The sequence below is a fragment of the Mesorhizobium sp. YC-39 genome, assembly GCF_025753795.1.
Classification (GTDB): domain Bacteria; phylum Pseudomonadota; class Alphaproteobacteria; order Rhizobiales; family Rhizobiaceae; genus Mesorhizobium.
The window spans coordinates 1,426,069-1,541,011 of sequence record NZ_JAOWPS010000001.1 but is presented as its reverse complement, the minus strand read 5'-3'; the positions used below and the strand labels follow the sequence as shown (position 1 = coordinate 1,541,011).

Below are 114,943 nucleotides of genomic sequence, written 5' to 3'. Positions count from 1 at the left end.
TCGCATCCGTCCTGACTTGCGGAGGCATTCTCGAACGGGTTGCGGAACCGATCCGTGTGTTGGTGGTGGGACGAGGTACGATCGGCCAACTGCTTCGTATTGCGCTCAAAACTGCCTGCGCGTCGGTTCGGGACGTAACAGTCATAGGGACGAAAGAGACGGCGGGTATTGAGTCCGGAGCATTCGACACTGTGATCCTATGTTCCTCGCGCCAGGATGTAGCCGCCGCCCTCAGTATCGGGCTCGACGCCTTGTGCGACGATGGCATCCTCCATCTCTTCGGAGGTCTCCCATCCGAGGGTCGGGACCCGCGTCTGCCCGGGGTCGATCTCAGCGAAGTCCGCGCGCGAAATACCGGCGGACGTGTCGGTTGGCCGCTGGCCGAGCAATGCCAAACAGCTATCGGCCACAAGCGGGTGTCGATCACGGGGCACCGCGGTTCTTCCAACGCGATGCTGACCCGTGCAATGCTCGACCTCTGTGCCCGCCCCGATAGCTATCGGCCGCTTCTGACGATCGTGGCTGATCCGGAGGAAGCTGTCCGTACCCTACGCGACGCTGTCGGCCATCCGCCGGTTAGATCTTGGACCAAGCTTGGGATCGACTTTCGGAGGTGGCGAACTTGAAGGGACGCCCGTTAACGAGTAACGCGCATTTGACTGTCTCACAGAGTATCTATCGACCACAAATCGGGGTCGCGCTGTGGAAGGTGGGCGATCGGGGTCTGGCCGGATTTGAAACCGCCTACGCCGCGGGTCTCGATCACGTTCACGTCGACTTGGGCGGCCCGAATCGCGGGCCTGATCTCACAAACGTCGGAGTATTGGCGGACTTCGACACAGCGTCATGCCGTTTCGCGCTTCCGATCACCGCCCTTGCAGTCAATCGACTCAACGATCTTGGACTGACTGCGCGGAAGGGTAGCGAGGAAGCGTTGCAAGTCCGGCGAAGTATTTTGCAAGCGATTGGAGTGGCGGACTGTCTGCGGGTGCCTAGGATCATCATTCCGGGCTTTCGCCAGAGCCTCGTTCGGACGCCCGAGGACGTGGCCAAAACAGCCGAAGTGCTGCGTTTCGCACTTGGTCCCGCCCGAGCCGCAGGGATTACTTTGGCATACGAAAGCGGGCTTGACTGGGAAGGAACACTCCAGATTCTTGAAGCAGTTGGCCAGCCGGGCATCTGCATGCAGTTTGACACGGGAAATCCCGCTATCTACGGGCATGCCGCAGCCTCTATTTGGGCGCGACTTGCTGACATCGCATCGCCGGACATCCACCTCAAGGATGCCTTGGGAATGTCGGTCGAGGGGGATGTGCCGCTGGGCGACGGTGTTGCCGAGCTAGAGCTTACGTTTGCTGCCTTCGCGCGCCAGCCGAGGCCTACATCCTTCACGCTCGAGGGCGACTATTGCGATGATGCTGGACCTCGCATCCGTCGGGACCTCGCCCGACTGAAGATGTTTATCAGGAGGTCGATGTTGTCGGGCCACCTGGATGGCCCCGATGGTGTTGGCTGCGAAAGTGGATGCGGTGTTCCCAGGATCGAAGGCAGGGTCCCTGTTTCGGAGAAACGATAGATGGACCGCTGTATAATGAAATCTACCATCGCGAACGCCTGCCGACTTATCGTCGCCGAGCCTGCCGTTGCGATGCAGACCGTCGTGTCGAGACATGGCGCCGCTCCAACAAGGCAACGACCACAGCTTAAGCGTCTCGATTCTTTGATTTCTTTCGGCGACTCAATGATTGCTCGCATGAGCATCCTGTGCGTCTTAGCCCTGCTCATTCTATTGATTTATGGCCAAGCCAAATTGTTGGCAGAGGAGAATGGCATAACCCTGCATTACACCTCTGGCGGTTCGGCTGCTGCAATCGCGGCCGCGGGCTTCAACCTCGCTGACGTACAATATGTCGAGCAACTCAATGCGCTCCCTCCCGGGATGAAGGGGCTGATCTGGCTTGATGAGAGTGGCGGCGTCACGCCGCGTTTCATCGCCAAGGTCAAGCCGTTCATCGGCAACCCGAAGCTGTTCGGCTTTCGCCTCTGTGATGAGCCGGACATCACCGGCAAGTACCACTCTCCGGCCGTTAGACCGGCAGACCTCAAAGCAGAGGCCGACTGGATCAGGGCCAATGTGCCCGGGGCGGTGACGTTCATAACGCTGATGGACATGGGATCCTTTGAAGCCCCCGCCTTCATGAACACCTTCAATCCCGCCAACACCGGGATCGATTTCTTCGGCCTCGATCCGTATCCGGTGCGCGGCACGGTTTTCGATCTGGACTTCATCGACAGGACGGTCGAGGCGGCCGTTGCCGCCGGCATCCCGCTCAATAAGATCGTGCCTGTGTTCCAAGCCTTTGGCGGTGGCGGCTGGACGACCTATTCCGGCGGGGTCAAAGACGTTTATAAACTGCCGACACCGGACCAGGCGAACCAGATATTCGCGCGCTGGGCCACCTACTCTCCCAATCCAGTATTTGACTTTGCCTACGCGTGGGGATCGCAGAACGGGGACACCAAGCTGGGCAGTTCCAGCCCGGAGGCACTAAGCCTTCGCGCGGCGTTCAAGGCACACAACACGGCGCAGCGCTCGCAGTAGCCCATATCCGAGAACCGCGTCCACCGTCACGCTTTGGTCTCCAGTTCGAGATAATACTGCATCACGTCGCCGAGACTCTGCGGAAGATCGACACGGGGCTTCCAGCCGAGCGCGCGCAGCCGACCGACATCGACCACCTGCCGCGCCATATCCACTCCCCGTCCCGGGAGTGGTGTCAGCGGGGGATCGGCAATCCCAGCCGCGGCGACGAGCAGATCGTAGACGGTGGCGATCTGCGTCTCGTGCCCCGAGGCGACGTTATAGAATATATCACCGGTCCCGGCGAAGCCGATCGCGACCAGCGCATCGGCCACGTCGCGCACGTCGATGAAGTCGCGCCACGCGGTCAGCGGACCGAGGGCGATGCCATTGCGGCGCCCCACCCTTAGCTCAGTGAGTTGGCTGGCGATGCGGCCGGCGACATGGCGCTCCTCCTGGCCCGGACCGACGACGTTGAAGATGCGCGCCACGCGGCCGTCGATCCTTCCCGCGCGCGTTGCGATTCGCACGATGTCCTCGCTGGCACGCTTGGTCGCGGCGTAGAGGTCGATAGGCTCGGTCGCGCCAGTTTCGACCAGCGGCAGGCCCCCGCCGCCGAGTTCGCCATAGATCGAGCCCGAGGATCCCAGCACCAGCACCGCGCCGTGCGCCGCCAGCGCTTCGCAGAGATGGCGCGTGGCGACGATGTTATTGGTCACCAGCCGATCGAACGGTTCGTCGCGCAGCGATCCGGCAAGATGGAAGACGATATCAGGCGCCGTTTCCGCGATCAGCTGCGTGGCTGCGGCCGCATCCGACAGGTCGGTGGCGACATAGGCATAATTCGGCGCGTCGGGCACCAGGGCATTTGGCAGCGGCGCGGCGCGCTCGACACCGCCGGGATGGATGGTGTGAGTGAAGCGTGTCGTATTGCCCGGCGAACGCCCGACGCCGACCACCCGGCAATCGCCGCGATTGCACAAGGCGCGCACCAGATAGCGGCCAATGAACCCTTGCGCGCCGGTGACCAAGATCGTCCGCGTCACACCATCTCACCCAGGCATTCGCGCACGCCATCGACCAGGGCGACCTCCGCCCGCCAACCAAGCGTCTCGCGCGCCAGCGACACGTCGGCGACGAGATGCGCGATGTCGAGCGCGCGCGATCGGTCGCCTTGCTCCTCGACGATCAGCGCGTCCGGCCCGCCGCCGATCCTCGCGAAGGCGGCGGCGAGCGCGGCGACGTCGGTCCCGGTGCCGGAGGCCATGTTGAGCGTCAGCAGGCCCGGTTCGTCGCGCGCGGCGGCCATCAGCAATCCCCGCGCCAGGTCGTCGACATGCACGTAATCGCGCACCGTATCGGCCGAGAAGACGCGCATCGGCTGTCGCAGGCGCGCCTGCGCTGCCAGCCGGCCGACCAACCCGTTTGCGCGCATCCCCGGGCCGTAGACCGAGAAGGGTCGCACAATGATTGCCGACTCCAGCGCCCCTCGCCGTACCGCACCCGAGACGAGTTGCTCTGCCGCCGCCTTTGCCGCGCCATAAGGCGAGAGTGGCAGAAGTGGCGCGCTCTCCGATACGCACGCGGTGTCCGGGCGACCATAAACCTCGGCCGACGACACATGGACGAAGCGCTGAACGCCGATCCGCTCGGCGGCGGCGAGCAATGTCGCCGTGCCCAACACATGTGCGCGGGCGAATGCCGCCGGCGCGTCGAACGAGGCCGCGACGGAACTGGGCCCGGCAAGATGAACGATGGTGTCGATCCCGGCGAACAACGCCTCCAGCGCCGGCTGATCACAAATGTCTATCGCCCCCGCTTCCCCGTCGATCGGGCCGGCATGCGCCACGCACGCATCCTCGCCGATCCGGCGCAGCACCGCCCGGCCGATAAAGCCGTTCGCACCGGTGATGCCGATCACTCCCCCTGCCCCCGTGCTGCGAGGCGCCGGCGCACCGGCTCCGGCAGCTCGTCGCCACTAAGCGCACCCGTCGCGCCGACATGAACGCGCAGCACGCCGGCTTCCGTCATCGCGTCGCAAACATAGCTTGCATTGCCGCCCGCGATCCGGATCTCGCGCGCGACCTCTCCCGGCCACCATGCTTCGAAGGCGGCATCGCTCAGGAGCAAGGCTTCTGCAGCGGCCAGCTTGGCGGCGTCATTGACGTCGACCCATGAAGCCTGGTGGCGATATAGCCGCACCGCCGCCCCACCGGCCGTCAACCGGTTGGCGGCATCGACCAGGCCGAGCGGCGTGCCCTGCGGCAGGCTGCTCAACGCGGCAGCGGTCACTACCGCAAGCCCGCTGCCGACCAGGATCGGATAGACTGGCTTCTCGCGATAGGCGGTGAGCAGGTCAGGATCGCGCGCGCTCACCTCGAGCGCGCCATAGGGTATGCGGAACGGCTCGTCATGTGCCGCCAACGTCATCGCCGCGCCGGACGCACGGTGCGCGGCGGCCAGCGCCGCCAGATCGAGCGTGGTGAGATTGTCGGCATACACCACCAGCACGTCGCCGGCCTCGCCCGACAGCATCGTCGCCGCGCCGAAATTGCCCAGCGGCACCTCCTCGATCAACGGCACGACCGCCACGCCAATGCCGGCGGCGCGTGCGGCGAAATCGGCAAATCTGTCCGCCTCACGCGTTGCGTCGGCACGGGTCAGCGCGACAAAGATGCGCCGGCATCCGCCACGCGCCATCATCCAGATGTTGCGCTCGAGCAGGCTGACCCCGCCGACCTCGACCAGTGGCTTGCGCCCGACTACGCCGGAGCGCGCCATGCGCTCGCCCTGCCCGCCGGCCATGATCAGACCGGTCCATGCGTCATCGCTCATAGCGGCGTCTCGATGCCGGTGCGGCGCATCGCTGCCAGCGTCGTCTCCACCATGTGCCGCCGCGTGAAGCCGGACAGGAACCGGGCATGAGCAGCGGTCCGCAGCCGCTCGGCGAGGCCGGGTTCGCGGATCATCCGCTCCAGCGCGTCGGCCAGCGGTGCCGGCGCATGCGGCGGCACGACCAGTCCTTCGATTTCGGGTCGCAGGAAATCGCGCACCCCGACATTGTCGCACGCGACGATCGGGCACCCCGAGGACGCGGATTCGAGCAAGGCGGTCTGCAATCCCTCGCGATACCACGATGGGATGCAGGCGATGTCCGCCCCGGCGTACAGCGCGGTGATGCTCGGCTGGTACCCGATGAACGCCACATCGGGATAGGAGCGCGCCCGCGCCAGTTCCGCTTCCGTCAGCGCGTCGGCGCGGCCGCTCATCGGGTTCGAGGTGAACACCATGCGATGCGCCACGCCCCGTTCGGACAGGATGCCCGATGCGGCGGCTGCGTCCAGCACGCCCTTGTCGCGCAACAGTCGCCCAGGAACGAGTATCGTCGGCCGCGCGCCGACCGTGCGAACTTCCTTGTAGGGGAAGTCCTCCGGCATGACGCCGCAACCGCCGGTGACGATCACGCGGTCCGCCGCGACACCGGTGCGCCTGATCAGTTCGGCCTTGTCCTCGTGATTGTGGACGATGACGATCGCGCGCCGGCTGGCGAAGACGAAGCGATAGACAATACAGATCAGCCGCGTCGTCAGGCTGTCGCGCTGCGCGACTGAGAAGCACGCGCCCAGTCCGGTGACCAGATAGATGGCATGCCGGTTGCTGAGCCGGACCCACGGCCCGGCCAGCATGATCGACAGCGCCGACCACAGGATGAACACACTGCCCGGGCTGAACAGCGCCGCGCGCGCCACCATCAAGCTGGCGCGCGCCATCCGCAAGAGGCTCGGCCGTCCGCGATTGCGCGAGAACGGCATTGTCCGCGTCGCGATACCTGGCGCCAGCGCATCGCGTGCGGCATCGATCGCCGGTCTGGAATCCCAGCCGGCGGTGGCGAGCCCGTTGTCGTCCGGCGACCACACTTCCACGGCGTGGCCAGCTTCGGCCAACGCGGTACTGACATGGTTGAAATCGGAAATCCAGCGCGGCAGCGCGGTGACGACGACGATGATGCGGCATCCCTTGCGCATCATGCGCTGTCGGTCTTGTGCCGTGCGGCGACGAACGCGGTCTGCGGGCCGCCCATCGGGAGCCACCGGCCTATCCCGTAGCGCAGGAACATGTGCAGTCGGTAGTATGGCGCGGCCGCCCAGCCCTGCGCGAGAGGGGCGTGGCTGTCGGGTGCCGCTGCGACGCGCCGGCTGCCCAGCACCGTACTGAGCCCGGTCGACAGCCCGACCTGATAGCGCCGCATCGCGATCATCTTGAGCCCGGCTGCGTCCAGCAACCGCTCGATCGCCGGCGCATCGAAGAACCACATATGCGTCGGCATGTTCGGCCGCCCGACAAGCCGCTGCCAGAAAGGCGACAGGTTGGAAAACAGTCCGACCTCGAAGCAGACCGTACCGCCCGGCGCCACCTTGGCCGCGATCGCCCTTAGCGCCGCCACCGGATCGGGGAAGTGGCTCAGCAGATCGACATGGAAGCTGGTGTCGTAGCGCCCCTCGGGCAGATGGCTGTCCTCGATCAGCGCGCGCTCCACCGTGATGCCCAGCGTGCGTTCGACGCGCGCGGCGCGTTCTTCTGACGGCTCGACCGCCTCGACCGTGAATCCGGCCCGGATCGCCGCCGCGGTGAACTCGCCATCACCGCAGCCGATCTCAAGCAGCCGTCCACGCTTCGTAAATGCCTTCACCCAACCGACCCGCGCGCGCGCCGGTGCGGAGTAATAGACGCGGTGGTGATGATCGATCGCCGGATCCACTGGATGAGCCGGAAGCGGATCGATATAAATGACCCCGCACGCGCACTGCCGGCCGCTATACTCCCCTTCGCGCAGCGCCACCGGACCGGCATTGGTCCGGCAGATTGGACAGGCGCCCGATCGTGGCACGTTTACTTCCCTCCATACCGCGCTCATCATACACGCAGCGGAGCGCTTCCCTGACATCCATCTGGATGATGCCGTCGTCTATAGAGGCGTTTTCACGAACGGCGCCGGTACGACCGTTTGACCCCGCGAACCCGGAGGTGTTGCGTCTATCTCTCGGCGGGCGCCGCTGATGTTGACGTTGCGGACTCAATTGAAGCGACCAAGCACGCGCAATGGCACGAAACCCAGTTGGCGGTGCGGAGTTTTGTGCATCACGTGGTTCGTCGAACCGCGCACGGTCAGCGCCGCCGGAACACGCGATTATTTTTGGGTCACACAGCCCGGGACAGTCAGGCCGAGAATGGGATGGCTACAGAGTCAGGCCCCAGTGCGATGCTTCGCCAGTTTCTTGAGGGTTGTCTGTTCGCGAAACCATTCTCGCAGAGGCCTGGCGGGCATTCCGCCCCAGCGTTCGCCTGCCGGCACGTCTCTCATGAACCGCGATGCTGCGGCAAGTTGAGCGCCACCGCCGATGTGCAGATGGCCAGCAATGGCGCTATGGCCGCCCACCGCAACATAGTCCTCCAGCACGGTCGAGCCCGCGATCCCGACCTGGGCAGTGATCACGCAATGGCGTCCAATCCGCACATTGTGCGCAATCTGAACGAGGTTATCGATCTTCGTCCCGTCTCCAATAACGGTGTTGCCCCCGCTGCCGCGATCGATAGTGCTGTTGGCTCCGATCTCGACGTCATTTCCAATTGTGACGCGACCGACTTGCGGCACCTTCACATGTCAGCCATGGTGAAAAACGATAGGCTGGGCGTCCTTGGGACCCAGTCCTTATAGAAAATCTATACGTCGTCGTCGGTCGTGACAAAGCCCATGGTGTGTTCACCTTCCGGAGTGGGTGGCAGCCCCGGGCACGCGCGGTGCCCAGCGGAAAGGCGAAGCTTGCAGCAAGCGCCGAGGCCGAGATCAGGGCGTCGCGTCGGCTGAGCGGCAGGCCAGGGGTGAATGCGGGAGGCATCGAGGAGTCTCCGCGCGTTGTCCAATGGGCGGCGGATGGGATCACACGCCATCGCCACGCATCGGCGGGTTTGTTTCGGCAGAAGGCTTCGCTGTGAGGTGAGGCGGCGAGGGCCGGCAAACAGATCGATTCCGACCCTCACCGAAATGCCGCCATGCCGGCCGAGATCAGCCAGCTACTGGCGTGTTGAGAAGCTGCTGCTCCCAAAGATACGCGATGCCGCTGCCGCCGAAGTGCTGGATGAGAATCTCGGTCAGCTCCTCGACATGCTCGGTGCGCGCCCAATCGCGTTGCCATTCGCCAGCGAGCGCCATCACGGTCATCATGTTCGCGCCGGCCGCGATCATTCGCTGGATGGCAACTTCGTGAGACTCCTTCGAAATCCCGCCCGACGCGTCGGTGATCACGGTCACGTCCCAGCCTTCGCCGGCGGCCTGGATCACAGGCATTGCGACGCAGACCTCGGTCCACAGGCCGGCGATGATCAGCTGCTTGCGGCCGGTCGCCTTGACGACGTTCACCACATTCTCGTCCTGCCAGGTGTTCACCCAGGTGCGATCGATGACTTCCTGATCCGGGAATACGTCGGTGATCTGCTTAAAGAGAAGTCCACCGCGCGCCGCGATCACGCTGGTGAGAATGGTCGGAACATTGAAGGCTTTTGCTAGCTTCGCCAGCGCGGTCGTGTTGTTGACCACCATGTGCGGATCGTGGCTGTTCAGGTTTGCGAGCTGATAAGGTTGGTGATCGATCAGAACGAGGACCGAGTCTTCAGGACGAAGAAGCGAATCGAGGCCGTTACGAGGGGTCATCAAGACTTCCTTTCTCTGCCGCTATGGACGGCGATGGGTTCACGGGAGACATGCGCCAGCGGGCGACGTTGCCTGAACGCAATTTGCTGTTCCTTTTGGTGATGCGGTAGTGCCATAGTCAGGCAAGCTGTGTCGCGAAACGAGGAACGCCGAATTGGACATCGAAGATCTACAGACATTCGTCGCAGTGGCCGATGCAGGGGGCGTATCGGCCGCCGCGCGCCGGCTCGGCGTCTCCAAGTCAATCGTCAGTCGGCGGCTCTTTCGGGTTGAAGCGGAGCTTGGCGTCCAGCTTCTTGCACGAACGACCCGCGGCGCCGCGCTAACGGAAGCGGGGATCACGTTCAGGGATCATGCGGCCCGAGCCAGCGCCGAGATCGATACGGCCAGGGAAACGATCCTCCCCACCGGTGAGCTGCGCGGCCGCCTGAGGGTTGCCATGCCGCTTTCTTTTGGACCGACCCACTTCGCCCCCGTGCTTGCGGAAATGGCGCAACACCACCCGCAGCTCCACATCCATACCTCCTACAGCGATCGCTTCGTTGATCTGATCGCCGAAGGTTTCGATTGCGCGATCCGGGTTGGTTACCTTCAGGACTCCAACCTGATCGCCAGACGTGTCGGGCCGATCTACGGGAAGCTGGTCGCAAGCCCGGATTACATCAAAGCGCACGGTTCACCTGAGACGGTAGAGCAGCTCGTCAACCACCAGGCCCTCATGCAAGGAACGGAAGCCTGGCAGTTCATGGATCGCGACAAGATCGTCACGGTTCAGCCGCAGGGCAGGTTCAAGGCCGACAACGCCATCGCGCTCGCCGCCGCCGCGGCGGCAGGACTCGGTATCGCCTGGCTTCCCGATTGCATCACACACGAATATGTGGCCTCCGGCACGCTCGTTCCGGTGATGACACGCTATCCCCCACCTTCAGCAGGCGCGTATGTCGTCCGACCGCCGGGACAGCACCCAGCACGGAAAGTCCGGGTCCTCACCGAGCGGCTGATCGAGTACTTCGCGCGAAATCCGGACATTTGGGGTCTCGACCGTTAAAACACGAGCGGGGCGAAGCCTTGCTAAGGAAATGCGTTCGACGGTCACTCTACTGCGAGCCCCTGGCGATGTTCTTTCGCTTCGCTCCCGCCAATACGGTCGGCGGCGAATAGGCTGGCTCTGGCGAAACTCGAAAGGCCAGCGCCAGGTTTGATTTTGCGCAAGGAAAACGCCTCTTCAGCTTCCTAGTTTCCTAGCATGGTTCTCAACCTCTTCGTCGGTACGATCGTCATAAGCCTGACGGTCCTGATTCACACCTTTGGTCTCATCGCGGTCACACACGCCATGGGACATTTTGTGGCGCGATTTCGCATGCACGGCCGGCGAAGCCGGGTTGTCGCAATGATCAGCGTGGTGATGGGCCTTTTTGCCGTTATGACAGCGGAAGTGTGGTTGTGGGCGGGGGTATATCGACAGCTCGGAGTCCTGGCCGACTTCGAGACTGCGCTCTACTTTTCCACCATCACCTTCTCGACGGTTGGCTACGGCGACGTCGTCCCGGCCCACGACTGGCGCATCCTGGCGGCGCTCGAGGGCGTGAACGGGTTTCTTCTGATCGGGTGGTCGACCGCGTACCTGATCGCAGCCGGAACGCGGATTGGTCCGTTCAAGGCCGGGGAGCATTTCTGACCGGGCCAGGCCTTCAAACAGCCACCGAATGCTTGGCTTTGGCGGTTTCGAAATATTTGTCGAACCTGGCCGCTATGCCGCGAACAAAAGGCCGATTTTCCACCGGCACCACGAAACAGTCGCCATTGAGCTCCAGCAATCGAGCAGGATCCCGCAGAGCGATGGAACTCGCCTGGAGCAGAAGCTTCTGGCCGATTTCACCGAAGCGTTCGACCAGATCGACGGCCGAGAAGGCGAAATCGCACATCAACCCGCTCGATAATCCAGCCACGCACGCGGTCATCATCAGACAACGCGATGCCGCGCACGGCAGCCAGCCCTCCATCTTCGACCATGCGTCCGTATTCGGCGGTCGCCGGCATGTTTTGCGCATAGCCCTGGCGGAACTGGCTGATGGACGACGGGCCGAGACCGATCAGCGTCTGGCAGCGATCCTCCGTGTAGCCTTGGAAATTGCGATGCAAAGTCCCTGTACGGGCTGCTACCGCCAGCGCATCACTGGGTCTGGCGAAATGGTCGAAGCCCACGGCTTGATACCCTGCCTTCAGCATAAGGTCGGCGGCAATTTGCGATTGAGCAAAGCGTTCGGCCGAATTCGGCAGCCACGCTTCGTCGATCATCGTTTGATGTTTCTTGAACCACGGCACATGCGCGTAGCCGAAAAGCGCCATCCTGTCCGGCTCCAGGATCAGCGCCTGCGCCACCGTCGAACAGACGCTCTCCCGGGTCTGATGCGGTAGGCCGTAAAGCAGGTCAAGGTTCACGGACTCTACGCCGCGCGAACGAACACCGTCCACAACGGCCTTGGTCTGCAAAAAGCTTTGCTCCCGGTTGATCGCCTTCTGCACTTTCGGATCGAAATCCTGCACGCCGAGGCTCGCCCGGGTCATGCCAATTTCGGCGAGTGCGTCGAGGCGCGCCTCGTCCATGTCATTGGGCTCGATTTCGACGCTGATCTTCGCGTCCGGCAAAAAATCGAAACTGTCCCGCAGCGCCGTTCCCAGCGCCACCATATCCTCCGGCCTCAGCATGGTCGGCGAACCACCGCCGAAATGGACGGCACGCACACGGCCCTTGCCTCCGACCAGACTGGCGACGGTAGCGATCTCAGCATGCAGTGAGCGGAGATAGGTCGTCACCGGTTCATAGTGTCGTGTCTGCTTGGTATGGCATGCACAGAACCAGCAAAGCTTGTCGCAGTAGGGGATGTGCAGATAGAGCGAGATCTCGTCTCCGCCCTCAAGTGCCTGCAGCCACTCACGACAGACTGCCGCATCGATCGCCGGGTGGAAATGCGGCGCCGTTGGGTAGCTCGTATAGCGAGGTACATTTTCGCCAAGCCTGGCAGCCAATTCTGGTCGCATGTCGCTTTCCATCGTCTTCGCTAGACCGGAATTCTGGCCGCAGCGGCGCGCCGATGCCTTGATTTCGGTCAAAGCCCTCAAAGGACAAACTGCCGCAAGGATTTCTCTGCCGACGATGCTACCTTGTCCGCACTTGGGATCCCTTGGACGATCATGAAGACAGCGCGCCAGGACATTCACAGTTCCGGCATTCCCGTACTCTGCCAATCCTGCGAGGCACGACATCGCGGCGTATGCGGTGCGCTCAATCCCGATCAGCTGGTCGGGCTGGCCAAGACCTCGTCAAAGCACAAGGTTGAGCCGGGAATGGAGCTGATTGGCGACGCCGAGACCGTCGAGAGCTATTCGAACGTGCTTTCCGGTGTGGTGAAGCTGACGAAGAGCCTTTCGGACGGACGCCAGCAGATCGTCGGCTTGCAGTTCGCGCCGGATTTTCTGGGGCGGCCGTTCAGGGCGGAAAGCACGATCAATGCGGAAGCGGCAACAGCCGTCTCCCTATGTTCGTTTCCAAAGGCGACCCTCGAACGGATGATAAAGGAATCGCCCGAGCTCGAGCATCGCCTGCTCAAGCAGACGCTGAACGAACTCGACGAGGCGCGCGACTGGATGGTGACGCTGGGCCGCAAGACGGCGTCCGAGAAAATGGCGAGCTTCCTGCTGATGATTGCCAGGAACATCGACCCCACGATCGACCCGACGGCCAAGTCAGCGGCTTTCGAGCTGCCGCTGACACGCTCGGATATCGCGGATTTCCTCGGCCTGACGATCGAGACGGTAAGCCGCCAGTTGACCAGATTGCGAACCGACGGTCTGATCCGGATCGAGAACAACCGGCATGTGACGGTGAACAGCCTTGCTCGGTTGGAGCAACGCTCTGGCGCCTAATGCATGTCGCACAAAAGTGCGCAGCGGTTTTGTGATAACGACATGCATGAAAACAAGAACTTAAAGCGCGTCGCATGAATCCGTTCAAACGCGACGCGCTTCAGGCTGTGTCAACGATCCCGATCATCGGCAAGACATGCTCGCGTTCGAATGCGATGTGCCGGCGCAAGTTCTCGAACAGGCCGCGCAGCATGAAACCGATGGCTTCGGGATTCTCGACAGTCTTGCCATGACCGATGGCCAGCAGAATTTCGGTCACCTCGCCGGCAAAGCATTCGTCTTCCACATGCTCGGCGCGCAATCGGCGGGTTGAGGCGAGGTTCGCGTTGCTGCCGGCCACGGCCTCCTCGTAAGCAGGGAAAATGATCGTCTCTTCATACTGATGAATGCTGCGCAAAAGCGGCACGATCGCGTTCGCGGTGCTGAGGCACGTCATACGGTCGACGCCCGGCAACGCGTCGGCGATTCTCTCCAGGGCGTCGCAAAGCCGCAGTTTCTCGTCATGCGCGCGCCTCATCACAGCGGCCGGGACTGCCTCTCTGGCGGATCGGTCAGCCAGTACCGAATTCTCACGGCGCGTTTCGAACCGCGACGATCCCCGCCCTTTCTCTACGTTCAACTGGTCCCTCCGTTCAACCAACAGGCAACCTCCTGACTGTTTGCAAGACCAACGCTGCCCAATCCGAAAGTAGTGAGCTTTGACCTGGATCAAGGCGACACCGAAGCAACTGCGAAATTGGTGTCGCTGCGGATTGGTATTCGCAGATCGGAATTCAAAGCCGGGGACATGCCATGAGATTTGGCACGGAAATCGTCTTAATGGGCTTCTTCACCTTCCTGGCGCTGGTAGCGGCAGGCTTTGGTGTCGACGAGCCGTTTCGGCAGCACATGTGGGTGCTGTTCTTTGTGCTGCTCGGTTTTGTCGTTGTCCTCCTGCGCAATACCAGCTTTGCGGCATCAGCCCCGATAGATCCCTCGGCCTATATGGACGGGCCGATCCGCTACGGCGCCATCGCCACCATGTTCTGGGGCGTGGTCGGCATGCTTGTCGGGGTGCTCATCGCGCTGCAGCTTGCCTACCCGGATCTCAATATCGAACCCTGGTTCAATTTCGGCCGCCTGCGGCCGTTGCACACATCCGGTGTTGTCTTTGCGTTCGGCGGCAATGCGCTCATCTGCACGTCGATGTACGTCGTGCAGCGCACCAGCCGCGCCCGGCTGTTCGGCGGCGATCTCGCCTGGTTCGTGTTCTGGGGCTACCAGCTCTTCATCGTCATGGCTGCGACCGGCTACCTGCTCGGCATCACCGAGAGCCGCGAATATGCCGAGCCCGAATGGTATGTCGACCTTTGGCTGACCATCGTCTGGGTCGCTTACCTCATCCTGTTCCTCGGCACCATCCTGAAGCGCAAGGAACCGCATATCTACGTCGCCAACTGGTTCTATCTATCCTTCATCGTGACCATCGCGATGCTGCATGTGGTGAACAACCTGTCGATGCCCGTTTCCTTGGTAGGCTCGAAGAGCTACTCCGCCTTCTCTGGCGTCCAGGACGCGCTGACGCAGTGGTGGTACGGCCACAACGCCGTCGGCTTCTTCCTGACCGCCGGCTTCCTCGGCATGATGTATTATTTCGTGCCCAAGCAGGCGAACCGGCCGGTCTATTCCTACCGGCTGTCGATTATCCACTTCTGGGCGATTATCTTTCTCTACATCTGGGCCGGGCCGCATCACCTGCACTACACCGCCCTGCCCGACTGGGCGCAGACGCTCGGCATGGTGTTTTCGATCATGCTGTGGATGCCTTCCTGGGGCGGCATGATCAACGGCCTGATGACGCTGTCCGGCGCCTGGGACAAGATCCGCACCGATCCGATCATCCGCATGATGGTGATGGCCATCGCCTTCTACGGCATGTCGACTTTCGAAGGTCCGATGATGTCGATCAAGGCGGTCAACTCGCTGTCGCACTATACCGACTGGACCATCGGACACGTGCACTCCGGTGCGCTCGGCTGGGTGGGCATGATCTCGTTCGGCGCGATCTACTACATGGTGCCGAAGCTCTGGAACCGTGATCGCCTCTATTCGCTGCGTCTCGTCACCTGGCACTTCTGGCTGGCGACGCTCGGTATCGTCGTCTACGCCGCCGTCATGTGGGTTTCCGGCGTCATGCAGGGCCTGATGTGGCGCGAATACGACGAGCAGGGTTTCCTGGTCTACTCCTTTGCCGAAACCGTTGCCGCCATGCATCCCTACTACGTCATGCGCGCCGCCGGCGGCGCCATGTACCTCGCCGGCGCGCTGATCATGGCATGGAACATCACCATGACCATCCTCGGCTACCAGCGTGAGGAGCAACTGATGCCAGGCTCCGTCCCCTCCCTCCAGCCTGCCGAATAAGGAGCCAGACAATGGGCTTGATGGACAGACACGCGATCATCGAGAAGAACGCCACACTTCTTCTTGTCGGCTCCCTTCTTGTGGTTACGGTCGGCGGCATCGTCGAGATCGCGCCGCTCTTTTATCTCGACAACACGATCGAGAAGGTCGAAGGCATGCGGCCCTATTCGCCGCTGGAGCTCGCCGGGCGCAACATCTATGTGCGCGAGGGCTGCTACCTCTGCCACAGCCAGATGATCAGGCCGTTCCGCGACGAGGTCGAGCGCTACGGACATTACAGCCTGGCTGCCGAGTCCATGTATGACCATCCGTTCCAGTGGGGGTCGAAACGTACCGGCCCTGACCTTGCCCGGGTCGGCGACCGCTACTCGAACGATTGGCACGTCCAGCATCTTGCCGACCCGCGCTCGGTGGTGCCGGAATCGATCATGCCGAGCTATGCCTTCCTGAAGGACATGCCGATCGAGGTGAAGGACTTCTCGACGCATCTGGTCGCGAACGCGCGCGTTGGTGTCCCTTATTCCCAAGACATGATCGCCAACGCCAACGCCGATCTGGTGGTGCAGGCGGATCCCAACGCCGACACGTCCGGTCTGGAAGCCCGGTACCCGAAGGCCAAGATCGGTGACTTCGATGGCAACCCGCAGCAAGTCACCGAGATGGATGCCCTCGTCGCCTATCTCCAGATGCTCGGCACGCTGGTCGATTTCAAGACCTATGACGAAGCCGCCGGCTACCGCTGAGGAGAGCAACTATGGATTACAATTTGATGCGGGAATTCGCCGATAGCTGGGGCCTGCTCGCCATGGCGTTGTTTTTTGTTGGGTGCGTTGCCTTCGCACTGCGACCGGGCGGTCGCAGCCAGGCTGATGAAGCCGCCCGCATTCCCCTCAAGGACGACTGACATGAGCACAGAGCATATCGACGACGTGTCGGGCATCTCGACGACCGGCCATGAGTGGGATGGCATCAAGGAACTCAACAATCCCCTTCCCCGCTGGTGGGTGATAACCTTCTACATCACCATCGCCTGGGCGATCGGCTACACCATCGCCTATCCGGCATGGCCGTTACTGACCTCCGCGACGAGGGGCGTGCTCGGTTATTCCAGCCGCAACGATGTCAAGAACGAGTTGGCCGCCGCAGAAGCGGCCAAAGGCAAATATGTCGCGGCCATCCAGGCGAAGACCGTCTCCGAGATTGCTGCCGACGATGCGCTGCGCGAATTCGCGGTCGCGGCCGGTGGCGCGGCGTTCAAAGTCAATTGCGTGCAGTGCCACGGCTCGGGCGCCCAAGGTTCGGCCGGCTTTCCCAACCTTAATGACGACGGGTGGCTGTGGGGTGGCAGCGCAGACCAGATCCAGCAGACGATCATGCACGGCATTCGCTTTGCCTCGGATGCCGATACGCGCCAGTCTGAGATGCCCGCCTTTGGCGACATCATCACGGCCGAGCAGATCAACCAGGTTAGCGCCTATGTCGCCAGCCTTTCCGGCCCAGTCCAGGACGCAAGCCTGATCGAGCCCGGCGCCAAGGTCTTCGCGGAAAACTGCGTCGCCTGTCACGGCGACAAGGCCAAAGGCAACAGAGAGTTCGGCGCGCCCGACCTGACCGATGCGATCTGGCTCTACGGATCCGGCGAGACTGCCATCGCCGCTCAGGTCCGCGCGCCGAAGCACGGCGTCATGCCGGCCTGGATCGGGCGCCTGGGCGAGACCAAGGTCAAGGAGCTCGCGGTTTACGTCCATTCGCTTGGCGGCGGAGAATAGGAAGCGGGGCCCTATTCTCGGCCCTCGGCCGCCCAAGCGACGAGGCCCGGCCAACGCCGGGCCTCGACCTCCTCCGGCACCCGAAGATTGACCTGCATCAACGCGGCATGGCCCGTCCTGCGGCAAGAATTCCTGCAGCGGGCTAGATCGTCGGCTACGCGCGAGTGGAGATAACCGTGCTGGATCAAACGCAGGTAGAGCGGCTGAACGCGGAGGCGGTCAACTCCGCCAAGATCCGACAGCCGCTTTACGCCCCGCGCAGGAAGATCTTCCCGAAGCGGGCCTCCGGCCGCTTTCGCCAGTTCAAATGGCTGGTGATGGCGATCACCTTGGGCATCTATTACCTGACGCCTTGGTTGCGCTGGGATCGCGGGCCGTTCGCCCCGGACCAGGCTGTACTGCTTGACCTCGCCAACCGCCGTTTCTACTTCTTCTTCATCGAGGTCTGGCCGCAGGAATTCTATTATGTCGCCGGCCTTCTGATGATGGCCGGCATCGGCCTTTTCCTGGTCACATCCACCGTCGGCCGGGCCTGGTGCGGCTATACCTGCCCGCAGACCGTCTGGGTCGATTTGTTCCTCGTCGTCGAACGGGCAATCGAAGGCGATCGCAACGCCCGCATGAAGCTCGACGCCGGCCCATGGACGGCACGCAAACTGGTGCTGCGTGTATCAAAACACGCCATATGGCTGGTCATTGCGGTAGCCACCGGCGGCGCCTGGATCTTCTATTTCGCCGATGCGCCGACGCTGATCGGCGAAGTCTTCCGCGGCACGGCCGCGCCGGTCGCTTTTGCGACCATCGCCGTGCTGACGGCGACCACCTACACGTTCGGCGGGCTGATGCGCGAGCAGGTCTGCACCTATATGTGCCCGTGGCCGCGCATTCAGGCGGCCATGCTGGACGAGAATTCGCTCACCGTGACCTACAATGATTGGCGCGGCGAACCTCGTTCGCGTCATGCCAAGAAAGTCCAGGCGGCTGGTCAGCCGGTCGGCGACTGCGTCGACTGCAATGCCTGTGTCGCGGTCTGTCCGATGGGAATCGACATCCGCGACGGCCAGCAGCTCGAGTGCATCACTTGCGCGCTGTGCATCGATGCCTGCGACGGCGTCATGGACAAGCTTGGCAGGGAACGCGGGCTGATCTCCTATGCGACATTGTCGGACTACAACGCCAACATGGCGGTGGCAACCGCAGGCGGTTCCTCCCCGGTGAACCCCTCCCTTGTAAGGACGGACGAGGGCAAGTTTTCCGACAAGTTGGCGCATTTCCATATTCGCAAGATCTTTCGGCTGCGCACCTTCGTCTACCTGGGCGCATGGTCGGCGGTCGGCCTTGCGCTGCTCTATTCGCTGCTGACGCGCGACCGGCTCGAGGTCAACGTTCTGCATGACCGCAACCCGCAATTCGTAACGCTGTCCGACGGTTCGATCCGCAACGGCTACACCGTCAAGCTGCTCAACATGATCCCCGAACCAAGGACGATCGTCGTCACGATGCAAGGCCTGCATGGAGCCGAAATGAGCGTCGTTGGCATCGACCTTCCGGCGGACCGGTCTTTCGCCGTTCCGGTCGAACCCGATCGGCTGAAGACGCTGAAGGTTTTCGTGCGTCAGCCGGCAAATCAGGTCGAAAGCGCTGCACAAACGTTCAAATTCCGCGTCGAGGACAAGGCGAGTTTCGAAACGGACGAATACACGGCCACCTTCAACGCCCCGGAGATCGCCAGATGAGCGCCCCTTCGCAGAAATCCCGCGAATTCACCGGGAGGCACATGCTGTTCATCATTCTCGGCTTCTTCGGCGTGGTTATTGGCGTCAACATGACCATGGCGACCCTCGCCAGCAGGAGCTGGACTGGCCTCGTTGTCGAAAACACCTATGTGGCGAGCCAGCAGTTCAACCGAAAGGCGGAGGAAGGGCGTGCGCAGGCGGCGCTCGGCTGGACCGGCAAACTGGCGATCGCATCAGGCAATGTGCGCTACAGTTTGACCGACGCCGCCGGCGATCCTGTTGCCCTGCATGGCGTGAAGGCCCTGTTCCGTCATCCCGCCTATGAAGCCGAGGACGAAGCTGTCGTTCTGGCCCCTGGCTCGGGTCAGGAATTCAGCGCGCGGCATACACCCAAGGACGGCGTTTGGATCGTTGAAATCGATGCCGATGCCGGCCTCGCCGAACCCTATCGCGACGTTCGCCGGATCATGATCTCCAAGGGGCTACTACAATGAGCTGCTGTGCGCCGGGCGCCGAAATGGCCCTGGATATTTCCAACGCCGCTTCCGTCCTGCCATCGGCCGCTGAGATCAAACTGGCGAGCCGCTCGCTGGGGGGAGGCCTTCACCAGACCGACCTGTCGGTCCCGTCTGTCCACTGCGCGGCCTGCATCCAGACAATCGAGGCAGCGCTTGCGAAACTGGAGCGTGTCGACGGCGCTCGCGTCAACCTGTCTACCAAACGCGTGTCGGTGCGCTGGCATGGCGACCAGGTTCCGCCATTTTTCGCAACGCTCGGGCGGCTGGGCTACCAGGCACATCTGTTCGACCCCGACATTGGCGAGAAGGACAAGACACTTTCGGAACTGATCCGTGCCGTCGCGGTCGCCGGTTTTGCGGCCGGCAACATCATGCTGCTGTCAGTCTCGGTCTGGTCGGGTGCCGAAGGCGCCACCCGCGATCTCTTTCACTGGGTCTCGGCGCTGATTGCCATTCCGGCCCTGGCCTTCGCCGGCGGCATCTATTTCCGCTCCGCCTGGAATGCGCTGAGGCACGGGCGAATGAACATGGACGTGCCGATAGCGGTTGGTGTCTCGCTCGCCTACGCAATGAGCCTCTACGAAACCATAAACCACGGCGACCACGCCTATTTCGATGCGTCCGTGTCGCTCCTGTTCTTCCTTCTGATCGGCCGCACGCTGGACCACGTCATGCGCGAACGTGCGCGCACCGCCGTGAATGGCCTCTCGCGGCTGGCAGCGCGCGGCGCCGTCGTGCTGCGTGGCGATGGCATTCGCGACTACCTGCCGGTCGGCGAGATCGAACCGGGCATGCAGCTGCTCATCGCAGCCGGCGAGCGGATTCCGGTCGACGGCAATATCCTCAGCGGAACCTCGGATCTCGATTGCTCGCTGGTCTCCGGGGAAAGCACGCCCCGGACCGTGGGCTCGGGAGCGCAGGTTCAGGCCGGCACGCTCAATCTCACCGGTTCGCTGACCATCCAGGCGACCGCCGCGGCGAAGGATTCTTTCTTGGCGGAGATGATCCAGCTCATGGAGGCCGCCGAAGGTGGCCGATCGCAGTATCGCAGGATCGCCGACCGGGTCTCGGCGCTCTACGCACCTGTAGTCCATCTCACGGCCCTGTTGACGTTCCTGGGCTGGATGGTCGTGTCGGGCGACTGGCATCTGGCCATGACGATCGCAATTGCCGTTCTCATCATCACCTGCCCATGCGCGCTCGGCCTCGCCGTGCCGATCGTGCAGGTGGTCGCGGCGCGGCGCCTGTTCGAGGCCGGCGTCATGGTCAAGGACGGTTCGGCCATCGAACGGCTCGCGGCGATCGATACGGCGCTGTTCGACAAGACCGGGACGCTCACGCTCGGACAGCCAAGGCTGGTCAATGGGCCGTCCATCGACCCGACCATGCTGGCGATCGCGGCTGACATGGCCGCGCATTCCCGCCATCCATTCTCGAAGGCCATAGCCGGTTTCGCGAGTTCTTCCAGCCAAGCCATGCTCGAGTCGGTCAGTGAGCACCCGGGCTTCGGCATTGAGGCCACCACTCAGGGCAACACCTGGCGTCTCGGCCGGCGCGGATGGGCAGGATGGAAGGCGCGGACCGGAGGCGAAGGCAAATATGGCGGCTTTGGCGGGACGGTGCTTTCGAAGGACGGCATGATCGTCGCCTCCTTTGCCTTCGAAGACGCTGCGCGCGCCGATGCCAAGCTGGCAGTCGGGCAACTGCGGGACGCCGGCATCGGCGTCGAGATGTTGTCCGGCGACACCGCCAAGGCCTGCGGCGAAGTCGCCAAAACCTTGGAGATCGACGATTTCGTTCCTGCGCTGCTGCCCTCCGGCAAGGTTGAGCGGATTGAGGTGCTGTCGAGGCAGGGCCACAAGGTCCTGATGGTGGGCGATGGGTTGAACGACACGCCGGCGCTCGGCGCGGCACATGTCTCGATGGCCCCGGCCACCGCGGCCGATGTCGGTCGCAATGCCGCCGATTTCGTCTTCCTGCGCGAAAGCCTTCTGGCGGTACCTCTCGCGCTGGATATCTCACGAAAGGCAGGCCGGCTGATCCGCCAGAACATCGCCATTGCGATTGTCTACAACGCGTTTGCCGTGCCGATCGCCATATCGGGGCATGTGACCCCACTCATCGCGGCGATCGCGATGTCCGCCTCGTCGCTGCTCGTGATCGGAAACGCCATGCGGCTGCAAGGTTTCGCGAAAGGTCCATCGCCTGAAAACGCTTCGCGCGACCGGCGCGGACGCTCCGGCATGCTGGTTCAACCCTCATGACGACGCTCGTCTACCTCATCCCGGTAGCGCTGTTCCTCGGTGCGCTTGGACTGACCGGCTTCCTGTGGGCCCTGAGAAGCGGCCAGTATGAGGATCTTGATGGAGCAGCGGAGCGCATTCTCATCGACCGGGATGAGCCGCCGAAGTGACTGCGCTGCCCTTGGAAAGGACGCAGATCAATGGCCGGATCGCTCAATTATCCGACAAAGAGCTGGCGTTCAACAAAGGGCTGGATGGAAATCAGGAGGCAGGAATGCAGGCCAAAGCCATAATGAGTACGCCGGTCGTCACCGTACGCCCGGGCGCTTCGATCGCCGATGCGGCCGAACTCATGCTCGCCAGAAAGATCGGCTGCCTGCCGGTCGTCCGCGATGATGGAACTGTGGCAGGCATCATCAGCGAGGGCGACTTCCTGCGGCGTGTGGAGCTCGGCACCCAGCGCCTTCGCGCGCGCTGGCTGGAGTTCCTGGTCGGTCCCGGCAACATCGCTGACGAATATGTTCGCGCGAACGGGCGACGGGTCGATCAAGTGATGACCCCCGACGTCTTCTCGGCGGCTCCGAGCGCTTCGCTCGCTGAGATTGTCGGGTTGATGATCGAGAACAACATCAAGAATGTGCCTATCATCCAGGCTGGAAAGCTCGTCGGCATCGTCACGCGGACGGATCTGCTGCGCGCGCTGTTGCGCGTCCTGCCGAAATCGGGCGCGACGACAGCTGATGACGAGTCTATTCGGAAGAGCGTCCTGGCAGAGCTTCAAGGCCAAGCTTGGAGCGGCGGAGACTTGATCGGGGTAAGTGTTGACCGGGGAACTGTCGAGCTGAGTGGCGCAATCTTTGACGAGCGTCAGCGGAAGGCGGCCGTGGTTGCAGCGGAGAACGTTGCAGGCGTCAATTCGGTCAAGGACAGCCTCTTCTGTGTGGGGCCATTGTCGGTACTGCTCATCTCCTAATCGGTGCGACAGAGGCAGTACGCGACGCTACCGCTTCCCGGGCAAGGTTACGTTGTTGCCTTACCGAGCGCTTCAACCATCCATCCTCAGGTCGCGACCAGGGGTATCAATGGTCGAAGCAGCAACAGGGCGAATGCGATAAGCGCCGTGCCTGCGACTCGATCTGCCATCCTTTTGCCTCCACTTAGCCGCCCACCGAGCAAAAACCACATAGACCCGGTGACAGCTGTGGTCACCAGAAGCACGATCCAGAAGAAGCCCAGTTCGTACGACCTCGCGTCACTCGGCACAATTGCCAGACAATAGATAAAAGCTTTCGGATTGAGGGCAGTGGTTGCCAGAACAGAAAGGCTATCCTCACCTTCGGCTGCGTCGATCCGGTCGCTAACTATCAGACGCAGCCCAAGAATGACGAGCCATACAGCCGCGACCAGTTTGAGTACTTGGACGGCCCCGTCCGGCAGCCAGGGACGCAGCGAAAGCCACCAGGCGGCTGCGATCCCGTATCCGCATGCCTGGGCGATCAAAAGCGTGACCGCCTTCTCTCGCTTGACCGCCCCTGACATCAAAAGGGCGTTGGTTGGCCCTGGCGCGAGAAAGAGCAGAAATGCTTTCAGAAAAAATAGATTGTCCAAACTGTCTGGTCCCGTGGATGTAAACCCATCGACTGCAAACGCTCCGTTCGCGTTCACTCTCATCGAAACACGGACGTCAAATGTGTTGCTCAGGCCACGATATCGTCAAGGCTGAGCTGCTCGATGGAACTACCGTCGGCCGGCTGCATGCTGAAGCCGTGCGATCAAGTCTCGGTTGCGGCAGTAATCCGGCGGATCATCGGCTTGCTGATGTTCGTCAAGCCAGGTCGAGCATTCGTCCTGATGGCCGCAGGAGCGGCAGCGGTCCACCGCCCGATTGGTGACGGCCGCATGGTCCGCCACGACCTTCAATTGTCTGTCGACGCCGAGCCGCTGCATCATGCGACCTATCAAGGCGGTCCTGGCGTCAACCGAAATCAGGTAGTCGAGAAACGTCATGTGATTCACTCCTGCTTCTCAGCCATCATCGTCATGCTGGCGACCGCCGCATTGATCTCGGTCAACATGTGCCTCGCGGGCGATTATCCCAGCTTGTGAACGCAAGTGCGGAACTTGACGCTCCGTGTACAACCGGCGGTCAATACGACATGAAGCGATTGATGCCATTGTCTTCGATCAGCGTGCGGGTGACGCCACCGAAGGCCCATTCCCGCAGGCGGCTATGGCCGTATGCACCGGAGACGATCAGGTCCGCACGGATCGAGCGCGCAAACGCCAGCAGTCGGTCGCCATCCGCCTCGCCAGTCAGCAGTTCGGTTTGTGGCATGATGCCATGGTTTTCGAGATAGGCTGCGACATCGGCTAGACTGTATCGGGCGCTTTCGCTGCGGTCGGTATCGATGGTGGCGACGATGACCTCGTAGGCCCCAGCCAGAAAAGGCAATGCATCCGCTATTGCCCTTCGCGCCTCTCTTGTGTCCTTCCAGGCGACCAGCACGGTCTTTGCCATGACATGCTCGATATTGCTCGCAGCGACGAGGACTGGTCGGCCTGTACCGAGCGCGAGGCTCCCGACATCCACGGCACGGTAGACATTTTCTCCGTCCTCACCGCCAGTAACGATCAGGTCAGCCGCTCGGGCGGAGACGCTGAGGAAGCGGGTGGGACTGCTGACCGCCTGCCCCCATTCGCTGCTCACCGATGCCGGAACTAGTCGCTCGAATTCGGCCCGCAACTCGGCAAGCCGCTTTTCGACCTCAGTTCGCTGGATCTGCATGACCTCGCCTTCGTAGACCATGCCGTTGCCGGTGGCGACCAGCGGTGGAACGTCTGCTGCAGCCAGGCCGAAAAGGTGGGCACCGAAGCGCTCGGCCAATTCTACGCCCAACTTCACGATGGGCGCGGGAGGCGCATCGACGGCAAGGTTCACGATAATCGACTTGTAGGGCATTGCGCAGCCTTTGGTTGAAGCGACGGAATGCCCTATGAATTGCATTCACCGACGGCCAACGCCTTGATGCGCGTCAAAGAACCCGCCAATTGCATCCGAAAACCGTTGACCTCGATCTGTTTTGCTTGTGCCGCGAGGAGTGATAATTAGCCTTTGTTGCAGACGTCCGGACCCAAGGACCTTCAGGTGAGCCAAAACGAAGCGCCTATTTTGTCGGCCGGCGGGACGATGCTGAAGTCAGTCTTGTCACAAATGTTCGAGCAGGCTCCTGGCTTCATGGCTCTCATGCGTGAGCCGGATCATGTCTTCGAACTAACAAATGCCGCCTACCAACGACTGATCGGCCACAGGACGGTGATTGGAACGTCGGTGCGCGAGGCCCTTCCTGAGCTCGAAGGTCAAGGCTTCTTCGAACAGCTGGACGGTGTGTACAGGACCGGTGAGCCATACAGGGGTCAAGGCGTGAAGGTAGCGCTTCGTAACAGGGACGGCGAGCCGGCAGAAGAGCGTATCCTGGATTTCGTCTATCAGCCGATCAAGGCCGAGGACGGTCGGATTACTGCCATCTTCGTCGAAGGCACGGATGTCAGCGAGCTCTCCTTTGCGAATGCCGCGCTTCGGTTGCGTGAGGATCATTTGCGTTCGATTCTGGCGACAGTGCCCGACGCCATGGTTGTGATCGACGAACAGGGCCTGATCCAATCCTTCAGCACCGCTGCCGAAACCCTGTTTGGCTATCAGTCAGCCGAGGTCATTGGTCACAATGTCAACATGCTGATGCCGGCACCGTATCGTGGCGAGCATGATGCCTATCTGCTTCGCTATCTGACGACGGGAGAGCGGCGGATCATTGGACTGGGCCGGACGGTGACCGGCATGCGCAAGGATGGCTCCACTTTTCCGATGGAGCTTTCCGTAGGCGAAATGAATCCTGGAACGGGCCGCTTCTTTACCGGCTTTTGCCGCGACCTGACCGAGCGCCACCGAGCGGAAGCGAGAATACAAGAACAGCAGCAGGAACTCCTGCACATGGCGCGGTTCACCGCACTTGGCGAGATGGCATCGACATTGGCACATGAGATCAACCAGCCATTGACCGCCATTACGAACTACTTGAAAGGCAGCCGCCGACTTCTCGAGAAGAGCAACGAGGAGAATGCACCTATGCTGCGCGATGCCGTGGAAAAGGCCGCCGAGCAGGCCCTGCGGGCAGGCGACGTCATTCGTCATCTGAGGGATTTTGTTGCAAGGGGTGAAAGCGAGCGCCAGGTCGAACGACTGCCCGCGCTGATCGAGGAAGCCTCGTCGCTCGCCCTGGTCGGTGCAAGGGAGATGAATCTCCTCGTCAGCTACAAGCTTGACCCCGCCGCTGAACTCGTCTTAACCGACCGCATACAGATTCAGCAGGTTCTGCTCAACCTGATGCGCAACGCGGTGGAGGCCATGCAGGGCGCGCCACGCCGCGAATTGAAAGTCACAACCGTTGGCCGGGTCGATGGGATGGCCGAGGTAAGCGTGATCGATACCGGCCCAGGCCTCGCACCGGAGGTCTCGGCACAACTTTTCCAGCCATTTGTAACCACCAAAAAGCAGGGTATGGGTGTAGGCCTTTCCATTTGCCGCACCATCGTTGAATCGCACGGCGGCCACATATGGGCCGACGCAGTGCCGACTGGGGGGACCGCCTTTCGGTTCACCTTGCGCGTCGTGGGGAAAGAAGAGGTCTCTAATGGCCGATAGTGCTCTGGTGCACGTGGTCGACGACGACGTGGACGTTCGCAAGTCGCTGGGTTTTCTTCTGGCGACAGCGGACTTCGCTGTACGCTTGCACGAATCGGCCACAGCCTTTCTAGCAACGGCAACAGGCAATCTCGACGGCTGCATTGTCACCGACGTGCGTATGCCGGGCATAGACGGCATCGAGTTCCTGCGCCAGCTCAGAGCAGGCGGACATACGATTCCGGTTATTGTGATGACGGGCCATGCCGATGTGGCGCTCGCCGTTCAGGCAATGAAGGAAGGCGCTTCCGACTTCATCGAAAAGCCGTTCGACGACGAAATGCTAATCGAAGCGATCCGCTCGACGCTGGCCAACCGCAACCATGCGAATGCAGCGCATCCGCAGTCCGCGGAAATCCGCAGGCGTCTGTCGACCTTGTCAGAGCGCGAGCGGCAGGTGCTGGACGGGCTCGTGTCGGGTCTGCCGAACAAAACGATCGCCTATGATCTGGGCATCAGCCCGCGCACGGTCGAGATCCATCGCGCGAACGTCATGAGCAAGATGGCAGCAAGCAGCCTGTCACACCTCGTTCGCATGGCTCTAATCGTGGAGTCCAGATCCTAGAGGCTTTTCGGCGTGGACTGAATTCCACCTTCTTCCGTGAGTGTTTTATCCGGTGCCCAGTGGCGCCAGTGGGTCGGGCGGATGTCGACCCTCGCGCCGGTGATCATGTTCTTCCAGCCCTCTCGCATCCGTTGGCAGGGAAATACAAGCGCGTGCTCGCCGTCCTCATCAAAGACGGCGAGTTCGAGATCGCGACCAAACGGAGCGTTTTGGATTGGCTTCCACATCGCATCATGATCTTTGCAAACGCTGCGTTGCGCTTTGATCTGCATCATCTTCTGGAACCGCCGGATCGCCGTCGGCAAGCCGCCGCCTGGACGTTAGGCAGGATGTAGTCATTTGGTCGTGTATCCGCCGTCCACGAGGTGGTAGCTGCCGGTGATGAAGCTGGCATTGTCGGACAGCAGGAAGCATGTCAGCGCCGAAACTTCCTCCGGGGTTCCCAAGCGGCCAATTGGATGCAAGGCGGCCAACTGTTCGATCGTTTCGGTATCCAGGTTCTTCGTCAGCAATGGTGTATCGATGAACGCGGGGCCAACGGCGTTGATGCGAATGTTGTGGCCGGCATATTCCATGGCGGCTGTCCTCGTCAGCCCGACGAGCGCGTGCTTGGTCGAAACGTAGGCACAGGCATTCTCCCAACCAACTGTGCCCAGAATGGACGACATGTTGACAATCGCGCCTCCGCCCGATTCCTGCATGGCAGCGATTTCATACTTCAGACCGTAGAAAACGCCGTTTAGGTTGACATCGATGATTTTCTGCCAGTCATCGAGGGGATAGTTGGCCGTCGTCTCGCTTGGCCCGCCGATGCCGGCATTGTTGACTGCGAGGTGTAGCCCGCCAAAAGTCTCGACCACGAACGCCACCATCTGCTCGACCGAGGGGGCATCGGCGACATCGACCTGACAGGCACGCGCATTGCCGAGCGTGGCGCTGATCTTCGTCACAGTTCCTACGGCAGACGCGAGGTCGATGTCGGCGGCGACGACATGCGCGCCTCGGGCCGCCAATTCGATTGCGATCGCAGCGCCGATACCTGACCCGGCACCCGTCACGATCGCTACCCTATCCTTGAAATTCTTCATTGATCTCGCTCCGTCAACTCCTTGCCATTCTAGGCCGGCTTCGGAATGAAACCTTGATCGCCGTCAAACGCTGCACGCTTGCAGCAACTTGCGTCGGCAAGTCGATTGATCGTGATCAAGGACCATCGTAGCGAGGGGACTATCGTCCAACTGCATAAGGAGAGTTGCGATGCAGTATATCAAGGTCGATGAGGCGCTGTGGGCCTCCAGCATGTTGCCCGAGGGTATTCTGGAGCGATGGTTCATCGCCAGCGGTGACACAATCAAGGCCGGTGAGCGGATAGCCGAGGTTCGCGTTGAAGACGCGCTGCACGAGATTGTCGCGCCGGCAGACGGCCGCGCGACGATTGTCGCCACAGCAAATGCCATCATCGAACCCGGCTCGATCCTGGCAACGCTGGAATGCCAGTCCGCGTGAAGCAGTCGAGGCCTCACCGGATCGATTGCGCTCATTCCTTCATTCCTCAACAATATCTTCAAGGACGTATCAATATGCAGACCCAACACGCCGTCGCCTGGCTGGACCATCGCGAAGCCAAGGTGTTTTTCTTCAATCGTGAAACAGCTGAGAGCCTGAGGCTTGCCACCATGCTTGCGCATCATCAGACCCACAACAAGGCAGGTACTGTCGACGGCCAGCGCGCGCCCGAAAACCAGTCCTTCTATCACGATGTCGTCAACGCCCTACAGCCTGCGAGGGAATGGCTGATCGTGGGGCCAGGATCGGCAAAGGACGAACTGGCCAAGCATATACGCGACCACCATCCCCACTTGAAGGATCGCATTGTCGGCGTAGAACCGGCGGATCATCCTACGGAGGCCCAGATCGTGGCGCACGCACGGTCATTCTTCCGTGCGGCTGACCGGATGTTGCGATAGCTCGGTTCGGGCTGCTTTGCAGGCGCCGCGATAATCCGTCAGGCTCCGTCGACCGCAGCGGCCTCGATCACGGTTGCTGCAAGCTGCTGATGTAGGCGACGATCGCCTCGATCCGATTGGGGCTCGCAACCCATTCAGGCATGTCCGGGTGGCCGGTCGAAGCCTTCGGCGAGCGCTTCCTCGAGATCCGAGATCGGATAGCACTTTGACAGGGTGCGAAAGGCGGGAGCGTCCGGGTGGCTGCTCTTGTCGGTCTTTTCAATGGCGTGGCAGCGGGCGCAATTGAACTCCACAAGGGCTTTGCCATGTTCCGTCAGGCTGTCCGCGAGCGCCAGCAGCACGGAACCAAGCAATACCGCTGCAAGCATGCAAACCCGTAGAAGGCAGCCGTGACTACCGCTGCTCATACTGGCGTCGATGATTGCAGGCCTCCGCATTCCCGATCTACGCGACTGTCTTCGCCACAACGTCCTCGACAGCGGTTTTGGCTTTCTTGCGCACGCGGCTGGCCGTTTCCGAAGCGAGCCTGGACGTCAGTGCCACAACCTTGCCGGCTTCGGTGGCGTATTCCGATGCCGCATTCTGCAGGAAGGTGGAGAAGATGTCGAAGGCGTCGTTGAACTCCGAACCGGCGATGAGGTCATCGGCCAGCTTGGCATCCTGCTCGTAACGATGCTTCAGAAACGCCAGCGTTTCGATGTGATAGCGCATTACTGCCTTGAAAGCGTGCGCCTGGAGAGACGCGGCGGCGAGGAAGACTTTCTGGGCATTTGCGCCCATCGGCAGAAGTTGCATGCCGAATGGCGGCGGTCCGGGATGGGTCTGCATGCTTGGCTACTCCGTTATGAAGCGGCGCAAAGGCTCCGCTAGTCGACGACGCTATCGCCATTCGTCGTCAGGTCGTTTGATCAGGATCAACAAGCGCATGATGTGACGGCACGTTGACTTGGATCAATGTCTGTCTCTCCAGCAAGCGCTTGAATATAGCGCTTACCAGGTCCAGGCCGGATTTGGCGAACGGGCCGTAATGAACCGTAATGACGGGGATTCGTTGGGCGAGAAGCCGCTTCGGCCACTGCGCCTGGCAAGTGGGCCCGCCGGCTTTCTCTTTGGCGCCTCTGGGGGAATCCCGAGGTGAGAGGGGGCTACGATGGGCTCCGTATTTAACCAACTGCTAGGAGAAGAACCATGGCTGAAGCTGCCACCAAACTGCCTGTCAAGACAGAGAAGAGCAACGCGCCGGCGCCGGTCGGCAACTGGACCGGTCCGTTCGAAAGCCTGCGTCGCGAGATCGACCGCCTGTTCGACGATTTCCACCCGTTCGACTTTCGCCTGTCCTCGACCCGCTCCCTGTTCGGTCGTGAACTGCCGTCCCTGCACAATGCTGGTTGGGCAGTCGCACCGGCCATGGATCTGGTCGAGAAGGACAAGGCGTACGAGATCACGGCCGAACTGCCCGGGATTGACGAAAAGAACGTCGAGATCAAACTCGCCAACCATATGCTGACGATCAAGGGCGAAAAGACCGAAGAGAAAGAGGAGAAGGAAAAAGACTACTACCTGTCCGAGCGCCGCTACGGCTCCTTCCAGCGTTCGTTCCAACTGCCCGAGGGCATCGACGCCGACAAGATCGATGCAAGCTTCACCAAGGGCGTACTGACGGTCAAGTTGCCCAAGACCACCGAAGCCCAGAAGGCCGAGAAGAAGATCACGGTCAAGGCAGCCTGATTGCTGCCGCTAATTGTCCTCAGCGCGTCTGTTCGGCGCGCTGAGCTCGCAGATTGATCCGGGTCAATGCTCGGCCCCTCGTGGCGCTCCAGGATGATGTTCAATATTCAAGGAGCATGTCATGAACCAGATGTCCCATACCTCCTTCGCCAGTTTCAGCCACGCCGCCCAACAGGCGCAGCATTGGGTCAATGAACTCGCCAGGGATCTTTGCTGGAGCGAACCGAGCGCCTTTCGCCTTCTGAGGTCTGTCCTGAACACAGTGCGAGACTGGCTGTCGCCAGAGGAGATGGCCGATCTTTCGGCGCAACTGCCTGTTTTAATTCGTGGCATCTACTTCGAAGGCTGGAATCCAGCTGCCCCTGCGCGCGAGCGCAAGAAAAGTGATTTTGTCCTCAGCGTCAGAACCAGGTTCGGCTATGATGACGACGTCGATTTCGATGTTGCGATCAACGCGGTATTCAAGCTTCTCGAACGTCATATTTCGCATGGCGAAATTGTGCAGGTCAGAAACTCGATGAAGAAGTCGCTTCGAAAATTGTGGCCAGTGGATTGACCGATGTTCCGCGACCGGGAAGAGGCTGGAGAGAAGCTCGGCATGGAGCTGAGCAGGCTTCAACTGCACCAGCCCGTCGTGCTGGCATTGCCGCGAGGAGGCGTTCCTGTCGCGGCCAAGGTGGCCAAGGCCCTCAACGCTCCTCTTGATATACTTGTCGTCCGCAAGGTAGGTGCCCCAGGCAATTCCGAACTGGCTGTTGCCGCAATCGTCGACGGCGAGCCTGGGGACGTCGTGTTGAACCGTGAGATCGTTGAAGCCTATTCGCTCGATGATGACGAGCTTCGCGCCTTGATCGCTGCGGAGCGTCCCGAATTGGAGCGTCGGCGACTGGTCTATCGCGGCAAGCGTCCACCATTGTCTATCACCGGAAAGACCGCGATCATCGTCGATGACGGGGCTGCAACCGGCACGACCATGAAAATAGCGATCCGCGCCCTCAAGCGTCGGTCACCGCGAGAAATCATCGTGGCTATTCCTGTTTCACCCCGCGAGACGGTAGCCGAGCTGGAACAGGATGCGGACCATGTGGTCTGCCTGAGTCAGCCAGGACAGTTCCGCGCCTTGGGACACCACTACCTACGGTTCCCGCAGCTCTCTGACAGCGACGTTCTCGCCGCTATGGACGAGACTGCCCAGCGCTACATGACTGGCCAGCGGCACGTTGCCGGCCATAGCTCAAAAGCCGAGAAGACCAGGAGACCGCTTTGATGCAGATCCGCACGCTTACTACCTTGGAGTGCACCAAATTGCTGACGGCCAATCGTGTTGGCCGGCTGGCATGCGCGAAGGATGGGCAGCCCTACGTCGTGCCCTTCTATTATGCCCATTCGGATGCCAGTCTTTATGCGTTTTCCATGCCAGGCAAGAAGATCGAATGGATGCGGGCTAATCCGCTGGTGTCCGTCCAGGTGGACGAACATGGCCAAGGGCGAGGATGGAGAAGTGTCGTTGCCGATGGCCGATACGAAGAGCTGCCTGACCGGATCGGCCACAAGCTGCAACGGGATCATGCCTGGTCGGTCTTGAGCAAGCATACCGACTGGTGGGAACCTGGCGCACTCAAGCCCGTCGTTCCTCCCACAGCCGACAGTGCACCGCACGTTTTCTTCCGGATCTTGATCGAGCAGGTGTCCGGACGAGAAGCGAGCGAGTGAGTCGTCCCACTGACTCTTGCAAGGAATGGAAGGCCCGGCGCAAATTGCGCTGGCCCGTTCTCTTTCCGCCGTAGAATTGCTATCGCGCCATCAGGACGGGCAGCGATGGCTCCTCAAGCATCGACCTGGTGACCCCACCGAAGATGCGCTCGCGCAACCGGGAATGACCATAGGCGCCCATCACCAGCAGATCGGCGGCGACGTCGACAGCATGCTGGCGAAGCACGCCGGCGACTGAGTGGTTCGAGCTCGGCAGTCGGTCAACCGTAATCTTCACGCCATGACGGGCGAGATAAGTCGCGGCGTCTGCTCCAGGTTCCGCCCCGTGGTGGTATTCGTCCTCGATCGGGTCGACGATGACGAGGCGCACCTCTTCGGCGCCTTTCAGCAAGTCGAGCGACTCGCGAACGGCCCGCGATGACTCAAGGCGGGCGTCCCATGCGGCGAGGACGCGCTTCGGCTTTAGTGTCGGCCGTGCCCCGTCGGGAACGAGCAGCACCGGCTTTCCCGATGAGAACAGCGCGCCCTGGATGACTTTATCCTTCAGCCTATGGCTTGTGAGCAGGTCTGGTCCCAGAATGGTCAGATCGGCGTAGCGGGCGCGCCTTCCTATGACCTCGTCCGCCCAAGCCGTATCGGGATAGTCATCGCTCAAATCAGCCGACACGGCGCTTTGGGAAAGAAGGGCCGCGACGTCCGAAGTGCGCTTCCTGAGCCTTTTCAGCTCGGCCTGACGCTCCTCCAGCCAAGCCGGTGAGACGACAGCAGCATATTCGCCGCCCGAGGGTGGCGCGGCAAGCTCAAGAACGAGCACGGAGAGATGGGCGCCGATCTGTTCGCACAGCGAGGCGGCGAGCTTCAGATCGCCCTCACCGTGGTTGGGACCAGTAACCGTAAGCAATGTCCTGAAAGTCACGACCGCAGCTCCTGATTTCGAGTGAAGGTTCCATCGTGGCTTCAATCATTAGCGGGGGCAGCAGGCACGTTCATTGCGCTGAATCAAACAGCGTCGCTGCCGAGGCAATTGATACGCATCAAGGTGCTGGCGATGCGGGGGCAATAGGCTTCAGGCAATCAATCGGTGGAGACGCAAGTGAGATTCATGATCACCGCAGTTTTCGCAGCCTTGGCTTTCAATACCTCAACGGCGCAGGAAATGAGCTATGGCCAGGCCGAGTACCTGAATTCCTGCGCGGTCTGCCATGGTCTCGACGGCAAGGGTGACGGCCCCTTGGGCGACGGACTGGTGAAGCGCCCGGCCGACCTGACGCGCCTCTCCAGAAAGAATGGTGGCGAATTTCCGTATTGGCGCGTCTTTGCAGTGATCGACGGCCGCGCGATGGTGCCTGAGCATGGCGAACGCGATATGCCTGTCTGGGGCCGCCAATTCCTGCCCGATGACGCCAGGAAATACGGCCCCAACGCCGGAGAAATCGTCACCAGGGAACGTATCCACAACCTGGCTGGTTACGTCCAAGCGCTGCAGCGGTAGGCTTCAGGTCACGAAAGGTCTTTTGCGGTGGGAGCTTCAAGGAGGCAGGCCATGATCGTTGAAAACCAGGAAGCCGCGGTCACTATGCTGCTCGATCCCGCCACATACGGCGAGACGGGACAGGTGGAGGCGATCGAGACTCATATTTCGCGGATTTTTCTGGCTGGCCAACGAGTCCTGAAGATGAAGCGGGCGGTCAAGCTGCCTTATGTCGATTTCTCGACGCCGGCATTGAGGCTGGCCGCTTGCGAGAAAGAGGTGGAACTCAACTCGAAGACCGCACCCGGCCTTTATGTGGGTGTGCGGCGGATCACGCGAGAGGCCGATAGCAAGCTCGCCTTCGATGGAACCGGCGAACTGATCGATGCGGCGATCGAGATGGTTCGATTCGATCAGTCGAAGCTTCTCGACCGAATGGCTGTTCGCGGCGAACTGACGCCGACGCTGATGACAGCGGCCGCGCGCATGATCGTGCGATACCATCGCGGCGCGCCGGAGATCCACACCGGCAGCGGATCATCGAACCTGGCGGGCGTGCTCGATATCAACCAAGCCGGCTTTGCCACCAGCCATGTTTTCAAAAAAGACGAGATCGAGGCATTCGCCAAGGTCTTCCGCACTGCCCTCGCTCGTCACTCCGGCCTGCTTGACCGGCGGGAGGCCGCAGGCAAGGTCCGCCGCTGCCACGGCGATCTGCATCTGCGTAACATCTGCCTCTTCGATGGCGAGCCTCGCCTCTTCGATTGCATCGAATTCAATGACCAGATCGCGACTGTCGATGTGCTTTACGACCTTGCCTTCCTGTTGATGGACCTCTGGCATCGCGGTTTTCCGGAACTCGCCAATCTCGTGATGAACCGCTATCTCGACGAAGCCGACGATGAAGACGGGTTCATCCTCCTGCCCTTTTTCATGGCGGTGCGGGCTGCTGTACGCGCCCATGTCACCGCAACGCAGGTTGAGGAAGGCAGTGCCGATTCCGCCAGATTGATTGCCGAGGCCAGATCCTACTTCGAGCTTGCCCGAACATTTCTCCAGGCAACATCGCCGCGACTCGTTGCCTTCGGCGGCCTGAGCGGTTCCGGCAAGACGACAGTCGCCGAGGCACTCGCCGCCTATGTCGGCGCACCGCCCGGCGCGCGCATTGTCGAGAGTGATCGCATCCGCAAAGCCATGCATGGGGTGCCGGCCGAGACGAGGCTGCCGGACAAGGCCTATCGACCGGAAGTGTCGGAACGTGTTTATCGTCAAATGGCGTGGCAGGCCGGTCTGATCCTCTCCGAGGGCGGGGCAGTGGTCGCCGATGCAGTGTTCGACAGGCCAGATGATCGAAGCCGGATCGAGAAGGCGGCGAGTGACAGGGGTGTCTCATTCTCTGGATTCTGGCTGGAGGCGGATCCGCTTGTTCTTTGGCAACGGGTCAGCGAGCGCAAGGGCGGCCCTTCCGACGCCACCATCGATATCCTCTCCCGGCAGTTGCAGCGAAATACCTCCCAGTCCGGCTGGCTCAAGATCAACGCCGGTCGGAAGCTCACCGAAATCGTTGCGGAATTGAGAAGCTTCTCCGAAAGCGACACTTCCGAAACCCTGCGCACAGCCTCCTGACTGTGCGGCAGGGTGATTGACCTTAACGGAGGTCGAGCCTTGCCTCGACAAGGCCGGCTTCGCTTGGATGATGCTCTACCGAGAAGCCGAATTCGCGGCACATGGCCAGCATCCTCGTGTTCTCGCTGAGCACAAGGCCTTCGATCCGGCCGATCCCGTCGGCCTTTGCATAGTCGACGATCTGCCTGAGCAATTCCCAGCCCAGGCCGTGACCCTGCAGGTCGGTGCGCACCAGCAAGGCATATTCGGCAACGGAATGGTCTGGATCGCAGGAAAGCCGGCTGATGCCCGCCAAAGCGCCAGTGCCTGTCTCCAGAGCGACGAAGGCCATGTTACGGTCATAGTCGAGCTGGGTAAATCGCTTCAACATCTGGTCGGAGAAGCTTTTGCGCGGCGACAGAAAACGCAGCCGCAGATCGTCAGGCGAAATCCGGGCAAGGAATTCGGGATAGAGTGCGATATCGGCCGGTTTGATCGGCCGGATGTGATAGTGCGTGCCGCTCACCGAAAACTCCTTTTCCCAACCGGACGGATAAGGCCTGATCGCAAGCGCCGGGTTGGGGGCCGCCTCTTCCACGCGTTCCGGCTCGATTTCGATGCGGGCGTCAAGCGCAATCACGCCGGCTGCGTCGGCGAGCAGTGGATTGATGTCCATCGCAACGAGGCACGGAAAGTCGACGGTCATCTGCGAGAGGCTGTTGAGCGCCGCAATGATCGCCTGTCGGTGCGCCGGTTTGCGATCGCGGAACCCGGCAAGCAGGAGGCCGATCCGCGTTTGCGCGATCAGGTCACCGGCAAGAACGTCGTCGAGCGGCGGCAGCGCGGTCGCCGTATCGTCCATCACCTCGACCGCAACACCGCCAGCGCCAAACAGGATGGCCGGCCCGAAGATCGGATCCCGGTTCATACCGAGGATGAGTTCCTGCGCCTGTTTTCGCACCACCATCGGCTGAACGGCGTAGCCTTCAACGTCGGCTTTTGGTGCGTGCTTGCGCACACGCGCCTCGATTGAACGCGCGGCCTCGCCGGCGGCAGCGGCATCGGCAATGCTGAGGACCACCCCGCCAATGTCCGACTTGTGCGAGATCGCTTTGGACAGCAGCTTGACGACGACCTGTTCAGACATCTTGAGGAGGCTGCCTGCCGCCACTTCCGCTTCGGCAGGAGATCTGGCGACGATCGTCTCGGGTACCGGGATGCCGTAGGCGGAAATTGCCGCCTTGGCTTCGGGTTCGGTCAGCATTCGCCGCCCCTCCTTCGCGACCTGCCTAAATATGGCAAGCACGGCGTCTCGGTCGCTCGAGATATCCTCGCTGCGGCTCGACGGCGTGCGCATCAATGCCCGCTGGGCACGCGACCATTCGTTAAGGTAGAAGACGGCCATTGCCGCGTCAGCCGGCGTTTCGAAACTGGCAATGCCGGAATCCTGAAGAATTTTCCGGCCGGCGCGCGCCGTGTGTTCCCCGAGCCAGCAGGTCAGGACTGGTTTGCCGGCGATCATCCCTTCCCTTGTGAGTTCCGTCACCGCGCTTGCCGCGGCAATCGGTGAACCCAGCCCAGTTGGGCAATTCATCACCAGGACGACGTCCGTTCCGGGATCGACCGCCACCGCTTCGACGGCGGCCTTGTAGCGCTCTGGCGGGGCGTCACCAATGATGTCGACCGGATTGGCGTGCGACCATGTCGGCGGCAAGACGGCATTCAGGCGTTCGATGGTGGCGGGTGAAAGCGCGGCTAATTCCCCTTTGCAGTCGATGAGTTGATCGAGGGCCAATACCCCTGCCCCGCCGCCATTGGTGACGATGCCGACGCGAGCCCGCTTGAGTGGAGAGAAGCGGGCGGTCGTCTCAGCGGCATCAAACAGTTCGGTCAGGTCTTTGACGCGCAGGATGCCTGCGCGCAACAATGCCGCATCGACGACACGATCTGCCCCCGATAGCGCGCCAGCGTGGGTCGCCGCCGCTTTGGCCGATTGCTCATGCCGACCCGACTTGATCGCAATCACCGGCTTGACCCGTGCCGCCGCCCGGGCGGCCGAGATGAACTTGCGCGGATTGGGAATTGTTTCGAGATACATCACGATGGCGCGCGTGTGCGCATCTCCCGCCAGCATGTCGAGACAATCGCCAACGTCGACATCCGCCATGTCGCCGAGAGAGACGATATGCGAGAAGCCGACATTGTTGTCCGCGGCCCAGTCGATCAGCGATGTGGCAATGGCGCCGGATTGCGACAGCAGCGCGATGTTGCCAGGCTTGGCGGCCATGTGCGCAAATCCGGCGTTGAGCCGTAATGGCGGGATCATCAGCCCGACCGTGTTCGGCCCGATGATGCGGAAAAGAGTGGGCTTGGCAGCGTCGAGCGTGGCCTGACGCAATCCGTTCTCGCGCGTAAGCCCGGCTGTGATGACGACCGCCGCCCGCGTGCCCTTGTCAGCGAGGTCGCGCACGATGCCCGGAACCGTGTCCGGCGGCGTGACGATGACACCAAGATCTGGAACATCCGGCAGGTCGGCCGCCTTCGCGTAGCAGCATCTACCGGCGACCTCGGAGTATTTCGGGTTGACTGGCCAGATCTCGCCCGCGAAGCCGCCGCTGACGATGTTGTCGAACACGACGCGGCCGACCGAGCCTTCACGCCTTGATGCACCGAAGATGGCAACCGATTTCGGGGCGAACGCATGGTCGAGATTTCGGATCGTCACCCTTAGGTCTCCTGTTCATGGCGATAATCACCCGTCGATCTTGCCCGTTCGTTGCGTTGGATCAAAGCGTTCTCCGGTCATCGCGATTAGCTGTTGCGCAAGGTTCGAGGCGGCCGCTCGCAAAGTGGTGACGAGCTGTTGCGACCAATGACTGGAGAGTTGGATGAGCTACTATTTCAGCAAGACCATCGCCATGCCGTTTCCCGCGGCAATCGACCACGTGACCGACAAGCTCGCAAGCAAGGGGTTTGGCGTTCTGACCTCGATCGATGTCCAGCAGACCATGAAGGCCAAGCTTGGCGCCGATTTCAGGCCCTATATTATCCTGGGCGCATGCAATCCGCACTTCGCGTGGCGCGCGCTTCAGGCCGAAGACAAGATCGGAACCATGCTGCCTTGCAACGTAATCGTCACGGAGGTCGGTCCAGGAAAGGTAGAGGTCGCAGCGGTGGATCCGGTCGCTTCAATGGGCGCTATCGGCAATCGCGAGCTTGCGCAGGTCGCGAAGGATGTGCGGCGCCTGCTCGAGGACATGGTCCGCGAACTCTAGCGCCGGGGCCTTCAAGGTTGTGGGACATTGTATGAACGAGTCGGCTCTGCGGCGCGCATTGCTGGTCATTGCCATCTTGGGTCTCGCAGTTGGAATCGGAGCCTGGCGAACGGGGCTCGGCCCCCTTGAAGCCGACACGATCTGGGCGGTGGCGACCTTGCCCGTGGTGGCGGCTCTCGCCATCTCCATTCTGCGTGATTTCTGGATAGGCCGCTTCGGTGTCGATGCGATTGCCTTGGTGTCGATGTCCGCCGCGCTGCTGCTCGCTCAACCCCTGGCGGCAATAGTGGTCGCGATCATGTACGCCGGCGGCACGGTGCTTGAGGATTTCGCCCGCGGCCGCGCGGAACGCAACCTCAAGGCATTGACCGACCGCTCACCGCGTTTCGCTCACCGGATGTCAGCGCTGGGGACAGAGACCATCTCCGTGGAAGATGTTGCTGTTGGCGACGAGCTTTTGGTCCGGGCCGGCGAACTGCTTCCCGTCGACGGCATCCTGCTCAATGCTTCGGCCTCGCTCGACGAGTCGGCTGTGACCGGAGAGCCGCTGCCGGAACGGCGGACAGCGGGCGATATGCTGCGCAGCGGCACCATCAATGCGGGCGAGACCTTCAGCATGCAGGCTTCTGCCTTGGCAGAGCAGAGCACCTATGCCGCCATCGTACGCATGGTGGCTGCAGCGCAGACGGTGAAATCCCCGTTCATCCGCATGGCCGACCGCTTCGCCCTGTTCCTGCTGCCAGCCACTTTGCTGGTTTCCGGTGCCGCCTGGTACATCTCCGGCGATCCAATCCGGGCGCTGGCCGTGCTGGTGGTCGCGACACCTTGCCCGCTCATCCTTGCGGCACCGGTTGCCTTCATCGGCGGCGTGTCCCGCGCCGCGCGAGCAGGCATCTTGATGAAAGGCAGCGCGGCTCTGGAGGCCCTTGCGCAAGTCCGAACCGCGATCTTCGACAAGACGGGAACCTTGACCATCGGCGGCGCCGAGCTCATCGAAATCGAAGCCGCACCCGGCCGTGAAGCGAACCAATTGCTGCAATTGTTGGCATCCTTGGAACAGGCCTCGCACCATGTGCTCGCCGACTCGATCATCCGGGCGGCGCGCAGCAGACAGCTGATGCTTTCGCATCCACGTGATGTCCACGAGCATCGCGGTGCGGGCCTGAAGGGCCGGGTCGACAACATGTCAATCGCCGCGGGATCGCGGGTTCTCGTGCTCGCCAACAAGCCGCTGCCCAGCTGGGCGAAAAGCGGCGAAGAAAAATACCGGGACGAGCCGGTGCTCAGGGTTTTTGTAACACTCGGCGGACGGCTTGCCGGTGTTTTCACGTTCGGCGACGCCCTGCGTGTTGATGCGCATGATGCACTCGGCAAGCTGCGCTCGGACGGCATTGCGCGCATGATTATGCTCACAGGCGACGACGGCGTAGCGGCCAAGCGCATCTCCGCCCGGCTCGACCTCGACGCCATTGTCGCCGATGCGACCCCTGCCGAAAAAGTCGCGACGGTCGAATCCGAGAAAGCCTCGGCGCCGACGATGATGGTCGGCGACGGCATCAACGATGCCCCTGCCCTGGCGGCCGCAACGGTCGGTGTCGCCATGGGCGCACGTGGTGCCACCGCCTCCTCCGAGGCAGCGGACGTCATCGTGCTGACCGACAGGCTGCAGCCCATCGCCGATGCAGTTCGGATTGCACGGCGAACGCGAGCGATCGCCTTGCAAAGCATCATTGCCGGGCTGGCGCTGTCGGGGCTGGCAATGATTGCGGCGGCCATGGGGCAGATCACCCCGGTTGCCGGAGCGCTGCTTCAGGAAGGCATTGACGTGGCGGTTATCCTGAACGCGTTGCGCACCCTTGGCGATGGACATCTGTGGCGCGCATAGTGGTCGAGAGCAAAATCGGTGAATAGCCATGGCACAGCAGAATCTGGTTGTTTGCAGCAAATGCGGTGGGGTCAACCGCCTGCCGCCGGCCCGCGATGCCATGGACGCGAAATGTGGAAAGTGCGGGAACAGGCTGTTTTCGTGTCACCCGGAAGACGTCGACACCCGGGTTTTCGATTGTCAGATCGCGCGCAGCAGTCTCCCAGTTGTCGTCGACGTTTGGGCACCGTGGTGCGGCCCCTGCAAGATGATGGCTCCGGCCTATGAAGCAGCGGCAAATGAGCTGGAGCCGTATGTTCGCCTGATCAAACTCAATTCCGACAATGAACAAGCCCTTTCGGCCAGACTCGGCATTCGCGGCATTCCCACCATGATCCTCTTTCATGGCGGGCGCGAAATCGCGCGCACATCCGGCGCAATGACAACGGGGCAGATCGTCAGGTGGATTCGCGACCACCTGCCGATGGCCACCGCCTGAAGGCCGCCAGACATGGATTCGCTCATCGCCCGGCTCGGACTTGCCCTCGCAATAGGCCTGCTTGTCGGATTGGAGCGTGGCTGGCGCGAACGGGATGCGCCCGATCGCAGCCGCACGGCCGGCATCCGCACCTTCGGCATATCCGGCCTGCTCGGCGGCATTCTGGCAGCGCTGGCCGATGCGCTCGGCGCGGTCTCCGTGCTGGTCGGCGGATTCATCGCCTTCGCCGCAATCTTCGCCTGGTACAAGGCGCGCGAGGCCGCCCATGACGAGGATTTCAGCGTTACGAGTGTGATTACTGGCTTGGGCGTGTTCGCGCTTGGCGCCCTTTCCGTCGCCGGCGATTATCGAGCGGCTGCCGCCGGTGGCGCGGCATTGGCCGCAATCCTGGCCAGCCGCGAGGTCCTGCACGGCCTGCTGAAGCGATTGACCTGGATCGAGCTTCGCTCGGCGCTGATCCTGGCAGTGATGACCGCGATCGTTCTGCCCCTGTTGCCAAACCGGACGCTGGATCCGTGGGGCGGTTTCAACCCATGGGAGGTCTGGTTCCTCACGGTGCTGATGGCATCGATATCGTTCGCTGGCTATGTCGCTGTTCGCGTCCTGGGAACCACGCGTGGCCTGCTCGTCAGCTCCCTCGTCGGCGCCATCGTCTCTTCTACCGCCGTGACCTTGGCGCTTGCCCGCAACGCCACATCCGCAAGCAATCCGCTACCGCTGGCAGGCGCGGCTTCGCTGGCTGCAATGGTTTCGGTGCTACGCGTCTGCGCCGTGGTTTTGATCATCGAGCCAAGCGTATTCATCCCGGCCGGCATTCCCGCGATTGCCGCGGCGCTCGGTTTCGCGGCCTGCGGCGCATTGCTGTTGGCTCGCGCCGGCAGGGGTCACAAAAGCGGCGCACTGGCACGCAATCCATTCGAACTGGGCCCTTTGCTGCTTTTCGCCTTGCTCTTTGCGGTTGTCGCCACCGCGAGCGCCGCATTGGCTACTCAATTCGGCGGACGCGGCTTGCTGGCGAGCTCGGCGCTTGCCGGCACGTTCGATGTCGATGTCTCGGTGCTCAGCGCGTTGCGCCTGGTAAAGCATTCGGTCCCTGTCGAGACCGTGGGTCAGGCGGTGCTCGCCGCGCTTGCGGCAAACGCGATCGGTCGCCTCTTTCTGGCAATATTTGCCGGGCCGGTCAGGTTCTGGCTGCCGTTGGTTGGAGCGACCCTGATCGCAGCGGCCGCCGGCTACTGCGCCATGCTGCTGCCGACCCTCTGACGGCGCCGATTCGACGAGGTCCCTTTTGATGCGGATCAAGGGCCGAGGATCGCCACCGCTCTATGAGACTCCGTGAAAGGAGTTCGCCATGACCAATCTGAAGGACCTCAGCCCGAAATTCCGCAATGTCCGGCTACTGCTCGCGCGTGAAAAGGGCCGCCCGGAAGGCGACCGTGAAGAAGGCTATGACATGCTGGCTCCGCTCACCGGCGAAGGGCGAATCGATGCCGAGGAATGGAAATCGCACAGGGCCTCCTGCCGTGTTCGCCGCTTTCGCACCGGTGAGGAGGATCTGATCGGTCGGCTGCGGCGCAAGCCCGGCGGACGGTGGTATTTCGACTATGCCGAAGGCGACCGCGATGACGAAATCGGCTTTCATCTCGGCGACGAACGGTTTGTAACCGGTGAGTATGTGTCGATCGAGCGCAATGGCGCCATGCACACCTACCAGGTGGCACGGGTCGAGCGACCCTGACGCCTCTGGCCCAAGCCCTTGGGAGTAGACCATGCCGCGACGCATTCTCATTGTGGTCGGCCATCCCGACCCGTCCCCGGACCGGCTCTGCCGCGGTCTTGCCAACGCCTATGGCGAAGGCGCGGAAAAGGCGGGGCACGCCGTCCGCCGGGTCGATCTGGCAGCGCTTGATTTTCCGATGCTACGGACAATGCAAGAGTTCGAACACGGTGCCGTTCCCGGCGAACTAAAAGATGTTGCCGAGGCGATCGTCTGGGCTGAGCACATCGTCTTTGTCTTTCCGCTGTGGCTCGGGACCATGCCGGCAATGCTCAAGGCATTTCTCGAACAGGTCATGCGGCCAGGGACGGCCTTCGCCTACCCGGACAAGGGCGGCGGCTTCACCAGGACACTGCTTCGCGGCCGCTCTGCGCGCGTCGTGGTGACGATGGGCATGCCTTCCGTTGTCTACCGGCTATGGTTTCTCGGACACGGCATCGCCGGCATGAAGCGAAGCATTCTGCATTTTGTCGGCATCAGTCCGGTGCGCGAGACCTGGTTCGGCATGGTCGCTGGCGCCAGCGATGCGACCCGCGCGAAGTGGATCAGCCAGATACGCAATCTCGGCGAGCGAGCGCTGTAGGGTCCAAACTCAATCGGTGGCCTATCGCAAATGGCCGAGGTGGTGGGAGGTTACCCTCAGGCTGATCTACCGGAATAAGCGCGTTGCGCCAGAGCAGACGACCACTGATGTCGCCTTTTGGCCGGAAGGAGACCCGTCCGCATTCAGCAAGACATCGAGAAAAATCCGTTCTGAAATGCGGACCAACGACGTACAATTTACCGCCGAGCCGGGGATCGTCATAGCGAAGCACTAAGCCGACTCTCTCCGGACAAGGCATAGGCTCAGCCTCCGACTGACTGATGCAACGACTAGCCGCGCACATTTCGTCAATCGGTCCAGCCTAGCTGTTTAGTCCCGGCATTTGCTGGAGCGGATTGAGTTTGAAGCGTTCCGGTTGTGACGCCCACGCCTTGCAGATGAACTCGTAGGGTGTGAGACCCTTGAGGGTCTTGAGCCGGCGCGCGAAGTTGCAGGCAATCAACCAAAGCCGACGTTCCCCAACCGTTTGCGGTGCATGGAAAGCAGGTCTACGTGAAAATGCAGGGCCGTGAATCACGGTATTCCGCGTTCAGTTTCGACCGCTGAGCGGCCATTGCGCCATTCATCGGGGCAGCGACGACACAAGGGTCGCCTGCCCCGATGCTACCCGCATCAACTGCCGAATCCGCTCATTTCGAGACGGTCTGCGCCGCTTGGTCGATCGTATCAGCAATCACTTTAGGCTGAGTCATGAAGAGCGCATGGCTGGCCGACACCGTGGTCACCTTGGCGCCGATGCGATGCGCCATGTGAAGCAGCATGGCCTGGTCGAATGCTTTGTCTTCTGTGGCGATGACAGCCCAGCTTGGCTTCGACCGCCAAGCCGCGTTGTTGAGCTTCGTGCCGAAGGCCGACATGTTTATCGGGACCTGCGAGTCCCGCATGAAGACGACGTCTTGGTCACTAACGTCATGGGCGAAACCGGACTTGAAATTCTCCGGTTTCACGAAGCCGAAGCCATCGTCGGTAGTTTCGACAACAAACTCGGTGGCTGGTGCAAAACCTTCGTACTGCTGACCAGTTGTCTCCCCGGCATCTGGCGAAAGCGCAGAAACGTAGACCAGCCCCGCGACCTTGGGATTGACCCCTGCTTCCGTTATGACGGTGCCGCCCCAGGAGTGCCCAACGAGAACGGTCGGGCCATCCTGTCGATCAAGAACGCGCTTGGTTGAAGCGACATCATCCTCCAGTGACGTCAATGGGTTCTGGACGATGGTGACGCGATAGCCGCGTTGGGTGAGCTCGTTATAGACTCCACGCCAGCCGGAACCGTCGGCAAATGCCCCGTGAACGAGAACGACATTCTTAACCGCTTGCGCGTCGGGGATGCGGTCGGCGGAATGTGAGAGTGTTGGCGACGCCAAGCCTGCGCCGAGAGCGGTTGCGGCCAAAAGACTTTTGGTTTTGGTGTTCATGGAGAGCTCCTTTCGAGTTTAGGGGTGTGAGGGTTACGTTAGGCTTCGTCAGAAGAACGACACCTCTGACGGGTTTGCGCACGCTGTCTTCGGATTTGGGACGCGTCGCACGCAAAGGCACACGCCGCGTCCCGGGCGCAACTGGTTGTGCCGAAGAGTATCCGCAGACCTATGGGAACATGGGCGGATAGTTGGCGGCGTATGGGCCGCTATTGGTCTTGGCCAAGGGCGACTTGACAGTTGCCATCATAATCTCGCGGTCGGCACCATCGTCCTTGTAATAGTAGCTGTAGCCATTGATCGCAGGCGCACCACTCAGATGCGCATAGCGGCAGCAGCTGCGACCATGCGCGCGTGGTTGGACTGTACGCCGCCGATTGACACGAGTGTGTCCGCGCCAGAGGCGATGGCGTCCGGAATGATGTATTCAAGCTTTCTCAGCTTGTTTCCGCCCAAGGCAAGGCCGGAGTTACAGTCGTCGCGTTTTGCATAGATCTGAACCTTGTTCCCTAGCGCTGCGCTGAGCCGAGGTAGATGCTCGATCGGCGTCGTGCCGAACGTCAGCGGATAGCGTTCAAACTTTTCGAGAAGCGACACTTTTCGTCTCCGTTTCGGCTTTTGATAAGGAAAAGGTAATCGAAACACCGGGAAAGGTGCTCTCTAATTTTGCTGGTGAATCTTCTAAAAATGACGCAGAAGTGAGATTCCGCATCATTACCCGCCAAATCTGCGAGCAAATATGGAAGAATCTTCCGCAACGGCACTTGATCGCACAGACATCAAAATACTTCGTGCGCTTCAGACCGACGGGCGGCTCACAAATGCGGACCTGGCAATCCGTGTGAATGTCAGCGCGGCAACGTGCCATCGCCGCACGCAGCGCCTGTTCGACGAGGGGCACATCGTGGGAGTGCGCGCTGAGATCGCACCAACTTCCGTCGGACTCGGCGCGCTGGTCATGGTGGGCGTCGTACTCGATCGTTCGACGCCTGAAAGCTTCGCTGCATTCGAAGAGGCGGTACACAAGCTCAAGGAGGTCTTGGACTGCAACCTCGTCGCCGGCGACTTTGACTACCTTCTGAAGATACGGGTCCGTGACATGGCGGATTTCAACAAGCTTCATGGGCACAAACTCATTGCCCTGCCGGGCGTTCGACAGACTCGAACCTTCTTCGTTATGAAGGAAGTCAAGGAGAACGCACGCCTTCCGTTCTAGCGGGTCAGGAGCCCCCGAATTTTGCTGAGACGATGGCCTAGACTGTCGGGATGGTGCCGCCGTCGATTACGAACTCCGATCCGGTAATGCTGCCCGCACGGTCGGAGGCGAGGAATGCGATCAGGCTTGCCACTTCTTCCGGCTTCGACGGCCGGCCGATCGGAATGCCGCCCAGCGACTCCATGATCATTCGCTTGCCGACTGTCGCATCGCCACCTTGTTCCGCTCCCAGCCGCTCTGCCAAATGGACAGCCGCCTCCGTTTCGATCCAGCCGGGAGAAACCCGAGCAACGCGCACCCCTTGCGGCGAAACCTCTTTCGACAGGCTCTTGCTGTAGGTTGAGAGGGCAGCCTTTGCCGCAGCGTAGGCCGTCGTCGCCCCGGGCAATGGCAGCGTCCGCTGGATTGAGGTCACATGAATGACGACCCCAGTGCCGCGTTGTTACTCGGAACATGATTTGACCAGCGTCAAAGCTGGCAGCTCTGTCTTCCTGTTCATTGCCTCCCATCAGAGCTTTCAAATCTTGGGAGTGCATCATGACTACGGCTGATTTCAACATCCCCGTTTCGAAAGTCACCACCACAGCCCCGACGAAACTTCGACTGGGTTCCCTGACCGCATTGGTTGTCGGTTCTATGGTCGGCTCCGGCGTGTTCAGCCTGCCGCAGAACATGGCGGCAGGTGCTGGTCCTCTAGCCATCCTGATTGGTTGGGCGATCACCGCTGTCGGCATGCTGGCGCTGGTCTTCGTCTATCAGTCGCTTGCAACCCGCAAGGCCGAGCTCGACGCCGGTCCCTATGCCTATGCCAAGGCCGGCTTCGGTCCTTTCATCGGCTTCAATAGCGCCTGGGGCTACTGGATCAGCGCCTGGGTCGGCAACGTTTCCTACGCGGTGGTCGTATTCAGCGCCCTGTCCTATTTCTTTCCGGCCTTCGGCGACGGAAACACCTGGCAGGCGGTGCTCGGCGCATCGATCCTGCTGTGGCTGATTCATGTCCTGGTTCTCGCCGGAATCCGGCAGGCTGCCGTCGTGAACCTTGTCGTCACGGTGGCAAAGATCGCACCGATCGTCCTGTTTGTCGGAATTGCCGCCGTGGCTTTCAAACTCCAGGTCTGGTCCCTCGATTTCACCGGTCTGGGCAATGCCAGTCTCGGCTCGATCACCGCGCAAGTGAAAAGCACGATGCTGGTGACGCTGTGGGTGTTCATCGGCATTGAAGGCGCCAGCGTGTTTTCCGGCCGGGCCGAGCGCCGCAAGGACATCGCCACGGCGACCGTACTTGGCTTCTTCACCTGTCTCGCGCTCTACGCCCTTGTGTCGCTGTTGTCGCTCGGCGTCCTCAGCCAGCCTGACCTCGCCCTGCTGAAGAACCCGTCCATGGCAGGCGTGCTGGAGGCGGTTGTCGGACCTTGGGGCGCCATCCTTATCAACGTCGCGCTCGTCGTGTCCGTGGTCGGCGCCTTCCTGAGCTGGACGTTGCTTGCGGCCGAAATTCCGCACGCTGCCGCCAAGGACGGGACGATGCCGAAATTCTTCGGCCAGGAGAGCGAGCGTGGCGTGCCGTCGACCTCGCTTTTGATCACCAATCTGCTCGTCCAGGCTTTCCTGGTGATTACGCTCTTCGCACAGAGCACCTATCAGGCGCTGTTCTACATCGCCTCGGCGACGATCCTGGTTCCTTACATCTTCTCTGGAGCCTACGCGGCCAAGCTTGCAGTAACTGGAGAGAGTTATGAGAGCGGCGAGCAACGCATTGGTCCCCTGGCAGCCGGGCTGCTGGCGACGATCTACGGGCTCTGGCTCGTCTATGCGGCAGGACCGGCATATCTCTTCATGTGCGCGATCCTCTATGCGCCTGGCATCCTCTTCTACATCTGGGCTCGCCGTGAAACCAACCAGCGCGTGTTCCATCCTGTCGAAGCCGCGCTCGCAGCAGCGCTTGTCGCTGCCGGTATCGCTGCCGCCTACCTCATCTGGAACGGGAGCATCAGCCCGCTATGAACGCTCCTGTCACCACAACCCGACTTGGCGCCTTTTCCGAAGTCGGCCGGCTCCGCGAGGTGCTCGTACATCGCCCCGATCTGAGCCTGCAAAGGCTGACGCCGGACAATTGCAAGGCATTGCTCTTCGACGATGTCCTCTGGGTCAAGAAGGCCCGACAGGAGCACGACGTCTTCGTCGACGCGTTGCGCGAACGCGGCGTGCTGGTCCATTCGTTCGGAGAACTCCTGGCCGATACCATGAGCCTGACCAAGGCGCGCGACTGGCTTCTGGATCGCAGGATTCACGCAGGCATCGTCGGGCTCGACATGGTTGACGAGATGCGCGGTTGGCTTAGCGAAATGCCTTCGAAGCAACTGGCAGCCTACCTAGTCGGCGGCATTGCCCGTGCGGAGCTTCCTTTCGAGCCCAAAGGCCTGACCGGAAGGACGCTCGCTCCCCAGGATTTCGTGCTGCCGCCGCTGCCGAACCAGCTGTTCACCCGCGATAGCTCCTGCTGGATCTACGGATTGGTTTCGGTCAACGCCATGTATTGGCCCGCGCGACGCCCGGAAGCGGCCAATGTCGAAGCCGTCTACCGCTTCCATCCCCGCTTTCGTGATAGTGGTATTCCCTTCGTGTCGTCGGAAGTGGGAACAGGCACCAGCCTTGAAGGCGGCGACGTCATGCCGATCGGAGGCGGAACAGTGCTCGTCGGCATGGGGGAGCGCACCACGCCGCAAGCCGTGGGTGACCTTGCGCGCAGCCTGTTCGCAGCCGGCGAGGCGACGCGTGTGATTGCCGCCTTGATGCCGCGGGACCGCAGTTTCATGCATCTCGATACCGTTTTCACTTTCTGCGACCGCGACCTGGTCACCATGTATCCGCCGGTGGTCGACCGGTTGCGTACCTTTTCGCTGCGGCCGGGCGATGGCGAGGCGGCGGTCGAAGTCACAGACGAGACAAAGCCGTTTACAGCGGTGGTAGCCGAAGCGCTCGGGTTGAAATCGCTGCGGATTATCGCCACCGGCGGTGACCGTTACGAGGCAGAGCGCGAGCAATGGGATGACGGCAACAATGTCGTTGCGGTCGAGCCAGGCGTGGTCGTCGGCTACGACCGCAACGTCTACACCAACACGCTCCTGCGCCGTGCAGGCATCGAAGTGATCACCGTCGAAGGCGCGGAACTCAGTCGCGGCCGCGGCGGCGGGCACTGCATGACCTGTCCGATTGCCCGCGACGCGATTTGACCCGAAAGGACAATCCCATGTCGATCAACCTTCATGGCCGCTCCGTCCTGACCCTGGACGATCTCACGGCAGACGAAATCCGCTTTCTCCTCAAGCTGGCCGCTGACCTCAAAGCAGCCAAGCTCGCCGGGCACGAGATCCCGCGTCTCGTCAGGAAAAACATCGCGCTGATCTTCGAGAAGGATTCGACGCGCACGCGGACGGGGTTCGAAGTGGCAGCCTATGACCAGGGCGCCCACGTCACCTATTTCGGCCCCAGCGGCAGCCATATCGGCCACAAGGAATCCATGAAGGACACTGCCCGCGTGCTCGGCCGCATGTATGACGCGATCGAATATCGCGGCTTTGGCCAGCACCAGGCCGAATTGCTTGCCGCGCATGCCGGCGTGCCGGTCTACAACGGTCTTACCGACGAGGCGCATCCGACACAGATTCTCGCCGACCTCATGACCATGCGTGAATTCACGCACAAGCATCTTTCGGACATGACCGTCACCTTCGTCGGCGAGGGCCGGGACAATGTCGCGCTGTCGCTGGCGCTTGGAGCAGCCAAGGTCGGCATCGACATGCGTATCGCCTCGCCAAGGGAGCTCTGGCCGGATGAGGAATTCTGCGCCCATGTCCGGGACCTGGCGGAACGCAGCGGTGGCCGTTTCCGGCTCGACGAAGACGTGACGGGCTGTGTCCAGGACGCCGATTTCATCTACACCGACGTGTGGATGTCGATGGGTGAGGACAAATCGGGCTGGGCAGAGCGCATTCACCTTTTGACGCCCTACCGCGTCACCAGCGAGGTGATGGCTGCTGCCGGCAACCCCCATGTCAAGTTCATGCATTGCCTGCCGGCATTCCACGATACCGATACCGAGATCGGCGCCTACATCGCGAAGGAATACGGCATCGACTGCATGGAGGTCACCGACGAGGTGTTCGAGTCGGCGGCCTCAATCGTCTTCGACCAGGCGGAAAACCGCATGCATACGATCAAGGCCCTGCTCGTCGCCACGATCGGCAACTGAGATGCTTATCGTCGTTGCACTCGGCGGAAACGCACTGCTGCGTCGTGGAGAACCGATGACGGCCGGGAACCAGCGCGCCAACATCGTGCGCGCCGCCTCAGTGCTTGCCAAACTCGTCGGCGAAGGACACTCGATCGTAGTCACACACGGCAACGGACCGCAGGTGGGACTTCTGGCCCTGCAGGCAGCGGCCGCTTCGGAGGGTGGGACCTTTCCACTCGACGTGCTCGGCGCCGAGAGCGCAGGCATGATCGGCTATGTGCTCGAGCAGGAACTCGGCAACCTCCTCAAAGGGAGGCTTTTTGCGACCCTGCTGACACAGGTGAAGGTAGATTCTCACGATCCGGCTTTCGCTCACCCGACAAAACCTATCGGACCTGTCTACGATGAGGCAACCGCACGTGGGCTTGCCGGCGAGCGCAGCTGGCAGATCGCGCCCGATGGCGACAAATGGCGCCGCGTCGTGCCTTCGCCCAAACCTCTAGAGATATTGGAAGCTTCTGTGATCTCGTTCCTGGTCGAACGCGGCGTGATCGTCATCTGCACCGGCGGCGGCGGGGTTCCGGTGGTAGCGCGGGACGACGGCAGTCTTTGCGGCGTGGAGGCCGTTATCGACAAGGATCTGGCGAGCTCGCTTCTTGCCCGTCAGTTGAAGGCCGACATGCTGCTGATGCTGACCGACGTCGACGCCGTCTATGTCAACTACGGGACATCAGCTGCTCGGGCGCTCCGGCGAGTGACCTCCAAGGAAATATCCGGGCGGAATTTTCCCGCCGGATCCATGGGACCAAAGGTGAGCGCCGCGATCGAGTTCGCTGAAGCAACGGGCAAGCGTGCCGCAATCGGCAAGCTCGATGATGCCGTCGAGATTGTCAGGGGCGAGCGCGGCACATGGTTCGGAGCCGAGACTTGCCACGATCAGCCTTTCGTCGGGACTGCTTGCGCCCCGGTCCTCTCGAAATAGCGGGCTGCGTCCTTCGCCATCCGGCCAGTACACCAACGCGCGTAGACATCGGCAAAGATCAGACCGAGCCAGCGGGCTGGCGCCGTTTCCGGCAAGTCGTAGTCAATAAAGACCCGAAGTCGGCAGGATCTCACCTCAGGGACGATCTCGAAGCCCATGCGACAGGGGCCGATGACCCATAGATTTGGGGTCCCGATGGTTTCCCAAACCTTCAGTCTGGGCGGCATCCGGATCGCAACCACCTGTTCCGCAGACAACGCAATGCCTAATATTTTTCCATGGAACCCGAACTTGGAGCCGACCAAACGAGCTTGTCCGGCATCGAACTCGTAATCCATTTTCGAGCCGAGCATCATCCATGACGAGGCGCTCATGTGAGCCCCCAGATGCCTGTGGTCGTCGAGATAGGCGAACACGGTCTCGACCGCGGATTCTATTCTGACGGCAGTCTCGGTGGAACGCGGCATTGCCAGCATCATCTCACCTCCGATTCATTTTAGGTCTCGGGGAAGGCCTCCAGAAAACGGCCGATCCGCATCGGATGAAAACCGGTAAAACAAAGCGCTCTCTCCTGAGCCGCGGCATTGATCTGCGTCAAAGTGGCGACACGCAGCTATGCCATGCTAGAAAAATGGAAATGGAACTGGCCCAACTTCGCACCTTGCTTTCCGTGATCGTCCTGATCGCGGCGAGCGTCGTTGCGGGGGCCGGCTTCGCCGGACAGGCTCCGCGCACGGGCGCCAACATGAGCATTGCTACCGACGGTGTAATCCCCTCCGTTAGCAGCCCTCGCCAAGTGCAAGGCGATGTCATGGTGACAGGCTGGGATAACCTTCACGACGACGATTGCGGACCTGATTGCCGTCCGGACTGCGCGCACTCGACCGGCTCCAACTGTTGCGCTGCAAGCATTTCCGCCGGCGAATCCGGAATTCTTCATGATGCGCGGAATGCCCTCCGATTTATTGCAGGCAGGACGTTCCTGGCAACCGGAATCGACCCCGAGGCTCTCCTGCATCCTCCCCAGACCTTCGCCTGATATCGCGCCATCGCTGTTCCGGGGACTGTTGAATCCAGGTGCCCATCAAGGCGCATAGCGCGAGAACAATCCGCGAAACACAACCTGCAGCGGCGATCTGGGCTGCCTTGCGCACCCATTTCAGAGTTCGCCTGTCGGTCCACACCAACGACGAGGAAACAGTCATGAAAACCCACCTTCGATTGATCACGCTTGCCGCGTGCGTAACCCTATCAGGCGCGGCTTTCGCTCAGACAGATCCGCACCACCCGGCGGCCGACGCACCACAAACCACGACAACGGCGCCGGCCTCGGAGGCAATGCCGGGCGGGTCGTCCGAACAGTGCACGGCGATGATGTCCACCATGCAAAAGATGATGCCCATGATGCAGCAAATGATGCCGATGATGCGGCAGATGATGCAGGGCGGCGGAATGCACGGCGACCAAGGCGGCATGATGCAGGGCGGCAAGGGCGGTATGATGAACGGCACACCGATGGACGCTGCTAACATGCCCGAGGCCTCCAGGAATTACATGGATGCCATGAAGCGAATGGACGGACCGATGATGCAGGGCATCCAGGCCGGCGATCCCGATGTCGCTTTTGTCCAGGCTATGATTCCGCACCATCAGGGGGCGATCGACATGGCCCGCGCGGTCCTGCAATTCGGCAAGGATGATCAGGTCAAGATCTGGGCCAATCAGATCATCACGGCTCAACAGGCCGAAATTGCAGCAATGCAGGAATGGCTCAGGCAGCACGTAAAATGACAGGAGGAAGCCGTGAACAAACTCAGCACTCTGTCCGTCGGCATTGCGCTCGGCGTGACCCTAGGCCTGATGAGCATGCTCTGTGCTCTGGCCTTCGCCATCTGGCCGAACGCAACGCTCGATTTCTTCGGCGCTTTCACGCATGGACTTGACCTCAATGCGGTCAGATCGACGGCGCCAATGAGCCTTGGCCGCGTTCTCTACGGCGTCGTTGGCCTTGGCATCGTCGGCCTCGTCGCGGGTGTCGTGTATGCCTTGATCTACAATGTCGTCGCCACCGGGCACCGGTAGAGAAAGTCAGGATCAGATTTTGAACGCGGCGTCCAACGCGTCCACACGACCATCGATTTCACTGACCCTCCCGCGAAGTGGCCGGTGCGGGGACAAGACTGCCGGGTCATCGTGCATGTCACGATCTGGAAACCGAAGACCATGGAGTCCAGTTCCGACAAGGGGGCGACTGGGCGGCTTTCGCGCTTCGGGCGCCGGCATGATGCGCTGCCCTCCGCCTTGCGACTGTTCCTTCGATGGGGCGACCGCAAAGAAGCGATCAGGGCGGTACTCCCCTGGCGGATGTCACTGTCTCGGGCTATCGAATGACGGGATCAGGCCCGCGCTGGCCAGGAACGTGCGGGCTGCTTTGCGAACCTCCTTCACCTGTCCAACCAAAAGATGTCCGCCAGTATCGTAGACGACCAGCTTGGCACCAGGGATCTTGCCCGCTGCGAACTCAGCTGCCGGCAGCGTGTTAAACAGATCGTCGCGCGCGGAGATGATGATTGTCGGCGCAGTAATTTCTTCCAACGGCGGCTTGTGCAACTCGGGGGTGCTATCGATATTGATTCCGGGGAAGCGCAGCGACAACGGCTCAACGCTCTCGACGATGCTCCTGACCCGGTTTTGCTCGGCGCGAGGCGCAGCCTCTACCAGCGCGGGTCGAACGCCGAGGAAGCGAATGAGCATTGACGGCGCGATTTTCTCGGCGGCCCACCAGGCGAAATCGCCGCCAGCATTGACGGCCCAGAAGGCGAACTTGTTGCCGCGGCTCACGTCGATCGAGACCGGACTGGTGGGCAAATAAAGGGCTGGGACTATCAGAATGAGGGCGGAGACCTTGTCGGGGTGCCGCAGTGTCAGCTCAACCGCAGAACGCGCGCCTGCCGAAATGCCTACGACCACCGCTTTGGAAACGTTCAGTGTGGAAAGCAACGCCGCGTGCGCATCAGCCTGCGCGGCTGGAGAGCAGTCCTGCGGAGCGGGCGTGCGCAGATAGCCGAAGCGCGATGGCGCGATGATCCGAAAGCCCTCACCCACAAGGTCGGCATTGGCAAGGCCTTGGTCAAAGCCGCCGCCAGCGCCGTGGATCGACAGCAGCGGAATACCCGCGCCGCTGTCGGCGTATTCGACCGGGCCTATGTCGAGGTTGGCGACCAGACTGCCTCGGCTGGCTGCATCGCGCCTGTGGCCAAGCTCGTTCTTGTAGAGCAAGAACGCCAAGCCGGCGGCAGCCGCCATGGCGATGATCATGGCCAGCAGGAAGCCTTTAGTTCGGCTCATTGCAACAGCTCACAAAAACGACCGGCGAATATTGACCGGTCTTGCCTGGAAGCAGGTTGATTTAACTCAATCCCCCTGAGTTGACGCCAACACGCGGTGGACTGCGGACCTAGTCTACAGCAGCGACGCCGACGACATAGTTCTTGCCATAGGCCTTGGCGCACTTGGGACATGTCGTGTAGAAGAAATACACCTCGCGCGGCTCCGCGTTTCGATCACGCGCGATCCGCCGCATCGTCCCATCTCCTTGCCTGCCTGTACGGACCCTCGAACACCTTCGTCACGTAGTCGCCACTCAGTGTGGTCATCTCCTCGCCGGGGGTCGCTTTCGAAACCGCGAACAGATGCTCGCTGCTCCAGGGCGAGATGTCCCTGCTGAACACGATGAATTGATCAGCGTCAGAGGCCCCGGCATCTTCGATGTGCCTGTTAACACGCGCAAAAACGCTGCCCATGTTCATAGGGATGTGCATGATACTGTGAGTAGCGGCCTTAACAAACTGCTTGTTTTCAAAGTGCGGTTCCTGGCCCTCCCAACCCGCGGGATTGAACCTGGGGCAGCAACCAGTGGAGTTCACGCTGGCGTCGTATCGAGGCGTTTCATTCGTTTGCATCGCCGTTGTCCCTGGGATTGAATTGACAACTATTTACGGGCAATGAGCCCGGCCATTGTTGATCCTCGTCAACCCTCCCGGACCTGATCGATGCACATCAAAGCGGTCGTCGCCTTTGTTCTTCGACCGCCTTCAGGCGGACGACTGAAACCGAGCAAAGGGCCTGTGCCACGACTTTGGTCGAGACGCTGCCGAGGTGACGGCGGATTGCCGAGGACGCCCGGGCTCCAACGACGATGTGTCCGACATCATTGTGCTCGGCGTAGTTAAGGATCGCGTCACCAGGGCTGACTGCTTCAAGCACATGATAGCTGATGCGGTCTTCCGGCAGGCACAGCGGGCGGGCCCAATCCTTAAGCCCGACGAGCCGGTTCAAATACTCCGAACGCCCTGTTTCGTCGGCCGCCGGCGTCTCGCCGATAATTTCGGTCTTCAGGACCGTCACGCAGGCCAGCCAGGAATCCTCGCGCGAGGCAAGCACACGGGCGGTTTCGTTGAGAACTTCGCCTGCCAGCGCATCGCTGCCCTTGGCCAGATCGACTGCGGCAAGAACAATTGACGGTCCGGCCTGTGTCCTCGACAAGGTCGGCTTGCCGACAAGCGATCGTTCATCCGTCTTGAAAAACAGCTTAGTGATAGCAGCCCACACCCCCTCGCCCTGGGGCTTGCGCCTGACCAACACCACCTGGTCGGGGTTCCTCAGGTCGGACAGAACGTGTGCCGCTTCGACATATCGTTGAGACCTGTCTACCTCCATGCATCTCAGGATGATGGCTTCCAGCCACTGCGGAATGGCGTGGTCGATATCTCGCGGCGACCTGGGCGCATGATAGAGCCTGCGCCTCATCCCCGCGAAAGTCGTCGGCCGGCCGAACGGCTCCTCGCTCGTAGCCAGCTGATAGAGGATGCAACCCAGTGCAAACACGTCACTCGCAGGATCCGACCGCTCTCCGAGCACCTGTTCCGGCGAAATATAGACGGCGGTGCCCATCGGCATCGAGCTCTCCGCGCCGAGAAGATCGGGAAGCTCTGCATGCCGGGCGAGCCCGAAGTCGAGGAGCACTGCCCCGCGCTCAGCGAGAATGATATTCTCGGGCTTGAGATCGAGATGAACGACCTTCTGCCGGTGTAGGGAGGCGAGTGCCGTCGCGATCTCGGTGCCGATCCTTGCCACCTCGTCCACAGGCAGCGGCGCATTGCCGACGAGATCTGCCAGGCCAGTGCCGGTCACGAACTCCATGGCAATATAGGGAACCTGCGCCAAGCTGCCGGATTCCGCAAAACGTGGCACATGCGGTCCCGACAGGCGCTTCAGGATCAGCTCCTCCGCCTCGAAACCGAGGATGACGGAAACATCCCCGCCCGGGTCGAGAAAGGGTATCTTCAGCACAAGCGGGAAATCATACCGCGGATTGGTCGCCCGCCAGAGCGAGGCCATGCCGCCGGAAGGCAATTTTTCGACCAGCTTGAAACCATCGATGACTGCCCCTGCCTCAAACCGTTGCATCGAATACGTCTCCTTGGAACCTAGCGGCCGATCTTCAGACGCATGCCAAGCCATCCAGGCAGACCGGCAACTTGGATCTTGCGGGCCGTTTCTTCGTGATTATAGGGAACGCGAACCATCGTGACCTCGTGCCGCTCCGTGTCGACAAGAACAAAGCACGCCGCCGGGTTGCCATCGCGGGGTTGGCCGACCGCTCCCGCAATCACCACGTGCCGCCGCAGCTCGGACAAAGGCGCTGCCACATTGTCCAGTGGCTGAAAATGCATCGGTCTGCGGTTGGGCAACGCGTAGTAGATGGCGGGAATATGGGTGTGGCCGCAGAAAACAGAGCGGACGTCACTTGCCGACAGGCAGCGTTCAGCTGCGTCCACGTCGCGTATATAGGGCCATTTACCCGGTCGCTCCGCGCTGGCGTGGACATAGAACCGGTTTTCAGACTGTAGCGAAAACGGTAGTCGCGCCAGGAAATCGACATGTGCCGGCGTGAGCCGATCGCGGGTCCACTGGATGGCGAACCGCGCATTCTCAGTCATGTCGCCCCGGTTCCGCACGATTGCTTCGTCATGGTTGCCCAGGATGCATAGCGCGCCGTGCGCCGTCAGATCGGCAGCTCTCTCGATCACATAGATGGGATCAGGACCATAGCCGACCAGATCGCCGAGCAATACCAACTCGTCTGGACCGCGTTCGTGAACAGCCTCTAGGACCGCGTCGAATGCCTCACGATTGGCATGGATATCAGACAGGATGGCAATGCGCATTCAAACGTCATCCCGGGGCCAGGCAGGTCGTATTGACGCTGGCGTCGTATCGAGGCGTTTCCTTCGTCTCCATGACCATACAGGCAATGAGGCCAGCCACATTGACCCTGGTCAACCTGGCGCAGGGCGCACGGATTGATGCGTATCAAAGCGGGCTGAGCGTACGCCTGTTAGGCAAATACGCAACGAAGCTTGGAGACAGTCATGGCTCACAAACAGGTATTGTTTCGTTCCGCTGCGCGCGAAAAGGTTCTTCGTGGCGCAACCCAGCTCGCCGACGCCGTGCGCGTGACGCTCGGGCCGCGCTCGAAATCGGTTTTGATTGAAAAGAAATGGGGCGCTCCCGTCGTCTGCAACGACGGTGTGACCATCGCCAAGGAATTCGACCTGAAGGATCCCGAGGAGAATCTTGGCGCGCGGATGCTCAGGCAGGCGGCCGAAAAAACCGGCGACATGGTCGGTGACGGTACCAGCACGTCAACCATTCTGGCCCACGCGATATTCGCCGACGGGGTACGCAACGTCGTCGCCGGCGCCAGCGCGATCGACATCAAGAAGGGTCTCGATCGTGCAACGAAACGCGCGATCGAAACACTCAAGCAGATATCTCGGCCGGTCTCGACCCGTCGCGAGAAAGAACAGGTGGCAACGATCTCCGCGCACAACGATCCTCTCATCGGCCAGTTGGTCGGCGAGGCAATGGAGAAGGTCGGCGGCGAAGGCGTCATCACGGTCGAAGAGTCGAAGACCACCGAGACCGTGCTGGACGTCGTCGAAGGCATGCAGTTCGATCGCGGATTCCTGTCACCGTATTTCGTGACCGACCCCGAGAAGATGGAAGCTGTCCTGGAAGATGCGCTTGTGCTGATCGTGGAGAAGAAGATCGCTTCGCTGAACGATCTCATCAAGTTGCTGGAAGCGGTGGCAAAGTCGGGCTCGCCCTTGCTGGTTGTCGCCGAGGAAGTCGAAGGCGAGGCGCTTGCGACGCTTATCGTCAACCAGATCCGGGGCACGTTCAAGAACTGTGCCGTCAAGGCACCCGGCTTCGGCGACCGCCGCAAAGCCATGCTGCAGGACATCGCCATCCTGACCGGCGGACAGGTCATCTCCGAGGACCTCGGGCTCAAACTGGAAAATGTCACGATGGAGCAGTTGGGGCGTGCGAAGCGGATAGTCGTCGACAAGGACAACACGACAATCATCGGCGGTGGCGGAGACGCCAAGGCGATCAAGGGCCGTGTCGAACAGATCCGGCGCGAGATCGACAATACGACGAGCGACTATGACCGCGAAAAGCTGCAGGAGCGGCTGGCCAAGCTTGCGGGGGGCGTCGCCGTCATCAAGGTTGGCGCGCCGACCGAGGCCGAGATGAAATCGAAAAAGGAAGCGCTCGATGATGCCATCAGCGCCACCAAGGCCGCGGTCGCCGAAGGCATCGTTCCTGGTGGGGGCCTTGCCCTGTTGCGCTGCATTGCGACAGTGGCAGACGAGGAGCAGCATTGCGAAGGCGACGAGCGGACGGGCGTGCAGATCCTCAAGCGCGCACTCGAAGCACCAGTCCGGCAGATCGCTGAGAATTCAGCGGTGGACGGCGGCGTTGTCATTGCCAGGATGATCGAAGGCACCGGCAATTTCGGCTTCGATGCGGGAAGGAAGGAATATGTCGATCTGGTCGAAGCAGGCATCATCGACCCGACCAAGGTGGTGCGCATCGCGCTTGAAAACGCCGTCTCGGTGGCCAGCGTGTTGCTGTTGACCGAAGCGACCATGACCGAAATTCCGGAACCGACCAAAGAGCGCGCTCTCGAACCGGGAATGACGATGTAGGTGACTTTGCGAGGCGTCCTTGATGTGGTGGATAGGCAACTCGACGATGGTTTCGTCGCAACAAGTGTCGCGCTGAGCGCATTCCTATCCAAGTCGACCGTCCTCTCTTGGCTGCGGCGTCCAGCGTCTCGCCAGCCATCCTTACCTACGAGAGGACCGGCCGCGATTTGCCTGATGCCGAGATGCTCGCCTGCCGCAAGCCTTGGAGGGACTGGGCGCAATCCACTCCCGAAGACGCCATGGGCGGTGCCGGCGTCGGGCTTCGCTTCGATGCGGATTCCAGACGATTCGGATTGGAGGCGGAAGGCGGCGTGGCCGGCGATGAAGACGCGTCCTGACGAACTGGCAAGGCATGCATGCTTTGATGCGCATCAAGGCGCGGGATCGGACCTCCGGTAATCCTGCGATAGATCTCATCGGAGGCACGAAAATGATCTTTAACACCATCATGGTTCAACTCGATGTCGATTCTTCGGCAGCGCCGCGAACGACCTATGCGCTGGAGTTGGCGCGACGCTTCGAAGCCACGCTGATCGGCTTTGCCGCAGCCGATGCGTATGTGTTTGTTCCTGGCGACGATGGCGGCGTGGCGGCGGCGGAAATCATGCGTCAACGCCGGATCGAGATCGAGGATCGCCTGAAGATCCTACGGGAAGAATTCCTGAGCGTCGCCGGAGACGATGCCTCCTGGCGCGAGGAGATAGGCGATCCGACACGTCTGCTCGCGGTGCATGCCCGCGCCGCCGACCTCATCGTGACCGGAGCTCCAGCCAAGGGAGTTGCCAGAGATCACGACCGGGTGATCGATGCCGGAACGTTGGTGCTGTCGGCCGGACGACCCGTGCTGCTTGCAGCCGACCAACTTGCTCAGCTCGACCGCAAAAAGGTTGTGGTGGCGTGGAAGGATACCCGCGAGGCTCGGCGCGCAGTCACCGATGCACTGCCTTTTCTAATCGGCGCACAAGAAGTGCTCGTGGCAACGATCGAAGAACAGAACCAGAGAGATGCGCGCGAAAGCGTCGGCGACGTCGTCCGGTTCCTGATGAGGCATGGCGTCAAGGCACGATCGGAAGTTTTAGGCGGCGGCCATGCGGACACTTGCAAAACCGTCACCGAACTCGCCCGCGGCATGGGTGCTGAACTTGTGGTCGCTGGCGGCTACGGTCACAGCCGGTTCCGTGAATGGGCCTTTGGGGGCATGACCCGCTCCCTGCTCCAGAAAGGTTCAGTCAACCGATTGTTCTCGAACTGACTGCTTTCGGTGAAAATCAGGCTGGCGACTAAGCGACACGGCGGCCAGGTCCTGCTTTCGTTCAAGCTCGATCGCTTCGTCCCGCAACGGAGGTATGAAGATGAAGGAACTGCCGCTTTCAGAGGTCTACCGACTGATCGAGCCCGGTCCCGTCGTTCTGCTGACAACCCGGGCCAGAGGCCGCGCCAACGTCATGACCATGTCGTGGCACACCATGGTTGAGTTCACACCCCCGACGATTGCCTGTGTCGTATCGAGTGGCGACTTCTCTTTTGCCGCACTGCGCGACACGAAGGAATGTGTGATCGCGATTCCGGCCGTAGGGCTGGCGGAAAAAGTCGTGAAGGCAGGCAACTGCTCAGGCCGCGACAGGGATAAGTTCGCGACGATCTGGCTGACGCCGTTGCCCGCCGAGCATGTCGCCGCGCCCTTGGTCACTGAATGCTTCGCCAATCTCGAATGCCGCGTCGTCGATACCCGCCTGGTCAACAAATACAATCTATTCGTTCTGGAAGTTGTGAAGGCGTGGGTTGATCCGGGGCCAGCCAAAGCCGAAGACCATCCACCATATTGGAAAGGGAGCATTCGTGGTGGACGGAGAGATCATCCATTTCGAGTCGCGAATGCCTTGAGATCGGCCGGTTGATCGGGGTCAAGGATCGCAATGCCTTAAGGTCTGGGGTGCCGTTGTGAGGTGCTCGGACATTTTGATCGAAATCAAAACCTTCCCCACCGTGTTCATTCATATGATTTGGAATCAGGCATCTAATCAATGCGGGTTCAATGACGGACATCGTCGCTAGGCTTCTCGATGCGTGCAATGCCGAAAAGAACCAGGGAGCGGATTTTCCAACGATCTGGAAAACTATCCTGAAGGCGCACCCCTACGTTGCGGGATCGCCAATTCAGGACAGCGGCGAGGACGGGCCTATACTGAGAATTCCTCTCATCACCGGTCAGTTTCTCGTCTTTCTCGGCTCGAACTTCTCCCTCCTCTAGCCGCAGCTTCCGCATGTCGGTGATCCGGCAGGGCGGGCTCGACCGGGTGACTACGGTACCGTGCGCTTTCGTGGGGAGGAACTGACCATCTCTTCCGAGAGGCTGCTCATCCGCTTCCGGCGCGACCATGTCGGCTTTGACGAGGCGTTCAACCCGACGAAGGCTCCGGGTTCAATGTCCAGTTCTAGGTAGTTTCCCGTAGGGACATAACCGAATTTCGCCATCCATGGATTTGCGCGATTGCTGTGTCACGGATCAACCGGGAAGACAGCCATGCACGCCTACACCGCCTCCAGAATCTCGCTGCCGTCGCATCCTGCTCAGCCGAGCCTGCCGACGGCATTCGACTCCGGACCGCTGCAGCCGGTCAGTTTCTTTTCCGCCGGCTCGGAGATCTATGCCCAGGGCGAGAAGGCCGGAGCTTTCTACCAGGTCGAGTTCGGCGCCGTGCGCGTCTATCGCCTGTTTGCCGACGGCCGCCGGCAGATAAGCGCCTTCCATCTGGCTGGAGAGACGTTCGGCTTCGAAGCCGACGCGACGCATCATTTCTTCGCCGAAGCAATCAATTCCACCGGTGTCCGCGTCTTTCGTCGTATTGCCGGAGCCGACATGTCCCATCAGTTGCTGCCCCTGGCGCTCAAGGGGCTGACAAGGGCGCAGGAGCACCTCCTGGTCCTCGGTCGCCAGAATGCCGTCGAACGTGTCGCCGCGTTCCTGGTCGACATGGTGGAGCGGCAGGGCGGATTGCGGCAGGTCGAGCTGCCGATGTCGCGCGCGGACATCGGTGACTATCTCGGCCTCACCATCGAGACCGTCTCGCGGGTCTTCACCAGGCTGAAGGAGAAAGGCGTCATTCGCCTGCTCAACCTGCGCTGCGTCGAAATCGTCAAGCATGACGCGCTTCAGAATATGAGCGAGTGAGGCAGCTTGATTGGTTAACCCGCAGCGGACGGCAACCGCCGAGCACGCCAATACCATTGCGAGCGAAACCGGGAAGAAAATGGCTATGGACAGCAAAGATACTCTTACCACACGCACCGGATTCCGCTTCGAAGTGCGCCCCGCGCGTCGCGAAGACGAGCCCACGGTGGCGGAATTCTTCACTCATGTGACGCCGGAGGACATGCGATTTCGCTTTCTCGGCGGGGTGAAGGAGGTTTCGCATGAGCGGCTGGTGGCGATGACGCGTTCAGACGACGCCCGTATCCATAATTTTCTGGCATTCGCGATCGACGGGATGCTGATCGCGGTTGCGACGCTGGCAAGCGATCGAGCCGATCGAAACGGCGAGGTTGCGATCTGCATTCGCCAGGATCGCAAGCATCTGGGCGTTGGCTGGGAGCTGCTCGCCTATATTGCGAAATATGCCGAGGAACTCGGCCTCAAAGCGATCGAGTCGATCGAGAGCCGTGAAAACCGTGCTGCGATCGAGGTCGAGCGCGACATGGGTTTCACCGTCACCACCGATCCCGACGATGCGACGCTTGTCCTGGTACGGCGGGAGCTGGGGGCGCGATCAGCCGCGTAGCTATCGCGCTCCCTCCCGGGCTGTTGCGGGCGCGGCAGAGCGAAAAATGAGCATCTCCGTGGCCACAGCTCTTTCTTCATCCGCTGGAATGACAAGGACGTCAACGCGGGAATTCGCAGCGCTGACCACCTCCTCGCCTCTTCGGTTTCGCTTGTCGTCGAGACCGACTCCAAGCCAGGCCGCGGCGGCGCTGATCCTTTCCCGGACCAAGGGCGCGTTTTCGCCAATGCCGGCAGTGAACACCAGCGTATCCAGTCCTCCCATGGCAGCGGCCAGCGATCCTATCTCGCGTCCGATGCGATAAACGAAGAGATCGACAGCCTGAGCGACGGCAGGGTCGTCCGAGTCGATCAGGGTCCGCATATCACCGGATATACCAGACACACCGAGCAGGCCGGATTGCTCATAGAGAAGCGTGGCCAGTTCGTCCCCGGACATCCGCCGTTCCTGCAGCAAGTGGAGGATGACCCCAGGGTCGAGCGCGCCGCAACGCGTGCTCATCACCAGGCCGTCCAGTGTCGAAAATCCCATCGTCGTGGCGATGCTTCGTCCGGCGTCCATGGCGCACAGGCTGGCGCCGCTGCCGAGATGGGCGACGATCGTGCGGCCGCCGGCGCGAGCGCCGTAGCGGTCACGCAGCCTCGAAGCGATATGGCTGTATGACAACCCGTGGAAGCCATAGGAGACGATGCCCGCCTCGGTCATCGCGCGCGGCAGCCCATAGATCTTGGCAAGCTCCGGCCGGGTCGAATGAAACGCCGTGTCGAAGCACCCTATCTGGAGGGCCTGCGGCAAGAGTTCAGTGGCCAGCGCGACGATCTCGAGATTGATCCGTTGGTGGATCGGCGCCATCGGCTCGAGCAAGCGCAGTGCTTTGAGCGTGCGTTCGTCGAGCAGCGTCGCTTCGGTGAAGTCACGCCCGCCGTGAACGATCCTGTGCCCTACCCTGCCGATGCGACGCAGGAGACCGCTGTCGGCGAGCACGGAGGCGACCGCCGCGAACGCCTTGTCCATATCGATCGGTGCGTCGCCCAGACTTCTGTCAATCTCGGGCCTGCCGGCTATGGCCTCGACGCGCAGCCGCGGATGTTCCCCTAGCGAGGAGACGTTGCCGTGCAGCAGCAGCGGGAGCCCGTCGCGTGTCTCGAAGACAGCGAACTTCAGGCTCGACGAGCCGCCATTCAGAACGAGGATCGCGTCGATCATGGCTCTGTCCGATATGCTATCGCGACCATTTCCGGAAGAACGGAACCGGCTCACCGAGGACTGGCGGGCGCCACTTCGGGGTCATGGTCCCACTTCCAGTTGAGTATCTCCGGCATATCCTGCCCATGGGCGCGAATATAGGCTCGATGTTCAAGCAGCTTGCTGTCCATCGCCTGCTTCAGGCCGACCCGCGTGCTCTTCAGCCGCGGAATCCAGTCGAGGACGCTTTGGACGATATGAAAGCGGTCGAGGCCGTTCATGACCGTCATGTCGAATGGGGTCGTGGTCGTGCCTTCCTCATTGTAGCCGCGCACATGGATGTTGTCGTGGTTGGTGCGACGATAGGTCAGGCGATGGATGGTCCAGGGATAGCCGTGATAGGCGAAGATGACGGGCTTGTCGGCGGTGAACAGCGCATCGAACTCGCGATCCGACAGACCGTGCGGATGATATTCCTTTGGCTGGAGAGTCATCAGGTCGACGACATTGACCACCCTGATCCTGAGATCAGGAACCTGTTGCCTGAGGATCTGCACGGCCGCCAGCGTTTCGAGGGTTGGGACGTCGCCAGCGCAAGCCAACACGACGTCGGGCTCAGCCCCATCGTCCGTTGACGCCCAGTCCCAGATACCGATGCCTGCCCGGCAATGAACGATTGCCTTGTCCATCGACAACCACTGCCATGATGGCGGCTTGCCTGCGACGATGACGTTGATACGGTTCCAGGTCTGCAGCACATGGTCGGTCACGCAGAGTAAGGTGTTGGCGTCCGGTGGCAGATAGACCCGAACGATGTCGGCCTTCTTGTTGAGGGCGACGTCGATGAAACCAGGGTCTTGATGGCTGAAGCCGTTGTGTTCCTGATGCCAGACATGGCTCGACAACAGATAGTTCAGCGATGCGATCGGCCGCCGCCAAGGTATGTCGCGGCAGGCATCCAGCCATTTCGCATGCTGGTTGAACATGGAATCGACGATGTGGATGAACGCCTCATAGCAGGAGAACAGGCCATGGCGCCCGGTGAGCAGGTAGCCTTCGAGCCAGCCCTGGCAGGTGTGCTCGGAGAGGATTTCGAGAACCCGGCCATCGCGCCCGAGATGAACGTCTTCGGGCAGGATTTTTTCCATCCAGCCACGCTCGGTCACTTCAAAAACGTCCTGAAGGCGGTTTGAGGCAGTCTCGTCCGGGCCGACGACGCGGAAGTTCTTCGCGGCCTCGTTCAACCGCATGACGTCACGCAGGAAACTGCCCATCACCCGCGTCGACTCGGCCTTGACCGCACCGGGGCGCTCGACTGAAACGGCATGGTCATGCAAGGCCGGCAGATCGAGAGACTTGCGTAGCAGGCCGCCATTAGCATGCCGGTTGGCGCTCATCCGCCGTGTCGCCTGCGGTGCCGTGGCGCGGATCGACGCAATAGGAGCGCCAGCGGCGTCGAACAGTTCCTCCGGCCGGTAGCTTCTCAACCACTCCTCAAGCAGCTTGAGATGCGCGGGATTTTCGGCAAGGCCTGACAACGGTACCTGGTGCGAGCGCCAGAAGCCTTCGGTCTTCAGACCGTCTACCTCTTTCGGCCCCGTCCACCCCTTGGGGCTGCGCAGCACGATCATTGGCCATTTGGGTCGCGGCGCGGTCGCGGCGGGTCCGTTGCGTGCGGCATGCTGGACAGAATGGATCCTGTCAAACGCCTCGCCGAGCACGCTCGCCATCCGCTCATGCATAAGGGCCGGCTCATGGCCTTCCACGAACAGTGGTTCATAGCCATAGCCGGCAAACAGCGCGCGCAATTCGTCTTCGGGAATGCGGGCCAGAATGGTTGGATTGGCGATCTTGTAGCCGTTGAGATGCAGGATCGGCAGCACGGCCCCATCGCGCATCGGGTTGAGGAATTTGTTGGAATGCCACGCGGCTGCCAGCGGTCCGGTTTCGGCCTCGCCGTCGCCAACGACGCAGGCGACGACAAGGTCCGGATTGTCGAAGGCGGCGCCATAGGCATGGGAGAGCGCATAGCCCAATTCACCGCCTTCGTGGATCGAGCCGGGCACATCGGGCGCGGCATGGCTTGGAATCCCGCCGGGAAACGAGAACTGCCGGAACAGCTTGCGCATCCCCTGCTCGTCCATGGCAATGTCCGGATTGAGCTCGCTGTAAGTGCCTTCCAGATAGGTATTCGCCACCATTGCCGGGCCGCCATGACCGGGACCGCAGACATAGATCACATTCGCGTCCCTGAGCCGGATGACGCGATTGAGGTGCGCGTAGATGAAACTCAATCCCGGCGACGTTCCCCAGTGGCCGAGGAGACGCGGCTTGACGTGCTCCAACCGCAACGATTCGCGCAGCAGCGGATTGTCGAGCAGGTAGATCTGGCCGATCGTCAGATAGTTGGCAGCGCGCCAATAGGCATCAATGTCGCGCAGCTCCTGTTCGGACAGCCGGTTGGTGTTGACTGATGTTGCCGAATGTTCGGTCATCTGATTTGGCTCCGTTGCTCATTTTGCGAAAGCTCGCGGATTCCGCCTTAGCCATGGGGCACCAACGCGTCGCGCGACTTTCAGTTCATCGCCTGCTCGACCCGGCGGTCCGCTGCCGCATCGAACCGATCGTACCACCTTGTGGGATCCGATTGGCGCCCATGCCCGCGCATCGTTCAAGCTGGGCGTTCGCGCGGTCGGAACCGCAGGCAGACTTCCATCAGCAATCAGGCTTTCAGCCCCTCCCGCCAGAGATGTTTCAGAACCTCAAGGCAGACCAGCACCGACAACCCGGCCGCAAAAGTCACTGCGAGGTCGTCCAAGTGCAGCGGTCCGAACTGGAAGAGGCCGCTTGCGAGCGGCCAGACAAGCGTCCCGCCCAGCGCCGCAGCCACCACTACGACGACGAAAGCAAGCGATCGGTTTGGCCTGATTAACGCAGTCAATAGTGAGACGCTGAACGTACGGTTGACGAAAATCAGCCCAACGATTGCCAGCACCAGCGAGAAGAATGTCAGCGCGCGAATTTCATCTTCCGGCGTTCCCCAATGCAAGGCTGTGAGATAGATGGCCGCGACGAGGGCGAACGCCAGCAAGCCCTGAACAAGACTCCACAAGATCAACGGACGCGAGAACAGTGCCGCTCCCGAATGCCGTGGGGGGCGTTTCATTATGTCATCTTCCTCGGTTTCCGCTTCAAAGACCAGGGAGCAGACCGGATCGATCACCATCTCCAAAAAGGCAATGTGAATCGGCCCGAACAGGATGGGCAGCCCAAACAGCAGGGGAAGGAGGGCCAGCCCGGCGATCGGTACGTGCACGGCAAGAATGAAGCCCATTGCCTTGCGCAAATTGTCATAGATGCGGCGACCCAGCTGGATCGCTTTGACGATTGACCCGAAGTCATCATCGAGAAGCACGATGGAAGATGCCTCCCGCGCGACATCCGTGCCGCGCCCTCCCATGGCAATGCCGATGTTGGCTGCTTTCAGCGAAGGCGCATCGTTGACGCCGTCTCCCGTCATGGCAACGATCTCGCCATTGGCCTTCAACGCTCTGACGATTGCCAGTTTCTGCTCAGGCATAATGCGCGCAAACACCGTTGCGGTCTTCACACGCGCCGACAGAGCTGCGTCATCCAGTGTCCTGAGCTCTTCACCGGTGACAACATCGTTGAAATCGAGCCCGGCCTCGCGGGCGATAGCTCTGGCGGTCGCGGGATAGTCCCCGGTGATCATGATCACTCTGATGCCGGCGGAGCGGCAATTGCTCACCGCGTCCCGAACTCCGGAACGCAGGGGATCGGCAAGCCCGACAAGGCCCATGAACTCGAAATCGAATCCAGTCTGCTTGTCCGGCAGTTGATCGCCAGCATGGCTGGAACGGGCCACGCCCAAGACGCGCAGTCCTTCCGTTGCCATGGCGTCCACAACATCCTTGACCGAAGCGGCACGATCCGCAGGCAGACGACAGAGCGCCGCGATGGCCTCCGGCGAACCCTTGGCGGCAATCAGGCAGTCGCTGCCTTCAGCCGATAACCGCCAGGCATTCGACATTGCCAACAGTTCAGGACGCAACCCGTAGGCGCGGATGAATTTCCAATCAGCACCCTCAACGCGCTTCGCCAATCGCTCCTGCGCAAGCTTGTGAAATGCCCTTTCCATCGGATCAAAGGGAATCTCAGCACTGGCAAGCACGCCGATCTCGACCAACTCCCCAAATGCCGCTGGCATCTCTTTGTTTGAGTTGTTCAGGCGAAGCAGTTTGCCGTCGGGCGTTCTCAGTTCTGCAATTGTCATGCGGTTTTCGGTCAGCGTTCCGGTCTTGTCGGTGCAAAGGACCGTTGCGGAGCCAAGCGTCTCGATCGCTACCGCACGACGGGTGAGCACGCGCGCCTGCGAGATGCGCCAGGCCCCCATGGCCATAAAAATCGTCAACACCATCGGGAACTCTTCGGGCAGCATCGACATGCCCAGTGCGATGCCAGCTAGAACCGCGTCAAGCCATCCTCCGCGCAAAACGCCATAGAGCACGACGGCGAGAACACTGACAGCGCCGCCAACCAGTGCGAAGATGCCGACAAGACGTTTTGTTTGGCGCTGCAAGCGGGGCGCTTCGGTCTCCATGGTACTCAGCGATTGCCCGATCGCACCGATCTGGCTGAGCGGCCCGGTTGCCAGAACTTCGCCAATGCCTGAGCCGCGAACGACCAGTGATCCGGAAAATGCGAAAGGCAGGTCGTCACCCCCCGGCCGGCATTCGTCTGACAGATCGCCATCCCTGGCAGCAATCTTTCGCACCGGAACGGACTCGCCTGTCAGCAAGGACTCATCGGTCTGGATATCCTGGCTCTGGGTGAGCAAAATATCGGCCGGAACCCGATCCCCCTCGCCCAGCACGACGGTATCGCCGCGCACCACCTCGCGACCCGCAATCCGCTTGCGTTCGCCATCGCGTATTACGAGAGCGCGCGGACTTGTCAGGTCGCGCAACGCCTCGAGAACACGCTCCGTCCGCGCCTCCTGAATGATGGTGATCCCCACTGACAAGGTGGCAAATCCAACCAAGATCAACGCCTCCTGGAGATCGCCAAGAAGCAGATAAATGCCACCCCCACCCAATAGCAGGGCAAGCATCGGCTCGCCCATGACCTCGATCGCAATCCGCAACGGCGTCCGGCGACTGGACCTGGGCAACTCGTTGAACCCTTCGGCGACAAGCCTAGCCTGCGCTTCGGCCTCGCTAAGGCCGGGTATTGCAATGGTGGATGAAGCGGATCGAGACATTTGGTTTTCTTCGAGTCCCAGCGGGCTGTCTTGCACTTCCCGTATGACGAGTATCGGTGACGCCTCTCATCCCGGGGCGACTAATGCGACATGAGGACCGGCAGGCGCAGATCCGCGAGAATGCCTTCGGTGGCACCGCCGAGCACGAAGTCCCTGACGCGGGAATGGCCATATCCGCCCATGACAAGCAGGTTGCCGCCGATCTTGACAGCGTGCTCCTGAAGAGCAGTTCCGATCGAACGGTTCCCTGCCTGGATCGAGGCGGCTTCGGCCACCAGACCACGTGTCCTCAGGCCCTGCGCAAAGCGTTCGCCGATGTCGTGTTCGGGAAGCGGCTTTTCATCGGTCACGGTCACAACGCTAATCGTCGAGGCACGTTCGAGAAACACCCGTGCATCGGCAACGGCCCGCGCCGCCACCCGACTGCCATCCCAGGCGATGATGACATGGTCTAGGACACCGACTTCCGCGCAATCAGGAAGAAGCAGGGTCGGTCGACCCGAACCGAACAATACCGCCTCGGTTATCATTCGCGCCGTCTGGTTGTTCGGGGCCCAGCCGGCCAGACAGACATCGAAATAGCGGCAGTGCTTTGCGGCAACCTCGCCCATCAAGGCCGGTGGTGCGGTCAGTTCCTGTGTGGTGAGGGTCACACCGCCATGCGCCGCCTGTTTCGTAATTGCCTCGAGCAGAGCACGCCCGCTCTTGCGACTTGCTGCTTCGACATCACGTATCTTACTGGGAAGATCGAGCAAATAGGTCGAGAGTGCGTTCGAAACGTCGGGAAAATCGACATTGATGACAACAGCATGAAGCGCTGCGTCGATCTGCTTGACGAGGGCGACCGAGTTCGCCGCGATTTTCGAGGAGCTCGCGTCTGGATAGGTCGCCAAGGAGAGGGATGCTATCATTTTCATTAGATTAGCCTCCATTATGGAACGGCCAGCCGCCGCGCCTTCGCAACATCTTGTAGTCGCTGCGGATGAGGCGAGTTTTGACCCAGCGCAAATGCGATTTACAAAATGCCTAGGCAGCAAACTGAACGCAGTTCATCCTCGGGTCGACGAGATGTGACGGCTGGATCGGCACCTCGTCTTCGAGCATTTTTGAGCCTGCTGCCGAATTAGAAGCGGCCCAATTGCACGTCGTTGCCGCCGATTACCGCACGCGTCGTTGCAAGGTCTTTCGAAACCGGCAGGGCTGAGCTACGTGTGACGAGTGTCATCAACGAGACGGAGAAAATTGACGAACAGGCCCAAAGCCGTTTCGTTTAGAACCACCAAATTTGTCCGCAAAGTAGCACAATAGGTAACACAAATGAGTAGAATGAACCGAGATTGATAGCCAGAAACTTGAAATTATACAGCAAAATCAATTAGTTACCGAGAAATTTATGGTACCGTTGGCTGGGATCGAACCAGCGACCTCCGGATCCACAATCCGGCGCTCTAACCAGCTGAGCTACAACGGCACATTTGCCTGAGCGGGATCGAGGTTCATTCTCCAGGATCCACTCTGTCGTTCGGCGATGCGTCCATACGGGCTATCGGAGTTTAATTCAAGGCTTTTGGCAATGCATGACCCCGAAAAGCAGAATCGATTTTCGCTGGGGATCATGCACAAATCCAAGTTCCGCAGCGGCTTTTGCGCAACCAGAGGACGCGCGGCGCCGCAGCAAAAGATTGCTTCCGGCTTCGGCATCACCTTTCGCCGGGCAAAGAAAAAGGCCGGCGGGAGGAGGTGCCGGCCTTTTCCTGTTACGAGCCAGCGGGAGGAGGTGCTGGCTGGTCACCCCGGAGAGCAGAGGGAGGAGGTTCCACCCGCCGGGTATTCACTTTCATCAATACTATCGCATCTATTTGTCTGACGAAATGCGACGTTTTGATGCATCTTCGAGTTGTGCGTAAATATTAGGCGGCCTTGATGTCCTTTACGGCCTTCTCGAAGGCGGTCTTGATCGGCTTGGAGACGTCCTCGGCCGCCTTGGAGGCGACGGTCTGGAAGTCCTTGGCCTGCTCGACGGTCATTTCGACATGCTTGCGCAGGAATGCGGTCTGCAGCTCGACGACTTCCGACAGCGACTTCGCGCCGATCAGAGCTTCGAGATGCGAGAAGCCGGCTTCGGTGTTGGCACGCAAAGCAGCGATGGTCTTGAGCGACAGGTCGCTGGAAACGGTCTTGGCGGTCTCGAAGGTCGACTCCAGAGCTTTCTGGGTCTCCTCGGCGCCGGTCTTCAGCTTGGCATAGGCCTCTTTCGACTGTTCAACGCCCTTTTCGGCGAAAGCACGGATCTGGTCGGTGGCCTTGGAAGCGTCGAAGCTCGGGAATTCAACGTTTTCGATTGTCTCGGCAGTTTTGGTCCTGGACATTTTCCATCCTTGTGGTGGCAGCGGCTTTGACGGAAAGCCGTCTCGTTCATGTATGATGGCAATATAAAGGCAAATTTTGTGCATTGCAACATCTTTGTTGCAGCGCACCATAAAATCTTAAGGGGCGTTAACCAAGCGCCCAGAGATTCCGGCCGCTGCACGCAATGGCTTGTAGACCTTCGCGACGTGGGCTTTTATTAACAAAGCGTTAACTCAAAATTGCCCGGTCCGTGAGGGTTCGCCCAGAGGGTTCACTAGCCGCATGCCGTCCGAAAACTACTCCTTTCTCGACGTCGCCGTGCTCGACGCGGTCCGGCAGCGCTTTGCTGCCGGCGACGCGATCGCCATTCTGTCGACCGACCTCGAACAGGTGATCTGGGCCAATGGACCAGGTGCGGCCGTGTTCGGTTACCCGGACATCGAGGCCATCATCGGCGCCTCGGCAGGGCTGCCGCTGATCGCCAGGCGCCAGATCATGGCGACAAGCAATTTTCCGGAGATCGGCCGCGACCGCGCCATCACGGTCCGGCTGGCCACGGGCCTGACCAGCCGCGCGATTGGCTTCCTGGCCAGCGCCGTGACCATGCCGGATGGCGAGAATGCGATCATGCTGGCTGTGCCGGCGGCGCAGGCCGGCTCGCGCAACGCCGCCGAGATTGCCGATCGGGCGATCAGCGGCTTTACAGAGGACGGTCACTTCATCGCCTTTGTCGACGCCAACGGCAGGATCGAGGCGGCTTCGGACGGTTTTTCGGCGCTTGGCATCCTGCCCGCAACATTAGCAGCACTTGTGGCCGATGTGACGAACGAGAGCGAGCGCATCGTCAAGCGCCTCGTTCCAGGTCGCACCACCTCCTATCCGGCCGGCCTCGCCCGGCTGACGGACGAGCGGCACTTGCTGGTGGTGATCGACGAGGCCCAGCTCGACAGCGAGGCTCTTGGCGACGAAGGCATGGCGGAGACGGAGGCGACGGATGCCGTGCCGTCAATTGTCGAAGCGGCATCGGCCGGGCACGACATTCCCGATACGACCGAACAAAGCTCGCAAGCCGCCGATAGCGCCAGCCCGGCGGCCGGCGGAACGCCGGCGCAGCATGACCATTGGTACTTCAGCGCCAGTGAGGATGAGACGCGAGAACCGGCAAGGCCGGAAGCTCCTTTGCCTGGCGAAGCACCGTCCGGGCCGGATGTTCCAGCACAAAGCGGCGCGCGCGACACTGCCGAAGCCGCCGCCCCGGCCGAGCGCCCCATGCGGACCATCGACCGCGCCGCGGCGCCGCTGCGCTTCGTCTGGCGCACCGACGCCGATGGCAAGTTCAGTGCCCTTTCACCGGAATTCGCCGAGATCGTCGGCAAACCCGCCGCCGATGTGATCGGCAGGCGCTTCAGGGATGTCGCGGCCGCCTTTGGCCTCGATGCATCCGATGAGATCGCTGGCCTGCTCGAGCGACGCGACACCTGGTCCGGCCGTTCCGTGTTGTGGCCGGTGGCCGGCACCGATCTCAAGATACCCGTCGATCTGGCGGCGCTGCCCGTCTATGGCCGCAGCCGCGCCTTCGAAGGCTTCCGCGGTTTCGGCGTCGCCCGCACCGGTGATGCGGCGGTCGATCCGGAAGCGATCGGGATGGCGCTTGTCCCCAATGACCAGGCGCCGGCGGCGGTCGAGCCGGAGACCACGGAGACTGTGGCCGAAGCGCCGAAAGAACCCGATCCGTTCAAGGGCGAGGTGCCGGCGCTGACCATCGTGCCAAAGCCGGAACGTCGCTTTGCCGACAAGGTGATCCGGCTGGCCGAGCACAGGCAGCCCGCCAACGACAAGGGCCTATCGACCCTTGAACGCAGCGCATTCCGCGAGATAGGCGAGCGGCTCAGGAAGGACAATCTCCCGGTCGAGCGAGCCGATGTCGAAAGGCCGGCAGAACCGGTGGCGGAACCAGCCGAAACCAATAGCGAAGACGAGAAGGATGTCGCCAGACTCGACGGCGAGCAGCCGGATGAAGCCGTCCAGGAGCAGCCGGAGGCTGTCCAGAAGCAGCCGGCCGGCCAATCAACCGTGTCAAATATCACGGGCTCGCTGCTAAATTACGCCGACCGGGACCATGTCGCCGACAACAGCGACGACGCACCTGTCTCCGATCCTGACAAGGCGGAAGTGCCGGAGATCGCCCAACCAACCGGCACGGACAGCCGATCGATGGCCAGCGAAGCGCCGCCGAGTGCCGGAGCCACCGAAGACGACGACAGCATGACCGCCGACGATTTCCGCGATGCGGAAGACAGCGAGGATTGGGCGCGTCCCGATGGCGACGAAACCCGTTCGTCGGCCGATGACATTGGCGATGCTGGTAACGTGGTGCCGGCGCCCATCGGGCGGCCGCGTCTCCAGGTGCCGCCGCTCAAGCTCGAAGGGTTCCTGCCTTCGGCTTTCTCACCCGGAGACGACAAGGCTCCGGATATTTCGATCCTTGGCAAGCTGCCGGTGCCTCTGCTCATCCATTCCGGCGACGACCTTCACTATGCGAATGAGGAATTCCTCGGCCTGACCGGCTATGATGCGCTGGATGATCTGGAGGCCGCCGGCGGCCTTGGCGCGTTGTTTGCCGATCCTTACGACGACAGCGCCTCCGAGGGCACCGATCACGCGCTGCGGTTGAAGACGCGCGACGGCCAGGAGTTTCCGATCGAGGCCATTTTGCGCGCGGTTCCGTGGCGTACCGGCAAGGCGCTGATGCTGGTCGTGCGCCGTTCCGGCGACGACGACGCACCGCCCGCCGCCCTGCACGGTGGCGCCGACGAGCAGACGCAGCCGGACATCCCCGAGCTCAAGGCACGCATCGCCGAGATGCGCACCATCATCGACACCGCGACCGACGGCGTCGTGCTGATCGGCCGTGACGGAACGATCCGCTCGATCAGCCGTCCGGCTGAAGCGCTGTTCGGCTTCGACAGCGATGAGGTGACCGGCAAGCCCTTCGTCTCGTTGTTTGCGATCGAAAGCCAGCGTGCGGCGCGCGACTATCTCGACGGACTGTCCGAACCCGGCGTGGCAAGCGTGCTCAACGACGGCCGCGAGGTGATCGGACGCGAGGCGCAAGGGCGCTTCATCCCGCTGTTCATGACCATCGGCAGGCTGCCCAACGACAGCGGCTTCTGCGCGGTGGTGCGCGACATCACGCAGTGGAAGCGGGCCGAAGAGGACCTGACCCAGGCGCGCGCCGTGGCCGAACGTGCTTCCTCGCAGAAAACCGACTTCCTCGCCCGCATCAGTCACGAGATCCGCACGCCGCTCAACGCCATCATCGGCTTTTCCGAGCTGATGGTGGATGAGAAATTCGGGCCGGTCGCCAATGACCGCTACCGCGACTATCTGCGCGATATCAACCGGTCGGGCAACCACGTGCTCGACCTGGTCAACGATCTGCTCGACATTTCGAAGATCGAGGCCGGCCAGCAGGAGATGGCCTACGAGGCGGTGTCGCTCAACGATACGCTCGCCGAAACGGTGGCGATGATGCAGCCGCAGGCCAACCGCGAACGTGTCATCATCCGTTCCAGCTTCGCATCGCGGCTGCCGGAAGTGGTGGCCGATCTGCGCAGCGTGCGCCAGATCGCGCTGAACATCCTGTCGAATGCCATCCGCTATACGCAGGCCGGCGGCCAGGTCATCGTTTCGACCGCCTACGAAGCTTCCGGCGATGTCGTGATGCGCGTGCGCGACACCGGCATCGGCATGAGCCAGTCAGAGATCGAACAGGCGCTGAAACCGTTCAAGCAGATCAACGCACTGAAACGCGGGCGCGGCGACGGCACCGGTCTCGGGTTGCCGCTGACCAAGGCCATGGTTGAAGCGAACCGCGCCCGCTTCACCATCAACTCGACGCCCGGCGAAGGCACGCTCGTTGAAGTTGCCTTCCCCTCGACCCGAGTGCTGGCCGAATAAAAGAAAAGGCGTCCAACGGGACGCCTTGAATAATGGGATTGCTGTCACAACGGGGCTTGAGCGAATTCAGATCCTCTGGGGATTTCGAGGAACGGGATTTCTCCCTCAAGTTACGCACGACTATCGATGCCGGCCCTTAACAAATCCTTACCGGCGCGCTGGAAAATTTACCAATGTGTACCACTCATGAAATCTAGGTAAATTCGAGCGAGATAACTCGTTAACCATGGTCAGTCGGCCAACTCCGGCAGGTTGCGGAATAATTCGAGCGCTTCGGGATTGGCCAGCGCCTCCTTGTTCTTGATGGCGCGCCCATGCACCATGTCGCGCACCGCGAGTTCGGTGATCTTGCCCGATTTGGTGCGGGGGATGTCGGCGATGGCGACGATCCTGGCCGGCACGTGACGGGGGCTGGCCCCTGTGCGGATTTTCGTGCGGATGCGTTTTTCCAACTCCGCGTCGAGTTCGACGCCCGCAGCCAGCCGTACGAACAGCACGACGCGCACGTCATTGTCGAAATCCTGGCCGATGCACAGCGCTTCCAGGATTTCCGGCATCTGCTCGACCTGATTGTAGATCTCCGCCGTGCCGATCCTCACACCGCCCGGATTGAGCGTCGCGTCGGAGCGGCCATGGATGATCAGGCCGCCATGAGCGGTCCATTCGGCGAAGTCGCCATGGCACCAGACATTGTCGAAGCGCTCGAAATAGGCAGCCCTGTATTTCTTGCCCTCGGGATCATTCCAGAAACCGATCGGCATTGCGGGAAAAGCCTTCGTGCAGACGAGTTCACCCTTCTCCTGCCGGAGCGGGTGACCATCATCGTCCCAGACGTCGACGGCAAGGCCGAGACCGGGTCCCTGGATCTCGCCGGTCCATACCGGCTCTGTCGGCACGCCGAGCACGAAGCAGGAAACGATATCGGTGCCGCCCGAGATCGAGGCGAGATGCACGTCCTTCTTGATGCCGTCATAGACGAAGCGGAAATCCTCCGGCGACAGCGGCGAGCCGGTCGAGGAGATCGTTCGCACGGTCGAAAGATCGTGCGTTTTGATCGGCTTGAGGCCGGCCTTACGCACGGAATCGATGAATTTGGCCGAGGTGCCGAAATAGGTCATCTTCTCGGCATCGGCGAAATCGAACAATGCGTTGCCGTCGGGATAAAAGGGCGAGCCGTCATAGAGCAGCAAGGTCGCGCCCGAGGCGAGGCCCGACACGAGCCAGTTCCACATCATCCAGCCGCAAGTGGTGAAATAGAAGAAGCGATCCCCATCGAGCAGGCCGGCATGAAGGCGTTCTTCCTTGACGTGCTGGATCAGCGTTCCGCCAGCCGAATGGACGATGCATTTGGGGATGCCGGTCGTGCCTGAGGAAAACAGGATGTAAAGCGGATGCGCGAACGGCAGCCGTTCGAAGGCGACAGGCTTGGCGGCAAAGGGAGAAAGCGCCTCTTCGAGTGCCGCTGCCTTGTCGATGGTCACTGCCACGTCGGCCGAGGTGCCGAGATAGTCGACGATGAGGATCTTGCGGACGGTGGGAAGCTTTGCCGCTACGACGGCGACCTTGTCGGCGACCTCGATCGCCTTGCCATTGTACCAATAGCCGTCCGGCGCGATGAAGACGACGGGCTCGATCTGGCCGAACCGGTCCAGCACGCCCTGCTCGCCGAAATCGGGAGAGCAGGACGACCAGACGGCGCCGATCGAGGCAGTCGCCAGCATGGCGGCGACGGTTTCCGGCATGTTGGGCATCATGGCAGCGATGCGGTCGCCCTTCTTCACCTTGAGTGACAGGAAAAGCTGCTGCAGGCGCGAGGTCAGCGCGTGAAGCTCATTCCAGGACAACCGGCGCTCGACCTTGTCCTCGCCACGAAAGACGATGGCCGTGCCAGAGCCAGTCTTCTTCAGGAGGTTCTCGGCGAAGTTCAGCTTCGCGTCGGGAAAAAAGGCGGCGCCGGGCATCTTCTCGCCATCGACAAGCACGCGTTCACTGGCGCCCTCGCCGGTGCCCTTGTCGCCCAAGATCCCGCAAAAATCCCAGACCAGGTCCCAGAACGCCGCGCGATCGTCGACCGACCAGCGATGGAGATCAGCGTAGGAAGCAAATGTTGCGCCGGTTTTCGCCTCGGCGGCCTTCATGAAGGCGGTCATCGGGGCGGAGTCGACCTGGTCCTGCGTCGGTGTCCACAGTGGTGTTTCGGCAGCCATGATCGTTCCTCCACGGTCACCGTCGCTTATGCATATCGCAGCGCAGCAGAGCAAGATTTTGTTAAGCCGGCCGCGATGGATGTGCGCAAATGCCATCGCTGGGCCATAAAGACTTGAAATGCATCAGCCCTAAGTCGTAGTGACGATTAGGGTTACACCATCGGGCGATTTTGTCGGAATGGAAGCAACCGGGGCGATATGGCATCACCTTTGATCCGGCGCGGAATATGGGCGATCGGCGTTGCCGTCCTCGTCATCGCGCTGGTCGTCGCAGCCCTGCCGCTCGTTGCCTCGACCCGCATCGTGCGCGACCGCATTGCTTGGGAAATGAGTGCGTGGAGCGGTTTCAGGGTCACCATCGACGGCGCACCGCGGATCGAAGTCTGGCCGAATTTCCGCGCCATCCTGACCGATGTGACGCTTTCGCAGTGGACGGAGACCGATGCGCCGCCGGTGATCGAAGCCGAACGGGTCGAGGTCGATCTCTCCGCCATGGCGGCGCTGCGTGGCGACGTGGTGTTTTCGACGGCGCGGCTGGTGCGGCCGACGATCCGGGTTCAGCGCGCAGCAAATGGGCTTTTCCTGCCCGCCATACCTTCGGGCGGGCGCATCACGCGCTCCATCGACACCGCTCGCGCCGTGGTCAGCGCCGATCGCGCCAAGCCGGATCTGAGCAAGCTGCCGACAGATCCTTTCGGTACGGTGGAATTCAGAGACGGCCGTATGGTGAACTCGGTTGGCGGCAAGGACACCGAGATCCTGAGCAGCCTGAGTGGCCAGGCGAACTGGGCCGCGATGAACAGCAATGCGACGCTGTCGGCGACCGGGATCTGGCGCGGTGAGAGCGTCGCCGTGGATGCCGCATCGCCGAACCCGCTGGTGCTGTTTGCGGGGGGCGCGGCGCCGATCACGCTTTCGTTCAAGGCGGCCCCTGCCAGTTTTTCCTTCGACGGCGTGGCCAGCATGTTCGAGAATGCCTATTTCGACGGCCAGGCGAAATTTGCCGCACCCTCGCTCAGGCGGGTGCTCGAATGGTCGCAGGCCGGCATCGCGCCGGGTGCGGCAATCGGCTCGATCTCCGTTTCGAGCAAGGTGACGGCGACCGCCGGCCGCGTCAAACTGGAAAACACCGCGCTCGCCCTGGACAACAATCCGGGAATGGGCGCCCTGGATCTTTCCTTCGGCGAGGCGCGACCGGTGATCGCCGGGACGCTCGCATTCGACACGCTCGACTTGTGGTCGTTTCTTTCCGCCTTCACGCCCTTGGCGCCCACTGGCGGAACTGGTCCCGCTGAGATCGACACGAGCTTCGCCGACCGGATCAATCTCGATCTCAGGCTGTCGGCGGCCCACGCCACCGCCGGCGCCATCCAGCTTGCCGATGTCGCCGCCACCGCGCAGGTCAAGAACGGTCTTGCCGTCTTCGACATTTCCGATGCATCGGCCTTTGGCGGCAACATCCAGAGCAGTCTTCGTTTCGATCGCAAGCCGGAGGGGACGCAGGTCGAGATCAGGCTGCTTGCCTCGGATATCGACGGCGGCGCGTTCGGCACCGCGGCCGGAATGACGCGGCTGGTGCCGATCGGCACGGGAACCGTCTCCGTCATCCTCAAGGGACCGGGCAGAACCTGGGATTCCATCTTCGAAAACGCCGACGGCTCGGTCTCGGCGACATTCGGCCAGGGCGCGCTGAGCAAGTTCAATCTGCCGGCATTTCTCAAACACACCGAACAAGGCGGGTTCTTTGCACTCGACGATGTCTCCGACGGAACGCTGCCGATCGATGGAGCCGAACTCAAGGCGAGCATTTCGAACGGTGTGGCGAAGATCGACAAGGCCGAGGCCAATTCGGCGAAATACAAGCTCTGGCTTTCCGGCATCGCAACCTATGCCGGACGCGGGTTGGCCCTGTCCGGCGGCATCATCCAGCCAGACCAGGCGGCGACACCGACAAACGGCCAAGGTCCCAGCCAGTCTTCGTTCTTCGTCGGCGGCACCTGGAGCACGCCGTTCATCTCGCCGATAAGCCGCGGCGTTTCAGGGGAGTAGGCAGCCAGATCGCGGCCCATCTCACCCGCGTTGCGCGGCCTGCTCGTCGCGCTGGCGCTGGACCTCGCGACGCTTGTTGGCGAGCGAAGCAATGATAACACCGATGGCCACAACCGCGATCAGGATGGTGCAGGCGGCGTTGATCTCCGGCGTCACGCCGAGGCGGACCTGGCTGTAGATCTTCATCGGCAGCGTGGTGGCGCCAGGCCCCGAGGTGAAGCTGGCGATAACCAGATCGTCCAGCGAGAGAGTGAACGCCAGCATCCAGCCGGACACGATCGCCGGCATGATGACGGGCAGCGTGATCTGGAAGAAGGTCTTCACCGGCGGCGCGCCCAGATCCATGGCTGCCTCTTCCAGCGAGCGGTCGAAGGTGATCAGACGCGACTGCACGACGACGGCGACGAAGCACATGGTCAATGTGATGTGCGCAAGGGTGACGGTTAGGAAGCCGCGGTCAAGGCCGACGGCGACGAAGAGCAGCAGCAGCGACAGGCCGGTGATGACTTCCGGCATGACCAGCGGTGCAAAGACCATGCCGGAAAACAGCACCCGGCCCCTGAAGCGGGTGTAGCGCGTCAAGGTGAGAGCCGCCAGCGTGCCGAGCACGGTCGCCACGGTGGCCGAAATGACGCCGACGCGCGCCGTTACCCAGGTGGCGTCCATCAGACCCTGGTTGTGAAACAGCGAGACGTACCATTTGGTCGAGAAGCCGCCCCAGACGGTGACCAGCTTCGATTCGTTGAACGAGAAGACGATGAGCAGGACGATCGGCAGGTAAAGAAAGGCAAAACCCAGCACGATCGAGGTGATATTGAAGCGGCTCCAGGTGACGTTCATGGTTTCACCGATCCTGTTCTTGGGCGTGCGCCTGGGCCCGCTGGAAGAACATGATCGGCACGATCAGCAGCAACAGCAGGATAACAGCGACGGCCGACGACACCGGCCAGTCGCGATTGGCGAAGAACTCGTTCCACAGCGTCTTGCCGATCATGAGCGTTTGCGACCCGCCGAGCAGATCGGGAATGACGAACTCGCCGACGGCGGGGATGAACACCAGAAGACAGCCAGCGATGACGCCAGGCAGCGACAGCGGAAAAGTGATCTTCCAGAAGGCAGTGATTGGCGGGCAGCCGAGATCCTTGGCCGCCTCGATCAGCGAATAGTCCATTTTCTCAAGGGAGGAATAGAGCGGCAGCACCATGAATGGCAGGTAGGAATAGACGATGCCGATGAAGATCGCCGTGTAGGTGTTGAGGATGATCAGCGGCTGGCTGATGATACCGGTTGAGAGCAGCAGCTGATTAAGCAGGCCCTCGGGCTTGAGGATGCCGATCCAGGCGTAGACCCGGATCAGGAACGAGGTCCAGAACGGCAGGATCACCAGCATCAGCAGGGTCGGTCGGATCGTCGCCGGGGCGCGGGCCATGCCGTAGGCGATCGGATAGCCGACGAGCAATGTCAGGACCGTCGAGATTGCGGCGATGACGACACTCGTCACATAGGCGTTGAAGTAAAGCGCGTCCTGCGTCAGCCAGGCGTAGTTGTCGAAGTTAAGCGCACCAAATCCCGAGAGAAATCCGGAAATGCCGTCTCTGAAGTCGAGTACCGGCGTGTAGGGCGGCATGGCAATCGCTGTCTGCGACAGCGAAATCTTGAAGACGATGATGAACGGAATGAGGAAGAAGAACAGCAGCCAGAGATACGGGACAATGATAACAAGACGGGCAATGAAGGCAGCGCCCAGCCTGACCAGAGTGGATTTGCTTGCATCCGTGGCCGGAGAGGTCGTTGCGGCGGGGACAGCGGCGTTTGACATGATCGCCCCCTACCGCGTCAGCACAACGCCGGCGTCGGGCCGGAAAGAAACCCAGGCACGGTCGTTCCAGCTCAGCGGGTCCTCGGTTATGCGTGCCGCGTTCATGGTGCTGGCCCGCACCACCTGGCCGTCGTCCAGCCTGACATGATAGACGGTCATGTCGCCGAGATAGGCGATGTCGTATACCTCGCCCTCGATGGCGTTGACGGCACCGGCAGGTTTCGTGGACGACACTTTGATCTTTTCCGGCCTGATGGCGAAGGTGACGGCCGCACCAGCGGCAGCGTTGCCGGCATTTTCGGTCCGGATGGTGATGCCATTGCCGGCATCGATGCTGGCGACCCCGGCCTCGCCACGCGCGATCTTGCCTTCGAACATGTTGACGTTGCCGACAAAACCGGCGACGAAACGGGAGCCCGGCGCCTCGTAGACTTCCGCCGGCGTCGCCACCTGCATCACCTCGCCCTTGTCGATGATGGCGATGCGATCGGCCATGGTCATCGCCTCCTCCTGGTCGTGGGTAACGACGACGAAGGTGAGGCCGAGATTTTGCTGCAGGTCCATCAGTTCGAATTGCGTTTCCTCGCGCAGCTTCTTGTCCAGCGCGCCCAGCGGCTCGTCGAGCAGCAAGACCTTTGGCCGCTTGGCGACCGAGCGCGCGAGCGCGACGCGTTGGCGCTGGCCACCAGATAGCTGGTGCGGCTTGCGTTTGGCGAACTGCTCGAGCTTGACCAGCCTCAGCATCTCGGCAACGCGCGCCGCGATCTCAGGCTTGGGCATGCCGTCCTGCTTGAGGCCGAAAGCGATGTTGTTCTCGACCGTCATGTGCGGAAACAACGCATAGGACTGGAACATCATGTTGACCGGCCGGCGATAGGGCGGAATGCCGCGCAAATCCTGGCCGTCGAGCAGGATGCGACCGGCGGTCGGCTCCTCGAAGCCAGCAAGCATCCGAAGCAGCGTCGACTTTCCGCAGCCGGAGGCGCCTAGCAGGGCGAAGAATTCGCGCTCGAAGATGGTCAGCGACAAATTGTTGACCGCGGTGAAGTCACCAAACTTCTTGGTGACATTGTCGAACTGGATATACGGCTTGGCGTTCGGATCGTTCCATGGCGCGAAATCCCTGCGGATGCTGCCAAGCGATTTCATGTCCCCACTCCGTCTGCTGCTTGCCCCGAAAAGAAGTCGACCCCGGCAGCGGCTGCCGGGGTCGTGTCAGATTGCTTATTGGCCGGTGACGATCTTGGTCCAGGTGCGCGTAATGATGCGCTGGGTCTTGGGATCGTAAGGCGAGACGGTGTAGAGTTTTTCCAAGGTCGCAGCGTCCGGATAGATCGCCGGATCATCCAGGATCGCTTTGTCGATGAACTGCTGCGACGCCTTGTTGCCGTTGGCATACAGTACATAGTTTGACGATTTGGCGATCACTTCGGGCTTCATCATGTAGTTGAGGAATTCGAGCGCTTCGGCGACATGCGGGGCATCGGCCGGTATCGCCATCTGGTCGAACCACATTTGAGCCCCTTCCTTCGGCACCGAATATCCGATTTCAACGCCCTGTTTGGCCTCATCCGCGCGGTTGCGCGCCTGGAATACGTCACCCGACCAGCCGACCGCCAGGCAAATATCGCCATTGGCCAAGGCATTGATGTATTCGGAAGAGTGGAACTTTCTGATATAGGGCCGAACCTTCAGCAGGACTTCCTCGGCCTTGGCGATATCGTCGGCAGATGTGCTGTTCGGGTCGAGACCGAGATATTTCAACGCCGCCGGTATGATGTCGGCTGGCGAGTCGAGCACATAGACACCGCAGTCTTTCAGCTTGGCCAGACTTTCCGGATTGAAGAAGACATCCCAGCTATCGATTTTGTCGGTGCCAAGTGCTGCCTGCACCTTTTTGATGTTGTAGCCAATACCGACCGTGCCCCACATATAGTTGATCGAGTATTCGTTGCCGGGGTCGTATTTGGCGGTCCGTTCCAGAACGGTGTCCCACATGTTGGAAATGTTGGGCAGCTTCGACTTGTCGAGCTTCTGAAACACACCCGCCTGGATCTGGCGTGCGAGGAAATTGCCGCTGGGCACGACGACGTCGTAGCCGCTGCCGCCGGCAAGCAGTTTCGTTTCCAGGATCTCGTTGGAATCGAAGGTGTCATAGACGACCTTAATGCCCGTTTCCTTGGTGAAGTCGTCGATGATCGAGCTGTCGATATAGTCCGACCAGTTGAAGACGTTGACGACGCGGTCCTCGGCATGAGCGCCGATGGTGAAAAGCGCCAGAAATGCCGAGGTCGCCGAAAGCCAGAGCGCTTTGCGGATCATGCTATTCTCCTTTGATGAGTGTTCCGTCGCCGGCTCGTCGCAGCGTCCGCGCGGCCGGGCATTTGTTTCAGACTATTGAGCTTTCCAGGGAGCGACAAGCGCGAATTGCCGGCACCATGGCGGAGTGATGCAGGCCGAGCCCGGTGTTTCCTTTGTGGTCGGGAAGGCGCTCCGTCGCCGTCAGAAGCTTTCGCCGCTGCGCGGGTAGAAATACAACGATGCACTCCGGTCTGGATCAGGCCGGCGGAGAGACTTGGCAAGATACGCCTGTCTTGTTGTTGCCGTATTTGCAGCCTGCCCGCGCGGCTGCCGCGTTGTCAATGGCTCATCTCGATTTGGGGCTCATCTCGCTTTGGCGCGTGCGCTCTCCTCAATTAGGCGACGGCATGCCGGTGACACCTGGCCGCACGGGCCGTGCCTGGCGCCTGAATTCGTGCCCGATATGGACGAGCAGCGCTGTGACCACGACCGCGCCGCCGACAATGGTGCGCGCCGACGGCACCTCGGAGTGGATGAGCCAGACCCAGATCGGGCCGAGGATCGGCTCGAATGTGCCGAGCAGGGCAGCGATTGCTGCCGGAACGAGCCGGGCGCCGGTGGCAAAGAAGGCAAGGCCAAGGCCCAGATTGACCACGCCGAAGGCAAAGAGGAAGCCCATGTCGCGGCTGGAAACGGCGAATTCCGATGCCTGCGATGCAGCGAATGCGGCGGCAAGCATCGTGCCGAGGCAGGTCGCCGGCGTCATGCGCACATGCGCAAAGCGCCGTGTGATGACGGTGGCGATCGAAAACATGACGGCGATGAGCAGGGCCAGCCCGTCGCCGATGGGCGAGACAGCGCCATCGAGGGATTCCGACACCATGATGGCGACGCCTGTTATGACGGCGCCAATCGCCACCCAGGTCGCTATGGCCACTCTTTCGCGAAACAGCGCCCAGGCAAACAGCGCCGCCAGGAGCGGCACGCCAGCTTGCATCAAGAGGATGTTGGCGACGGTGGTGTAAGCAAGCGCCACGACGAAACTGGTCGATGCGGTGGCGAAGCAAAAGGCCACGGCAAGGCCAGGCAGACCCATATCGCGAAACAATTTCAGCGTGCCGCGCCTGCCGTCGCGCCAGATCATGAAGCAGACCAGGAAGGCGGCGGCCCAGACCGAGCGCCAGAACACCACGGTCCAACTGTCGCCGGCGTCGATGAAGCGGGCGATGGTGCCGCCGAAACTCCACATCAGCGCCGACAGGAACACCAAGAGAAAGCCGATGCGCTCGCCGTGCGGCGAGACAACAGGCGAAACGGCCATCGGTGCTGATGCGGTATCGGTCATGGGCGCGACTGTCGGCGATTTCAGGGCAGCATGATGCGCAACGGGCGACGAAAACGTGCCGCATTCGCGTAGCGCAAAGGCAATGCTGGGGCGTGATCCACCAAACAGCGACGGTTGTGGCAAGACAGCAGGTCGCGCGCTCGATCCTACTGAAAATCGAAGGCGCTCAGTCCGGTCACCATCTCGTCGAGGCCGAGCGGACGCGTGACCGGCGGCTCGGCGCGCGCGAGGCAGCCGATGCGTTCACAGAGCCGGCAAGCGGGGCCAATCGGTGTGGCCGAACTGGTGCCCTGTCCGGGTTTTCCGACAGCGGCGGCAATCGCGCCCGGCAGTGCCGCGCCGTAGACGATCTCGTCGCGAAAGCCGATGTCGCAGCCCAGCAGAAGTGCCGTACGGCGCGGGCGTTCCGCAAATGCGCCCTGCGGCCCTTCGAGCGTGCGGGCGACGCACAGGAACTCGGCGCCATCGGGCATTTCCACCGCCTCGACGAAGATCTGGCCGGGCTGGGCAAAGGCGGCATGGACAGGCAGCTTCGGACAGCCGCCGCCGAAGCGGCTCTGCGGAAAACCCTGGCTGCCCGCCTTGCGGAAGCGGTTGCCGGCATTGTCGACCTCGAGCATGAAGAACGGCACGCCGGATGCGCCCGGCCGCTGCAGCGTGGTCAGGCGGTTTGCCGCCTGCTCGAAGGAGACACCGAAGCGCGAGCGCAACACGTCGATATCGTAGCGCGCGCGGTGGGCGGCCGCCTGAAAGGCCTGATACGGCATCATCAGCGCGTGGGCGGCGTAGCGGCCAAGTTCGAAGCGCGCCAGCCGGCGGGCCTCGTCCGTGGTCAGCTTCAGCGCCTGGATCTCGCCCGCCACCGCGACCGTCATGCGGATCAGACAGGCCTCCATTGCCACTTCGCGCAACTGGTCGAACGGCGACAGGCGCTCGGACAGAAACAGGCGCTGCGAATGGCGGTCGTAACGGCGGCGCCAGTTCGGCATGGTGGCGACCGGCAGCACCTTGACGGCGATGCCGTATTCGCGCTTCAGCCAGGCCTTCAGCGCACCGAACAGATCGTCGCCGGGATCGAGCACCGACGTGAACGCCTCGGCCTCCGCCTCGAGCGCGGCGAAATGGTTCGGCCGGCGCTCGAAAATCTCGTGCACCTCGTCGATCGGCAGCCGCGCGCCGGAAAGCGCGGTGGCCCTGCCCTCCCGCGCGAGAAGCTCATTGAGATCGGAAAGCCGCTCTGCCTGCTCGCGATAGGCGCGGAACAATTTCACCACCGCGGCGGACGCATTGGGCGCCGCCTCGGCAAGCTCGATCAGCTCCTGGTCGCCCGGCAATTCGCCAGCCAGCAACGGATCCGAGAAGACTTCCCGCAAGGCGGCGACCGCCCCTTTCGCCTCGCCCTGCAATTCATGCGGATCCACCTTGTAGACGGTGGCCAGCTTCAGGATCAACTGGACCGTTAGCGGTCGCTGGTTGCGCTCGATGAGGTTGAGATAGGACGGCGATATGCCGAGCCCTTCGGCCATCGCCGTCTGCGTCAGGCCCTTGGCATTGCGGATGCGGCGGATGCGCGGTCCAGCGAATATCTTATGCTCGGCCATATTCTCTTTACACGAATTTACAACGAGGGGTTCATTTCGATTTGCGAACTGAGCTTTTACAATATTTACAAATTTACAGCCGCACGCTGTCAAACGCAATACAGATTTTCCCTTATTTTTCGGCCTATCACTTAGATCTTCTGGCCAATTTTGCGATGAAATGTAAATGATGTCACATACGGCGGCGCGAAGTTTTCTATGACTTGGCGTCTTTAAAGCTCGACACAGACCCATTCGGAGTGATCAATGACTGATTTTTACAACCTCGTTCCCTCCGCGCCGGAAGGCCGCTTCGACGGTATCGAACGGCCCTATTCGCCGCAGGATGTGAAGCGGTTGCGCGGTTCCGTCCAGATCCGGCAGAGCCTCGCCGAAATGGGCGCCAACCGGTTGTGGAAGCTCATCCACGAGGAGGATTTCGTCAACGCGCTCGGCGCCATGTCGGGCAACCAGGCAATGCAGCAGGTGCGGGCCGGCCTGAAGGCAATCTATCTGTCCGGGTGGCAGGTCGCAGCCGATGCCAACACCGCATCCGCCATGTATCCGGATCAGTCGCTCTATCCGGCCAATGCCGCGCCTGAACTGGTCAAGCGCATCAACCGCACGCTGCAGCGCGCCGACCAGATCGAGACCTCCGAAGGCAAGGGGCTTTCGGTCGACACCTGGTTCGCGCCGATCGTTGCCGATGCGGAGGCCGGCTTCGGCGGCCCGCTCAATGCCTTCGAGATCATGAAGGCCTTCATCGAGGCGGGTGCCGCCGGTGTCCATTATGAGGACCAATTGGCATCGGAAAAGAAATGCGGTCATCTCGGCGGCAAGGTGCTGATCCCGACCGCCGCGCATATCCGCAACCTCAACGCCGCGAGGCTTGCCGCCGACGTGATGGGCACGCCGACGCTGGTTGTCGCCCGCACTGACGCCGAAGCGGCAAAGCTGCTCACCTCAGACATCGACGAGCGCGACCAGCCCTTCGTCGACTATGACGCCGGCCGCACGGTGGAGGGCTTTTATCAAGTCAGGAACGGCATCGAGCCCTGCATTGCGCGGGCGATCGCCTACGCGCCTCATGCGGACCTGATCTGGTGCGAAACCTCGAAGCCCGATCTGGCGCAGGCCAAAAAATTCGCCGAGGGCGTTCGCAAGCACCATCCGGGCAAGCTGCTCGCCTATAATTGCTCGCCGTCGTTCAACTGGAAGAAGAACCTCGACGACGCCACGATCGCCAAGTTCCAGAGGGAGCTCGGCGCCATGGGTTACAAATTCCAGTTCATCACGCTGGCCGGTTTCCACCAGCTCAATTTCGGCATGTTCGAGCTCGCCCGCGGCTACAAGGCACGACAGATGGCTGCCTATTCCGAGTTGCAGGAAGCCGAGTTCGCGGCCGAAGCCCATGGCTACACGGCGACCAAGCATCAGCGCGAGGTCGGCACCGGTTACTTCGACGCCGTGTCGATGGCGATCACCGGCGGCCGGTCCTCGACCACGGCCATGCATGAATCGACCGAGCACGCCCAGTTTAAGCCGGCCGCGGAATAGCAGGAACGCAACAACAGAGAAAACGCCCCTAAGGACTCAGGGAGAAGACCAATGGCATCGATCAGTCGCGTCAAGGAACGGGCCGAAGAGCAGGCCACCACCATGAGTGTCGACCAGCAGGCGACCATACGCATGCTGGCGAACGATCTGCATAGGCTCAACCAATCCGTCATGAAAGCTGTCGAGGCCGGTGTCTCGGTGGAGCTCGTGCGCTCGGCAAGACACCATGGCGGCGACGGCAATTGGGGCGACCTGCTGATCCCGGTGATCGTCACGCAGCGGAGCCAGGGCTGATCGAAATCCGGTCGGAACGACTTCACCTGCGTGATTTTCCGCGCAGGTGATTTTCGTTTTGTACAATCCTTCACCGCCGACCCATAGGTAAAGATTTAACTTATATTTAATCGACTGTGTCGGCCTCTTCGAAACCTGCCGTTTCAACTTGACATGGGACGCGATCTCACGCCAATTGTCGCTCTGATTTCAACTCTGCATTGAAACAGAGACGAGTGCTGTCCTGCCTATGCGCCCCATGAATCGCGAGACCAAGACTGCAAGCCACCTGACTTTGGTGAGCCGGAAGGGGGAGTCCCAGATGCTCACGGACTTTACCCGCGTGCTCGTCGTTGGAAAATCGCCGATCAACCGGGTGGTGGTTTCGAAGATCGTTGAACGGTCCGGGCTGAAACCGATCTCGGAATCGCCCGAAACGGCCGCAACGGCGTTGCGATCGCCCATTCCCGGCACTGTCGTTCTCGATGGTGGAGCTGATAACAAGGACTGCGACGCGCTGCTGTCCGGTATCGGCGCGCTGCGGCGGACGTCAGGCAAGTCGCTCCCTTCGGTAATCCTGCTTTCAACCAAGAATGGCACACCCGAGAGCTTGGGTCTGTCCAGCGTCATCGACGCGGTGGTGGTCAAGCCGATCACACCCGAACGGCTGCAGCCGGTGATCGACCACCTGATCGAACTCGGACGCAGTTAGCTACCTTCAACCTGCCTTCCCGATGCTTTCGATCAGCCCGGGCAGTTTCGACAGATCGGCAATCTGGCGGAAGCGAGGTGCTGCAACCGGCGGCTCGACATGCTCCAGCACCCAAGTCAGTTCATGCGGCACGTGGATGCCCCAACCGCCGGCCTCGATGGCCGGCACCACGTCCGACTTCAGCGAGTTGCCAACCATCATGCTTTTTTCCGGACCATCGCCGTGGTGGGCAAAGATCCTGGTATAGGTGGCCGCGCTCTTGTCGCTGACGATCTCGACCGCATCGAACAGATCCCCCAAGCCTGATTGCGCCAGCTTCCGCTCCTGGTCGAAGAGGTCGCCCTTGGTGATCAGCACCAGGCGGTACGCACCTGCCAGCTCTTCCACGGTTTCGCGCGCATGAGGCAACGCCTCGATCGGATGGCTGAGCATGTCGCGGCCAGCGGCAAGAATTTCGGCGATGACCGAGGCCGGCGCGCGACCTTCGGTGATCTCGATCGCCGTCTCGATCATCGACAGGGTAAATCCTTTGATGCCGAAGCCGTAGATTGCGAGGTTGCGCCTCTCCGCCTCCAGCAGCCTTGCCGAGATGTGCCACTCCTCGGCGTGGTCGGCGAGCAGAGCGGCAAAGCGCTTCTCGGTCATGCGGAAGAACTGCTCGTTCTGCCAGAGCGTGTCGTCGGCGTCGAAGCCGATCGTGGTCAATTGGGGATTGTTCTGCATTCGATGTTAAACTGAAACTGGGACATTAATTCGCGAGAGGTCGAACCTAAGCTGCCTGGAGCGATTTTCAACTGCGCAGACGATACCGGCAAGCTCCCCTTCCCTTCCATCACCGGCCCCGGCTATACTCCAAAATCCGCAAACCTAATCTGGTGAATGATGCCGCCTGCAAAAAAGGAAGTCCGTCCGTCGAGCCGCGGAGGACGTGCCCGCACGCCTGCGTTCGTGAAAAATCAACGTGGCGTGAAAAACTGGAAGGAGGTCAGCGCCTGGCTGGAATGGCGCGGCATCGAAGACATCGAATGCATCACGCCCGACCAGGCCGGTGTTGCGCGCGGCAAGATGATGCCGTCGAAGAAATTCACTTCCAACACTTCGTTGGCGCTGCCCTCGGCGGTGTTCATGACAACGATCTCCGGCGGCTATCCGGAGGACGGCAACGGCTTCCACTATCCGGAAGACGACGGCGACCTCAAGCTGATGCCGGATCTTTCGACCTTGACCGTGGTTCCATGGGAAGAGGATCCGACGGCAGCGGTCATTTGCGACCTCGTCCACCAGGACGGCCGCTCGGTCGAATTCACGCCGCGCAACGTGCTACGGCGTGTGCTTGCGGCTTACGACAAGCGCGGGCTGAAGCCGGTGGTGGCGCCCGAAATCGAATTCTACCTGGTGCGCAAGAATCCCGACCCGGACTACCCGCTGACGCCGCCCGTCGGGCGCTCCGGACGGCCGATCGGCGGCGGCGCCGGCTATTCGATCGCCGGCGTCAATGAATTCGACGAACTGATCGACGACATCTACCATTTCTCCGAAAGCCAGGGCCTGGAGATCGACACGTTGATCCATGAGGAGGGTGCTGGCCAGCTCGAGATCAATCTGCGCCATGGCGATCCGATCGAGCTCGCCGACCAGGTATTCATGTTCAAGCGCACTATTCGCGAGGCGGCGCTGAAGCACGAGATCTATGCCACCTTCATGGCTAAACCGATCCAGGGCCAGCCTGGTTCGGCCATGCATATCCACCAGTCGATCATCGACAAGAAGACCGGCAAGAACATTTTTTCGGCCGAGGACGGCTCGGAAACCGACGACTTCTTCCATTTCATCGGCGGCATGCAGCAACATGTGCCGAACGCGCTGGTGATGTTTGCGCCCTATGTCAATTCCTACCGCCGGCTGACGCAGGCGGCATCGGCGCCGGTCAATAACAAATGGGGTTATGACAACCGCACCACCGCCTTCCGCGTCCCGCGCTCCGACCCGGCGGCGCGGCGCGTCGAAAACCGCATCCCTTCCTCCGACGCCAACCCCTATCTGGCGCTGGCCGCATCGCTGGCTTGCGGGCTGATCGGCATGACCAACAAGATCAAGGCCGAACCGCCGGTGCTGACGACCGCCAACGAGGCCGAGATCGACCTGCCACGCGGCCTGCTCGAAGCCGTCGACCTTTTCGAGGCCGACGAGGAACTTTGCGCGCTGCTGGGCAAATCCTTCGCCGCGACCTACGCGGCGATCAAGCGGGCGGAATTCGAGACCTTCATGGAAGTGATCAGCCCGTGGGAGCGGGAGTATCTGCTGCTCAACGTCTGACCGATCATGAGTTATCAATCTCCGATTTCGCCGGGACGATCCTGGTACGAAGATACCGTTGGACCGCGGCCCGAATATTCCGGACTTGACGGCGACCTGACTTGCGACGTGGTCATCATCGGCGGCGGCTTTACCGGCCTGTCGGCCGCGGTCCATCTCGCCAAGGCCGGCAGCAATGTCGTGCTGATCGAAGCGTATCGTTTTGGCGATGGCGCATCCGGCCGCAATGGCGGTCAGCTTGGGACAGGCCAGCGTGCCTGGGCCGAGGAACTGGAGGCCGAATACGGCCTTTCCCGCGCCAAGGCGCTGTTCGACCTGGCGGAGGAGGCCAAGGCGCACCTCATGGAATTCGCCGCCGTCAACCGGATCGAGATCGACTATATGCCGGGCCAGATGTCGGTGGCGCACAAGAAGCGCTATGTCGACGACTACAAGGCGCATGCCGAGATCATGGCGAGCCGCTTCGGCTATCCGCATATCTCCTTCATGGATGCCAGGGAGACGGCGGAGCGGCTGGGGTCTACCGCTTATTTCGGCGGCACCCGCGATATCGGCACCGGCCACATCCATCCGCTGAAGCTGGTGATCGGCACGGCAAAGGTAGCGGCTGAGGCCGGCGCGCAGCTATTCGAGCAGACGCTGGCGACCGGTATCACCTCCGTTGGCGGCAAGGTCAAGGTCACGACCCCGAACGGCACGATCACTGCCGAAAAATGCCTGGTCGGCGTCAATGCCTATGGCGGCGCGCTCGAGCCGGTAAGTGCGGCGCACATCATGCCGATCGGCTCCTTCATCGGCGCGACGGTGCCGCTCGGAGCTGATACAAAAGTGCTGCCAGGCGGCGAGGCGGTCGACGATTCGCGCTTCGTCGTGCGCTATTTCCGCAAATCCAGGGATGGTCGGCTGCTGTTCGGCGGACGTGAGATCTACGCGGTCAACGATCCAAGGGACATCCATATCCACATCCGCCGGCAGATAGCTGAGCTTTATCCCGACCTCAGGGATGTCGAGATCACGCATGGCTGGGGCGGCTATGTCGGCATCACGGTGCCGAGGAAGCCTTTCGTGCGCGAAGTGATGCCCAATGTGATTTCGGTCGGCGGCTATTCCGGCCACGGCGTCATGCTGTCGAACTTCTTCGGCAAGCTCTATGCAGAGACCGTTTCAGGCAACCGGGACCGGCTGAAACTGATCGAGGATTTGAAAATTCCGCCCTTTCCCGGTGGCCGGCGCTGGCGCACGCCTTTGCTCTTCCTTGCGCTCAACTGGTTTGCCTTGAGGGACAGGATTTAACCACAGATTGCAGAAACCCCTTGGCAGAACACCTTCCAAGGGTGCAGAATCGTTGGCAAAAGGCGCAGTGATGCCACAATCGCGGTTAAAAGATGCTGGCCGTGGGCAGTTAAGCGGGGCTTTTGCGGGCTTGCCCGCGCGTGTTTTTTGGGGACCGATGCCGATCGAATGCCGGCTTTCCGGCACAGATCGAAAGAACATCGGCCCGCAAATGGAGGTGGCAGAGTGAGAGAGCCCTTCAGTTTCGGCATGCCGGAACGACGGCGCTTTGCGATGCAGTTCGGCTACGACATGCGGCCTACCTTCTGGCAAGGAGTCCGCTCGAACTCGCATCTGGTGATCGCCGCGCTTGGCACCGCAGCGCTGCTTGGCGTGGCCGCGGTTGCGCTATGGCTGGCATTGCCGGCCAGCGAGAGACAAGCCGTCGCGAGCCCCGAGCAGACCGTCCCGACCATTCCGGTAAAGACAACCAAGATCATCCCGGCGGCCACAACGGCCGCTGCACTGCCGCGGGCCGCCGCCAAGGGCGACGCGGTTTCGCCGGTGGTGGTCGCGGCGGAGGCCGAGGTACAGGCGCTGGCGCCGAATGACCCCCGCTGGACAGGATCAAAGACCGCACCCGCTCCCGCCACTGACACATCCGGCCAGGTGGCAGGCCAGAGCGGGCAGGCGGCTGAAAAGCCGGCCGCTGCGGCGGCATTCGCCGACCCGGCGGCAAAGAACGATGCGGCAACAATGCTTGCCAAAGTCGCGGCCCCGGGCAAGACGGCCACGGACGGCGCGCAAACCGCTGCCATTCCAGCCGTGAATCCACAAGCGCAGGATGACAGCGATCAAGCCAAAGCCAAGTCCCGGAAAGCAGCGGCGGCCGCCACCGGACGCATCCTGAGGGCCGTCACCATGCGAACCGGTCCGAAGAAGAATGCAGCCGCCATGGTCACCGTTCCCGCCAAGACGTCCGTGCAGGTGATGGGCTGCAAGCAATGGTGCCAGATCGTCTACAACGGCAAGCGCGGCTGGATCTACAAGAGTTACATCAAGACCGGCGCCTGATGGCCGCGCCGGCCTGAAACCCGTATCAAGGCACCGGTTGCGGTGAGAACCATGGCCCGTTCCATCTCAGCGTCTTATGCCTTTCGCCGGACGCTCAAGTCAAATTGCGGCCCGAGATAGCCGGACGGATCAGATGCAGCGTCCGCCATCGACTTCGAGCGCCACGCCGGTGATGAAAGCCGCCTCATCGGACGCCAGCCACAGTGCCGCGTTGGCTATGTCGAGTGGCGTCGAGAGCCGGCCAAGCGGGATCGATGCACGGAATTTCTCACGCATTTCCGGCGTGTCGGCGCCCATGAATTTTTCCAGCATGCCGGTCTCGCCGGCAACCGGACAGAGGCAGTTGACGCGGATATTCTTCGGCGCGAGTTCCACCGCCATCGACTTGGTCGCGGTGATCGCCCAGCCCTTCGACGCGTTGTACCAGGTAAGGCCGGGCCGCGGCCTGATGCCGGCCGTGGAAGCCGTGGTCAGGATGACGCCGCCGCCTTGCCGGTCCATGATCGGCACCACGGCAAGTGCTGCATGATAGATCGCCTTCATGTTGACGGCCGTGATCAGATCGAAGGTCGTCTCGTCGACATCGAGCATGTCGCCGTTGCGATGGGTGTAGCCGGCATTGTTGACCATGATGTCGATGCGGCCAAAGGCGCTCTTTGCGGCATAGACCATCTCGTCGAATTCGGAACGCAGCGAGACGTCCGTCTGGGTCCAGATCGCCTTCCGACCGATCTCGCCGGCAACGCGTTCGGCGCCCTTGGCATTGAGATCGGCGACGACGACGCTCGCGCCCTCCTCGGCAAAGCGCCGCGCCATGCCCTCGCCGAAACCGGACGCAGCGCCGGTGATGATGGCGACCTTGTTTTCCAGGCGCATGCTTTTCTCACTCATTGAACCGCTCTATGCTGCATGTGCGAAGGCCTCCCGGAGCCATCGCTAGCGACAAGCCTCCGGGTCGCGCCAGTGTCAAGGGTACATGTTAGGACCAATCGGTGACGACCGACTGGCCTTGGGATGTGACACCATGGCACTGGAAAATTTAAATCGATTAGAATATATCAGCCGCGTACTCGTGACCGGCGTCAGAGCGGACGGACCATGACCAGCCAGATCATCCCTGTCGACCCTTTCGACTTCATCATTTTCGGCGGCACCGGCGATCTGTCGGAACGCAAGCTCCTGCCGTCGCTCTACCATCGCCAGCGCGACCATCAGTTCTCCGAACCGACCCGTATCATCGGCACCTCGCGCTCGAAGATGACCGACGAGGAATTCCAGGCTTTCGCCAAGCAGGCGATTTCGGACCATGTGAAGCCGGCCGACATCGACGCCAAGGAGCTGAAGACGTTTCTTGCCCGCCTTTCCTATGTCTCGGCCGACGCCACCACCGGCGCCGGTTTCGACAAGCTGAAGAAGGCGATCGGCGACAGCGACCGCATCCGCGCCTTCTATTTGGCGGTGGCGCCGGCGCTGTTCGGCGACATCTCGCACAAGCTGAAAGAGCACAATCTGATCACGCCGAATTCGCGCATCGTGCTGGAGAAGCCGATCGGGCGTGATCTCGCCTCGGCGCGCACGCTCAACGACCTGGTCGGCGATGATTTCCACGAAAGCCAGATCTTCCGCATCGACCACTATCTCGGCAAGGAGACAGTGCAGAACCTAATGGCGCTGCGCTTTGCCAATGCGCTCTATGAGCCGTTGTGGAATTCCGCCAATGTCGACCATGTGCAGATCACCGTGGCCGAGACGGTTGGCCTGGAAGACCGCGTCACCTATTACGACAAGGCCGGCGCGCTGCGCGACATGGTGCAGAACCACATGCTGCAGCTGCTCTGCCTCGTCGCCATGGAGGCGCCGTCGTCGATGGACGCCGACGCCGTGCGCGACGAAAAGCTGAAGGTGCTGCGGTCGCTGAAGCGCATCAATGGCAACGAGGCGCCCAAGCATACGGTGCGCGGCCAGTACCGCGCCGGAGCCTCGGCCGGAGGGCCGGTGAAGAGCTATGTCGAGGAACTCGGCAAGGACAGCAACACCGAGACCTTCGTCGCCATCAAGGCCGAGATCGGCAACTGGCGCTGGGCGGGCGTGCCGTTCTACCTCAGGACGGGCAAGCGGCTGGCGACCCGCGTTTCGGAAATCGTCATCGAATTCAAGCCAATCCCACATTCGATCTTCGACGACAGCGCCGGGCCGATCTTCGCCAACCAACTGGTCATCAGGCTGCAGCCGGACGAAGGCGTCAGGCAGTTCATCATGATCAAGGATCCGGGGCCGGGCGGCATGCGGCTGCGCCAGATTTCGCTCGACATGAGTTTCGCGCAATCCTTCGACGGCCGCGCGCCCGATGCCTATGAGCGGCTGATCATGGATGTCATCCGCGGCAACCAGACGCTGTTCATGCGCCGCGACGAGGTCGAGGCGGCGTGGCAATGGATCGACCCGATCCAGAACGCCTGGGAAAGCGCAAGGCAGGACGCGCAAGGCTATACGGCGGGCACATGGGGACCTTCGGCCTCGATTGCGCTGATCGAACGCGACGGGCGGACATGGCACGAGAGCAATTGAACGCCGCCTACAACTGGAACGGCTTCGCCGACCGCCCCGAATTGGCGGCCGCACTTGCCGATCATGTTGCGGGCCGCCTCACCAAGGCGATCGCAGAGCGCGGCACCGCGCTGCTGGCCGTCTCCGGCGGCACGACGCCGGCGAAATTCTTTGCCGCCCTCTCGGCAATCCCGATTGCCTGGGACAAGGTCACGGTGACGCTGATCGACGAGCGTTTCGTGCCTCCTTCCTCACCGCGCTCCAACGCTGCGCTGGTGGCCGCCAACCTCTTGCAGAACGCTGCGTCCGCGGCGCGCTTCGTGCCGCTCTACCACGAGGCGGCAAGCATCGAGGATGCGGCGGCATCGGACAGCGAAGCGCTGAAATCGCTGCCCTGGCCGCTCGACGTGGCGATACTCGGCATGGGCGCCGACGGACACACGGCCTCGTTCTTTCCCGATGCCGACAATCTCCCGGCATTGCTCGACCCGTCCTCGCCAAGGATCGTGCTGCCGGTACACGCACCGAGCGGCGGTGAGCCTCGGCTCACGCTGTCGATGGCGCGGATCATCGATGCCGGTTTCGTCGCGCTGCATATCGAAGGCGATGACAAGCGCACCGCGTTTGACGGCGCCATGGGACCGGGCGCGAGAAAGCCCATTCGCGCCGTGATCGACGCAGCGCCCAAGGCCGTAGAGGTTTTCTGGGCACCCTGATTTTCAACTCGCCAATGGTCCCGGCAGACGGTGGGAGGATGTTTTCCGGGGCCACGAAAGGACCGACGCCATGGCCGCAAGACGCGACATCGAAGCCATCACCGAGCGCATCCGCCAACGCTCCAAACCAGGCCGCGAGGCCTATCTCGGCCGCATTGCCGAGGCGTCGAACCGCACCGCCAACCGGGCCGTGCTGTCCTGCGGCAACCTCGCGCATGGCTTTGCGGTCTGCAGCCCTTCCGAAAAGGTGGCGCTGGGCGGCGACCGGGTGCCGAACCTCGGCATCATCACCTCCTACAATGACATGCTGTCGGCACATCAGCCATTCGAGACATTTCCGGCATTGATCAAGGATGCGGCGCGCGAGGCCGGCGGCATTGCCCAGGTGGCCGGCGGCGTGCCGGCGATGTGCGATGGCGTCACGCAGGGCCAGCCCGGCATGGAGCTGTCGCTGTTCTCACGCGACGTGATCGCCATGGCCGCGGCAATCGGCCTGTCGCACAATATGTTCGATGCCGCCGTCTATCTCGGCGTCTGCGACAAGATCGTGCCGGGACTGGTGATCGCAGCTCTGACGTTCGGCCACCTGCCGGCGGTGTTCATCCCGGCCGGGCCGATGACGACAGGCCTGCCCAACGACGAAAAGGCCAAGGTCCGCCAACTCTATGCCGAAGGCAAGGCGGGTCGCGCCGAACTGCTCGAGGCCGAGTCCAAATCCTATCACGGGCCGGGAACCTGCACCTTCTACGGCACGGCCAACTCCAACCAGATGCTGATGGAGATCATGGGCCTGCACACCCCTGGCGCCTCCTTCGTCAATCCCGGCACACCGCTGCGCGATGCGCTGACCAGGGAAGCGACGAAGCGGGCACTGGCGATCACCGCGCTCGGCAATGCCTATACGCCGGCAGGGCGCATGATCGACGAGCGCTCGATCGTCAACGGCATCGTCGGCCTGCATGCCACCGGCGGCTCGACCAATCACACCATCCATCTGGTCGCCATGGCGGCGGCGGCGGGCATTGCCATTAACTGGCAGGATATTTCGGACCTGTCGGAAGCCGTGCCGCTGCTGGCCCGGGTCTATCCGAACGGGCTTGCCGACGTGAACCATTTCCATGCGGCTGGAGGGCTCGGCTTCCTGATCCGCGAACTGCTCGACGAAGGCATCCTGCATGAGGACGTGCAGACGGTGTGGGGCGAAGGCTTGAGGCCCTATGCGGTCGAGGCCAAGCTCGGCGCCGACGGCAGCGTGGTGCGCGAGGCCGCCCCCCGCGAAAGCGGCGACGAGAAGGTGCTGGCGCCGTTCAAGAAGGCGTTCCAGCCGACAGGCGGGCTGAAAATGCTTTCCGGCAATCTCGGCCACGCCGTCATCAAGACTTCCGCCGTGAAGCCGGAGCGGCGCATCATCGAGGCGCCGGCCAAGGTGTTCGACAGCCAGCAAGGGCTGAACGACGCATTCAAGGCCGGAACGCTCACCGGCGACTTCATCGCCGTCATCCGCTTCCAGGGGCCTAAAGCCAACGGCATGCCGGAACTGCACAAGCTGACCACCGTGCTGGGCATCCTGCAGGATCGCGGCCAGCATGTGGCGCTGGTGACCGACGGGCGCATGTCGGGCGCATCCGGCAAGGTGCCGGCGGCGATCCATGTGACGCCGGAAGCGGTCGAGGACGGACCGATCGCCCGGATCCATGATGGCGACATCATCAGGCTGGACGCCGAGGCCGGAACGCTGGAAGTGCTGGTGCCGGCGGCTGATTTCGCGCTGCGCCGGACGGCGGATGCCGACCTCATCGGCAATGAGTTCGGCTTCGGCCGCGAGCTTTTCGCCGGGTTCCGGCAATTGGTGGGCCGCGCCGACCATGGCGCCAGCGCATTCGGAACGGCGTGACGGCTTTTTTCCGTCATGAAAAAGGGCGGCTCGTGGCCGCCCTCCGTTTGTTGCAATCCGAATTCTATTGCACGGTAAGCTCGGCTCGTTCACCGGCCTTCACGGTCACGGTGCCTTCCTTGCGGCTATTGTCCGACTTCTCCGAGACGACGACGTAGTCGCCGGCCGATATGGCCGCCTGATACTTCTGGTCATAGGCATAGCCGAGCGATTTGCGATTGCCGTTAATGTCCTTCTTCGCCTCGAATATCTCGACCTTCGAGGTTCCGGGTGCAGTGATCGCCAGCACGCCGGCATTCATCGCGATCTTCAGATCCTGATGCTCGCCGACCTTGACGCTGAACGCCTGCTCGACGACGGCGAGGTCGACGGTAGCAGCCATCACATAGTCGTCCGGCGGCAGATCGAACTTGCTGTCGGGACCATAGGCATAGGTCACCTCTTCGCGCGTGCCGTCGATCTTCTTTTTCGCCTTGAGCACCTTGAAGCCGACGCCGGTCCCATCGGCCTTGTCGCCACCGGCTGTGTAATAGGCGTTGGCAACGACATTCCCGACGCCAACGATGATGTCCTTGTCGATGACCCTGCCGGCAGTAAGCGGGATCGTTTCGGTCACCACGCCCTGCCCGATCGTGACGGTCACTTTCTCGTCGCCGGCCGGCAGCACGACTTTCGTGTCGCCATAATAGGTCGCGGGCATATCAGCGCCCGGATAGGCGATCACGACAGCCGCGCTATCGGCCACGTCGGCGCCCTCGCTTGGCCGCGGATGAATGATCAACGTGCCGGCATTCAGCGTGAAGAGGGGCTTGTAGACCTGGCCCGCCTCGATCTTGATCTTCTGTTCGGCCTTGGCCTCGCCGATGCGCGCGACGACGATGTAGTCGCCCGGTTCGAGATTGCCCTTGTAGGCCCCGTATTCGGTGGCGATGGAATCGCCGCGCGTGCCGTCGGCCATCGCCTTGTAGATTTCCCAGGCATTGCCGTCAGTGAGAGGATCGCCGCCCTCGGCCAGGACCACGGTCGGGGTGAAATTGAATTCCGGCTTTGCCGGCTCGGGCGCCGGCTGCGGTGCAGGCGCGGGTTCGGGCGCAGGTGCCGGTGCAGGTTCAGGTGCAGCGACCGTTTCGGCGAGCGCTTCCTGCAGCGCCTTCTCGTCCGAGGCCTGGATGTATTTGCCGCCGGTGTTTTCGGCGAGGCAGGCGACCTGCTTGCCCTCATCAGCGGTCAGGCCGAAGCCGACGACGTCAGCGGTGAAATCAACCCCGGCAGCCTTCAGTTCCTTGCCAAGCGCGCAAGGATCGCCACCGCAGGTTTCGAGCCCGTCGGTGATGAGAACGACCGTGGCCTTGTCCTCGGTGTATTTCAACGCTTCGGCCGCTTGCTTGACGGCCGCGCTCAGCGGCGTCTTGCCGAGAAATTTCAGGCTGTCGGCGGCGGTGGAAATGGCGCCGGCCGAACCCGGCTGTGGCGGCACGATGAGTTCGATGTCCTCGCAACTGGCCTTCTCGCGATGGCCATAGGCCATGAAGCCGATCTCCCTGTCGGTCGGGATCGACTGCAGCGCGGCTCTGAGGGACTCGCGGGCTATTTCGAGCTTGGGCTTGCCGTCGATCTGCGCCCACATGGAGCCGGAGGCATCGAGAATGACGATGACACGATCGGCGGCATGGCCGAGCGTCGTCATCCACAGCAGGAAGGCCGCCGCAGCGACGCTCCGCGCAAGTCCCACCATGAAAATCTCCTGAGCAAGCCCCCAAAGGGGAAGGCTATTTGACGTGGCGGCAGGACACAAGCCGCGCCAGACGTTAAGCACAACTGAACGCCATTTCGCGCGACGGCAGCGCTATACGTTGGAGAGGCTCGCAGCCTTGAACAGTCAGTATGTCGTGCGCCGCTCCTCGGAAGGCGGCCGGCCGAACTGCAGCCGGTAGCTCTGGGCGAAATAGGAGTGCGAGGTGAAGCCGGTGGCGATCGCCACGTCGAGTATCGGCATGTTGGTCTGGCGCAGCAATTCCCGGGCCCGCTCGAGCCTGAGGCGCATGTAATAGCGGCCGGGCGTCACGCTGAGATGGCGCAGGAACAGGCGCTCGACCTGGCGCACTGACAGGCCCGCCGATTTGGCGAGTTGCACCGCCGACAGCGGCTCGTCGAGGTGGTCGGCCATCAATTCGACAATGCGCCTCAGCTTCTCCGACTTGCCGGTCAGGTCGCGTTCCGGCCCGACGCGCTGGCGGTCGCCGGCGGAGCGGATGCGCTCGTGCTGGAACTGGTTGGCGACGCCATTGGCGAGGTTGGAGCCGAAATCGCCGCGCACGATCTCCAGCATCAGATCGATCGAGGTGGTGCCGCCGGCGCAGGTGTAGCGCTTGCGGTCGATCTCGAAGACATTGCCGGTGCAGTTGATGTCGGGGAAGCGCTCGACGAAACCGGCGCGGTTTTCCCAATGGATGGTGCAGCGATAGCCATCGAGCTGGCCCGCCTCGGCAAGCAGATAAGAGCCGACCGACAGTGCGCCGAGCGCATTGCCGCGCCGGCCCCAGCTGCGCAGCGCCGCCAGCACCTTGCTCTTGCCCGGAAATTCCGTCGTCAGTCCGACCGAGACAAAAAGGATATCGACCGGCGGCAGATCGGCGACGGCATAGTCGATCTTGAGCGGCAGGCCATTGGAAGCCATGACGGCGTCGCCGTCGGCCGACACCGTCGTCCAGCCGTAGAAGTCGCGGCCGAGCAGGCGATTGGCCGAGCGGAACGTATCGATCGCCGCAGCCAGCGAGAACATGGAAAACTTGTCGACCAGCAGGAACGCGAATTGCCGGCCGCCTTGAACGGGATCATTCGTGACCGGCCGTTCAACAGGAGCAACAAGGTTCGGCAAAGCTGCGACTTTCCAGGGTTCGAACCCAATGTTCAGAAGGACGGCCGTTTCAATCCGGCCGCGAGATAGGCGGAAGCTAGCGTGTTGGCCATCAGCATGGCAATGGTCATCGGCCCGACGCCGCCCGGCACCGGCGTGATGGCGCCGGCGACCTTCGCCGCCTCGGCATAGGCAACGTCGCCGACGAGACGGGTCTTGCCTTCACCTCTTTCAGGCGCCGCGATGCGGTTGATGCCGACGTCGATGACGGTGGCGCCCGGCTTGACCCAGTCACCTTTGACCATTTCCAGGCGCCCGACAGCGGCCACCAGAATATCGGCGGTGCGGGCCAGCGCCGGCAGATCCTTGGTACGGCTGTGCGCGATGGTGACGGTGCAGTTGGCGGCAAGCAGAAGGTTGGCCATCGGCTTGCCAACGATATTGGAGCGGCCGACGACGACGGCGTTGAGCCCGGACAAATCCTTGCCGCGCACGCGCTCGATCAAAAGCATCGAGCCAGCCGGCGTGCAGGGAACAAAGGCGGTCTCGAGTTCGCCGGTGCCGAGCTTGCCGACATTGATGAAGTGGAAGCCGTCGACATCCTTTTCCGGTGCGATGGTCTGGATGATCTTGCCGGCATCGATATGGCCGGGAAGCGGCAGTTGCACCAGAATGCCGTTGATGGCCGGATCGGCGTTGAGCTCACCGATGATATCAAGCAATTCCTGCTCGGAGGTCTCGGCCGGCAGCGTGTGCTGGAGCGAATGAAAGCCGCATTCCTTGGCGGTGCGGGATTTGGAGGCGACGTAGACCTGGCTCGCCGGGTCCTCGCCGACGATGACCACGGCGAGACCGGGCTTGCGCGCGCCCTTTGCCGTCAGGTCGGCGGCCAGGTCCTTGACCCGCCGCACCACATCCTCGGCAACGCTTTTGCCGTCAATCACTTCTGCCATGAACCACCTTCAACACCGTTCCGCCCAAAGCACGTCGCGTCTGAAGGGATTCATGCGGCGTGCTTCGGGTCTTTGTCCCATGCAAGTCGTTGCCCAAACCACTGCCTGCCCTCGGAATCGCGAGAGCAGGTTTTTGGGTAACATGCAGCGCGGCATTTTCACGAAAAATCGAGCGGGCAATCCCGTCAATGCGCCGTCTTATGCCGTTAACTCGAAACCGGCGGTGTTTATTCGGGGTTCAGAAATAACGGCGGCGCGAACGGCTCTCGGTGAGTTCGCGAACCGCTTCGCGGAACTCACGCAGGCTGGCGCGGATTTCGTCTACCGAGGATTGCTGTTCATCGGCATCCGAAGCGTGATGGGCCTCATCCAGCGGGGCCTGAGGATAGGTCGGCGGCGCGGGCTGCTGCGGGTAAGGCGCCTGCCCCGCGTAAGGTATCGCGGGCGGCGGATAGGGATAATGGCCGGCCGGCGGCGGCTGCACCTGCCAGGGATAGCCCATCGGCGGTTGCGCATAGGGGTATGGCTGCATCTGCGGGGCCGGATAGACGGCCTGCCGAGGCATCATCTGATGAGGCAGGGGCGGCTGTTGCGGATACGGAGCATAGCCGCCTTGCTGGAACTGTGGCTGCGAGTGATCCGGGGACGCCGTCTGCTGGGGCGGGTAGTAGGGAGACGGATAGACGGGATGTTCCTCCATTGGCTTCTCGCTCTCGGCGATAGCGGGTGGGATGGGATCACTGGAACGCGCCGATTTTTCACTTGCCGCCTGGCCGGGCATAATCTTGCGCACCACCGACAGCAGCGCGCCGACCGGACCCGAACGTTGCGTGCCAGCGGCCTCGACCGGCGAGACGGACGGTGGTGGCGCCTGATATGCCCTGTCTTCGAGAGGTGTTGGGCGCTCATCGGTCCTGCGGCGCGAACGTGAATTGGCGGTTTCGCGCAGGCTCTCATAAGCGCCGCGCATGGCACCGAGACCGATGCCGGAGGCAAGCCCGCCCAGCAGGCCTGCCAGCACCATCACGGCGCGCGAGGGCCCGTTCGCTTCGAGCGGGGCGAAGGCCTTGGAGATCACGTTGATGTTGGCGGTGTTGATGTCCTTCTGCTCGCCGGTTTCCTTGGCGCGCAGAAGATATTGTTCGTAGACGGAGCGCTTGGCGGTGGCCTCGCGCTCGAGTTCGCGCAAGGTGACCAGGTCGCTGTTGACGTCGCCGCTGCGGACCTTCAGTTGCGCCAGGCGGGAGGCGAGATCCTGTTCGAGCTGCACGGCGCGTTTCAGGTCGACCTGCAGCGATGAGGCGATGCGGCGCAGTTCCGCGGCGATGCGGTCGCGCGCCCCCGCAAGCTGGGCACTAAGCGCCTGGAGCTCGGGATGGCGCGGCCCAAGCCGGATCGCGGCGCGATCGGCCTCCTGCTTGAGCGTCGCATATTGCGAGCGCAGTTCGCTCATCGTGTTGGAGTTGATCTCCTCGGGCAAAGTGCCGCTCAGCACCGAATTCACGTCGATCGAACGCGCCGACGCCGCACGGGCATTGAGTTCCAGCGTGCGGGCGCGGGCGATGGAAAGCTGCTCGTTGAGCTTGAGCATCTCGTCGTCGCTGATCAGGCGGCCCTGCGCGTCGACCAGATCGTGCGTCGCCCTGAAATCCTCGACCTTGCGCTCGGCTGCTTCCACGCCCCTGCGCAGCTCATCGAGCCTGGCCGTCAGCTCGTCGGTCGCGCGGCCTGCGGTGTCGGACTGGATCTGGCCGAAGGTCTGCAGGAAGACATCCGTCATCGTGTTGGCGATGAGAGCCGACTTCTCGCCATTTTGCGTGGTGGCGCTGACGGTGATGACGAAGGTCTTGCCGCCTCGCTCGACTGAAAGGCTTTCGGCCAGATTGTTAACCGCCAGCGCCCGGCGGCGGCTTTCGTCGGCGCCCGGCCCGTCACTGCGCGACAGGATTGACCGGATGAGTGACATGACGCCGAGGCCACCCGACCCTTGCCCGTTGAACTCCGGATCGTTGACGAGATTGAGCTTGTCAACGACCTTGTTGAGAACGGTGCCGGAGGTCAGCACGCGCACCTGGTTTTCGACGATGGCCAGCGTCGCGTCGGACGCAACCACCGATTGGGTGAGATCGCGGTCGGTGAGCTTCAGGTCGCGAGGGTCGACGATCAGTTCGGCGGTGGCCTCGTATTTCTTCGGTGTCGAGAGCGCGATGGCGACGCCAAGCGCAGTGCCCAATATCGTCATGGCGACGATCAGCGTCTTCGATCTGGCAATGCCGCGGACGACCTGCATCGGATCGATCAGTGGCCTCCATTCCTGTGCGTCGGCATCGTCGCGTGAGGGCTGCTGCTTACCCGCGTATCGAGGCTCGGATGCTGCAGGCGGACGGCGGACTTCGGAAACACCCGTGGTGGCCGACCCTCCCGGCTGCCGGGCTTGCATATAGCCACCTCTGACGGCTTCGTCCCGCGAAGGCCGTTGCTCTTCACCCATGTATGGAGGCTCGGGTGCGGCAGGGGGACGGCGGACCTCGAAAGCATCCGTGGCGGCCGGCTCTTCGGGCCGCCGATCTTGCGTGTAGCCACCTGCGGCAGCCTCGTCGGCGTCACGCTGCGTCTCGGTGGCCAAAACGGAATCGGCCTCGAATTGTGTCGTATCGGCGGCCAGCAGAGGATTCAGTCGCGCCTCGCGGCGCGAGCGGGCGAGCTGATGGCGTGTTGCGGCATCCTCGCGCCATGATTGGTCTGCCCGATCGCCGATCGAAACCAGCGAAGCGTCGTCCTCGCCGCGCACGGCCCGGCCGAGCGCCAGCAGGGAGCGCTCGCGCCTCCAGTCCTCACGGTTTTCCCTGTCGACCATTGTCTTGGAGCTTTGCCCTTGGCGGCTTGGGAGCGGCTGCAAATCGTTAAGCCACGCTAAACAGGCATAGGAAACAAAAGGTTAATTTTGGCGGGCAGAAGGTGAAGTTTCTCGTACTGGTTGTGTATCTTCTTGAGACACTCGAAAGCTGCCGAACGGCACGTTAAGCTTTCCGATCTATGCTTTTTCAACGCATGACCGAGACCAGTGACATACGCCAAAGGCGGCCCCTCGCCCGGATCGGCGCCTTCGTGGCCGAGCGACGGGGACTGGTTCGCGACTATCTCTCGGCAATCAGCGGCGCAGGCGGGCGGCTGGTGTTTTCGCTCGCCTATTTCATCGCGCTGGCCAACACGCTGTCCATCGCCGAGTTCGGCATGTTCGCCACCGCATCGGCCGCCGGCGTGATGCTGTCGCGCATCCTGGCCTTCGGTTTCATCTCGGCGCTCTACCGCACCGCCACCATTCGCCCCAATCTGATCGGCACCTTCACCGCCGGCTTCCTGCTGCTCGGCGTCATGTCGCTGCCGCTCTTGGCTGCAGCCTCCTACGGCGTCTACCTGATCTTCTTTGCCGACACCGTGCCACTGCCGGTCTTTGCGGCGATCGTGTTTGCCGAGGCGCTTTTGTGGCGGCCGGTCGAAGTGGCGCTGATCGTCAACAATGGCCTCGGCAAATTCGGCCGCGCCGCTTTGCTGACGATCCTGGCGACGGCCTTGCGAGCGGCCGGCGCCGTGCTGTTCATGCTCACAGCGCAGCGAACCATAGGTGTCTGGTCCTGGTATTATATCGGCGCCAATGCCGCCTCGCTGTTTTTGGCTTTCGGATTCTTCTATCCGCGCCAGAGACTGCGGCTAAGGACGGAACTCTATCTCCGGCGGCTCGCCGATTCCATCTATGTGGCCGGCGCCGAGGTGCTGTTCTACCTGCAGATGGAGTTCGACAAACTGCTGGTGCTGGCGATCGGCGGGCCGCATCTCGCCGGCATCTATGCCATCATCATGCGGCTGGTCGACCTGACCGCGATCCCGATCCGCACCTTCTCGATGATGCTGGTGCAGCGCATGATGCGGGCGCCGGAACTCTTGTCGCGCCTCGCGGTCAAGAGCGGCATTGAAGGCGGCGTTTTCCTGGTCTCGACGCTGGCGTTGGCGGCGCTCGGCATCGTGCTGCATTTCTTCCCCAACGCACTGGGCAGGAATGTCGCGGAGGCAGCCCCCCTGGTGGCGCTGGCGATCGGCGTGCCGGGATTGCGCAACCTGGTTGAATACCAGGCCGAGCTTCTGTTCGCGCGCGGCCAGACGGCGGTCAGGGCGCTCAACCTCGGCCTGCTTGCAGGGTTGAAGGCGGTGCTTTTGACCTATGTGCTGACCGCGATTGCCGACACGCCCAATCTGGTGCTGTCGCTCAACATCGTCTTCCTGCTGCTCTATATCGCCTCGGCGCTGCTGACCTATTCGGCGATGCGCAGACCGGCGAAGGCGATCTAGGGTCAGGCCTGATAGGCCGAACTGGCACTTCCTATCGGCTAAACCTGGCGGCCAGATCACCAGAAAAAATAGCAGCAAGACGGTTAGCGCGGCTCCCGTTCGTAGATCGCTCATACCGAATACATCCTGCATAAGTCCGAAGGTGACAGCAAAAAGGCAGAGCGAAGCTAAAGCAAACCCGAAGGCGACTGCTCCAACCAGGCGTCGAAACGTCACAACATTGGAACTTCGGTGAACGAGTCCAATTTTTGACTGAATGGAGCCTGTTCTCCACGCGGACAAGAGTTCACGAACGCAGCAGAATGCAAACGAGCACAAAACAATAAAAACAATACCGGAAGCCGTTATTTGGGATAGGATCGGGGCGTCTGATATCGCTGGCATCATGTGGACTGCTTGGCGCCAGAGTTTCGTGAAGGATAGTGACTGACCGGCATCCACAAAGTTCCTCTAACTCCCTAACGCCAATTGGGCGAGTGCCGTGCCCGCTTTAAAAAGCCCGTGCGCCAAGCCAACGAAACAGACCAATGCGATTAAGCCTAGTCCGAGAGTCGACGAGCCTCTTTTGGCTCCGCCTGACGATGTCTGCGACTGATATTTTGCGCGAATCGCCAGGATCTCTGCCCGAATTTTTGGATCCCGAGGTAGGTCCTCTCGGCGAAGTTCCGTTCTTCTCATGGCCACCAGCACGGTCAGTAAGGCGATCCATGTTAGTCCGGCCAGCCAGATGCTGATGACATAGAGCTGGGGATACAAAACTTCGTGGCTACTCAAGCATGCCTGCGGAAAAGGAATTCCGCCACCGGATGATCTGCGGCTCATTCGTCCAAGCCACCATCCATGATCGGTCATTGCCAGGCCAATGAGAAACCCCCCGACAGCTAACGCTCCACCGGCGATCATGCAGAACGATTTTCGGCCTTCAGCATCCGTGATCGCCTTGAATGCGCAGCGTCCCCCGATAAAAACAAGAACCAGCGTAATAACGATGGAATAGACCATCTGCGCCATGATCATCGTGGAAAAAGACGGAGAGCATTTTCCGAGATCGGCAGTGAGCGAGAAAGCGTTCGAAAAAGCCGTTTCGAACGCGGGATTCGCTTGGGAGAAAAAGGCGTAGATGAATGCACTCGACAGTAGGGCCACTGTTCCCGAGACGGCCCCTGCCCAGAGACTGTCCTTGGACTTCTCCTCCCAAGCAGTTGTCATAATTCGTCACCTTTGAACGTGGGTAGGAAACATAGGCAACTGGTGGAAACTCGGTCGTTCAGAGCGATTGACCCCGGGACTAATCGAGCCCAATCAGCCGGCGGATGCGGCTGACATCAGTGCCGATGAAGGACTGCATGCCGATGGCCACCTGTTCCGGCGCCATGGTGGCGACGAAGCGGCGGAATTCGTCATCCGACAGAGCTTCGCCGGTCCAATGGACGCGGCAGAATTCCTCCGAACCGTGGAAGTGGCCGGCGCCGTCCAGCACGTCGTCGACGTAACGGCCGTAGATCATGCATTCGGAGAACTGCCGCGCCGCGCCGATGACCTCGACCCAGCAGCGCGCGTGGACCGTCTCGATCCGGGCGCACATGGCTGTCACGCTTTCGCGGCGCCACGCGATTAACGTCGAGATGTAGTCGTGGGTCGAAGATGCGGCGATGCCGAGCGCCAGACCCGCATTGCGCGACCAGATCCGGTGCTCCTCATGACCTTCGCTGGAAAGCACCGCGTCGCGGCGGAACAGGCGCACCTTGTCATCGCGCCAGAAGGCGCTTGTGTCGAAAGGCTTGAGGAAGGCCACGTCGGAATCGCAGAAGATCAGCACGTCTTCCTGCGCCCGCGCGGCGATGGCGATACGGCGAAGCTGCTGCACATGCCAGCCTCGCAGCGGCATCGTCTTCAGGCTGAGCCAGATGCGCCGACGAAACAGGCTGAGTGGATCATCGAACGCGCGCAGCCAGCGCGGCAGAAGATCCCGCTCGTCGACAATGGTGCGACGGCTGTTCTCCAGTTGCCGAAACAGCGCCACGTCGCGATGCTCGACGAGGATGTAGTGATGCGCCACGCCGGAGACGTGGCGGTCGAGGGTTTCGCACAACAGGCGGCAACGTTCGAAGTCCGGCGCGTAGCTGGCCGTCACGACCGCCGCCGCCGGCGTCTGGCGAAGGAAGTCAGGCTCGATGTCGGCGCTGGGCACGAACCGGCTGTTCAATGGCTTGCTCCGGGGCTTGCTCCGGCAGGGTCGGGCTTGCCAAACAGTTTCTGACGCACGACACGCAACAGGAACACAGGGTTGCCGACGACGTAGCGGCGCCAGAGACGGCCCGGTTCGATCCACAGCCGAAACAGCCATTCGAGCCTGAGCCGGCGCATCCACAGCGGCGCCCGCGGCACCGTGCCGCTGAGAAAATCGAGCAGTGCGCCGACAGCGATCGGCAATGTGCAGTGACGCGCATCGATATGGCGGGCGATCCACAATTCCTGACGCGGCACGCCCATGGCGACAAGCAGCACGTCCGGCCGCAATCGGGCGATCCGATCGATGATGTCAGGCTCTTCGGCTGGCGGGAAATAGCCGTCATGAATAACGACAAATCTGTGCTGCACCGCCAGTGCGGCCAGTCTGGTCGATGCAGCCTCGGCGTTGACGCGCGTTGCGCCGAGCAGCCCGACGGTGAGCGGCCTGGTCGATGCCTGCAGGAAAGCCGGGACGAAATCGGTGCCGTTGAGATTATCGGGAAACGGCGCGCCGTAGAGCAGTTTCGCCGCCATGTCGACGCCGACGCCATCGGGCAGGATCAAAAAATCGTCGAGCGCTTCGGCGAAGACCGGATCCACACTGGCGATGTTGGCGTTGTGGGCATTGAGAAAGCTGATCTTGGTGAAGCGCCGCTCCGCGATCAGCCGGGTCAGCAGGGCGATCGCGTCGTCCCAACGGATGGCGAGGACCGGTATGCCCAGGATCGTCTTCAAACTGTCGACCCCAAAGGCGGCCTGGGCGGCATGCATGTTCACGCAAACGCCTCCTGCCTGACGGGGTTGAGCTTCTCCAGGCCAAGCCTGATCGCGGCATCGAGCGCTTTCACCTGCCGGTGATGGAAGGCGCTGCCATCGACATCCTTGACGTCGGCGGCCGCGGCTTCGAGCGCGGCGGCAAAGGCAATCGGGTCATCGGTGACGACGCAGTTGTCCGGACGATGGTCGATGCCGCGTAGCGAATGGCTGGTGGCGACGGATGGCAGGCCGAGTTCGAAGGTCTCGATGGTCTTGAGCTGGACGCCGCTGCCGGCCGTGCTGATCAGCGGGATGACGGCGGCGCTGCGCACGAAAGCCCGCGCGTCCGGCACCCGTCCGACGAATTCGACGCCCGGATGCTTCGAGGTTACGCCCGACGGCATGTTGCCGGCGATACTGATCCGGAAATCAGCCTTTAGATGCGGCACTACCTTTTCCAGGAACCAGTCGAGGCCGATGCGGTTCGGCTGCCAGGTCCAGGTGCCGATCAGCGCCGCGTCGCAGTCGATGCGGCGCTGGTTCCTCTGCTTCGGCGCCTCACTGCATGTCACCAGCGGCAGCACCGCCGAGCGGTCGTCGGACGCGACGCCGAGTGCCGCGCGATCCTCCTCGGCCAGGGTGAAGACGAAGCGCGCCCGGCGGCAGAGCCGCTCTTCCACCGCCTCGAGCAGCTTCGCCTCGCGGCGAAACAACAGGCGCTGGAAAAGACCGCCCGCGGCCGCGGCGTTCTCCTGCGCCGAGCGATGTTCGACATTGTGGGCGACGAAGATCGACGGCCGGTCGTCGAAGAGTTCTTCGAAGGCGCCGGCGAACTGCACCGAATTCAGGATATATCCGTCGAAGGGGCCGGCGCGCTCGATGGCGGCGCGAACCTTGCTGTCGGAAACAACGCGCAATTTGACCGACGCGAAAGTGAGGCCGGAAAGCATCGCCCTTGCAACCCAGGCGATCTTTTGCAGCGATGATGCACTTTCGGTGCGGACATCGACGGCGCCGAGCACGATGGTGTTTTGCGGATCGCTCGCCGGCTTGCCCGGCCAGGTGAAGCCGATCACGGTGACGCGCGCGCCGGCGCGCCGCAAAGCAGCGATGATCGCGGCATTGGCAATCTCATAGCCCGAGGCAAGAGCACCGTCGGGCACGATCGATGTGGCGAACAGCAGATGCATCTCACCTATCCTGTCCGATGCAGCTAGCAAAGCGGGGTGAAGCGTTGATTAAGCGGCAACAATCGAGGGTTGAAGGCCACGAGTTTTGCCTGTCCGTCCACGAAAGGTGATTAACGAAACGTTATCATCGCGGTGCTATCGAGAGCCAAACTCACCTTCTGGGCTGAACACGGATGATCCATTCGCCATCGGACGGTTCGGTATCGATCGCGGGGCGGTCTCCGGGACTTGCCGCGGCGGCCATCGAGGCCGTCGTCACGCTGCCGACCTTCAAACGGCCGCAACAGCTGCTGGCGACGCTGGCGTCGCTCAAGGCCCAGGAAACCGGCAGACGCTTCGCCGTGATCGTCATGGAGAATGAAACGGAAGCGCGCGAGGGCGCCAGGGCGGCGCTGCCGCTGTTCGAGCGCGGCGAGATATCAGGCATGGTGATCGTCGCGCATGAGCGCGGCAATTGCAGCGCCTACAATGCCGGCTGGCAGACGGCGATCCTGCATTTCCCTGACTTCAGACACCTGCTGGTCATCGATGACGACGAGATCGCCGATCCGCAGTGGCTGGAGCGCATGTGCAAGGCGGCCGAGACGCTTCGAGCCGACATTGTCGGCGGCCCGCAAATGCCAGTGTTTGCCGACGCGGCGCATGCGAGATGGGCCGAGCACCCGGTCTTTGCGCCGCCCTACCGGCAGACCGGGCGCGTGCCCGCGCTCTATTCCTCCGGCAATCTCCTGGTGGGCCGCAACGTGCTCACCGCCATGGGCCCGCCCTTCCTCGACCTGAAATTCAACTTCATGGGCGGCGGCGATTCCGATTTCCTGAGCCGGTCGGCGCAAAGAGGCTTCGTGCTCGGCTGGTGCGCCGAGGGACAAGTGCATGAAACCGTTCCGGCCCGGCGCGTCGAGGCCGACTGGATCCGCGCCCGCAGCCTGCGCAACGGCGTCATCTCGACACTGGTCGAGAAGAAGAAGCGGGCCGGCACCCCATTCGCCGGCACCAAGGTCTTTCTGAAGAGCCTGGCGCTGCTTGCCGCCTCGCCGTTTCGCGGCGCGGTCAGGCTGGCGCGAACGGGATCGTTGGCGACGGCCTTGTACCCCGTCCACGTAGCCCTCGGCCGCGTGCTTGCCGAATTCGGATATGCCAATGAGCAGTACCGCCAGCCTGAGAAAAACTGAACGCGCGCCGCTCAGCGCGGCGTTCACGCGCGAAGGCGTCGCGACCGCGATCGCCGCGCTGCTGTTCACCGTCATCCTGGTATCGTTCCGCCCTTTCCAGCCAGCCGGCGCCGAATTGACCGGCGATGGCGGCGATATCGTCAACCAGCTTGGGTTCGGCTCGCTCGGCGCGATCTCGATCTTCTCGCTGATGGCGTTCGCCGACCCCCGCGTGGTGCGTTCGCTGCTCAGCCCGTCCTGGCTGTTGATGCTGGGGTTCTTCATGCTGTCGGTGGTGATGGCGACCGATCCGCCGTCGGCGATGCGCGCTGCTTTCTTCACGTTGATCGGCATTATGACGATGGCGACGATCCTGGCGCTTCCGCGCGACGCAGAAGCCTTTTCGAAAGTCATCATCTTTACCATCGTCGTCGTCATGGGGCTCTCCTATGTCGGGCTCATCGTCTTTCCGCACGAGGCCCTGCACACCGCCGATTCGCAGGAGCCCGAACATGCCGGCCTGTGGCGCGGCGTCTTCACCCACAAGAATATCGCCGGGCCTGTTATGGCCTGCTTCAGCTTCGCCGGCCTTTATCTCTATCGGCGCGGGCAGCGGCTATGGGGTGCTGCAATCTTCTGCGCGGCCATGTTCTTCATGTTCCACACCGGATCCAAGACGACCGCCGGATTGGTGCCGTTCTCAATCCTGATCGTCGTGTTGCCGAGCCTCATTGGCATGCGGCTCGGCACACCGATCCTGTTTGGTCTGGCAATTATCGCCATGGCGGTGGGCACGCTCGGCATCGTCTTCCTGCCGCCGGTAAAATATCTGGCGTCGATCTATTTCCCGGACATGACCTTCACCGGACGCACGACGCTGTGGGAGTTCGCCGGCGACATGCTGGCGAAGCGGCCATGGACCGGTTATGGCTATGAGAGCTTCTGGGGCACGCCGCTGCTCTTGAACCAGGATCAACCTTTCGACCGGCCCTGGGATATCAGAACCATCGTGCACGGCCATAACGGCTATCTCGACATCGCCGTGCTGATGGGCATTCCGGCGCTGTGCGTGGCGGTCTACACTTTCCTCATCGCCCCACTGCGCGACTATATGCGCATCCCCTTGCGCAAGGAGAACATCTATCTCGGCGACTTCTTCATGATGGTGGTGCTGTTCACCGCGTTGAACGCCTTCCTCGAAAGCTTCTTCTTCCACCGCGCCGATCCGGTCTGGATGTTTTTCGTCTTTGGCGTGCTTGGCCTCAGGCAGGTATCGCTGCGGCCACTCGCGGTTCGTCATCAGTCCTGATGCGCCCCATCCCAAGGGGCTTTCCCGCACCGTCACGAGCGTCTATGGAGAGCCGCTCCTTTCAGGAACCGGCTCCGGTTCCCGGGGTCGTGCTCTAGCGGAGGGTTTCCATGACGATCAGGCTCGTTCTGGCCGGTTGCGGCAATATGGGCTACGCCATGCTGTCGGGCTGGCTGAAATCCGGCAAGCTCGCACCAGCGGCGGTCTTCGTGGTCGAACCCAATGCCGAATTGCGCAAACGCGCCGAAGCGCTGGGCTGCGGCTCCGCGGCGGATGCCGGCGACATCCCGGCCGATGCGGTGCCAAGCCTGGTCGTCATCGCAGTCAAGCCGCAGG

The 114,943-nt window shown here is 61.8% G+C and carries 102 protein-coding genes, 1 tRNA gene and 8 pseudogenes (2 of these 111 running past the window's edge); 61 read left to right on the top strand and 50 right to left on the bottom strand.

Translation table 11 applies throughout. From position 1 onward, the window contains the following. The 3 genes in view from OHD62_RS07280 to OHD62_RS07270 are tightly spaced (at most 15 nt apart) and all read left to right on the top strand, a layout consistent with a single transcriptional unit that may run on beyond the window. Window positions 1-626, top strand: the 3' portion of a protein-coding gene (locus OHD62_RS07280; RefSeq protein ID WP_263781788.1) for an alcohol dehydrogenase catalytic domain-containing protein. The gene continues 457 nt to the left of window position 1, outside the view; 626 of the gene's 1,083 nt are visible here — the last part of the coding sequence; its start codon lies beyond the left edge, outside the window; its stop codon occupies window positions 624-626. Beyond that, a complete protein-coding gene (locus OHD62_RS07275; protein ID WP_263781787.1) occupies window positions 623-1,576 on the top strand; it encodes a sugar phosphate isomerase/epimerase family protein in 954 nt (317 codons plus the stop codon). Before OHD62_RS07280 ends, OHD62_RS07275 begins: the two co-directional genes overlap by 4 nt. Window positions 1,577-1,591: 15 nt before the next feature. Beyond that, window positions 1,592-2,602 carry a hypothetical protein gene (locus OHD62_RS07270; RefSeq protein WP_263781786.1) on the top strand — a complete coding sequence of 337 codons (1,011 nt, stop codon included), beginning with the start codon at window positions 1,592-1,594 and terminating at the stop codon, window positions 2,600-2,602. A 26-nt stretch (window positions 2,603-2,628) separates the two neighbouring features. On the opposite strand, the gene OHD62_RS07265 is transcribed toward OHD62_RS07270, so the two are convergent. From OHD62_RS07265 to OHD62_RS07235, 7 genes and pseudogenes are all read right to left on the bottom strand, one after another. Continuing rightward, entirely contained in the window at window positions 2,629-3,627 is a 999-nt protein-coding gene (locus tag OHD62_RS07265) for an NAD-dependent epimerase/dehydratase family protein (protein ID WP_263781785.1), read from the bottom strand. Beyond that, window positions 3,624-4,502 carry an NAD-dependent epimerase/dehydratase family protein gene (locus OHD62_RS07260; RefSeq protein ID WP_263781784.1) on the bottom strand — a complete coding sequence of 293 codons (879 nt, stop codon included), beginning with the start codon at window positions 4,500-4,502 and terminating at the stop codon, window positions 3,624-3,626. The genes OHD62_RS07265 and OHD62_RS07260 overlap by 4 nt, the downstream gene beginning before the upstream one ends. Continuing rightward, entirely contained in the window at window positions 4,499-5,416 is a 918-nt protein-coding gene (locus tag OHD62_RS07255; protein ID WP_263781783.1) for an NTP transferase domain-containing protein, read from the bottom strand. Before OHD62_RS07255 ends, OHD62_RS07260 begins: the two co-directional genes overlap by 4 nt. Further along, window positions 5,413-6,609: a glycosyltransferase gene (locus tag OHD62_RS07250; protein ID WP_263781782.1), complete on the bottom strand. Its 1,197-nt coding sequence runs from the start codon at window positions 6,607-6,609 to the stop codon at window positions 5,413-5,415. The genes OHD62_RS07255 and OHD62_RS07250 overlap by 4 nt, the downstream gene beginning before the upstream one ends. 284 nt (window positions 6,610-6,893) lie before the next feature. Then, a pseudogene (locus tag OHD62_RS35700) lies at window positions 6,894-7,496 on the bottom strand (class I SAM-dependent methyltransferase); the annotation flags it as partial. 330 nt (window positions 7,497-7,826) lie between these two features. Next, window positions 7,827-8,243 (bottom strand): annotated as a pseudogene (locus OHD62_RS07240) (UDP-3-O-(3-hydroxymyristoyl)glucosamine N-acyltransferase); the annotation flags it as partial. A 402-nt stretch (window positions 8,244-8,645) separates the two neighbouring features. After that, the gene (locus OHD62_RS07235) at window positions 8,646-9,290 is read right to left on the bottom strand and encodes a hydrolase (protein WP_263781780.1); all 645 of its coding nucleotides are present in this window, start codon (window positions 9,288-9,290) and stop codon (window positions 8,646-8,648) included. Window positions 9,291-9,444: 154 nt separating this feature from the next. Between OHD62_RS07235 and OHD62_RS07230 the strand changes: the two genes are divergently transcribed. Further along, entirely contained in the window at window positions 9,445-10,338 is an 894-nt protein-coding gene (locus tag OHD62_RS07230; RefSeq protein ID WP_263781779.1) for a LysR family transcriptional regulator, read from the top strand. 198 nt (window positions 10,339-10,536) lie between these two features. Continuing rightward, window positions 10,537-10,968: a potassium channel family protein gene (locus tag OHD62_RS07225; protein WP_263781778.1), complete on the top strand. Its 432-nt coding sequence runs from the start codon at window positions 10,537-10,539 to the stop codon at window positions 10,966-10,968. A gap of 13 nt (window positions 10,969-10,981) precedes the next feature. Here the strand turns inward: OHD62_RS07225 and hemN are convergent. Then, window positions 10,982-12,332, bottom strand: a pseudogene (gene hemN, locus OHD62_RS07220) (oxygen-independent coproporphyrinogen III oxidase). 153 nt (window positions 12,333-12,485) lie between these two features. Here hemN and OHD62_RS07215 point away from each other — a divergent pair. Continuing rightward, on the top strand, window positions 12,486-13,217 hold the full coding sequence (locus OHD62_RS07215) for a Crp/Fnr family transcriptional regulator (protein WP_263781777.1): 732 nt from the start codon (window positions 12,486-12,488) through the stop codon (window positions 13,215-13,217). 100 nt (window positions 13,218-13,317) lie between these two features. Here OHD62_RS07215 and OHD62_RS07210 read toward each other — a convergent pair whose 3' ends face one another. Beyond that, window positions 13,318-13,734, bottom strand: a complete 417-nt coding sequence (locus OHD62_RS07210) for a hemerythrin domain-containing protein (RefSeq protein WP_263782317.1) — start codon at window positions 13,732-13,734, stop codon at window positions 13,318-13,320. Between the two features lie 275 nt (window positions 13,735-14,009). Here OHD62_RS07210 and ccoN point away from each other — a divergent pair, with 275 nt between their 5' ends. From ccoN to OHD62_RS07165, 9 genes are all read left to right on the top strand, one after another. Beyond that, the gene (gene ccoN, locus OHD62_RS07205) at window positions 14,010-15,620 is read left to right on the top strand and encodes a cytochrome-c oxidase, cbb3-type subunit I (protein WP_263781776.1); all 1,611 of its coding nucleotides are present in this window, start codon (window positions 14,010-14,012) and stop codon (window positions 15,618-15,620) included. An 11-nt stretch (window positions 15,621-15,631) separates the two neighbouring features. After that, complete coding sequence (gene ccoO / locus OHD62_RS07200; RefSeq protein WP_263781774.1) at window positions 15,632-16,363, top strand: cytochrome-c oxidase, cbb3-type subunit II; 732 nt, start codon at window positions 15,632-15,634, stop codon at window positions 16,361-16,363. An 11-nt stretch (window positions 16,364-16,374) separates the two neighbouring features. Continuing rightward, the gene (locus OHD62_RS07195) at window positions 16,375-16,524 is read left to right on the top strand and encodes a cbb3-type cytochrome c oxidase subunit 3 (RefSeq protein WP_263781773.1); all 150 of its coding nucleotides are present in this window, start codon (window positions 16,375-16,377) and stop codon (window positions 16,522-16,524) included. 1 nt (window position 16,525) lies between these two features. Further along, on the top strand, window positions 16,526-17,389 hold the full coding sequence (gene ccoP / locus OHD62_RS07190; RefSeq protein WP_263781772.1) for a cytochrome-c oxidase, cbb3-type subunit III: 864 nt from the start codon (window positions 16,526-16,528) through the stop codon (window positions 17,387-17,389). 176 nt (window positions 17,390-17,565) lie between these two features. Next, on the top strand, window positions 17,566-19,125 hold the full coding sequence (gene ccoG / locus OHD62_RS07185) for a cytochrome c oxidase accessory protein CcoG (protein ID WP_263781771.1): 1,560 nt from the start codon (window positions 17,566-17,568) through the stop codon (window positions 19,123-19,125). Further along, a complete protein-coding gene (locus OHD62_RS07180; RefSeq protein WP_263781769.1) occupies window positions 19,122-19,619 on the top strand; it encodes a FixH family protein in 498 nt (165 codons plus the stop codon). Before ccoG ends, OHD62_RS07180 begins: the two co-directional genes overlap by 4 nt. Then, the gene (locus OHD62_RS07175) at window positions 19,616-21,907 is read left to right on the top strand and encodes a cation-translocating P-type ATPase (protein ID WP_263781768.1); all 2,292 of its coding nucleotides are present in this window, start codon (window positions 19,616-19,618) and stop codon (window positions 21,905-21,907) included. The genes OHD62_RS07180 and OHD62_RS07175 overlap by 4 nt, the downstream gene beginning before the upstream one ends. Beyond that, a complete protein-coding gene (gene ccoS / locus OHD62_RS07170) occupies window positions 21,904-22,056 on the top strand; it encodes a cbb3-type cytochrome oxidase assembly protein CcoS (RefSeq protein ID WP_202294696.1) in 153 nt (50 codons plus the stop codon). Before OHD62_RS07175 ends, ccoS begins: the two co-directional genes overlap by 4 nt. Further along, window positions 22,053-22,859 carry a CBS domain-containing protein gene (locus OHD62_RS07165; protein ID WP_318528574.1) on the top strand — a complete coding sequence of 269 codons (807 nt, stop codon included), beginning with the start codon at window positions 22,053-22,055 and terminating at the stop codon, window positions 22,857-22,859. Before ccoS ends, OHD62_RS07165 begins: the two co-directional genes overlap by 4 nt. Before the next feature lie 86 nt (window positions 22,860-22,945). On the opposite strand, the gene OHD62_RS07160 is transcribed toward OHD62_RS07165, so the two are convergent. The 3 genes from OHD62_RS07160 to OHD62_RS07150 all read right to left on the bottom strand — a co-directional run bounded on the left by OHD62_RS07160 (window position 22,946) and on the right by OHD62_RS07150 (window position 24,845). Then, complete coding sequence (locus OHD62_RS07160) at window positions 22,946-23,494, bottom strand: hypothetical protein (protein WP_263781767.1); 549 nt, start codon at window positions 23,492-23,494, stop codon at window positions 22,946-22,948. A 129-nt stretch (window positions 23,495-23,623) separates the two neighbouring features. Then, window positions 23,624-23,833 (bottom strand): DUF6455 family protein, encoded by a 210-nt coding sequence (locus OHD62_RS07155; protein WP_263782315.1) that lies wholly within the window; start codon window positions 23,831-23,833, stop codon window positions 23,624-23,626. A 199-nt stretch (window positions 23,834-24,032) separates the two neighbouring features. Beyond that, window positions 24,033-24,845, bottom strand: a complete 813-nt coding sequence (locus OHD62_RS07150) for a universal stress protein (protein WP_263781766.1) — start codon at window positions 24,843-24,845, stop codon at window positions 24,033-24,035. Window positions 24,846-25,073: 228 nt separating this feature from the next. Between OHD62_RS07150 and OHD62_RS07145 the strand changes: the two genes are divergently transcribed. Both OHD62_RS07145 and fixJ read left to right on the top strand, forming a co-directional pair. Beyond that, window positions 25,074-26,585 carry a PAS domain S-box protein gene (locus OHD62_RS07145; RefSeq protein ID WP_412177358.1) on the top strand — a complete coding sequence of 504 codons (1,512 nt, stop codon included), beginning with the start codon at window positions 25,074-25,076 and terminating at the stop codon, window positions 26,583-26,585. Further along, entirely contained in the window at window positions 26,575-27,189 is a 615-nt protein-coding gene (gene fixJ, locus OHD62_RS07140; RefSeq protein ID WP_263781764.1) for a response regulator FixJ, read from the top strand. The genes OHD62_RS07145 and fixJ overlap by 11 nt, the downstream gene beginning before the upstream one ends. Here fixJ and OHD62_RS07135 read toward each other — a convergent pair. After that, the gene (locus OHD62_RS07135) at window positions 27,186-27,494 is read right to left on the bottom strand and encodes a hypothetical protein (protein WP_318528576.1); all 309 of its coding nucleotides are present in this window, start codon (window positions 27,492-27,494) and stop codon (window positions 27,186-27,188) included. The genes fixJ and OHD62_RS07135 overlap by 4 nt on opposite strands. Before the next feature lie 30 nt (window positions 27,495-27,524). Beyond that, on the bottom strand, window positions 27,525-28,277 hold the full coding sequence (locus tag OHD62_RS07130; RefSeq protein WP_263781763.1) for an SDR family NAD(P)-dependent oxidoreductase: 753 nt from the start codon (window positions 28,275-28,277) through the stop codon (window positions 27,525-27,527). A gap of 169 nt (window positions 28,278-28,446) precedes the next feature. On the opposite strand from OHD62_RS07130, the gene OHD62_RS07125 reads away from it, so the two are divergent. Both OHD62_RS07125 and OHD62_RS07120 read left to right on the top strand, forming a co-directional pair. Then, window positions 28,447-28,695: a lipoyl domain-containing protein gene (locus OHD62_RS07125; protein ID WP_263781762.1), complete on the top strand. Its 249-nt coding sequence runs from the start codon at window positions 28,447-28,449 to the stop codon at window positions 28,693-28,695. After that, window positions 28,692-29,156, top strand: a complete 465-nt coding sequence (locus OHD62_RS07120) for a translational machinery protein (RefSeq protein WP_263781761.1) — start codon at window positions 28,692-28,694, stop codon at window positions 29,154-29,156. The genes OHD62_RS07125 and OHD62_RS07120 overlap by 4 nt, the downstream gene beginning before the upstream one ends. Before the next feature lie 134 nt (window positions 29,157-29,290). On the opposite strand, the gene OHD62_RS07115 is transcribed toward OHD62_RS07120, so the two are convergent. Together OHD62_RS07115 and OHD62_RS07110 are read right to left on the bottom strand one after the other, a co-directional pair. Beyond that, the gene (locus OHD62_RS07115) at window positions 29,291-29,497 is read right to left on the bottom strand and encodes a c-type cytochrome (protein ID WP_318528577.1); all 207 of its coding nucleotides are present in this window, start codon (window positions 29,495-29,497) and stop codon (window positions 29,291-29,293) included. A 103-nt stretch (window positions 29,498-29,600) separates the two neighbouring features. Then, window positions 29,601-29,984 carry a phasin family protein gene (locus OHD62_RS07110; protein WP_263781760.1) on the bottom strand — a complete coding sequence of 128 codons (384 nt, stop codon included), beginning with the start codon at window positions 29,982-29,984 and terminating at the stop codon, window positions 29,601-29,603. 360 nt (window positions 29,985-30,344) lie between these two features. Between OHD62_RS07110 and OHD62_RS07105 the strand changes: the two genes are divergently transcribed. The 4 genes from OHD62_RS07105 to OHD62_RS07090 all read left to right on the top strand — a co-directional run bounded on the left by OHD62_RS07105 (window position 30,345) and on the right by OHD62_RS07090 (window position 32,597). Next, entirely contained in the window at window positions 30,345-30,884 is a 540-nt protein-coding gene (locus tag OHD62_RS07105) for an Hsp20/alpha crystallin family protein (RefSeq protein WP_263781759.1), read from the top strand. Window positions 30,885-31,005: 121 nt separating this feature from the next. Continuing rightward, window positions 31,006-31,440 (top strand): DUF2267 domain-containing protein, encoded by a 435-nt coding sequence (locus OHD62_RS07100; RefSeq protein ID WP_263781758.1) that lies wholly within the window; start codon window positions 31,006-31,008, stop codon window positions 31,438-31,440. A gap of 3 nt (window positions 31,441-31,443) precedes the next feature. Beyond that, window positions 31,444-32,151 carry a phosphoribosyltransferase gene (locus tag OHD62_RS07095; protein ID WP_263781757.1) on the top strand — a complete coding sequence of 236 codons (708 nt, stop codon included), beginning with the start codon at window positions 31,444-31,446 and terminating at the stop codon, window positions 32,149-32,151. Next, entirely contained in the window at window positions 32,151-32,597 is a 447-nt protein-coding gene (locus tag OHD62_RS07090) for a pyridoxamine 5'-phosphate oxidase family protein (RefSeq protein WP_263781756.1), read from the top strand. The genes OHD62_RS07095 and OHD62_RS07090 overlap by 1 nt, the downstream gene beginning before the upstream one ends. Before the next feature lie 79 nt (window positions 32,598-32,676). Here the strand turns inward: OHD62_RS07090 and OHD62_RS07085 are convergent, their stop codons facing one another. After that, window positions 32,677-33,513 (bottom strand): universal stress protein, encoded by an 837-nt coding sequence (locus OHD62_RS07085; RefSeq protein WP_263781755.1) that lies wholly within the window; start codon window positions 33,511-33,513, stop codon window positions 32,677-32,679. Window positions 33,514-33,699: 186 nt separating this feature from the next. Between OHD62_RS07085 and OHD62_RS07080 the strand changes: the two genes are divergently transcribed. After that, window positions 33,700-34,089 (top strand): c-type cytochrome, encoded by a 390-nt coding sequence (locus OHD62_RS07080; protein ID WP_412177357.1) that lies wholly within the window; start codon window positions 33,700-33,702, stop codon window positions 34,087-34,089. A gap of 51 nt (window positions 34,090-34,140) precedes the next feature. Next, the gene (locus OHD62_RS07075) at window positions 34,141-35,694 is read left to right on the top strand and encodes an AAA family ATPase (protein WP_263781753.1); all 1,554 of its coding nucleotides are present in this window, start codon (window positions 34,141-34,143) and stop codon (window positions 35,692-35,694) included. A gap of 22 nt (window positions 35,695-35,716) precedes the next feature. Here the strand turns inward: OHD62_RS07075 and OHD62_RS07070 are convergent, their stop codons facing one another. Then, window positions 35,717-38,398 carry a bifunctional acetate--CoA ligase family protein/GNAT family N-acetyltransferase gene (locus OHD62_RS07070; protein WP_263781752.1) on the bottom strand — a complete coding sequence of 894 codons (2,682 nt, stop codon included), beginning with the start codon at window positions 38,396-38,398 and terminating at the stop codon, window positions 35,717-35,719. Between the two features lie 163 nt (window positions 38,399-38,561). Here OHD62_RS07070 and OHD62_RS07065 point away from each other — a divergent pair, with 163 nt between their 5' ends. The 6 genes from OHD62_RS07065 (at window position 38,562) to OHD62_RS07040 (ending at window position 43,671) form a co-directional block, all read left to right on the top strand. Beyond that, window positions 38,562-38,948, top strand: a complete 387-nt coding sequence (locus tag OHD62_RS07065) for a DUF302 domain-containing protein (protein WP_263781751.1) — start codon at window positions 38,562-38,564, stop codon at window positions 38,946-38,948. Between the two features lie 31 nt (window positions 38,949-38,979). Further along, window positions 38,980-40,833, top strand: coding sequence for a heavy metal translocating P-type ATPase (locus tag OHD62_RS07060; protein WP_263781750.1), 1,854 nt, complete (start codon window positions 38,980-38,982; stop codon window positions 40,831-40,833). Between the two features lie 28 nt (window positions 40,834-40,861). Continuing rightward, window positions 40,862-41,311: a thioredoxin TrxC gene (gene trxC / locus OHD62_RS07055; RefSeq protein ID WP_263781749.1), complete on the top strand. Its 450-nt coding sequence runs from the start codon at window positions 40,862-40,864 to the stop codon at window positions 41,309-41,311. 12 nt (window positions 41,312-41,323) lie between these two features. Beyond that, complete coding sequence (locus OHD62_RS07050; RefSeq protein ID WP_263781748.1) at window positions 41,324-42,574, top strand: MgtC/SapB family protein; 1,251 nt, start codon at window positions 41,324-41,326, stop codon at window positions 42,572-42,574. 88 nt (window positions 42,575-42,662) lie between these two features. After that, entirely contained in the window at window positions 42,663-43,049 is a 387-nt protein-coding gene (locus OHD62_RS07045; protein ID WP_263781747.1) for a hypothetical protein, read from the top strand. Window positions 43,050-43,080: 31 nt separating this feature from the next. After that, on the top strand, window positions 43,081-43,671 hold the full coding sequence (locus OHD62_RS07040) for an NAD(P)H-dependent oxidoreductase (RefSeq protein WP_263781746.1): 591 nt from the start codon (window positions 43,081-43,083) through the stop codon (window positions 43,669-43,671). Window positions 43,672-43,993: 322 nt separating this feature from the next. On the opposite strand, the pseudogene OHD62_RS07035 reads toward OHD62_RS07040, so the two are convergent. The 3 genes and pseudogenes from OHD62_RS07035 to OHD62_RS07025 form a co-directional block, all read right to left on the bottom strand. Further along, a pseudogene (locus OHD62_RS07035) lies at window positions 43,994-44,137 on the bottom strand (IS481 family transposase); the annotation flags it as partial. A gap of 184 nt (window positions 44,138-44,321) precedes the next feature. Beyond that, window positions 44,322-45,107, bottom strand: coding sequence for an alpha/beta fold hydrolase (locus OHD62_RS07030; protein ID WP_263781745.1), 786 nt, complete (start codon window positions 45,105-45,107; stop codon window positions 44,322-44,324). Window positions 45,108-45,434: 327 nt separating this feature from the next. Next, a pseudogene (locus tag OHD62_RS07025) lies at window positions 45,435-45,704 on the bottom strand (pyridoxal-phosphate dependent enzyme); the annotation flags it as partial. A gap of 142 nt (window positions 45,705-45,846) precedes the next feature. Here OHD62_RS07025 and OHD62_RS07020 point away from each other — a divergent pair. Continuing rightward, window positions 45,847-46,323: an Lrp/AsnC family transcriptional regulator gene (locus OHD62_RS07020; protein WP_263781744.1), complete on the top strand. Its 477-nt coding sequence runs from the start codon at window positions 45,847-45,849 to the stop codon at window positions 46,321-46,323. Window positions 46,324-46,360: 37 nt separating this feature from the next. Here the strand turns inward: OHD62_RS07020 and OHD62_RS07015 are convergent. Continuing rightward, window positions 46,361-46,762, bottom strand: a pseudogene (locus OHD62_RS07015) (SDR family oxidoreductase); the annotation flags it as partial. A 98-nt stretch (window positions 46,763-46,860) separates the two neighbouring features. Here OHD62_RS07015 and arcD point away from each other — a divergent pair. The 4 genes from arcD to arcC are packed head-to-tail and all read left to right on the top strand — an operon-like array spanning window position 46,861 to window position 51,539. Next, the gene (gene arcD / locus OHD62_RS07010) at window positions 46,861-48,327 is read left to right on the top strand and encodes an arginine-ornithine antiporter (RefSeq protein ID WP_263781743.1); all 1,467 of its coding nucleotides are present in this window, start codon (window positions 46,861-46,863) and stop codon (window positions 48,325-48,327) included. Next, window positions 48,324-49,556: an arginine deiminase gene (locus OHD62_RS07005; RefSeq protein WP_263781742.1), complete on the top strand. Its 1,233-nt coding sequence runs from the start codon at window positions 48,324-48,326 to the stop codon at window positions 49,554-49,556. Before arcD ends, OHD62_RS07005 begins: the two co-directional genes overlap by 4 nt. Before the next feature lie 17 nt (window positions 49,557-49,573). After that, entirely contained in the window at window positions 49,574-50,575 is a 1,002-nt protein-coding gene (argF, locus tag OHD62_RS07000; RefSeq protein ID WP_263781741.1) for an ornithine carbamoyltransferase, read from the top strand. 1 nt (window position 50,576) lies between these two features. Further along, a complete protein-coding gene (gene arcC, locus OHD62_RS06995) occupies window positions 50,577-51,539 on the top strand; it encodes a carbamate kinase (protein ID WP_263781740.1) in 963 nt (320 codons plus the stop codon). Here the strand turns inward: arcC and OHD62_RS06990 are convergent. Continuing rightward, window positions 51,494-52,018, bottom strand: coding sequence for an SRPBCC family protein (locus OHD62_RS06990; RefSeq protein WP_263781739.1), 525 nt, complete (start codon window positions 52,016-52,018; stop codon window positions 51,494-51,496). The two genes, arcC and OHD62_RS06990, sit on opposite strands and share 46 nt — an antisense overlap. A gap of 62 nt (window positions 52,019-52,080) precedes the next feature. On the opposite strand from OHD62_RS06990, the gene OHD62_RS06985 reads away from it, so the two are divergent. The 3 genes from OHD62_RS06985 (at window position 52,081) to OHD62_RS06975 (ending at window position 53,621) form a co-directional block, all read left to right on the top strand. Further along, the gene (locus OHD62_RS06985) at window positions 52,081-52,578 is read left to right on the top strand and encodes a hypothetical protein (RefSeq protein WP_263781738.1); all 498 of its coding nucleotides are present in this window, start codon (window positions 52,081-52,083) and stop codon (window positions 52,576-52,578) included. A gap of 164 nt (window positions 52,579-52,742) precedes the next feature. Continuing rightward, entirely contained in the window at window positions 52,743-53,330 is a 588-nt protein-coding gene (locus tag OHD62_RS06980; RefSeq protein ID WP_263781737.1) for a DUF305 domain-containing protein, read from the top strand. A 12-nt stretch (window positions 53,331-53,342) separates the two neighbouring features. Next, the gene (locus tag OHD62_RS06975) at window positions 53,343-53,621 is read left to right on the top strand and encodes a DUF5676 family membrane protein (RefSeq protein WP_263781736.1); all 279 of its coding nucleotides are present in this window, start codon (window positions 53,343-53,345) and stop codon (window positions 53,619-53,621) included. A gap of 285 nt (window positions 53,622-53,906) precedes the next feature. Here OHD62_RS06975 and OHD62_RS06970 read toward each other — a convergent pair whose 3' ends face one another. From OHD62_RS06970 to OHD62_RS06950, 4 genes and pseudogenes are all read right to left on the bottom strand, one after another. Beyond that, window positions 53,907-54,887, bottom strand: a complete 981-nt coding sequence (locus OHD62_RS06970; RefSeq protein WP_263781735.1) for an alpha/beta fold hydrolase — start codon at window positions 54,885-54,887, stop codon at window positions 53,907-53,909. Between the two features lie 109 nt (window positions 54,888-54,996). Beyond that, a pseudogene (locus OHD62_RS06960) lies at window positions 54,997-55,501 on the bottom strand (hydrolase). Window positions 55,502-55,598: 97 nt separating this feature from the next. After that, window positions 55,599-57,008 (bottom strand): bifunctional serine/threonine-protein kinase/universal stress protein, encoded by a 1,410-nt coding sequence (locus tag OHD62_RS06955; RefSeq protein WP_263781732.1) that lies wholly within the window; start codon window positions 57,006-57,008, stop codon window positions 55,599-55,601. Window positions 57,009-57,028: 20 nt separating this feature from the next. Further along, entirely contained in the window at window positions 57,029-57,769 is a 741-nt protein-coding gene (locus tag OHD62_RS06950) for a metallophosphoesterase family protein (RefSeq protein ID WP_263781731.1), read from the bottom strand. A 204-nt stretch (window positions 57,770-57,973) separates the two neighbouring features. On the opposite strand from OHD62_RS06950, the gene groL reads away from it, so the two are divergent. The 7 genes and pseudogenes from groL (at window position 57,974) to OHD62_RS06915 (ending at window position 63,375) form a co-directional block, all read left to right on the top strand. Beyond that, complete coding sequence (gene groL, locus OHD62_RS06945; RefSeq protein WP_263781730.1) at window positions 57,974-59,596, top strand: chaperonin GroEL; 1,623 nt, start codon at window positions 57,974-57,976, stop codon at window positions 59,594-59,596. A 107-nt stretch (window positions 59,597-59,703) separates the two neighbouring features. Beyond that, entirely contained in the window at window positions 59,704-59,934 is a 231-nt protein-coding gene (locus tag OHD62_RS06940) for a hypothetical protein (RefSeq protein WP_263781729.1), read from the top strand. A 92-nt stretch (window positions 59,935-60,026) separates the two neighbouring features. Further along, entirely contained in the window at window positions 60,027-60,848 is an 822-nt protein-coding gene (locus OHD62_RS06935) for a universal stress protein (RefSeq protein WP_263781728.1), read from the top strand. 100 nt (window positions 60,849-60,948) lie between these two features. Beyond that, window positions 60,949-61,480 (top strand): annotated as a pseudogene (locus tag OHD62_RS06930) (flavin reductase family protein). Window positions 61,481-61,631: 151 nt separating this feature from the next. Then, window positions 61,632-61,847, top strand: coding sequence for a hypothetical protein (locus OHD62_RS06925; protein WP_263781727.1), 216 nt, complete (start codon window positions 61,632-61,634; stop codon window positions 61,845-61,847). A 273-nt stretch (window positions 61,848-62,120) separates the two neighbouring features. Then, window positions 62,121-62,768 carry a helix-turn-helix domain-containing protein gene (locus OHD62_RS06920; RefSeq protein ID WP_263781726.1) on the top strand — a complete coding sequence of 216 codons (648 nt, stop codon included), beginning with the start codon at window positions 62,121-62,123 and terminating at the stop codon, window positions 62,766-62,768. Between the two features lie 85 nt (window positions 62,769-62,853). Then, a complete protein-coding gene (locus OHD62_RS06915) occupies window positions 62,854-63,375 on the top strand; it encodes an N-acetyltransferase family protein (protein ID WP_412177346.1) in 522 nt (173 codons plus the stop codon). Here OHD62_RS06915 and OHD62_RS06910 read toward each other — a convergent pair whose 3' ends face one another. The 6 genes from OHD62_RS06910 to OHD62_RS06885 all read right to left on the bottom strand — a co-directional run bounded on the left by OHD62_RS06910 (window position 63,376) and on the right by OHD62_RS06885 (window position 72,210). Further along, window positions 63,376-64,581 (bottom strand): acetate/propionate family kinase, encoded by a 1,206-nt coding sequence (locus OHD62_RS06910; RefSeq protein ID WP_263781724.1) that lies wholly within the window; start codon window positions 64,579-64,581, stop codon window positions 63,376-63,378. Window positions 64,582-64,631: 50 nt separating this feature from the next. After that, window positions 64,632-67,055: a phosphoketolase gene (locus OHD62_RS06905; RefSeq protein WP_263781723.1), complete on the bottom strand. Its 2,424-nt coding sequence runs from the start codon at window positions 67,053-67,055 to the stop codon at window positions 64,632-64,634. 227 nt (window positions 67,056-67,282) lie between these two features. Then, the gene (locus tag OHD62_RS06900) at window positions 67,283-69,841 is read right to left on the bottom strand and encodes a cation-translocating P-type ATPase (RefSeq protein WP_263781722.1); all 2,559 of its coding nucleotides are present in this window, start codon (window positions 69,839-69,841) and stop codon (window positions 67,283-67,285) included. Window positions 69,842-69,921: 80 nt separating this feature from the next. After that, window positions 69,922-70,758, bottom strand: a complete 837-nt coding sequence (locus tag OHD62_RS06895; RefSeq protein WP_263781721.1) for a universal stress protein — start codon at window positions 70,756-70,758, stop codon at window positions 69,922-69,924. A 477-nt stretch (window positions 70,759-71,235) separates the two neighbouring features. After that, window positions 71,236-71,312 (bottom strand) — tRNA-His (locus OHD62_RS06890). A gap of 439 nt (window positions 71,313-71,751) precedes the next feature. Then, window positions 71,752-72,210: a phasin gene (locus OHD62_RS06885; protein WP_263781719.1), complete on the bottom strand. Its 459-nt coding sequence runs from the start codon at window positions 72,208-72,210 to the stop codon at window positions 71,752-71,754. Window positions 72,211-72,472: 262 nt separating this feature from the next. Here OHD62_RS06885 and OHD62_RS06880 point away from each other — a divergent pair, with 262 nt between their 5' ends. Further along, the gene (locus tag OHD62_RS06880; RefSeq protein ID WP_263781717.1) at window positions 72,473-76,150 is read left to right on the top strand and encodes a PAS domain S-box protein; all 3,678 of its coding nucleotides are present in this window, start codon (window positions 72,473-72,475) and stop codon (window positions 76,148-76,150) included. Between the two features lie 230 nt (window positions 76,151-76,380). On the opposite strand, the gene OHD62_RS06875 is transcribed toward OHD62_RS06880, so the two are convergent. Continuing rightward, the gene (locus OHD62_RS06875; RefSeq protein ID WP_263781716.1) at window positions 76,381-78,357 is read right to left on the bottom strand and encodes an acetoacetate--CoA ligase; all 1,977 of its coding nucleotides are present in this window, start codon (window positions 78,355-78,357) and stop codon (window positions 76,381-76,383) included. A 198-nt stretch (window positions 78,358-78,555) separates the two neighbouring features. On the opposite strand from OHD62_RS06875, the gene OHD62_RS06870 reads away from it, so the two are divergent. Continuing rightward, complete coding sequence (locus OHD62_RS06870; RefSeq protein WP_263781714.1) at window positions 78,556-80,406, top strand: AsmA family protein; 1,851 nt, start codon at window positions 78,556-78,558, stop codon at window positions 80,404-80,406. A gap of 21 nt (window positions 80,407-80,427) precedes the next feature. Here the strand turns inward: OHD62_RS06870 and OHD62_RS06865 are convergent, their stop codons facing one another. From OHD62_RS06865 to OHD62_RS06840, 6 genes are all read right to left on the bottom strand, one after another. Then, on the bottom strand, window positions 80,428-81,246 hold the full coding sequence (locus OHD62_RS06865; protein ID WP_263781713.1) for an ABC transporter permease: 819 nt from the start codon (window positions 81,244-81,246) through the stop codon (window positions 80,428-80,430). Between the two features lie 4 nt (window positions 81,247-81,250). Continuing rightward, window positions 81,251-82,225, bottom strand: coding sequence for an ABC transporter permease subunit (locus OHD62_RS06860; RefSeq protein WP_263781712.1), 975 nt, complete (start codon window positions 82,223-82,225; stop codon window positions 81,251-81,253). Between the two features lie 9 nt (window positions 82,226-82,234). Further along, the gene (locus OHD62_RS06855) at window positions 82,235-83,374 is read right to left on the bottom strand and encodes an ABC transporter ATP-binding protein (RefSeq protein ID WP_263781711.1); all 1,140 of its coding nucleotides are present in this window, start codon (window positions 83,372-83,374) and stop codon (window positions 82,235-82,237) included. A 75-nt stretch (window positions 83,375-83,449) separates the two neighbouring features. Then, window positions 83,450-84,547, bottom strand: a complete 1,098-nt coding sequence (locus OHD62_RS06850; protein ID WP_263781710.1) for a polyamine ABC transporter substrate-binding protein — start codon at window positions 84,545-84,547, stop codon at window positions 83,450-83,452. Window positions 84,548-84,917: 370 nt separating this feature from the next. Beyond that, a complete protein-coding gene (locus OHD62_RS06845) occupies window positions 84,918-85,871 on the bottom strand; it encodes a DMT family transporter (protein ID WP_263781709.1) in 954 nt (317 codons plus the stop codon). Window positions 85,872-86,017: 146 nt separating this feature from the next. Next, window positions 86,018-87,472: a helix-turn-helix domain-containing protein gene (locus tag OHD62_RS06840; RefSeq protein ID WP_263781708.1), complete on the bottom strand. Its 1,455-nt coding sequence runs from the start codon at window positions 87,470-87,472 to the stop codon at window positions 86,018-86,020. 246 nt (window positions 87,473-87,718) lie between these two features. Here OHD62_RS06840 and aceA point away from each other — a divergent pair, with 246 nt between their 5' ends. From aceA to OHD62_RS06825, 3 genes are all read left to right on the top strand, one after another. Beyond that, a complete protein-coding gene (gene aceA / locus OHD62_RS06835; protein ID WP_263781707.1) occupies window positions 87,719-89,008 on the top strand; it encodes an isocitrate lyase in 1,290 nt (429 codons plus the stop codon). A gap of 51 nt (window positions 89,009-89,059) precedes the next feature. Next, the gene (locus OHD62_RS06830; RefSeq protein WP_263781706.1) at window positions 89,060-89,302 is read left to right on the top strand and encodes a hypothetical protein; all 243 of its coding nucleotides are present in this window, start codon (window positions 89,060-89,062) and stop codon (window positions 89,300-89,302) included. A gap of 301 nt (window positions 89,303-89,603) precedes the next feature. Next, entirely contained in the window at window positions 89,604-89,993 is a 390-nt protein-coding gene (locus OHD62_RS06825) for a response regulator (protein ID WP_263781705.1), read from the top strand. A gap of 6 nt (window positions 89,994-89,999) precedes the next feature. Here the strand turns inward: OHD62_RS06825 and OHD62_RS06820 are convergent, their stop codons facing one another. Next, window positions 90,000-90,716, bottom strand: coding sequence for an HAD family hydrolase (locus OHD62_RS06820; RefSeq protein WP_263781704.1), 717 nt, complete (start codon window positions 90,714-90,716; stop codon window positions 90,000-90,002). A 156-nt stretch (window positions 90,717-90,872) separates the two neighbouring features. Between OHD62_RS06820 and OHD62_RS06815 the strand changes: the two genes are divergently transcribed. From OHD62_RS06815 to OHD62_RS06805, 3 genes are all read left to right on the top strand, one after another. Beyond that, window positions 90,873-92,309, top strand: a complete 1,437-nt coding sequence (locus OHD62_RS06815; RefSeq protein ID WP_263781703.1) for a glutamine synthetase family protein — start codon at window positions 90,873-90,875, stop codon at window positions 92,307-92,309. Between the two features lie 6 nt (window positions 92,310-92,315). Then, the gene (locus OHD62_RS06810) at window positions 92,316-93,602 is read left to right on the top strand and encodes an NAD(P)/FAD-dependent oxidoreductase (RefSeq protein WP_263781702.1); all 1,287 of its coding nucleotides are present in this window, start codon (window positions 92,316-92,318) and stop codon (window positions 93,600-93,602) included. Between the two features lie 225 nt (window positions 93,603-93,827). Then, window positions 93,828-94,655, top strand: a complete 828-nt coding sequence (locus tag OHD62_RS06805) for an SH3 domain-containing protein (RefSeq protein ID WP_263781701.1) — start codon at window positions 93,828-93,830, stop codon at window positions 94,653-94,655. A gap of 129 nt (window positions 94,656-94,784) precedes the next feature. Here the strand turns inward: OHD62_RS06805 and OHD62_RS06800 are convergent, their stop codons facing one another. After that, on the bottom strand, window positions 94,785-95,531 hold the full coding sequence (locus OHD62_RS06800; protein WP_263782313.1) for an SDR family oxidoreductase: 747 nt from the start codon (window positions 95,529-95,531) through the stop codon (window positions 94,785-94,787). 222 nt (window positions 95,532-95,753) lie between these two features. Between OHD62_RS06800 and zwf the strand changes: the two genes are divergently transcribed. The 3 genes from zwf (at window position 95,754) to edd (ending at window position 99,812) form a co-directional block, all read left to right on the top strand. Then, the gene (zwf, locus tag OHD62_RS06795; protein WP_263781700.1) at window positions 95,754-97,223 is read left to right on the top strand and encodes a glucose-6-phosphate dehydrogenase; all 1,470 of its coding nucleotides are present in this window, start codon (window positions 95,754-95,756) and stop codon (window positions 97,221-97,223) included. Beyond that, entirely contained in the window at window positions 97,205-97,918 is a 714-nt protein-coding gene (pgl, locus tag OHD62_RS06790; RefSeq protein WP_263781699.1) for a 6-phosphogluconolactonase, read from the top strand. The genes zwf and pgl overlap by 19 nt, the downstream gene beginning before the upstream one ends. 70 nt (window positions 97,919-97,988) lie before the next feature. After that, the gene (gene edd / locus OHD62_RS06785; protein WP_263781698.1) at window positions 97,989-99,812 is read left to right on the top strand and encodes a phosphogluconate dehydratase; all 1,824 of its coding nucleotides are present in this window, start codon (window positions 97,989-97,991) and stop codon (window positions 99,810-99,812) included. Window positions 99,813-99,876: 64 nt separating this feature from the next. Here the strand turns inward: edd and OHD62_RS06780 are convergent, their stop codons facing one another. From OHD62_RS06780 to OHD62_RS06765, 4 genes are all read right to left on the bottom strand, one after another. After that, window positions 99,877-101,547, bottom strand: a complete 1,671-nt coding sequence (locus OHD62_RS06780) for a vWA domain-containing protein (RefSeq protein ID WP_263781697.1) — start codon at window positions 101,545-101,547, stop codon at window positions 99,877-99,879. Between the two features lie 144 nt (window positions 101,548-101,691). Further along, complete coding sequence (locus OHD62_RS06775) at window positions 101,692-102,690, bottom strand: GlxA family transcriptional regulator (protein ID WP_263781696.1); 999 nt, start codon at window positions 102,688-102,690, stop codon at window positions 101,692-101,694. 32 nt (window positions 102,691-102,722) lie between these two features. Then, entirely contained in the window at window positions 102,723-103,622 is a 900-nt protein-coding gene (gene folD / locus OHD62_RS06770) for a bifunctional methylenetetrahydrofolate dehydrogenase/methenyltetrahydrofolate cyclohydrolase FolD (protein WP_263781695.1), read from the bottom strand. A 238-nt stretch (window positions 103,623-103,860) separates the two neighbouring features. After that, window positions 103,861-106,479: a Wzz/FepE/Etk N-terminal domain-containing protein gene (locus tag OHD62_RS06765; protein ID WP_263781694.1), complete on the bottom strand. Its 2,619-nt coding sequence runs from the start codon at window positions 106,477-106,479 to the stop codon at window positions 103,861-103,863. A 194-nt stretch (window positions 106,480-106,673) separates the two neighbouring features. On the opposite strand from OHD62_RS06765, the gene OHD62_RS06760 reads away from it, so the two are divergent. Beyond that, window positions 106,674-107,969 (top strand): lipopolysaccharide biosynthesis protein, encoded by a 1,296-nt coding sequence (locus tag OHD62_RS06760; protein ID WP_263781693.1) that lies wholly within the window; start codon window positions 106,674-106,676, stop codon window positions 107,967-107,969. Window positions 107,970-108,419: 450 nt separating this feature from the next. Here the strand turns inward: OHD62_RS06760 and OHD62_RS06755 are convergent, their stop codons facing one another. From OHD62_RS06755 to OHD62_RS06740, 4 genes are all read right to left on the bottom strand, one after another. Beyond that, window positions 108,420-109,178, bottom strand: coding sequence for a hypothetical protein (locus OHD62_RS06755; RefSeq protein ID WP_263781692.1), 759 nt, complete (start codon window positions 109,176-109,178; stop codon window positions 108,420-108,422). A gap of 79 nt (window positions 109,179-109,257) precedes the next feature. Next, entirely contained in the window at window positions 109,258-110,175 is a 918-nt protein-coding gene (locus OHD62_RS06750; RefSeq protein ID WP_263781691.1) for a DUF6492 family protein, read from the bottom strand. Continuing rightward, on the bottom strand, window positions 110,172-110,978 hold the full coding sequence (locus OHD62_RS06745; RefSeq protein ID WP_263781690.1) for a WecB/TagA/CpsF family glycosyltransferase: 807 nt from the start codon (window positions 110,976-110,978) through the stop codon (window positions 110,172-110,174). The genes OHD62_RS06750 and OHD62_RS06745 overlap by 4 nt, the downstream gene beginning before the upstream one ends. Continuing rightward, window positions 110,975-112,147: a glycosyltransferase gene (locus OHD62_RS06740; RefSeq protein ID WP_263781689.1), complete on the bottom strand. Its 1,173-nt coding sequence runs from the start codon at window positions 112,145-112,147 to the stop codon at window positions 110,975-110,977. Before OHD62_RS06740 ends, OHD62_RS06745 begins: the two co-directional genes overlap by 4 nt. Window positions 112,148-112,320: 173 nt before the next feature. Between OHD62_RS06740 and OHD62_RS06735 the strand changes: the two genes are divergently transcribed. The 3 genes from OHD62_RS06735 to proC form a co-directional block, all read left to right on the top strand. Beyond that, window positions 112,321-113,319: a glycosyltransferase family 2 protein gene (locus OHD62_RS06735; protein ID WP_263781688.1), complete on the top strand. Its 999-nt coding sequence runs from the start codon at window positions 112,321-112,323 to the stop codon at window positions 113,317-113,319. Further along, window positions 113,288-114,607, top strand: a complete 1,320-nt coding sequence (locus tag OHD62_RS06730) for an O-antigen ligase family protein (protein WP_263781687.1) — start codon at window positions 113,288-113,290, stop codon at window positions 114,605-114,607. The genes OHD62_RS06735 and OHD62_RS06730 overlap by 32 nt, the downstream gene beginning before the upstream one ends. Window positions 114,608-114,717: 110 nt before the next feature. Next, window positions 114,718-114,943 carry the 5' portion of a pyrroline-5-carboxylate reductase gene (proC, locus tag OHD62_RS06725; protein ID WP_263781686.1) on the top strand. It continues 590 nt past the right edge of the window, so only the first 226 of its 816 coding nucleotides appear in the window; its start codon is at window positions 114,718-114,720; its stop codon lies beyond the right edge, outside the window.

Bases quoted from the DNA above. Each gene is read 5' to 3' on its own strand.
- OHD62_RS07235 (WP_263781780.1), bottom strand. From the start codon at position 9,290: ATGACCCCTCGTAACGGCCTCGATTCGCTTCTTCGTCCTGAAGACTCG.
- OHD62_RS06730 (WP_263781687.1), top strand. From the start codon at position 113,288: ATGAGCAGTACCGCCAGCCTGAGAAAAACTGAACGCGCGCCGCTCAGC.
- ccoP (WP_263781772.1), top strand. From the start codon at position 16,526: ATGAGCACAGAGCATATCGACGACGTGTCGGGCATCTCGACGACCGGC.
- ccoO (WP_263781774.1), top strand. From the start codon at position 15,632: ATGGGCTTGATGGACAGACACGCGATCATCGAGAAGAACGCCACACTT.
- OHD62_RS07215 (WP_263781777.1), top strand. From the start codon at position 12,486: ATGAAGACAGCGCGCCAGGACATTCACAGTTCCGGCATTCCCGTACTC.
- arcC (WP_263781740.1), top strand. From the start codon at position 50,577: ATGCTTATCGTCGTTGCACTCGGCGGAAACGCACTGCTGCGTCGTGGA.
- OHD62_RS07225 (WP_263781778.1), top strand. From the start codon at position 10,537: ATGGTTCTCAACCTCTTCGTCGGTACGATCGTCATAAGCCTGACGGTC.
- OHD62_RS06935 (WP_263781728.1), top strand. From the start codon at position 60,027: ATGATCTTTAACACCATCATGGTTCAACTCGATGTCGATTCTTCGGCA.
- OHD62_RS07065 (WP_263781751.1), top strand. From the start codon at position 38,562: ATGAGCTACTATTTCAGCAAGACCATCGCCATGCCGTTTCCCGCGGCA.
- OHD62_RS07180 (WP_263781769.1), top strand. From the start codon at position 19,122: ATGAGCGCCCCTTCGCAGAAATCCCGCGAATTCACCGGGAGGCACATG.
- fixJ (WP_263781764.1), top strand. From the start codon at position 26,575: ATGGCCGATAGTGCTCTGGTGCACGTGGTCGACGACGACGTGGACGTT.
- OHD62_RS06875 (WP_263781716.1), bottom strand. From the start codon at position 78,357: ATGGCTGCCGAAACACCACTGTGGACACCGACGCAGGACCAGGTCGAC.
- OHD62_RS06735 (WP_263781688.1), top strand. From the start codon at position 112,321: ATGATCCATTCGCCATCGGACGGTTCGGTATCGATCGCGGGGCGGTCT.
- OHD62_RS07270 (WP_263781786.1), top strand. From the start codon at position 1,592: ATGAAATCTACCATCGCGAACGCCTGCCGACTTATCGTCGCCGAGCCT.
- OHD62_RS07060 (WP_263781750.1), top strand. From the start codon at position 38,980: ATGAACGAGTCGGCTCTGCGGCGCGCATTGCTGGTCATTGCCATCTTG.
- OHD62_RS06905 (WP_263781723.1), bottom strand. From the start codon at position 67,055: ATGACCGAACATTCGGCAACATCAGTCAACACCAACCGGCTGTCCGAA.
- OHD62_RS06990 (WP_263781739.1), bottom strand. From the start codon at position 52,018: ATGATGCTGGCAATGCCGCGTTCCACCGAGACTGCCGTCAGAATAGAA.
- zwf (WP_263781700.1), top strand. From the start codon at position 95,754: ATGACCAGCCAGATCATCCCTGTCGACCCTTTCGACTTCATCATTTTC.
- OHD62_RS06865 (WP_263781713.1), bottom strand. From the start codon at position 81,246: ATGAACGTCACCTGGAGCCGCTTCAATATCACCTCGATCGTGCTGGGT.
- OHD62_RS07040 (WP_263781746.1), top strand. From the start codon at position 43,081: ATGCCGCGACGCATTCTCATTGTGGTCGGCCATCCCGACCCGTCCCCG.
- OHD62_RS07110 (WP_263781760.1), bottom strand. From the start codon at position 29,984: ATGCAGACCCATCCCGGACCGCCGCCATTCGGCATGCAACTTCTGCCG.
- OHD62_RS07050 (WP_263781748.1), top strand. From the start codon at position 41,324: ATGGATTCGCTCATCGCCCGGCTCGGACTTGCCCTCGCAATAGGCCTG.
- OHD62_RS07250 (WP_263781782.1), bottom strand. From the start codon at position 6,609: ATGATGCGCAAGGGATGCCGCATCATCGTCGTCGTCACCGCGCTGCCG.
- OHD62_RS06780 (WP_263781697.1), bottom strand. From the start codon at position 101,547: ATGGTGGGACTTGCGCGGAGCGTCGCTGCGGCGGCCTTCCTGCTGTGG.
- OHD62_RS06860 (WP_263781712.1), bottom strand. From the start codon at position 82,225: ATGTCAAACGCCGCTGTCCCCGCCGCAACGACCTCTCCGGCCACGGAT.
- OHD62_RS07155 (WP_263782315.1), bottom strand. From the start codon at position 23,833: ATGCAGCGGCTCGGCGTCGACAGACAATTGAAGGTCGTGGCGGACCAT.
- OHD62_RS06915 (WP_412177346.1), top strand. From the start codon at position 62,854: ATGGACAGCAAAGATACTCTTACCACACGCACCGGATTCCGCTTCGAA.
- OHD62_RS06880 (WP_263781717.1), top strand. From the start codon at position 72,473: ATGCCGTCCGAAAACTACTCCTTTCTCGACGTCGCCGTGCTCGACGCG.
- OHD62_RS06760 (WP_263781693.1), top strand. From the start codon at position 106,674: ATGACCGAGACCAGTGACATACGCCAAAGGCGGCCCCTCGCCCGGATC.
- arcD (WP_263781743.1), top strand. From the start codon at position 46,861: ATGACTACGGCTGATTTCAACATCCCCGTTTCGAAAGTCACCACCACA.
- aceA (WP_263781707.1), top strand. From the start codon at position 87,719: ATGACTGATTTTTACAACCTCGTTCCCTCCGCGCCGGAAGGCCGCTTC.
- OHD62_RS06850 (WP_263781710.1), bottom strand. From the start codon at position 84,547: ATGATCCGCAAAGCGCTCTGGCTTTCGGCGACCTCGGCATTTCTGGCG.
- OHD62_RS06950 (WP_263781731.1), bottom strand. From the start codon at position 57,769: ATGCGCATTGCCATCCTGTCTGATATCCATGCCAATCGTGAGGCATTC.
- pgl (WP_263781699.1), top strand. From the start codon at position 97,205: ATGGCACGAGAGCAATTGAACGCCGCCTACAACTGGAACGGCTTCGCC.
- OHD62_RS06925 (WP_263781727.1), top strand. From the start codon at position 61,632: ATGACGGACATCGTCGCTAGGCTTCTCGATGCGTGCAATGCCGAAAAG.
- OHD62_RS07130 (WP_263781763.1), bottom strand. From the start codon at position 28,277: ATGAAGAATTTCAAGGATAGGGTAGCGATCGTGACGGGTGCCGGGTCA.
- OHD62_RS06870 (WP_263781714.1), top strand. From the start codon at position 78,556: ATGGCATCACCTTTGATCCGGCGCGGAATATGGGCGATCGGCGTTGCC.
- OHD62_RS07045 (WP_263781747.1), top strand. From the start codon at position 42,663: ATGACCAATCTGAAGGACCTCAGCCCGAAATTCCGCAATGTCCGGCTA.
- OHD62_RS07020 (WP_263781744.1), top strand. From the start codon at position 45,847: ATGGAAGAATCTTCCGCAACGGCACTTGATCGCACAGACATCAAAATA.
- OHD62_RS06840 (WP_263781708.1), bottom strand. From the start codon at position 87,472: ATGGCCGAGCATAAGATATTCGCTGGACCGCGCATCCGCCGCATCCGC.
- ccoS (WP_202294696.1), top strand. From the start codon at position 21,904: ATGACGACGCTCGTCTACCTCATCCCGGTAGCGCTGTTCCTCGGTGCG.
- OHD62_RS06820 (WP_263781704.1), bottom strand. From the start codon at position 90,716: ATGCAGAACAATCCCCAATTGACCACGATCGGCTTCGACGCCGACGAC.
- OHD62_RS06895 (WP_263781721.1), bottom strand. From the start codon at position 70,758: ATGAAAATGATAGCATCCCTCTCCTTGGCGACCTATCCAGACGCGAGC.
- OHD62_RS07030 (WP_263781745.1), bottom strand. From the start codon at position 45,107: ATGAACACCAAAACCAAAAGTCTTTTGGCCGCAACCGCTCTCGGCGCA.
- folD (WP_263781695.1), bottom strand. From the start codon at position 103,622: ATGGCAGAAGTGATTGACGGCAAAAGCGTTGCCGAGGATGTGGTGCGG.
- OHD62_RS06885 (WP_263781719.1), bottom strand. From the start codon at position 72,210: ATGTCCAGGACCAAAACTGCCGAGACAATCGAAAACGTTGAATTCCCG.
- OHD62_RS06980 (WP_263781737.1), top strand. From the start codon at position 52,743: ATGAAAACCCACCTTCGATTGATCACGCTTGCCGCGTGCGTAACCCTA.
- OHD62_RS06755 (WP_263781692.1), bottom strand. From the start codon at position 109,178: ATGACAACTGCTTGGGAGGAGAAGTCCAAGGACAGTCTCTGGGCAGGG.
- OHD62_RS07005 (WP_263781742.1), top strand. From the start codon at position 48,324: ATGAACGCTCCTGTCACCACAACCCGACTTGGCGCCTTTTCCGAAGTC.
- OHD62_RS06910 (WP_263781724.1), bottom strand. From the start codon at position 64,581: ATGATCGACGCGATCCTCGTTCTGAATGGCGGCTCGTCGAGCCTGAAG.
- OHD62_RS06830 (WP_263781706.1), top strand. From the start codon at position 89,060: ATGGCATCGATCAGTCGCGTCAAGGAACGGGCCGAAGAGCAGGCCACC.
- OHD62_RS06970 (WP_263781735.1), bottom strand. From the start codon at position 54,887: ATGAGCCGAACTAAAGGCTTCCTGCTGGCCATGATCATCGCCATGGCG.
- OHD62_RS06985 (WP_263781738.1), top strand. From the start codon at position 52,081: ATGAAAACCGGTAAAACAAAGCGCTCTCTCCTGAGCCGCGGCATTGAT.
- OHD62_RS07195 (WP_263781773.1), top strand. From the start codon at position 16,375: ATGGATTACAATTTGATGCGGGAATTCGCCGATAGCTGGGGCCTGCTC.
- OHD62_RS07255 (WP_263781783.1), bottom strand. From the start codon at position 5,416: ATGAGCGATGACGCATGGACCGGTCTGATCATGGCCGGCGGGCAGGGC.
- trxC (WP_263781749.1), top strand. From the start codon at position 40,862: ATGGCACAGCAGAATCTGGTTGTTTGCAGCAAATGCGGTGGGGTCAAC.
- groL (WP_263781730.1), top strand. From the start codon at position 57,974: ATGGCTCACAAACAGGTATTGTTTCGTTCCGCTGCGCGCGAAAAGGTT.
- OHD62_RS06810 (WP_263781702.1), top strand. From the start codon at position 92,316: ATGAGTTATCAATCTCCGATTTCGCCGGGACGATCCTGGTACGAAGAT.
- OHD62_RS06955 (WP_263781732.1), bottom strand. From the start codon at position 57,008: ATGCAACGGTTTGAGGCAGGGGCAGTCATCGATGGTTTCAAGCTGGTC.
- OHD62_RS06855 (WP_263781711.1), bottom strand. From the start codon at position 83,374: ATGAAATCGCTTGGCAGCATCCGCAGGGATTTCGCGCCATGGAACGAT.
- ccoN (WP_263781776.1), top strand. From the start codon at position 14,010: ATGAGATTTGGCACGGAAATCGTCTTAATGGGCTTCTTCACCTTCCTG.
- OHD62_RS07105 (WP_263781759.1), top strand. From the start codon at position 30,345: ATGGCTGAAGCTGCCACCAAACTGCCTGTCAAGACAGAGAAGAGCAAC.
- OHD62_RS07090 (WP_263781756.1), top strand. From the start codon at position 32,151: ATGCAGATCCGCACGCTTACTACCTTGGAGTGCACCAAATTGCTGACG.
- OHD62_RS07125 (WP_263781762.1), top strand. From the start codon at position 28,447: ATGCAGTATATCAAGGTCGATGAGGCGCTGTGGGCCTCCAGCATGTTG.
- OHD62_RS07210 (WP_263782317.1), bottom strand. From the start codon at position 13,734: ATGAGGCGCGCGCATGACGAGAAACTGCGGCTTTGCGACGCCCTGGAG.
- OHD62_RS07100 (WP_263781758.1), top strand. From the start codon at position 31,006: ATGAACCAGATGTCCCATACCTCCTTCGCCAGTTTCAGCCACGCCGCC.
- OHD62_RS06740 (WP_263781689.1), bottom strand. From the start codon at position 112,147: ATGCATCTGCTGTTCGCCACATCGATCGTGCCCGACGGTGCTCTTGCC.
- OHD62_RS07095 (WP_263781757.1), top strand. From the start codon at position 31,444: ATGTTCCGCGACCGGGAAGAGGCTGGAGAGAAGCTCGGCATGGAGCTG.
- OHD62_RS06800 (WP_263782313.1), bottom strand. From the start codon at position 95,531: ATGCGCCTGGAAAACAAGGTCGCCATCATCACCGGCGCTGCGTCCGGT.
- OHD62_RS07080 (WP_412177357.1), top strand. From the start codon at position 33,700: ATGATCACCGCAGTTTTCGCAGCCTTGGCTTTCAATACCTCAACGGCG.
- edd (WP_263781698.1), top strand. From the start codon at position 97,989: ATGGCCGCAAGACGCGACATCGAAGCCATCACCGAGCGCATCCGCCAA.
- OHD62_RS06825 (WP_263781705.1), top strand. From the start codon at position 89,604: ATGCTCACGGACTTTACCCGCGTGCTCGTCGTTGGAAAATCGCCGATC.
- OHD62_RS06920 (WP_263781726.1), top strand. From the start codon at position 62,121: ATGCACGCCTACACCGCCTCCAGAATCTCGCTGCCGTCGCATCCTGCT.
- OHD62_RS06765 (WP_263781694.1), bottom strand. From the start codon at position 106,479: ATGGTCGACAGGGAAAACCGTGAGGACTGGAGGCGCGAGCGCTCCCTG.
- OHD62_RS06845 (WP_263781709.1), bottom strand. From the start codon at position 85,871: ATGACCGATACCGCATCAGCACCGATGGCCGTTTCGCCTGTTGTCTCG.
- OHD62_RS06815 (WP_263781703.1), top strand. From the start codon at position 90,873: ATGATGCCGCCTGCAAAAAAGGAAGTCCGTCCGTCGAGCCGCGGAGGA.
- OHD62_RS07150 (WP_263781766.1), bottom strand. From the start codon at position 24,845: ATGCCCTACAAGTCGATTATCGTGAACCTTGCCGTCGATGCGCCTCCC.
- argF (WP_263781741.1), top strand. From the start codon at position 49,574: ATGTCGATCAACCTTCATGGCCGCTCCGTCCTGACCCTGGACGATCTC.
- OHD62_RS07075 (WP_263781753.1), top strand. From the start codon at position 34,141: ATGATCGTTGAAAACCAGGAAGCCGCGGTCACTATGCTGCTCGATCCC.
- OHD62_RS06900 (WP_263781722.1), bottom strand. From the start codon at position 69,841: ATGTCTCGATCCGCTTCATCCACCATTGCAATACCCGGCCTTAGCGAG.
- OHD62_RS07175 (WP_263781768.1), top strand. From the start codon at position 19,616: ATGAGCTGCTGTGCGCCGGGCGCCGAAATGGCCCTGGATATTTCCAAC.
- OHD62_RS07145 (WP_412177358.1), top strand. From the start codon at position 25,074: ATGCTGAAGTCAGTCTTGTCACAAATGTTCGAGCAGGCTCCTGGCTTC.